Annotated in this window: 112 protein-coding genes and 1 pseudogene (2 of these 113 cut by a window edge); 50 read left to right on the top strand and 63 right to left on the bottom strand. The window is 71.8% G+C overall.

The window, feature by feature from the left end:
* On the bottom strand, window positions 1–284 hold the start of the coding sequence (locus tag ACTMTF_RS00965) for a TetR/AcrR family transcriptional regulator (RefSeq protein WP_441108784.1). 511 nt of this gene lie to the left of the window's left edge; only the first 284 of its 795 coding nucleotides appear in the window; the start codon lies at window positions 282–284; its stop codon lies off the left edge, out of view.
* Window positions 285–344: 60 nt separating this feature from the next.
* Window positions 345–806 carry an RDD family protein gene (locus ACTMTF_RS00960; protein ID WP_397001262.1) on the bottom strand — a complete coding sequence of 154 codons (462 nt, stop codon included), beginning with the start codon at window positions 804–806 and terminating at the stop codon, window positions 345–347.
* An 88-nt stretch (window positions 807–894) separates the two neighbouring features.
* Between ACTMTF_RS00960 and ACTMTF_RS00955 the strand changes: the two genes are divergently transcribed.
* Together ACTMTF_RS00955 and glnA (ACTMTF_RS00950) are read left to right on the top strand one after the other, a co-directional pair.
* Window positions 895–1182, top strand: a complete 288-nt coding sequence (locus tag ACTMTF_RS00955) for a hypothetical protein (protein ID WP_397001264.1) — start codon at window positions 895–897, stop codon at window positions 1180–1182.
* A gap of 96 nt (window positions 1183–1278) precedes the next feature.
* Entirely contained in the window at window positions 1279–2703 is a 1425-nt protein-coding gene (gene glnA / locus ACTMTF_RS00950) for a type I glutamate--ammonia ligase (protein ID WP_441108783.1), read from the top strand.
* A 183-nt stretch (window positions 2704–2886) separates the two neighbouring features.
* On the opposite strand, the gene ACTMTF_RS00945 is transcribed toward glnA (ACTMTF_RS00950), so the two are convergent.
* On the bottom strand, window positions 2887–3528 hold the full coding sequence (locus ACTMTF_RS00945; RefSeq protein ID WP_441108782.1) for a hypothetical protein: 642 nt from the start codon (window positions 3526–3528) through the stop codon (window positions 2887–2889).
* A gap of 732 nt (window positions 3529–4260) precedes the next feature.
* Between ACTMTF_RS00945 and ACTMTF_RS00940 the strand changes: the two genes are divergently transcribed.
* Window positions 4261–4827 carry a hypothetical protein gene (locus ACTMTF_RS00940; protein WP_441108781.1) on the top strand — a complete coding sequence of 189 codons (567 nt, stop codon included), beginning with the start codon at window positions 4261–4263 and terminating at the stop codon, window positions 4825–4827.
* Between the two features lie 121 nt (window positions 4828–4948).
* Here ACTMTF_RS00940 and ACTMTF_RS00935 read toward each other — a convergent pair whose 3' ends face one another.
* The 3 genes from ACTMTF_RS00935 to ACTMTF_RS00925 all read right to left on the bottom strand — a co-directional run bounded on the left by ACTMTF_RS00935 (window position 4949) and on the right by ACTMTF_RS00925 (window position 6186).
* Window positions 4949–5254, bottom strand: a complete 306-nt coding sequence (locus ACTMTF_RS00935; RefSeq protein WP_397001271.1) for a hypothetical protein — start codon at window positions 5252–5254, stop codon at window positions 4949–4951.
* Window positions 5254–5565, bottom strand: coding sequence for an AbrB/MazE/SpoVT family DNA-binding domain-containing protein (locus tag ACTMTF_RS00930; RefSeq protein ID WP_397001273.1), 312 nt, complete (start codon window positions 5563–5565; stop codon window positions 5254–5256). Before ACTMTF_RS00930 ends, ACTMTF_RS00935 begins: the two co-directional genes overlap by 1 nt.
* Window positions 5566–5853: 288 nt before the next feature.
* Window positions 5854–6186 (bottom strand): hypothetical protein, encoded by a 333-nt coding sequence (locus tag ACTMTF_RS00925; RefSeq protein WP_441108780.1) that lies wholly within the window; start codon window positions 6184–6186, stop codon window positions 5854–5856.
* A 382-nt stretch (window positions 6187–6568) separates the two neighbouring features.
* Between ACTMTF_RS00925 and ACTMTF_RS00920 the strand changes: the two genes are divergently transcribed.
* Window positions 6569–7753 (top strand): serine hydrolase domain-containing protein, encoded by a 1185-nt coding sequence (locus tag ACTMTF_RS00920; protein ID WP_441108779.1) that lies wholly within the window; start codon window positions 6569–6571, stop codon window positions 7751–7753.
* 37 nt (window positions 7754–7790) lie between these two features.
* Here the strand turns inward: ACTMTF_RS00920 and ACTMTF_RS00915 are convergent, their stop codons facing one another.
* Window positions 7791–8261: a MarR family transcriptional regulator gene (locus tag ACTMTF_RS00915; RefSeq protein WP_441108778.1), complete on the bottom strand. Its 471-nt coding sequence runs from the start codon at window positions 8259–8261 to the stop codon at window positions 7791–7793.
* Between the two features lie 57 nt (window positions 8262–8318).
* On the opposite strand from ACTMTF_RS00915, the gene ACTMTF_RS00910 reads away from it, so the two are divergent.
* A complete protein-coding gene (locus tag ACTMTF_RS00910) occupies window positions 8319–8885 on the top strand; it encodes an N-acetyltransferase family protein (RefSeq protein ID WP_441108777.1) in 567 nt (188 codons plus the stop codon).
* Between the two features lie 40 nt (window positions 8886–8925).
* On the opposite strand, the gene ACTMTF_RS00905 is transcribed toward ACTMTF_RS00910, so the two are convergent.
* Entirely contained in the window at window positions 8926–9645 is a 720-nt protein-coding gene (locus ACTMTF_RS00905; RefSeq protein ID WP_441108776.1) for an SDR family oxidoreductase, read from the bottom strand.
* Window positions 9646–9894: 249 nt separating this feature from the next.
* Between ACTMTF_RS00905 and ACTMTF_RS00900 the strand changes: the two genes are divergently transcribed.
* Entirely contained in the window at window positions 9895–10506 is a 612-nt protein-coding gene (locus tag ACTMTF_RS00900) for a VOC family protein (protein WP_441108775.1), read from the top strand.
* Window positions 10507–10620: 114 nt separating this feature from the next.
* A complete protein-coding gene (locus tag ACTMTF_RS00895) occupies window positions 10621–11427 on the top strand; it encodes an MBL fold metallo-hydrolase (RefSeq protein ID WP_441108774.1) in 807 nt (268 codons plus the stop codon).
* A 24-nt stretch (window positions 11428–11451) separates the two neighbouring features.
* On the opposite strand, the gene ACTMTF_RS00890 is transcribed toward ACTMTF_RS00895, so the two are convergent.
* The 5 genes from ACTMTF_RS00890 to ACTMTF_RS00870 form a co-directional block, all read right to left on the bottom strand.
* A complete protein-coding gene (locus tag ACTMTF_RS00890; protein WP_441108773.1) occupies window positions 11452–12009 on the bottom strand; it encodes a GNAT family N-acetyltransferase in 558 nt (185 codons plus the stop codon).
* A gap of 34 nt (window positions 12010–12043) precedes the next feature.
* Window positions 12044–13078, bottom strand: coding sequence for a hypothetical protein (locus ACTMTF_RS00885; RefSeq protein WP_441108772.1), 1035 nt, complete (start codon window positions 13076–13078; stop codon window positions 12044–12046).
* 68 nt (window positions 13079–13146) lie between these two features.
* Window positions 13147–16098: a bifunctional [glutamine synthetase] adenylyltransferase/[glutamine synthetase]-adenylyl-L-tyrosine phosphorylase gene (locus tag ACTMTF_RS00880; RefSeq protein ID WP_441108771.1), complete on the bottom strand. Its 2952-nt coding sequence runs from the start codon at window positions 16096–16098 to the stop codon at window positions 13147–13149.
* Window positions 16099–16157: 59 nt separating this feature from the next.
* On the bottom strand, window positions 16158–16850 hold the full coding sequence (locus ACTMTF_RS00875; protein ID WP_441108770.1) for a type 1 glutamine amidotransferase: 693 nt from the start codon (window positions 16848–16850) through the stop codon (window positions 16158–16160).
* 23 nt (window positions 16851–16873) lie between these two features.
* On the bottom strand, window positions 16874–17602 hold the full coding sequence (locus ACTMTF_RS00870; RefSeq protein ID WP_441108769.1) for a hypothetical protein: 729 nt from the start codon (window positions 17600–17602) through the stop codon (window positions 16874–16876).
* Between the two features lie 266 nt (window positions 17603–17868).
* On the opposite strand from ACTMTF_RS00870, the gene ACTMTF_RS00865 reads away from it, so the two are divergent.
* Window positions 17869–18012 (top strand): hypothetical protein, encoded by a 144-nt coding sequence (locus ACTMTF_RS00865; RefSeq protein ID WP_441108768.1) that lies wholly within the window; start codon window positions 17869–17871, stop codon window positions 18010–18012.
* A gap of 4 nt (window positions 18013–18016) precedes the next feature.
* Here the strand turns inward: ACTMTF_RS00865 and ACTMTF_RS00860 are convergent, their stop codons facing one another.
* A complete protein-coding gene (locus tag ACTMTF_RS00860; protein ID WP_397001299.1) occupies window positions 18017–18304 on the bottom strand; it encodes a DUF3040 domain-containing protein in 288 nt (95 codons plus the stop codon).
* 101 nt (window positions 18305–18405) lie between these two features.
* On the opposite strand from ACTMTF_RS00860, the gene ACTMTF_RS00855 reads away from it, so the two are divergent.
* A complete protein-coding gene (locus tag ACTMTF_RS00855) occupies window positions 18406–18873 on the top strand; it encodes a MarR family winged helix-turn-helix transcriptional regulator (RefSeq protein WP_441108767.1) in 468 nt (155 codons plus the stop codon).
* Between the two features lie 31 nt (window positions 18874–18904).
* Here ACTMTF_RS00855 and ACTMTF_RS00850 read toward each other — a convergent pair.
* Both ACTMTF_RS00850 and ACTMTF_RS00845 read right to left on the bottom strand, forming a co-directional pair.
* Window positions 18905–19324 (bottom strand): annotated as a pseudogene (locus ACTMTF_RS00850) (metal-dependent transcriptional regulator); the annotation flags it as partial.
* Window positions 19325–19347: 23 nt separating this feature from the next.
* Complete coding sequence (locus ACTMTF_RS00845) at window positions 19348–19881, bottom strand: YbhB/YbcL family Raf kinase inhibitor-like protein (RefSeq protein ID WP_441108766.1); 534 nt, start codon at window positions 19879–19881, stop codon at window positions 19348–19350.
* Window positions 19882–19963: 82 nt separating this feature from the next.
* Between ACTMTF_RS00845 and ACTMTF_RS00840 the strand changes: the two genes are divergently transcribed.
* Together ACTMTF_RS00840 and ACTMTF_RS00835 are read left to right on the top strand one after the other, a co-directional pair.
* Complete coding sequence (locus ACTMTF_RS00840; RefSeq protein WP_441108765.1) at window positions 19964–20641, top strand: GntR family transcriptional regulator; 678 nt, start codon at window positions 19964–19966, stop codon at window positions 20639–20641.
* A gap of 98 nt (window positions 20642–20739) precedes the next feature.
* Window positions 20740–20892, top strand: a complete 153-nt coding sequence (locus ACTMTF_RS00835; protein ID WP_441108764.1) for a hypothetical protein — start codon at window positions 20740–20742, stop codon at window positions 20890–20892.
* 7 nt (window positions 20893–20899) lie between these two features.
* Here the strand turns inward: ACTMTF_RS00835 and glnA (ACTMTF_RS00830) are convergent, their stop codons facing one another.
* Window positions 20900–22261 (bottom strand): type I glutamate--ammonia ligase, encoded by a 1362-nt coding sequence (glnA, locus tag ACTMTF_RS00830; protein WP_441108763.1) that lies wholly within the window; start codon window positions 22259–22261, stop codon window positions 20900–20902.
* Window positions 22262–22413: 152 nt separating this feature from the next.
* On the opposite strand from glnA (ACTMTF_RS00830), the gene ACTMTF_RS00825 reads away from it, so the two are divergent.
* Both ACTMTF_RS00825 and ACTMTF_RS00820 read left to right on the top strand, forming a co-directional pair.
* The gene (locus ACTMTF_RS00825; protein WP_441108762.1) at window positions 22414–22959 is read left to right on the top strand and encodes an EF-hand domain-containing protein; all 546 of its coding nucleotides are present in this window, start codon (window positions 22414–22416) and stop codon (window positions 22957–22959) included.
* A 20-nt stretch (window positions 22960–22979) separates the two neighbouring features.
* Window positions 22980–23948: a terpene synthase family protein gene (locus ACTMTF_RS00820; protein WP_441108761.1), complete on the top strand. Its 969-nt coding sequence runs from the start codon at window positions 22980–22982 to the stop codon at window positions 23946–23948.
* Here the strand turns inward: ACTMTF_RS00820 and ACTMTF_RS00815 are convergent.
* Window positions 23939–24904: a DUF5937 family protein gene (locus ACTMTF_RS00815; protein WP_441108760.1), complete on the bottom strand. Its 966-nt coding sequence runs from the start codon at window positions 24902–24904 to the stop codon at window positions 23939–23941. The genes ACTMTF_RS00820 and ACTMTF_RS00815 overlap by 10 nt on opposite strands.
* Window positions 24905–24964: 60 nt before the next feature.
* On the opposite strand from ACTMTF_RS00815, the gene ACTMTF_RS00810 reads away from it, so the two are divergent.
* From ACTMTF_RS00810 to ACTMTF_RS00795, 4 genes are all read left to right on the top strand, one after another.
* A complete protein-coding gene (locus ACTMTF_RS00810; RefSeq protein WP_441108759.1) occupies window positions 24965–26167 on the top strand; it encodes an MDR family MFS transporter in 1203 nt (400 codons plus the stop codon).
* 67 nt (window positions 26168–26234) lie between these two features.
* On the top strand, window positions 26235–27692 hold the full coding sequence (locus ACTMTF_RS00805; RefSeq protein WP_441108758.1) for a BTAD domain-containing putative transcriptional regulator: 1458 nt from the start codon (window positions 26235–26237) through the stop codon (window positions 27690–27692).
* Window positions 27693–27746: 54 nt separating this feature from the next.
* A complete protein-coding gene (locus ACTMTF_RS00800; RefSeq protein WP_441108757.1) occupies window positions 27747–29519 on the top strand; it encodes an NAD+ synthase in 1773 nt (590 codons plus the stop codon).
* Window positions 29520–29610: 91 nt separating this feature from the next.
* Window positions 29611–30090: an NUDIX domain-containing protein gene (locus ACTMTF_RS00795; protein WP_441108756.1), complete on the top strand. Its 480-nt coding sequence runs from the start codon at window positions 29611–29613 to the stop codon at window positions 30088–30090.
* On the opposite strand, the gene ACTMTF_RS00790 is transcribed toward ACTMTF_RS00795, so the two are convergent.
* The 3 genes from ACTMTF_RS00790 to ACTMTF_RS00780 form a co-directional block, all read right to left on the bottom strand.
* The gene (locus tag ACTMTF_RS00790; RefSeq protein ID WP_441108755.1) at window positions 30091–30693 is read right to left on the bottom strand and encodes a TetR/AcrR family transcriptional regulator; all 603 of its coding nucleotides are present in this window, start codon (window positions 30691–30693) and stop codon (window positions 30091–30093) included. It abuts the gene before it with no gap.
* A 7-nt stretch (window positions 30694–30700) separates the two neighbouring features.
* Window positions 30701–32251 carry an MFS transporter gene (locus ACTMTF_RS00785; RefSeq protein WP_441108754.1) on the bottom strand — a complete coding sequence of 517 codons (1551 nt, stop codon included), beginning with the start codon at window positions 32249–32251 and terminating at the stop codon, window positions 30701–30703.
* 102 nt (window positions 32252–32353) lie between these two features.
* Window positions 32354–33586 (bottom strand): MFS transporter, encoded by a 1233-nt coding sequence (locus ACTMTF_RS00780; protein WP_441108753.1) that lies wholly within the window; start codon window positions 33584–33586, stop codon window positions 32354–32356.
* 134 nt (window positions 33587–33720) lie between these two features.
* Between ACTMTF_RS00780 and panB the strand changes: the two genes are divergently transcribed.
* Window positions 33721–34548 carry a 3-methyl-2-oxobutanoate hydroxymethyltransferase gene (gene panB, locus ACTMTF_RS00775; RefSeq protein ID WP_441108752.1) on the top strand — a complete coding sequence of 276 codons (828 nt, stop codon included), beginning with the start codon at window positions 33721–33723 and terminating at the stop codon, window positions 34546–34548.
* A gap of 15 nt (window positions 34549–34563) precedes the next feature.
* Here panB and ACTMTF_RS00770 read toward each other — a convergent pair whose 3' ends face one another.
* Together ACTMTF_RS00770 and ACTMTF_RS00765 are read right to left on the bottom strand one after the other, a co-directional pair.
* Window positions 34564–35496 (bottom strand): threonine/serine dehydratase, encoded by a 933-nt coding sequence (locus tag ACTMTF_RS00770; protein WP_441108751.1) that lies wholly within the window; start codon window positions 35494–35496, stop codon window positions 34564–34566.
* Between the two features lie 38 nt (window positions 35497–35534).
* On the bottom strand, window positions 35535–36707 hold the full coding sequence (locus ACTMTF_RS00765; protein WP_441108750.1) for a trans-sulfuration enzyme family protein: 1173 nt from the start codon (window positions 36705–36707) through the stop codon (window positions 35535–35537).
* Window positions 36708–36767: 60 nt separating this feature from the next.
* Here ACTMTF_RS00765 and yczR point away from each other — a divergent pair, with 60 nt between their 5' ends.
* The 6 genes from yczR (at window position 36768) to ACTMTF_RS00735 (ending at window position 42418) form a co-directional block, all read left to right on the top strand.
* Window positions 36768–38204, top strand: a complete 1437-nt coding sequence (gene yczR / locus ACTMTF_RS00760) for a MocR-like transcription factor YczR (RefSeq protein WP_441108749.1) — start codon at window positions 36768–36770, stop codon at window positions 38202–38204.
* Between the two features lie 78 nt (window positions 38205–38282).
* Complete coding sequence (locus tag ACTMTF_RS00755; RefSeq protein ID WP_441108748.1) at window positions 38283–38966, top strand: alpha/beta hydrolase; 684 nt, start codon at window positions 38283–38285, stop codon at window positions 38964–38966.
* Between the two features lie 45 nt (window positions 38967–39011).
* Window positions 39012–39899 (top strand): ABC transporter ATP-binding protein, encoded by an 888-nt coding sequence (locus ACTMTF_RS00750; protein ID WP_441108747.1) that lies wholly within the window; start codon window positions 39012–39014, stop codon window positions 39897–39899.
* On the top strand, window positions 39896–40615 hold the full coding sequence (locus tag ACTMTF_RS00745; protein WP_441108746.1) for an ABC transporter permease: 720 nt from the start codon (window positions 39896–39898) through the stop codon (window positions 40613–40615). The genes ACTMTF_RS00750 and ACTMTF_RS00745 overlap by 4 nt, the downstream gene beginning before the upstream one ends.
* 8 nt (window positions 40616–40623) lie before the next feature.
* Window positions 40624–41736: a sensor histidine kinase gene (locus tag ACTMTF_RS00740; RefSeq protein ID WP_441108745.1), complete on the top strand. Its 1113-nt coding sequence runs from the start codon at window positions 40624–40626 to the stop codon at window positions 41734–41736.
* 76 nt (window positions 41737–41812) lie between these two features.
* Window positions 41813–42418 (top strand): response regulator transcription factor, encoded by a 606-nt coding sequence (locus ACTMTF_RS00735; protein ID WP_441108744.1) that lies wholly within the window; start codon window positions 41813–41815, stop codon window positions 42416–42418.
* Window positions 42419–42502: 84 nt separating this feature from the next.
* Here ACTMTF_RS00735 and npdG read toward each other — a convergent pair whose 3' ends face one another.
* On the bottom strand, window positions 42503–43156 hold the full coding sequence (npdG, locus tag ACTMTF_RS00730) for an NADPH-dependent F420 reductase (RefSeq protein ID WP_441108743.1): 654 nt from the start codon (window positions 43154–43156) through the stop codon (window positions 42503–42505).
* Between the two features lie 78 nt (window positions 43157–43234).
* Entirely contained in the window at window positions 43235–44377 is a 1143-nt protein-coding gene (locus ACTMTF_RS00725) for a lipase family protein (protein WP_441108742.1), read from the bottom strand.
* A 187-nt stretch (window positions 44378–44564) separates the two neighbouring features.
* On the opposite strand from ACTMTF_RS00725, the gene ACTMTF_RS00720 reads away from it, so the two are divergent.
* On the top strand, window positions 44565–45143 hold the full coding sequence (locus ACTMTF_RS00720) for a hypothetical protein (protein ID WP_397001351.1): 579 nt from the start codon (window positions 44565–44567) through the stop codon (window positions 45141–45143).
* A gap of 64 nt (window positions 45144–45207) precedes the next feature.
* Here ACTMTF_RS00720 and ACTMTF_RS00715 read toward each other — a convergent pair whose 3' ends face one another.
* Window positions 45208–46161, bottom strand: a complete 954-nt coding sequence (locus tag ACTMTF_RS00715; protein WP_441108741.1) for a LysR family transcriptional regulator — start codon at window positions 46159–46161, stop codon at window positions 45208–45210.
* Window positions 46162–46212: 51 nt separating this feature from the next.
* On the opposite strand from ACTMTF_RS00715, the gene ACTMTF_RS00710 reads away from it, so the two are divergent.
* Complete coding sequence (locus ACTMTF_RS00710) at window positions 46213–46857, top strand: cyclase family protein (protein ID WP_441108740.1); 645 nt, start codon at window positions 46213–46215, stop codon at window positions 46855–46857.
* Window positions 46858–46912: 55 nt separating this feature from the next.
* On the opposite strand, the gene ACTMTF_RS00705 is transcribed toward ACTMTF_RS00710, so the two are convergent.
* Window positions 46913–47089, bottom strand: coding sequence for a hypothetical protein (locus ACTMTF_RS00705; RefSeq protein ID WP_189143216.1), 177 nt, complete (start codon window positions 47087–47089; stop codon window positions 46913–46915).
* A gap of 32 nt (window positions 47090–47121) precedes the next feature.
* On the opposite strand from ACTMTF_RS00705, the gene map reads away from it, so the two are divergent.
* Window positions 47122–47970: a type I methionyl aminopeptidase gene (map, locus tag ACTMTF_RS00700; protein ID WP_397001357.1), complete on the top strand. Its 849-nt coding sequence runs from the start codon at window positions 47122–47124 to the stop codon at window positions 47968–47970.
* Here map and ACTMTF_RS00695 read toward each other — a convergent pair.
* The 4 genes from ACTMTF_RS00695 to ACTMTF_RS00680 form a co-directional block, all read right to left on the bottom strand.
* Window positions 47957–48346 (bottom strand): sensor histidine kinase, encoded by a 390-nt coding sequence (locus tag ACTMTF_RS00695; protein ID WP_441108739.1) that lies wholly within the window; start codon window positions 48344–48346, stop codon window positions 47957–47959. The genes map and ACTMTF_RS00695 overlap by 14 nt on opposite strands.
* Before the next feature lie 430 nt (window positions 48347–48776).
* Window positions 48777–50753, bottom strand: coding sequence for a cytochrome c oxidase assembly protein (locus tag ACTMTF_RS00690; RefSeq protein ID WP_397001361.1), 1977 nt, complete (start codon window positions 50751–50753; stop codon window positions 48777–48779).
* Window positions 50750–51349, bottom strand: coding sequence for a copper resistance CopC family protein (locus ACTMTF_RS00685; protein ID WP_441108738.1), 600 nt, complete (start codon window positions 51347–51349; stop codon window positions 50750–50752). Before ACTMTF_RS00685 ends, ACTMTF_RS00690 begins: the two co-directional genes overlap by 4 nt.
* An 89-nt stretch (window positions 51350–51438) precedes the next feature.
* Entirely contained in the window at window positions 51439–52722 is a 1284-nt protein-coding gene (locus ACTMTF_RS00680) for a helix-turn-helix domain-containing protein (RefSeq protein ID WP_441108737.1), read from the bottom strand.
* A 409-nt stretch (window positions 52723–53131) separates the two neighbouring features.
* Here ACTMTF_RS00680 and ACTMTF_RS00675 point away from each other — a divergent pair, with 409 nt between their 5' ends.
* Window positions 53132–56134, top strand: a complete 3003-nt coding sequence (locus ACTMTF_RS00675; RefSeq protein ID WP_441108736.1) for an AfsR/SARP family transcriptional regulator — start codon at window positions 53132–53134, stop codon at window positions 56132–56134.
* A gap of 4 nt (window positions 56135–56138) precedes the next feature.
* On the opposite strand, the gene ACTMTF_RS00670 is transcribed toward ACTMTF_RS00675, so the two are convergent.
* A complete protein-coding gene (locus ACTMTF_RS00670) occupies window positions 56139–57740 on the bottom strand; it encodes a PucR family transcriptional regulator (RefSeq protein WP_441108735.1) in 1602 nt (533 codons plus the stop codon).
* A gap of 108 nt (window positions 57741–57848) precedes the next feature.
* Between ACTMTF_RS00670 and ACTMTF_RS00665 the strand changes: the two genes are divergently transcribed.
* From ACTMTF_RS00665 to ACTMTF_RS00655, 3 genes are read left to right on the top strand one after another with little or no spacing between them, the layout of a single operon-like run.
* Window positions 57849–60053 (top strand): molybdopterin cofactor-binding domain-containing protein, encoded by a 2205-nt coding sequence (locus ACTMTF_RS00665; protein ID WP_441108734.1) that lies wholly within the window; start codon window positions 57849–57851, stop codon window positions 60051–60053.
* On the top strand, window positions 60037–60270 hold the full coding sequence (locus tag ACTMTF_RS00660) for an EF-hand domain-containing protein (protein ID WP_441108733.1): 234 nt from the start codon (window positions 60037–60039) through the stop codon (window positions 60268–60270). The genes ACTMTF_RS00665 and ACTMTF_RS00660 overlap by 17 nt, the downstream gene beginning before the upstream one ends.
* Before the next feature lie 53 nt (window positions 60271–60323).
* Window positions 60324–61709 (top strand): NCS2 family permease, encoded by a 1386-nt coding sequence (locus ACTMTF_RS00655; RefSeq protein WP_441108732.1) that lies wholly within the window; start codon window positions 60324–60326, stop codon window positions 61707–61709.
* Here ACTMTF_RS00655 and ACTMTF_RS00650 read toward each other — a convergent pair.
* Window positions 61706–62599 (bottom strand): excalibur calcium-binding domain-containing protein, encoded by an 894-nt coding sequence (locus tag ACTMTF_RS00650; RefSeq protein WP_441108731.1) that lies wholly within the window; start codon window positions 62597–62599, stop codon window positions 61706–61708. The two genes, ACTMTF_RS00655 and ACTMTF_RS00650, sit on opposite strands and share 4 nt — an antisense overlap.
* Before the next feature lie 161 nt (window positions 62600–62760).
* Between ACTMTF_RS00650 and ald the strand changes: the two genes are divergently transcribed.
* Entirely contained in the window at window positions 62761–63876 is a 1116-nt protein-coding gene (ald, locus tag ACTMTF_RS00645) for an alanine dehydrogenase (protein WP_441108730.1), read from the top strand.
* Here ald and ACTMTF_RS00640 read toward each other — a convergent pair.
* Together ACTMTF_RS00640 and ACTMTF_RS00635 are read right to left on the bottom strand one after the other, a co-directional pair.
* Complete coding sequence (locus ACTMTF_RS00640; RefSeq protein ID WP_441108729.1) at window positions 63869–64330, bottom strand: SRPBCC family protein; 462 nt, start codon at window positions 64328–64330, stop codon at window positions 63869–63871. The genes ald and ACTMTF_RS00640 overlap by 8 nt on opposite strands.
* Before the next feature lie 61 nt (window positions 64331–64391).
* A complete protein-coding gene (locus ACTMTF_RS00635; protein WP_397001383.1) occupies window positions 64392–65096 on the bottom strand; it encodes a DUF3105 domain-containing protein in 705 nt (234 codons plus the stop codon).
* A gap of 120 nt (window positions 65097–65216) precedes the next feature.
* Here ACTMTF_RS00635 and ACTMTF_RS00630 point away from each other — a divergent pair, with 120 nt between their 5' ends.
* A complete protein-coding gene (locus ACTMTF_RS00630; protein ID WP_441108728.1) occupies window positions 65217–65834 on the top strand; it encodes a DUF305 domain-containing protein in 618 nt (205 codons plus the stop codon).
* Window positions 65834–67240 (top strand): phytoene desaturase family protein, encoded by a 1407-nt coding sequence (locus ACTMTF_RS00625; protein WP_441108727.1) that lies wholly within the window; start codon window positions 65834–65836, stop codon window positions 67238–67240. Before ACTMTF_RS00630 ends, ACTMTF_RS00625 begins: the two co-directional genes overlap by 1 nt.
* 64 nt (window positions 67241–67304) lie before the next feature.
* On the opposite strand, the gene ACTMTF_RS00620 is transcribed toward ACTMTF_RS00625, so the two are convergent.
* The 6 genes from ACTMTF_RS00620 to ACTMTF_RS00595 form a co-directional block, all read right to left on the bottom strand.
* The gene (locus ACTMTF_RS00620; RefSeq protein WP_441108726.1) at window positions 67305–68360 is read right to left on the bottom strand and encodes a threonine aldolase family protein; all 1056 of its coding nucleotides are present in this window, start codon (window positions 68358–68360) and stop codon (window positions 67305–67307) included.
* Window positions 68357–68986 (bottom strand): SDR family NAD(P)-dependent oxidoreductase, encoded by a 630-nt coding sequence (locus ACTMTF_RS00615; RefSeq protein WP_441108725.1) that lies wholly within the window; start codon window positions 68984–68986, stop codon window positions 68357–68359. Before ACTMTF_RS00615 ends, ACTMTF_RS00620 begins: the two co-directional genes overlap by 4 nt.
* Complete coding sequence (locus ACTMTF_RS00610) at window positions 68983–71085, bottom strand: DUF6421 family protein (RefSeq protein WP_441108724.1); 2103 nt, start codon at window positions 71083–71085, stop codon at window positions 68983–68985. Before ACTMTF_RS00610 ends, ACTMTF_RS00615 begins: the two co-directional genes overlap by 4 nt.
* A 92-nt stretch (window positions 71086–71177) precedes the next feature.
* The gene (locus tag ACTMTF_RS00605) at window positions 71178–71837 is read right to left on the bottom strand and encodes a response regulator (RefSeq protein WP_397001558.1); all 660 of its coding nucleotides are present in this window, start codon (window positions 71835–71837) and stop codon (window positions 71178–71180) included.
* 82 nt (window positions 71838–71919) lie between these two features.
* Window positions 71920–73482 (bottom strand): serine/threonine protein kinase, encoded by a 1563-nt coding sequence (locus ACTMTF_RS00600; protein WP_397001395.1) that lies wholly within the window; start codon window positions 73480–73482, stop codon window positions 71920–71922.
* Complete coding sequence (locus ACTMTF_RS00595; protein ID WP_441108723.1) at window positions 73482–74978, bottom strand: zinc ribbon domain-containing protein; 1497 nt, start codon at window positions 74976–74978, stop codon at window positions 73482–73484. Before ACTMTF_RS00595 ends, ACTMTF_RS00600 begins: the two co-directional genes overlap by 1 nt.
* Window positions 74979–75083: 105 nt before the next feature.
* Between ACTMTF_RS00595 and ACTMTF_RS00590 the strand changes: the two genes are divergently transcribed.
* Window positions 75084–77297 carry a hydantoinase/oxoprolinase family protein gene (locus ACTMTF_RS00590; RefSeq protein ID WP_441108722.1) on the top strand — a complete coding sequence of 738 codons (2214 nt, stop codon included), beginning with the start codon at window positions 75084–75086 and terminating at the stop codon, window positions 77295–77297.
* A complete protein-coding gene (locus ACTMTF_RS00585; protein WP_441108721.1) occupies window positions 77294–79156 on the top strand; it encodes a hydantoinase B/oxoprolinase family protein in 1863 nt (620 codons plus the stop codon). Before ACTMTF_RS00590 ends, ACTMTF_RS00585 begins: the two co-directional genes overlap by 4 nt.
* Here ACTMTF_RS00585 and ACTMTF_RS00580 read toward each other — a convergent pair.
* From ACTMTF_RS00580 to ACTMTF_RS00555, 6 genes are all read right to left on the bottom strand, one after another.
* Window positions 79120–79689 carry a Uma2 family endonuclease gene (locus tag ACTMTF_RS00580; protein ID WP_441108720.1) on the bottom strand — a complete coding sequence of 190 codons (570 nt, stop codon included), beginning with the start codon at window positions 79687–79689 and terminating at the stop codon, window positions 79120–79122. The two genes, ACTMTF_RS00585 and ACTMTF_RS00580, sit on opposite strands and share 37 nt — an antisense overlap.
* 63 nt (window positions 79690–79752) lie before the next feature.
* Window positions 79753–80403, bottom strand: coding sequence for an adenosylcobinamide amidohydrolase (locus ACTMTF_RS00575; RefSeq protein ID WP_441108719.1), 651 nt, complete (start codon window positions 80401–80403; stop codon window positions 79753–79755).
* Window positions 80400–81173 (bottom strand): ABC transporter ATP-binding protein, encoded by a 774-nt coding sequence (locus tag ACTMTF_RS00570; protein ID WP_441108718.1) that lies wholly within the window; start codon window positions 81171–81173, stop codon window positions 80400–80402. Before ACTMTF_RS00570 ends, ACTMTF_RS00575 begins: the two co-directional genes overlap by 4 nt.
* Window positions 81170–82210: a FecCD family ABC transporter permease gene (locus tag ACTMTF_RS00565; protein WP_441108717.1), complete on the bottom strand. Its 1041-nt coding sequence runs from the start codon at window positions 82208–82210 to the stop codon at window positions 81170–81172. Before ACTMTF_RS00565 ends, ACTMTF_RS00570 begins: the two co-directional genes overlap by 4 nt.
* A complete protein-coding gene (locus tag ACTMTF_RS00560) occupies window positions 82210–83172 on the bottom strand; it encodes an ABC transporter substrate-binding protein (RefSeq protein WP_441108716.1) in 963 nt (320 codons plus the stop codon). Before ACTMTF_RS00560 ends, ACTMTF_RS00565 begins: the two co-directional genes overlap by 1 nt.
* 199 nt (window positions 83173–83371) lie before the next feature.
* The gene (locus tag ACTMTF_RS00555) at window positions 83372–84235 is read right to left on the bottom strand and encodes a Gfo/Idh/MocA family protein (protein WP_441108715.1); all 864 of its coding nucleotides are present in this window, start codon (window positions 84233–84235) and stop codon (window positions 83372–83374) included.
* Between the two features lie 186 nt (window positions 84236–84421).
* Between ACTMTF_RS00555 and ACTMTF_RS00550 the strand changes: the two genes are divergently transcribed.
* Window positions 84422–85693 (top strand): hypothetical protein, encoded by a 1272-nt coding sequence (locus ACTMTF_RS00550; RefSeq protein ID WP_441108714.1) that lies wholly within the window; start codon window positions 84422–84424, stop codon window positions 85691–85693.
* 35 nt (window positions 85694–85728) lie between these two features.
* Here the strand turns inward: ACTMTF_RS00550 and ACTMTF_RS00545 are convergent, their stop codons facing one another.
* Genes ACTMTF_RS00545 through ACTMTF_RS00535 form a run of 3 tightly spaced genes read right to left on the bottom strand, consistent with a single transcriptional unit; the run spans window position 85729 to window position 88624 of the window.
* On the bottom strand, window positions 85729–86919 hold the full coding sequence (locus ACTMTF_RS00545) for a cytochrome P450 (RefSeq protein ID WP_441108713.1): 1191 nt from the start codon (window positions 86917–86919) through the stop codon (window positions 85729–85731).
* On the bottom strand, window positions 86916–87872 hold the full coding sequence (locus ACTMTF_RS00540) for a phosphotriesterase family protein (RefSeq protein WP_441108712.1): 957 nt from the start codon (window positions 87870–87872) through the stop codon (window positions 86916–86918). The genes ACTMTF_RS00545 and ACTMTF_RS00540 overlap by 4 nt, the downstream gene beginning before the upstream one ends.
* Window positions 87857–88624: a phytanoyl-CoA dioxygenase family protein gene (locus ACTMTF_RS00535; protein WP_441108711.1), complete on the bottom strand. Its 768-nt coding sequence runs from the start codon at window positions 88622–88624 to the stop codon at window positions 87857–87859. The genes ACTMTF_RS00540 and ACTMTF_RS00535 overlap by 16 nt, the downstream gene beginning before the upstream one ends.
* A gap of 83 nt (window positions 88625–88707) precedes the next feature.
* Here ACTMTF_RS00535 and ACTMTF_RS00530 point away from each other — a divergent pair, with 83 nt between their 5' ends.
* Entirely contained in the window at window positions 88708–89619 is a 912-nt protein-coding gene (locus ACTMTF_RS00530; protein ID WP_441108710.1) for a TIGR03621 family F420-dependent LLM class oxidoreductase, read from the top strand.
* A gap of 8 nt (window positions 89620–89627) precedes the next feature.
* On the opposite strand, the gene ACTMTF_RS00525 is transcribed toward ACTMTF_RS00530, so the two are convergent.
* Complete coding sequence (locus ACTMTF_RS00525; protein WP_441108709.1) at window positions 89628–90596, bottom strand: zinc-binding dehydrogenase; 969 nt, start codon at window positions 90594–90596, stop codon at window positions 89628–89630.
* A gap of 57 nt (window positions 90597–90653) precedes the next feature.
* On the opposite strand from ACTMTF_RS00525, the gene ACTMTF_RS00520 reads away from it, so the two are divergent.
* Window positions 90654–91244 carry a histidine phosphatase family protein gene (locus tag ACTMTF_RS00520; RefSeq protein WP_397001425.1) on the top strand — a complete coding sequence of 197 codons (591 nt, stop codon included), beginning with the start codon at window positions 90654–90656 and terminating at the stop codon, window positions 91242–91244.
* Here the strand turns inward: ACTMTF_RS00520 and ACTMTF_RS00515 are convergent.
* The 6 genes from ACTMTF_RS00515 to ACTMTF_RS00490 form a co-directional block, all read right to left on the bottom strand.
* Window positions 91231–91500 (bottom strand): sigma factor, encoded by a 270-nt coding sequence (locus ACTMTF_RS00515; RefSeq protein WP_441108708.1) that lies wholly within the window; start codon window positions 91498–91500, stop codon window positions 91231–91233. The genes ACTMTF_RS00520 and ACTMTF_RS00515 overlap by 14 nt on opposite strands.
* 10 nt (window positions 91501–91510) lie before the next feature.
* Entirely contained in the window at window positions 91511–92392 is an 882-nt protein-coding gene (locus ACTMTF_RS00510) for a maleylpyruvate isomerase family mycothiol-dependent enzyme (RefSeq protein ID WP_441108707.1), read from the bottom strand.
* Window positions 92393–92414: 22 nt separating this feature from the next.
* Entirely contained in the window at window positions 92415–93173 is a 759-nt protein-coding gene (locus ACTMTF_RS00505; protein ID WP_441108706.1) for a hypothetical protein, read from the bottom strand.
* A 46-nt stretch (window positions 93174–93219) separates the two neighbouring features.
* Window positions 93220–93477, bottom strand: coding sequence for a hypothetical protein (locus tag ACTMTF_RS00500; protein ID WP_397001432.1), 258 nt, complete (start codon window positions 93475–93477; stop codon window positions 93220–93222).
* Window positions 93478–93564: 87 nt separating this feature from the next.
* Entirely contained in the window at window positions 93565–93801 is a 237-nt protein-coding gene (locus ACTMTF_RS00495) for a DUF397 domain-containing protein (RefSeq protein ID WP_397001434.1), read from the bottom strand.
* On the bottom strand, window positions 93802–94623 hold the full coding sequence (locus ACTMTF_RS00490) for a helix-turn-helix domain-containing protein (protein WP_397001562.1): 822 nt from the start codon (window positions 94621–94623) through the stop codon (window positions 93802–93804).
* Window positions 94624–94847: 224 nt separating this feature from the next.
* Between ACTMTF_RS00490 and ACTMTF_RS00485 the strand changes: the two genes are divergently transcribed.
* Complete coding sequence (locus tag ACTMTF_RS00485) at window positions 94848–95351, top strand: ATP-binding protein (RefSeq protein ID WP_397001436.1); 504 nt, start codon at window positions 94848–94850, stop codon at window positions 95349–95351.
* Between the two features lie 77 nt (window positions 95352–95428).
* Window positions 95429–97843, top strand: a complete 2415-nt coding sequence (locus ACTMTF_RS00480; protein ID WP_441108705.1) for a helicase-associated domain-containing protein — start codon at window positions 95429–95431, stop codon at window positions 97841–97843.
* Here ACTMTF_RS00480 and ACTMTF_RS00475 read toward each other — a convergent pair.
* Window positions 97827–98846 (bottom strand): ABC transporter substrate-binding protein, encoded by a 1020-nt coding sequence (locus ACTMTF_RS00475; RefSeq protein WP_441108704.1) that lies wholly within the window; start codon window positions 98844–98846, stop codon window positions 97827–97829. The genes ACTMTF_RS00480 and ACTMTF_RS00475 overlap by 17 nt on opposite strands.
* A gap of 94 nt (window positions 98847–98940) precedes the next feature.
* Here ACTMTF_RS00475 and ACTMTF_RS00470 point away from each other — a divergent pair, with 94 nt between their 5' ends.
* Genes ACTMTF_RS00470 through ACTMTF_RS00460 form a run of 3 tightly spaced genes read left to right on the top strand, consistent with a single transcriptional unit; the run spans window position 98941 to window position 101821 of the window.
* The gene (locus ACTMTF_RS00470) at window positions 98941–100002 is read left to right on the top strand and encodes a FecCD family ABC transporter permease (RefSeq protein WP_441109808.1); all 1062 of its coding nucleotides are present in this window, start codon (window positions 98941–98943) and stop codon (window positions 100000–100002) included.
* Window positions 99999–101006 carry a FecCD family ABC transporter permease gene (locus tag ACTMTF_RS00465; RefSeq protein WP_441108703.1) on the top strand — a complete coding sequence of 336 codons (1008 nt, stop codon included), beginning with the start codon at window positions 99999–100001 and terminating at the stop codon, window positions 101004–101006. The genes ACTMTF_RS00470 and ACTMTF_RS00465 overlap by 4 nt, the downstream gene beginning before the upstream one ends.
* Window positions 101006–101821 (top strand): ABC transporter ATP-binding protein, encoded by an 816-nt coding sequence (locus ACTMTF_RS00460; RefSeq protein ID WP_441108702.1) that lies wholly within the window; start codon window positions 101006–101008, stop codon window positions 101819–101821. The genes ACTMTF_RS00465 and ACTMTF_RS00460 overlap by 1 nt, the downstream gene beginning before the upstream one ends.
* Here the strand turns inward: ACTMTF_RS00460 and ACTMTF_RS00455 are convergent.
* Together ACTMTF_RS00455 and ACTMTF_RS00450 are read right to left on the bottom strand one after the other, a co-directional pair.
* Entirely contained in the window at window positions 101805–102413 is a 609-nt protein-coding gene (locus tag ACTMTF_RS00455; protein WP_397001446.1) for a TetR/AcrR family transcriptional regulator, read from the bottom strand. The genes ACTMTF_RS00460 and ACTMTF_RS00455 overlap by 17 nt on opposite strands.
* A gap of 22 nt (window positions 102414–102435) precedes the next feature.
* Window positions 102436–103689 carry an ArgE/DapE family deacylase gene (locus tag ACTMTF_RS00450; RefSeq protein ID WP_441108701.1) on the bottom strand — a complete coding sequence of 418 codons (1254 nt, stop codon included), beginning with the start codon at window positions 103687–103689 and terminating at the stop codon, window positions 102436–102438.
* Between the two features lie 180 nt (window positions 103690–103869).
* On the opposite strand from ACTMTF_RS00450, the gene ACTMTF_RS00445 reads away from it, so the two are divergent.
* Complete coding sequence (locus tag ACTMTF_RS00445) at window positions 103870–104808, top strand: endonuclease/exonuclease/phosphatase family protein (protein ID WP_441108700.1); 939 nt, start codon at window positions 103870–103872, stop codon at window positions 104806–104808.
* Between the two features lie 102 nt (window positions 104809–104910).
* Window positions 104911–105231 carry a GroES family chaperonin gene (locus ACTMTF_RS00440; RefSeq protein WP_397001452.1) on the top strand — a complete coding sequence of 107 codons (321 nt, stop codon included), beginning with the start codon at window positions 104911–104913 and terminating at the stop codon, window positions 105229–105231.
* An 8-nt stretch (window positions 105232–105239) separates the two neighbouring features.
* Here ACTMTF_RS00440 and ACTMTF_RS00435 read toward each other — a convergent pair whose 3' ends face one another.
* On the bottom strand, window positions 105240–105701 hold the full coding sequence (locus tag ACTMTF_RS00435) for a TIGR02611 family protein (protein ID WP_397001454.1): 462 nt from the start codon (window positions 105699–105701) through the stop codon (window positions 105240–105242).
* 171 nt (window positions 105702–105872) lie between these two features.
* On the opposite strand from ACTMTF_RS00435, the gene ACTMTF_RS00430 reads away from it, so the two are divergent.
* The 3 genes from ACTMTF_RS00430 to ACTMTF_RS00420 all read left to right on the top strand — a co-directional run bounded on the left by ACTMTF_RS00430 (window position 105873) and on the right by ACTMTF_RS00420 (window position 108634).
* Entirely contained in the window at window positions 105873–106769 is an 897-nt protein-coding gene (locus ACTMTF_RS00430; RefSeq protein WP_441108699.1) for an aryldialkylphosphatase, read from the top strand.
* A 61-nt stretch (window positions 106770–106830) separates the two neighbouring features.
* Complete coding sequence (locus ACTMTF_RS00425; RefSeq protein ID WP_441108698.1) at window positions 106831–107946, top strand: histidine kinase; 1116 nt, start codon at window positions 106831–106833, stop codon at window positions 107944–107946.
* Window positions 107947–107989: 43 nt separating this feature from the next.
* The gene (locus tag ACTMTF_RS00420; protein WP_441108697.1) at window positions 107990–108634 is read left to right on the top strand and encodes a response regulator; all 645 of its coding nucleotides are present in this window, start codon (window positions 107990–107992) and stop codon (window positions 108632–108634) included.
* Here ACTMTF_RS00420 and secY read toward each other — a convergent pair.
* Window positions 108631–109935: a preprotein translocase subunit SecY gene (gene secY, locus ACTMTF_RS00415; protein ID WP_441108696.1), complete on the bottom strand. Its 1305-nt coding sequence runs from the start codon at window positions 109933–109935 to the stop codon at window positions 108631–108633. The genes ACTMTF_RS00420 and secY overlap by 4 nt on opposite strands.
* Window positions 109936–110024: 89 nt before the next feature.
* Between secY and ACTMTF_RS00410 the strand changes: the two genes are divergently transcribed.
* Window positions 110025–110630 (top strand): AAA family ATPase, encoded by a 606-nt coding sequence (locus ACTMTF_RS00410; RefSeq protein ID WP_441108695.1) that lies wholly within the window; start codon window positions 110025–110027, stop codon window positions 110628–110630.
* Here the strand turns inward: ACTMTF_RS00410 and ACTMTF_RS00405 are convergent.
* Window positions 110572–110773 carry the 3' portion of a TetR/AcrR family transcriptional regulator gene (locus tag ACTMTF_RS00405; protein WP_441108694.1) on the bottom strand. The gene runs 419 nt beyond the window's last position, so only the last 202 of its 621 coding nucleotides appear in the window; its start codon lies off the right edge, out of view; the stop codon is at window positions 110572–110574. The genes ACTMTF_RS00410 and ACTMTF_RS00405 overlap by 59 nt on opposite strands.

The raw sequence follows: 110773 nt of genomic DNA, 5'->3' as shown, positions 1-110773 counted from the left end.
TGGGCCGCGACCGCGCGGTAGTGCTCGCGCAGCGCGTCGAGGGGCGATTGCCCGGGCCGCCGCCCGGCGACGATCCCGGCGGGGTCGTCCTGGATCCCGTCGAGGACCAGGCAGTCCTTGGTCGGGAAGTAGCTGAACAGCGTCACCTTGGCGACGCCCGCGGCCTCGGCCACCTCATTGACCGTCACCGCGTCGTACCCACGCTCGTCGAACAGCCGCAGCGCCACCTCCGCGATGCGCAGCCGCGTCTGCTCCTTCTTACGCTGCCTGAGCCCTGACATCATGACGGCAGCATAACCATACCGAGTTCGTTTTCATACCCGGTACGGTTTTTGCGCCGGAGATCACATACGGACGACCATGGTGTTGGAGACCCTGTCGTGCAGGCCGCGGTGGTCACGGTCGAAGATCAGTGCCGGCACGGCGAGGATGAGCAGCACGGTGCGCACCAGCACCGGCACAAGGCGCGGATCGCCGCCGTCCATCGCCGCGACCCTGATCCCGGTCAGCCGGTGCCCGAAGGTCTGGCCCATGAGGGCGACGAGGACGAGATACTGCACCGCGAAGATCAGGGCCGGAACCCACGGCGACGCGGCCGGGTCGGTCCTGAACAGCAGCTGCGTGATCGCCCACGTGCAGATCATCCAGTCGATGACCAGGGCGCCGATCCTGCGCCCCCAGCCGGCGATCGACCCGCTGCCCTCCTGGGGCAGCCCCAGGCGCTGGCCCGGATATCCAAGGTCGACGCCGGCGGATCGCATCCCGCCGAGCCAGGTCTGCGTCCAGCGCGGCTCGTTCCTGCTCATGGCTCCACGGTATCCGGCAGGGCGGCCGGTCGGGATCGTGACCCAACCGCGCTTCAAAGCGGGCCGCTTCGGGCCCATCATGTACGCCATGCCGTATGGGGACGACCTGGACGCGCGCTTCAACGAGTTGGTGGCGCAGATCAGCGAGGACGAGCGGCGCAGCATGCGAGCGGCGGCGGGCAGGGCGGCCCGCTCCTCGGGGTCCGGCCGCCGGATCTCGCGCGCCTGGTTCGCGGCGGCGGCCGTGCTGGCGGTGATCACCGCGGCGGGGCTGGTGCTCGTCTTCCGCCCCGGGCTGCTAACCCCCGGCCAGGCCACGCCGCAGGACACCGCGCCCCCGGCCTTCCGCGTGCCGGCGGGATCACAGCCGACCTGACCATCCGCGTAACACGTGCGAAACAATCGAGACACTCTATGGAAACGGCCCCGCCGTACGGTCGGGCTGATAGCCCGTCCCCAGGGAGGTTCGAGAGTGTTCAGCTCCGCCGACGACGTCCTGAAGTTCATCAGAGACGAAGGGGTGCAGTTCGTCGATGTCAGGTTCACCGACCTGCCGGGGACGACGCATCACTTCACTTTCCCGGTTGAGAATTTCGCCGCCAACGTCTTCACCGACGGCCTCATGTTCGACGGCTCGTCGATCCGCGGCTTCCAGGCCATCCACGAGTCCGACATGCTGCTCCTGCCGGACCCGTCGAGCGCGGTGCTGGACCCGTTCCGCCAGCACAAGACGCTCAACATCAACTTCTTCGTGCACGACCCGCTGACCGGCGAGGCCTACAGCCGCGACCCGCGTAACGTCGCCCGCAAGGCCGAGGAGTATCTCCGTGGCACCGGCATCGCCGACACGGTCTACTTCGGCCCGGAGGCCGAGTTCTACATCTTCGACGACGTCCGCTTCGAGACGCGCGAGAACGCCGGCTACTACTACATCGACTCCATCGAGGGCGCCTGGAACACCGGCAAGGCCACCGAGGGCGGCAACCTCGGCTACAAGCCGCGCTACAAGGGCGGCTACTTCCCGGTGCCGCCGATGGACCACTTCACCGACCTGCGCTCGGAGATGGTCCGCAACCTCATCGAGTGCGGCATCGACGTCGAGATGCAGCACCACGAGGTCGGCACGGCGGGCCAGGCGGAGATCGACTTCCGGTTCGGCACGCTGCTCAAGACGGCCGACAACCTGATGCTCTACAAGTACGTCATCAAGAGCACCGCCCTTGAGTACGGCCACACCGTCACGTTCATGCCCAAGCCGATCTTCGGCGACAACGGGTCCGGCATGCACTGCCACCAGTCGCTGTGGAAGGACGGCTCGCCGCTGTTCTACGACGAGGTCGGCTACGCCGGTCTGTCCGACACGGCCCGCTACTACATCGGCGGCTTGCTCAAGCACGCGCCGTCGCTGCTGGCGTTCACCAACCCGACGGTCAACAGCTACCACCGCCTGGTGCCGGGCTACGAGGCGCCGGTCAACCTGGTCTACTCCCAGCGCAACCGCTCGGCGTGCGTCCGCATCCCGATCACGGGCTCCAACCCGAAGGCCAAGCGCATCGAGTTCCGGGTGCCGGACCCGTCCTGCAACCCGTACTTCGCGTTCTCGGCCATGCTGATGGCCGGCATCGACGGCATCCGCAACAAGATCGAGCCGCCGGAGCCCATGGACAAGGACCTCTACGAGCTCCCGCCCGAGGAGGCCCGCCAGGTCCCGCAGGTCCCCGGCTCACTGACCGAGGTGCTCAACGCCCTGGAGGCGGACCACGACTACCTCCTTGAGGGCGGCGTCTTCACGCCGGACCTGATCGAGACGTGGGTCGCCTACAAGCGCGACAACGAGGTCGACCCGATCCGGCTGCGCCCGCACCCGCACGAGTTCGAGCTCTACTACGACGTGTGACGGCGGGGTTCCCGGCCTCGGCGATCTTCCCGGAAACGGGCGCTGAGCTGGAGAAAGGTTGTCGTTGCTTGTAGTTGTTGAGCAACGTCAGCCGGAACAAAACCGGACCAGAACGGCCCGGCACCCTGATCGGTGCCGGGCCGTTCTGCGCTGGTCGAGCTGATGATAACTGTTCCGTTGTCATCAGCTCGCCGCCTGTTCCGTGTAATGCTGCTCTGCCTTGAGCGCCTTGACGAAGACCGGGGCCAAAGCCGTGTTGTCGTCCAGCGTGAAGTGCCAGTGCCGCAGGTCGAGCTCGTGCTTGCGGTCGAGGAACTGCCGCTTCAGCCAATGGTTAGGCGCGTCGCGATTCGTGGTGCCGAACAACTTGGCGTTCTTGACGCTGAGCCGGGCGAGGAGCTGGTCCCAGAACTCGCGCTCGATCAGGGTGATCTCATCGACGTACGCCCCGGCGCAGGTCATGCCTCGCAGCCGGTTCTCCGACCAGGCGTCGTTCGACGGGATGATCTCAACGCGGCGGCCCAGTATGGCGGCGGTCGGCGCCCCGCGTGTGTAGATGATCCGCCGCGCGATCGGCCCCATGATCGCGGGATCCGTGAGCACGTCGAACACATTTCTGGCGATGGTGTCGCTCGCCTTGCCGACGATCACCAGCGAGCCGCCGCAGGGCGCGGTGGCGATGTACATGATCCACCGCATCAGCGAGGCGATAGTCTTCCCGCTTCGGATGGCACCCGACCAGATGTTAAGCCGGGCCGTGGACTCGCCGATCGCCCTCAACTGCTTCGGGGAGAGCTCCAGCGGGGTCGGCGCCGGCGTGCTCACAGGTCGTCCCCGGACTCGATCTCCACAGGCTGGCCATGATGCGGTCGAGACGGTCGATCTCCAGCTTGAGGAGCTGTTCCGAGGCCATTTGCTCCTGCTCGGCGGTCTTCTGCAGCGCCCGGTCGACGTCCTTGCTGACGGAGGCCGCGCCCGAGTAGCCCAGCAGCTCGGGACACGAGCGCCGGCAAGAAGTCAAATTCAGCGATCAAGGTAATCTCCTCCCGCCCCTGCAAAGAGGTGAAGAAACAGCTGAACAGTCTGTGAGCCAAGGGGGTGGACAAGCTCATGTGCACCCTCCCGCCCAAGCCGAAGGTCGCCGCAGAAGAGCCGCTGGGGTACCCAGCTGGTGCAAGGACGAGACCACAGGCTGGTACGGCCCCACCCGCTTCAACCAGTGCTTCTGGCAGACCGACAGCATTGCATGGGTCGTGGTCGACACCGGTGAGGTCATCGGCGGTATTGACTTCACCCACTACGTCTATGGACGCTGAAAAGATCACCATTCGGACCTATCCAATGACACACCCAAGGGGGAGAACGCGTCTCAGCGAGCACTTGAGACGCACGCGACCCGCGCGATCAGCGTTCCAAATGCGCAGGAACGCGACGAATGCGAAGATTCGCGGAGCCGCCTACTGGATTATGTTCCCCTCGCGTCGATCTTGAAAGAGCAATTATCAACGTTCGGCCACCATCGCCTCAAAACCGGCCACCACGCGATGCAATAGGGCAATGCCCGCCAAGAACACCCCGCCCCGGACCTTGCCCCTCCGCAGCTTCCGGCGGCTCGCCTTCCTCAGCTTCTGCGTCTTCACGATCATCGTTGGACTCACCGGCTTCGGTGTGCTGGAGATAGACCCATGGTTCAGCCTGGGCTCTGGCCTAGCCGCACTTCTCACGATGTCGTTCGCCCTGGCTGGCTGGGTGACCCAAGAAGCAATACGGCTCCGTCAACAACTGAAGTACGCCAGAGACGAGCCAAGTCAGCAACTCCGACACCGCGTCGAGGCCGTCAACACCGCTATCACCGAAGCCGCCGACCTCATGGACGAACTACGGCGCGACGTCGAAGCTCAGCAGGCCGCTCGCGAAGCACTCCTCGCCGAAGCCGAGCGCCAACAGCGACTCCTCGAACTCAACAAGGACGAGGCCGAGAAGATTCGACAGATCCTCGTTGGCGAGACCAAGGCGACCATTCGCGCCGCCTGGCGCCGTGAACTGGCCATCTTCTTCGCTGGCGTGCTCATATCCGGCGCGCTGTCCATTCCCATCGGCATCTGGGTGAACAGCATCAGCTAAATGAAGGCAGCAAGCAGCTCAGCCCCGCATAAGAAGCCACAGACCGCCGAGCAGGCACCCGACTATGACGGCCGCCCCCAACGCCACGCCCACCGCGTGCGCCCCGAACCGTCACAACGATCTATGGCCCAGGCGGCGGGGTGAAGATATCGTGGGTGCCGATCCTGCGCCAGATGATGTGCACCTCACCGGGAACTCGCTCGTCGCCGTACCTGAACGTGGCACGGCCATCGGGGGCCCAGGTCATCTCGAACACCCCCGGATAGGCGGTGACGCCCTTTACGCGAAGCCCGCCGCGAAAAGGACCGTCGGCGATGAGGTCAGGGACGAACGCCTCAGTGATCACCTTGCGAAACCTCGCCTGCTGCTCCGCTGTGAGCCGCTTCCAGTCGCGCTCGAACCGGTCCGCCGTGGCGAAGGTCGGCATCAGGCATCCTCACCCAGGTCGATGCCGTCAAGATGAGCGAACATGTCCTCGGCAGAGCGGTGGAAGGTCGTCCGGCCGGCCGCGATATCAGCCTCGGCTTGCCCCTCACCAGCCTGCCACTCCGGTGTCCAGAACCATATTTGGTCGGTGGGGATCGATACGAATCCACGGACCGTCACCGTGCCATCGTCGTGCACGGTGAACTCGACTTCATCCCCCTCTCCGATGTGGAGGGCTCGGCGGATCTCGTCAGGGACGGTGAGCTGAGCTTTGGCCCGTACCTTGGCGCGGGCTACAGAGGTGATGGACAAAGATACTCCCAGGCAGGAGAGTCGGATTGTCTTACTTTCCTACTCTACCCAATCGACCGCTCGGCATCCGCAGCAAGATCGAGGCGCCGGACCCATGGACAACAAGCGCGACAACGAGGTCGACCCGATCCGGCTGCGCCCGCACCCGCACGAGTTCGAGCTCTACTACGACGTGTGACGGCAGGCCACCGAACGGCCCCGGCGTCTTGATCGATGCCGGGGCCGTTCCCGTGCCTGGCGCCGTGGACGGTCATGGGGGGGCGACACGCGCCCTCCTGACCGACGTTCCTACCAGCCGGCGTGCGGCGGATAGGGCGACTGCTGGACCTGCTGTACCGGCACGGTCCGGGTCACTCGCCAGCCGATGAACGTCACCGGAATCGCCACGAGCAGCCAAAGTCCGATCGTGAACAGGGCCAGCCACCAGTGCAGGAAGAACCACAGGCAGGCGTGCACCCCGAAGGTGATCGGGTTGAACCCGCGCTCTTTGACCTGCGTGTACCGCACCGGCGCGTACTGCGGCCCCGACATCGGCGCCGGCATGTACGGCTGGCTGTACGGCTGCGGCTCATACGGCCCTGGCTGACCGTACGGGCCCTGCGGGTTCGGGGGGTAACCCATGGCGCGGCTCCAGATGGATGGGGCGTTTGGGACGTTCCAAGCATGCTCCTGGTCGGCCGCCCGCGCCCTCGAATGTCCGCATCCGGACAGCCGCCACGGCGCTCGCCGTACCACCTCGCAAGGAGCACCCTCGGCGCTGCCGGATTCGTCGCGACCGACCTCGGGGCAGCCGGTCGCGTGGCGCACGTCAGCGAGGCCGTCAATGGGGGGTTCGTGCTGATCTTCAACGGTTCCGGGCGGTTGTGACGGCGCCCGTCACGAGCGGCACGGGGGCGGTAGCGCTGGCTGTACCTCTGTTCTCCAGTTGGCGGGATCGATCATCAGGCGGCGCGCCGACATGCTGGTGACATCGCTCAACGAGTCGTCAAGCAGGGAGTCCCCGATGTCGCACCCCACCGTCAAGCCCCCGTCCGGCACCCGTCGCGGCCGGCCGGCTCTGGCCGTCGCCCTGGCCGTCGCCGTGCTGGGCGGCATGGCCCTCGCCGCTCCGGCGAGCGCCGGCACCGTGCGTAAGAACGGCTCCGACGACGCCGTGCAGAGCAGCCTGGACAAGGTGGTCCGCGGCGGTGAGCTCCCCGGCGCCCTGGCGTCGGTGCGCGACGCCGACGGGCGCGTGCGTGACTACACCGCCGGGGTGGGCGACCTGAAGACGAAGGCTGAGGTTCCCGTCGACGGGCAGGTACGCATCGCCAGCAACACCAAGATGTTCACCGCCGTGGTCGCGCTGCAGCTGGCCGGCGAGGGCAAGATCAAGCTGGACGCGCCGGTCGAGAAGTACCTGCCCAAGCTGATCCGCGGCAAGGGCAACGACGGCCGCGAGATCACCACCCGGCAGCTTCTCCAGCACACCAGCGGCCTGCACAGCTACACCGCCGGCATGCCGTCGATCTTCAAGATCCAGCACAGGTACACCGAGCCGCACGTGCTGCTCGACACCGGGCTGGCACACAAGCCGGACTTCGCCCCCGGCAAGGGCTGGGCGTACAGCAACACCGGCTATGTGGCCCTCGGCCTGCTCATCCAGAAGGTGACCGGGCGGCCGATCGGCGAGGAGATCACCGAGCGGATCATCAAGCCGGCCGGACTGCGTGGCACCTACTGGCCCGGCATCGGTGAGGAGGGCATTCGCGGGCCGCACCCCAGCGGGTACGCCGCCAAGAAGCCCGGCAAGCAGGCCGCCGAGTCCCTGGCGGACGTCACCCGGCTGGACCCGTCCTGGGGCTGGGCCGCCGGTCAGCTCATCGGCACGCCCAGCGACCTCAACCTCTTCCTGGCCGCGCTGATGGACGGCAAGCTGCTCAAGCCGGCGCAGCTCAAGCAGATGAAGGACACCATGAAGGCCCCCGGCTTCCCCGCCGGCTGGACGTACGGGCTCGGCCTGCTCAAGATCAAGCTGAGCTGCGGCGGGTACGCCTACGGCCACGGCGGCGACATCGACGGTTACGAGACCCGTACCGGCATCACCGAGGACGGCCGCGCGGCCACGATCGCCGTCACCGCCCTGCCCACGACCCAGGCGGCGGCGGACAAGGTCAACAAGGCCCTCGACACCGCGCTGTGCTCCTGACCCGCCTCGGCGGCCCCGCCTGAGAGCGCCGTCCCCCTCAGCGGGGGCCGGCGCTCTCCTCGCGCAGACGGTCGGCGTGACGGGCCTGATTGTCCAGCGCACGGCCCAGGAAGATCTCGATGACCTCGAGCTCGGCAGCGCTGAACCGGAGCAGCTCAGCCTGGGCGTCGGCCGCGATCGGGCCCCAGATCTCCTGAACGGCCCGTTCGCCCGGCTCGGTCAGGTGAACCAGGACACGACGCCGGTCGGCCGCGTCGCGGACCCGTTCGGCCAGGCCGGCCTGCTCCAGGCGGTCCATGGCGGTGGTGGCGGCCCCTCCGGTGAGACCGGCCGCGGCCGCCAGCTCGCTCGCGGTGAGCGGGCCGCGTGCGGTCAGCCTGCTCAAGCACCTCAGGTCGGTGCGGTTGATGCCGAGGCGCCGGGCCGCCAGCTCGTCGATGAGGTCGGTGGCGTCCTGCAGCTCCTGAACGGCCCTGGTGACGTTCTGAATCCTGGATTGCTTTGACAATCTAATCCTTAGAAAGTTGAATCAATCGGGTACAGTCTAACTCTCCTGGAGGCCGTCATGTCATGTCCTTCCCCCTGCCTGCGACCGGCGACGACCGGCGATGTCGCCGCCCTGCTGACCCTGATGGACGCCGTCCACGCGTGGCTCATCGCCCGAGGCCGCCCCCAGCAGTGGGGCACCGTGCCGTTCTCCCGCATCCCCGGCTTCGCCGACCGGCTCGCCGACTGGACCGCCCAAGGCGTCATCACCCTGGCCGAACGAGACGGCCGATGCGTCGGCATGATGGCCGCGGCGCCCATGGTCCCGCCGCGAGTCCCGGCCGGCGTCGTGCCCGCAGGGTCCCTGTTCATCCACACCGTGCTGACGGATCGCGGCCCCGGCGGCCACGGCGTCGGCACCGCCCTGCTCGACGAGGCCGGCCGTCTGGCCCAGGCGCACAACGCTCCCGCGCTGGCCCTGGACCACTGGGCCGGCAGCCCGGAGCTGGACCGCGTCTACGACGAACACGGCTACGTGAAGATCACCGAGTACACCGACGACCAGGACGGCGACCCCGTACGCAACACCGTACGCGTCCGCCCCATACGTGCCGCCGGAACAGCGGGGCTCGCATGCACGCCCTGAGGCCGAGCCGCACGACGCTCGTCCCCGACGGGGTGGAGGCTCAGGGGACGAGCTGCTGGCCGCCGTCCACATCGTAGGTCGCCCCGGTGAGCGCCGTATTGGTCATCAGGTGCAGGGCGAGCGCCGCCACGTCCGCCGGTCCGACGACCCGCTGGATCGGCAGCGTGGTGCGCAGCCGCTCTCGGCGCCGCTCGAGTTCGTCGCCGAGCAGGCGTGCCGACAGCGGGGTGTCGACGAACCCGGCGGCGATCGCGTTGACCCGCATCGGGGCGAGTTCGAGCGCGGCGTTCGCCGTGATGGCGGGCAGCGCGGCGGCCCCGATGGCCGCGAGGCTCAGCCCGACGCCGGGGCGGCGGGCGTGAGTGCCGGTGATGAACGTCAGCGATCCGCCGGGGCGGACACGGGCGGCGCACTCCCGCGCGATACGCAGCGATCCCAGCAGGTGCTCGTCGAGCACGGCCCGCGCCTGGTCGAAGTCCATCTCGGCGATCGTTGCGTAGGCGGGGCCGCTCCCGCTGACCAGCACGTGATCGACCTGTGCGGGCAGTTCGCCGAAGAACCGGCGCAGCCCGTCGGCATCGGCCAGGTCGAGGGTCGCGGTGGACGCGCCGAGCTCGTCACGCGCGGCGGCGAGCCGCCCCTGATCACGACCCGTGAGGATGAGCTTCGCACCGGCCGTGTGGGCCTGGCGGGCCGTCTCCAGCCCGATGCCGGAGGTTCCCCCGATGACGACCACGATGTTCTCCGACAGATCGTTCACTGCTACCCCTCGTCCTCGTCGAGCGGACACTGCCACCCAGAACCGGACACGGGCCGCGTGGACCGCGGCGGCCCGGTGCCGTGCTCCTCGGCTCTCAGCCCTGTTCAGGATCGAGCCTACGGGCCGCCCTTTCGCCGGCGACGCACCCTGACCTCGGACGACAGTGAGTTTCCCGTGGGTCGCCTGCGGGCAAATTGCACGAATCGCATCGTGCCTCGGGTGCGAGCGGAGGAGGCACAGGTCATGGACATGAAACTCGAAATCGTCGTGGTGCCGGTCGCGGACGTCGACCGGGCCAAGGACTTCTATACGGCGCTGGGCTGGCGGCTGGACGCCGACGTCACCACCGGCGAGGACTTCCGGGTGGTGCAGGTGACCCCGCCCGGCTCGCCGGCCTCGGTCATCTTCGGCACGTCGGTCACCTCCCAGACGCCGGGCTCGGCTCAGGGCCTTCATCTGATCGTCCATGACATCGAAGCCGCCTACGACGAGCTCAAGCGGCTCGGCGCGGACCCGAGCGATGTCTTCCACGACGCCGGCGGCGTGTTCCACCACGCGGGGACCGACGCCCGGGTGCCCGGTCCGGATCCGCAGCGCGGCAGCTACGGCTCGTTCCTGTCGTTCAGCGACCCCGACGGCAACGGCTGGGTCCTGCAGGAGGTCACCACCCGGCTCCCGGGACGGCTGGACCCGTCGGTCACCACGTTCACCTCGGCATCCGACCTCGCGGCCGCGCTGCGCCGCGCCGCGGCCGCGCACGGCGAGCACGAGGCCCGCACCGGCGCCGAAGACCCCGACTGGCCGGACTGGTACGCCGACTACCTGGTGCGCGAACAGGCCGGGGCCGAACTGCCGTCGTGAGCGCGCCCATCTCGCGTGCCGTCACCGCCACCGGCCGGCGGCGGTTCGTGCCGTCCGCCGGCCGTAAGGCAGTGCTGCGACGCACCCCGATCGAGACCGTCAAGTGAGGTCGGCATGACCACGCCAAGGCTGCCACGGCAGGAATGCGCGATCACCATCCTGGGTGGGCCCACGGCCGTCATCGACATCGGCGGCCTGCGCATCGTCAGTGACCCCACCTTCGACGATGCCGGACCGCATGGGTACCTGACGAAGACGGCGGGTCCCGCTGTCGCCGCGGACGCCCTGGGCGCGATCGACCTGGTGCTGGTCAGCCACGACCTGCACCCGGACAACCTGGACGAGCGTGGACGCGTGTGCGCCGAAACCGCCCCACTGGTCATCACCGGCCCGCTCACCGCGGCGCGACTCGGTTCCCCCGCGATCGGCCTCGCCCCCTGGAACGGCCACCGCGTGCTTCGCGGCGACGGCGCAGGCCATCTCACCGTCCTCGCCGTCCCCGCCGTCCACGGCCCCGAGGACGGCGATCGCGATGCCGACGGCAACGTCAACTGCGAGGTCACCGGGTTCGTCCTTTCCGGTCCAGGACTCCCCACGATCTACGTCAGCGGCGACAACGCCTCCATCCGTACCGTGACGGAGATCTCCCGTCGCCTCCCGGACATCGACGTGGCCCTGCTCCACGCCGGAGCGGCCCGCGTACCCGCGAAGTTCGGCGGGCGGCCCCTGTCGTTCGACAGCCGACGAGCAGCGGCCGCCGCGGCCGTCCTGGACGCGGATCTCGTGATCCCGGCCCACTACGACGGCTGGGCCCACTTCTCCGAGGGACTGGCCGACCTGAAACTGGCCTTCCACGAAGCGGGCCTGTCCGCGCTCCTGCGCGCGGCCCCACACGGCACCTGGACACATGTGCGCCGGTGACGTCCCCGCACGTCATCCAGTACGTCAACGCCCTGGTCGCAAGCGTGGCGTGAACCGGGCGCGGCTGATCCGGTAGAGGACGTGCGGGCGCAGCGGGTGGCCGTCGGGGAGGCGGGGGAAGTCGAAGTCGTCGGCGGGGTCGCGGGCCAGGCCCAGCCGTTCCATCACCGCCTGGGAGCGCGCGTTGAGCCGGGCGGTCATGGAGACGATCTCCTCCAGGCCGGCCTCCGTGAAGCCGTACTCAAGGGCCCGCGCACCGGCCTCCGTCGCGTAACCGTGCCCCCAGGCGTGCCGGGCCAGCCGCCAGCCGACCTCCACCGCCGGCGTGAACGGCGCCTCGAACGTCTGCAGCAACAACCCGGCGAACCCGATGAAGTCGCCGGTCTCACGCACCTCCAGCGCCCACAGGCTGTAGCCGTACTCGCCGAAGCCCCACTCGATCTTGTCGACGAACGCGTCGCTCTCCGCCCTGGTCAGCGGGCTGGGGAAGTGCTCCATCACCTCGGGGTCGGCGTTCATGGCCGCGAACGGCTCGCGGTCGCTCTCCCGCCATCTGCGCATGATCAACCGCTCAGTGTCCATCCGAAGCACGCTAACGGATCAGCCGCTGTACGGACTACCGCCGGGAGCGGATGCCGGTGACGCGCCGGAACAGGTCCCACCAGAACGGGGCGCCGAACAGCAAGGCCACGTACGTCAGCAGGAAGCCGGGCCAGTGGCTGGGCGTGGTGAGCCGGTCCCACCACGCGCCGCCGTTCCAGGTGATCGACGGGTCGCCTTCCGCGGGCAGGGCGATGCGGACAATCCCCTGGTCGAGCACCTTGAGCAGGGCGGGCTGGCTGAGCGTCTCGGTGATGCACGGCACGGGGTCGCTCTGCTCGCAGCGCGCCTTGAGCTCGTTGTACGCGTCCGGCCCGGCCTCGGCGACGGCCGTGACGGAGGCGCGGAAGCCGTTGTCCCGCAGCAGCGTCTTGGTGTATTCGAGCCCGTCCATGGTGAACAGCAGCGTCACCAGCAGCCCCAGGGCGGCGACCACCCACTTGACGTAACGCCGGTAGAGCATCGACAACCGCTGCATCTCGCTGTCGAACCACCCCTCGACGCCCTGCCTGAAGCGGTCCAGGTCGCGCTGCGCCGTCTCCCACACGCCCTTGAGGTGGCCGTACAGGGGGCTGTTCATGGCCTTGAGCTTCTCCAGCAGCCCCTCGACGCCGCCCGGCTCGCGGGCGGCCATCTCCATCATCGCGACGGAGAACCTCTCGGGCGGCAGGTCGGCGATGCTGGTCCGGCCCCGCTTCGGGTGGTCGATCTCCCGCACCCGCTCGTACAGCAGGATCGTCATCGCGTCCTGGGCCTTGTCCTCCCGCTCCGGCATCTCGGGCAGTTGGCTGGGCGCGGGCCGTGAGTCGTGCGCCGGTCGCGGGTCGCGCAGGAACGGCAGCGAGCCGAACACCTCGCGCACCCCGGACGGCAGCCACGACCTCCCCTGCGCGTCACCGCCGTCGAGCGTGTCGCGCAGGTACGCCCACAGGAACTTGCTGCGGATGGACAGCACCCGCACGAATGCCTCGTTCAGGCCGCTGACCAGCAGCGACAGCAGCAGGAACAGCAGGATCAGGCCGAGCGCGAGATCGATGTACGTGGATAACAAGTGTGATCACCCCGCGCCTTGATACACCCCCCAGAGCACTCTGCGCAGCCGATCGGTGACATTTCTCATCAAGCGCCATAGAAGACGCGGTCCACGACCTGCCGGGCGCGGCGGGTGACGCGGCGGTAGTCGTCGCGGAAGTCCTCCGAGCCGTCGGGCGGGTAGCCGAGGGTCTGCGCGATCAGGCGGCGTTCGCGGGTGTCGGCGGGCACGCTGTCTCCCGGCCGGCCCTTGACCAGCATGATCGCGTCCCTGATCCGGGAGGCGAAGCGCCAGGCGCGGGCCAGCTCGTCCGCGTCGGCGGGGTCGAGGAGCTGGTGGGCGGTGGCGGCGCGGAGCGCCTCCAGGGTGCGGGTGGTGCGGAGGGACGGCGTCGTCCCGGCGTGGCGGAGCTGCAGGAGCTGCGCCACCCACTCGACGTCCGACAGCCCGCCGGGGCCGAGCTTGGTGTGCAGCGCGGGGTCCGCGCCGCGGGGCAGCCGTTCGGCCTCCATGCGGGCCTTGAGCCGCCTGATGTCGCGCAGGGCGCTGTCGGTGACGCCGCCGGCCGGGTAGCGCAGCTCGTCGATCCCGGCGACGAAGGCCGCGCCCAGCTCGGCGTCCCCGGCCGAGAACCGGGCGCGCAGCAGGGCCTGCGCCTCCCACGGCGAGGACCAGCGGGAGTAGTAGGCGCGGTAGGAGGCCAGGGTGCGGACCAGCGGGCCCTGCCTGCCCTCGGGGCGCAGGTCGGGGTCGATGAGCAGCGGCGGGTCGGGAGCGGGCAGCGCCAGCAGCCGCCGCAGCTCGTTGGCGACCGCGAAGGCCGCGTCGGTGGCCTCGCGCTCGGCCGCGTCCGGCAGCGGCTGGTGCACGAACATGACGTCGGCGTCACTGGCGTAGGAGGACTCCATGCCGCCCAGCCGGCCCATGGCGATGACCGCGAACCTGGTCGGCAACGGCGCGCGGCGTTCGGCCGACACCTTGCCGAGGGCGGCGTCGAGCGCGGCCTGGATCGTCACGTCGTTGAGCGACGACAGCGCCACCCCGACCCGCTCTATATCGATAAGTCCGGAAATATCGGCTACGGCGATGCGGAACAGCTCCCGGCGGCGCAGCGCCCGGACGGCGGCCACCGCCGTCTCGGTGTCGTCACCGTGCCGGGACACCGCGGCCGACGCCTCGCCGAGCAGCGCACCGGAGGACCGTACGGCCAGCTCCTCGTCCCCGCCCAGCAGCGCGACGGCCTCCGGCGCGTTGGTGAGCAGCCCCGTGGCGTACCGGCTGGTGCCCAGCACGCGGGCCATCCGCGCCGCCACCGCGGTCTCGTCGCGCAGCAGCCGCAGGTACCACGGCGTGGTGCCGAGCTTGTCGCTGACCTGGCGGAAGCCCAGCAGCCCCGCGTCCGGGTCCGGCGTGTCGGCGAACCAGCCGAGCATGACCGGCAGCAGCGTCCGCTGGATGGAGGCGCGCCTGGACACCCCCGTGGACAGGGCGGCGATGTGGCGCAGCGCGCCGTCCGGGTCGACGTAACCGAGCGCGCGCAGCCGGGCGGCGGCCGCCGCCGTGGACAGCCGGGCCTCGCTGTCGGGCAGCCGGGCCACCGCCTGCAGCAGCGGCCGGTAGAACAGCTTCTCGTGCAGCCGCCGCGCCTCCATGGCGTGCCGCCGCCACCGCGAGGTGAACTCCCCCACCGGATCCACCTGCATGCCCAGCGCCCGGCCCAGCCTGCGCAGGTCGTCGGCGTCGGTGGGCAGGACGTGCGTGCGGCGCATCCGGTGCAGCTGCAGCAGGTGCTCGACCTTCCGCAGGAAGGAGTAGGCCTCCGCCAGGCTGCGTGAGTCGTCGCGGGCGACGTACCCGCCACGGGAGAGCGCGGCCAGCGCGGACAGCGTCGCCCTGCGGCGCAGCAGCGGGTCGAGCCGCCCGTGCACGAGCTGCAGCAGTTGCACCGCGAACTCGATGTCGCGCAGCCCGCCGGGCCCCAGCTTGATCTGCCGCTCCCCTTCGGACCGTACGTGCGCCTCGACGCGGCGGCGCATGGCCTGCACGTCCTCGACGAAGTTGTCGCGGGTGGCGGCCGACCAGACGAGCTCGTTGACCTCCTCGACGTACGCGGCGCCCAGCTCCGGGTCGCCCGCGACGGGCCGGGCCTTGAGCAGCGCCTGGAACTCCCAGGTCTTGGCCCAGCGCCGGTAGTAGGCCAGGTGGCTGGCCAGCGTGCGCACCAGCGGCCCGGACCGGCCCTCGGGCCGCAGCCCGGCGTCCACCTCCCACAGCGAGCCTTCGGGGGTGGCGGCCGTGCACGCGCGCATCATGGCCTGGGCCAGCCGGGTGGCGGCGCGCAGCGCCTTGGTCTCGTCCGCGCCCTCGCGCGGCTCGGCCACGAAGATCACGTCGACGTCGCTGATGTAGTTGAGCTCGCGAGCGCCGCACTTGCCCATCCCCACGACCGCGAGCCGTACCTCGCCGTCCGCCGCACCCTCGTCGACCTCGGCGCGCGCGATGGCCAGCGCGGCCTCCAGGGCCGCGCCCGCGAGGTCGGACAGCTCGGCGGTGACCTCGGGCAGCGTGGCCTGTCCGGTCAGGTCGCGGGCGGCCACGTGCGCCAGCCGCCCCCGGTAGGCGACCCGCAAGGCGATCAGCGGGTCCGCGGCGGACGCGCGCGGCTCGGCCGCGTCGGGTTCGGCGCCGACCGCGCGCAGCAGCGCCGCCCGATGCTCGGTCAGCGTGGGCACGGCCAGCAGGTCGAGGTGCTCGGGATGGCGTTCGAGGTGGTCGCCGAGGGCGGCGCTCACGCCGAGCAGGGCGAGCACCCGCTCCCTGAGCCCGTCGTCGGCGCGCAGCCGGTCGAGGGCGGCGGGCTCCCGCTCGGCCAGCCGGGTCAGCGAGGCCAGCGCCAGGGCCGGATCGGGCACCGCGACCAGCGATTCGAGCAGGCCGTCGAGGTCGACCCCCGCCCGCTCGACCAGCCGGGCGGCGCCGGCCGCGTCGGCGAATCCGAGTCGGGCGAGGCGGGCTGCGGTGGACTCGATCCTGGGCACCCCTCCATCTTGACAGTCCCCGGTGCCGTTCCCGGTGCGGGCGGGCGACGGATTCCGGGTCAGGCAGCGCCGCTTCGCGCCGTTTCCCGGATCACGTCGGCGAAGGCCTCGGCCATCGGCCGCCAGGTGGCCTCCAACGCGCCCGCGGCGGCCCGTACACCGTCGTTGAGCTCCTGAGCCGAGTCGAGGCCCGAACCGGCCGTCCACGAGGCGAAGATCTCCGGGGTCGCCTCCGGGTGGAACTGCACCGCCCAGGCCGCCGGGCCGAGCCGGTAGGCCTGGTGGGGGTAGCGGGTCCCGGTCAGCAGCGGCACCGCGCCGTCGGGCAGCCGGGTCATCGCGTCCCGGTGATACTGCACGGCGACGGCGGCGCCGACCCCCGACAACAGCGGGTCGGAGGCGGCGGCGGGCAGCGCGAACACCTCGCACGCGCCGACCTCCAGCCCGGCACCGCCCCGCTCGACCGTGCCGCCGCAGGCCATGGTCATGAGCTGCGCGCCCAGGCAGACGGCCAGCGTCGGGGTGCCGTCGTCCACACTGCGGCGCAGCAGGTCGCGGGTGGCGGGCTGCCAGGGGAAGCGCTCGTCCTCCCACGCGGCGGCCTCGCCGCCGAGCACGATCAGACCGTCCCGCGCCCGCTCGGGGATCTCCTCCCCCAGGTACGGCCTGACGACGTCACAGGGCAGGCCGAGCCAGCGGCCGAGGTTGCCGAGCCCGGCGGCGGCCTCGTGCTCGACGACAGTGATTCGCATATGTGCTGATTTTGCCTGACTTTTCAGCGTGGAGCGATCCAGGTGGCGCGGGCGGCGGCCACGAGACTGCCGTCCACCTCGTACACGGCGCTCTTGCTGAACAGCTTGCGGCCCTCGCGGCCGGTGGCCTGGCCGACGATGGAGTAGACGCCGCCCGGGATCACCTCGCGGTGGAACTCCAGGGCGAGGCGGCCGAGCAGGGCCGACTCCCCCGGGCCGAAATGCGCCCAGCCGGTGACGCAGTCGAGCGCCGCGCCCACGATCGAGGCCGGCACCCCGTCCTCGTCGGCGACCGCGAACGGCACCCGCCAGCCGGCGGCGACCAGGCCACCGTCACTGTCGCTGTCCCTGTTCACGGGGCCGGGGAAGATGCGCAGCCCGTCGCCCGGCTCACGCAGCCCGCAGGCGAAGCACTCGGGGAAGGAGTGCCCGTGGTGACCGGCGAACCCGGCCTCGGCGCGGGCCGCGTCGGTGAAGGTCACGAACGGGGGCGGCGTCACCTCCTCGGCCACCGGGATGGCCTCCACGAGCAGCTTGTCGCCGTCGTAGAGGGCCACGGTGTTGGCGACGTGCTCCAGGCGTAGCTCGCTCTCCAGGGGCGTGGGCGCGTGCAGCGTGACCTCGACCGCTGATCGTTTGCCATTGAGAGCGTCCGCGAGGGTGCCGGCCAGCCAGCCGCCGTTGGCGACTCCTACCGGTCCCCGGAACCGCTCGGGAACGGTCAACACGGTCTGCAGGGCAGCCGTCGTCATGCCACACCCTCCTATAACGCCGCGAGAGGCGTAAAGTCCGGAAATATTAATTTGAATGGGCCGATTTTATCGGATCGGTTGATCAGTCAGCGCCAGGGCTCCGACCTACGGCATAACGCGACAAACCTGCCCGAAGCTTCCCGGCCCACACCCGCCGACGTAAGGAACGCTCCACCACGCCGTGCGGCCCCGGAGTCTCGGCCGGATCCGGGTGATCGGTAAAAGATACGGGGCCGAAGTTGCCACCAGGTGACTTCCATCCCAAAGTGACCAGGGTCACCCTGTGCGGCTCGTCAGCCCTCGCCGCCGGCCGGCGTCACCGCGCCGCCGAGCTCGCCGGACGGGACGGCGAGCTCGGCCGGGTGGGGGTGGACGCCCCGCTCGTCGCGGGCCGTCCGAGCGGCGCCTGACGTCTCAGGACTGCTCGCGGTCGCTCTCCAGGCGGAGCGAGCGCGCGTGCCAGACCCAGATGGTCAGCACGGCGAACAGCAGGGCGATGAACGGCGATCCGGCCAGCAGCAAGGTCACGCCGAACCCCGAGGTGATGACCAGCATGGTGGTGTAGGTCCGTCTGGACAGGTCGGGCGCCGCCTTGCGCAGCTGGCGCGCGTCGGCGTCGAAGGACTGGGCGAACTTCGGGTCCTCGCCCAGCAGCCGGCGTTGGATCTCACTCAGCGTTTCACGTTCGTGGTCATCGAGCACGACGCACCTCCTTGCCCACTACCTGGACGATTTCTATCGTAGCACGATATAAACTGGCATCCAGGGGCTCGTCGGCACAGGTCACGCGTCGCAGCGGGCTCATGCGCGACACTGGGGAGGGGTTCGACGTGGGCGAATCGGCAGCGGAGGCCGGGGCCCTGACCGAGCAGGATTTCGGGGCGCTGGCCCGGTTCCGCTTCGGGATCCGCAGCTACCTGCGCTTCAGCGAGGAGGCGGTGCGCAGCGCCGGTCTCGCCCCGCAGCAGTATCAGCTGCTGCTGGCCCTGAAGGGGTTCCCCGGCCGTGACTGGGCGACCGTCCAGGAGCTCGCCGACCGCCTGCTGCTGCGCCACCACAGCGTGGTCGGACTGGTCAGCCGCGCCCAGACGCAACGACTCGTCCGCCGCAGCGCGCATCCCACCGACGGCCGCGCGGTGCGGGTGACGCTGACCCCCGAGGGGGAACGAGTCCTGGCCCGCCCGAGCGCACTGCACCGCGGCGAACTGCGACGCATGCACACCGTCCTCATCCCCCCGATATGGGACACACCCCCCGCGCCAGAGACGTGACCGCCGCCCGAGTCCCACCGGCGTCCGCGACGAGCTCGTCAAGGCCGGGGATGACGTTGCCGTGCGGGCACCGATCCGGGCGGCCGAGCAGCTCGTGAAGCCGCCGCTCGACCGACTCGGAGATCACGTGCTCCCAGCGGCACGCCTCGTCGCGCACCTCCTCCCACGGCATCCGGATCACGCTGACGAGCAGGCACTCGGCCAGCCTGTACTTGCGCATCACCCGGGTGGCCAGCGTCCGGCCCGTCCCGGTGAGCACGAGCCGCCGGTCGCCGGCCACGTGCAGCAGGCCGTCCCGCTCCATCCTGGCGACCGTCTGGCTGACCGTCGGGCCCGCCTGGGCGAGCCGCTCCGCCAGCCGGGCCCGCAGCGGGACGATGCCTTCTTCCTCAAGCTCGAACACCGTACGGAGGTACATCTCCGTGGTGTCGATGAGCCGACGTACGCTCACCGAGGCCGCCTCCGTGCGACGGCTCAGGCCGGGATCTCGGCGGTGGCGGTCAGCACCGCGCGGCCGAGGATGTGGCCGGCCATGGTGAAGCCCAGGTAGGCCGGAGTGGCTTCGGCCGGGACGCCGATGCGCTCGACGTCCAGGGCGTGCACCACGACGAAGTAGCGGTGGGCGCCGTGGCCGGCGGGCGGCGCGGCGCCGATGAAACGGGCGACGCGGGCGTCGTTGGGCAGCTGGTAGGCGCCTTCGGGCAGGCCGGAGCCGGTGTCGTCGCCGGCGCCCGCCGGCAGCTCGGTGACCGTGGCGGGAATGTCGGCCACGGCCCAGTGCCAGAAGCCGGAGCCGGTGGGGGCGTCGGGGTCGTAGACGGTCACGGCGTAGCTCTTGGTGCCCTCGGGGGCTCCGCTCCAGGACAGGTGCGGGGAGATGTCCTCGCCGCCGGGGACGCCGGCGGACATCTGCGCCGAGGGCAGGGCCGCGCCGTCGGTCAGGGTGGTGCTGGTGACGGCGAAGGCCGCCGCCTCGGGCAGGCGGGCGAAGGGGTCGTTGCCGCTCATCGTGTACGTCCTTCCTCAGGTGGGGATATGATCGATCATAGCATGAATAATCGATTATCTATCAGCGGGTTAGGATGTGGCCGTGACGCAGACGGTCGGTGGCCCTGGCTTGCCGGGGAAGCAGATGCTCTCGGAGCAGGTTCACGCCCGGCTTCGGGAGGCCATCCTGCACGGGGCCTACTCGCCGGGAGATCCCCTCAAGCCGCAGGAACTCGCCAAGGAGCAGGGGGTCAGCCTGGCCGTGGTGCGCGAGGCCCTGGTGCGCCTGGTGGGTGAGGGGCTCGCCAACCGGCTGCCCAACCGCGGCTTCGCCGTGCCGGCCTTCTCCGACCGCCGCTGGCAGGAGCTCACCGAGGCCCGCCTGACCGTCGAATCGGCCATGTTGCGCATGGCGATCGAGCGCGGCGACGTCGAGTGGGAGTCCCGCGTACGCGCCGCCCACCACAGGCTGACGCGCACTCCGGCGTTCGCGCCCGAGGAGGGCGAGTACTACAGCGACGCCTGGTCCGAGGCCCACCGCGGCTTCCACCGCGCCCTGCTGGAGGGCTGCGGCAACTCCGTCCTGCTCGACACCTTCGACCGGATGTGGACGGCGAGCGAGCTGGCCCGCCGCTGGTCCAGCCACCGCGCGCCCAGCCGTTCGGCCACCGAGGAGCACGGCCGCCTGGAGGAGGCCGCGCTCGCCCGCGACCCCGCCGCCGCGGCCGACGCTCTCGTCCGGCACCTGAGCCGCACCGCGGCAGCGCTGTCGCCGGGCTGAGAGCCCGCGGGGAGAGCGCCGTTACGCGGATCGTCGCGGCGCTACTCCTCCGACGCCGCGACCTTGCGCTCGACGCCCTTGCGGGGCGCCGTGCACACGTGGGAGCACTCGCCCGCTCCGCCACCGTCGACGACGCCGTGCGCGGCTACGAGAAGACGATGCTCCCGCGCTCGACCGACATGGCCCGGCTGCTCGAAGGCGGCGCCGAGTCCCTGCCGGCCGTGCCCGGCCCCGACGACGAGCGGCGCTGACCCGGTCCTACAGCACCGGAAGATACCGGCCCAGCTCGAACTCGGTGACCTGGCGGCGGTAGTCGTTCCACTCGGTGCGCTTGTTGCGCAGGAAGAAGTCGAAGACGTGCTCCCCCAGCGTCTCGGCCACGAGCTCACTCTGCTCCATGACCGCGATCGCGTCGTCGAGCGACTGCGGCAGCGGCCGGATGCCGAGGGCGCGGCGCTCGGCGCTGGTCAGCGTCCACACGTTGTCCTCGGCGGCCGGCGGGAGCTCGTAGCCCTCCTCGATGCCCTTGAGGCCGGCGGCCAGGATGAGCGCGAAGGCGAGGTAGGGGTTGCAGGCGGAGTCCAGCGAGCGGAACTCGATGCGGGTCGAGCCGCCCTTGTGCGGTTTGTACATCGGCACCCGGACCAGGGCCGAGCGGTTGTTGTGGCCCCAGCACACGTAGGAGGGGGCCTCGCCGCCCTGGCCGGCGATCGCCTCGGCGCCGCCCCACAGCCGCTTGTAGGAGTTGACCCACTGGTTGGTGATCGCGGTGATCTCGGCGGCGTGCCGGAGCAGGCCGGCGATGAACGAGCGGCCGATCTTGGAGAGCTGGTAGTCGGCGCCGGCTTCGTAGAAGGCGTTGCGGTCACCCTCGAACAGCGACATGTGGGTGTGCATGCCGGAGCCGGGGTGCTCGGTGAAGGGCTTGGGCATGAAGGAGGCCCAGATGCCCTGCTCCAGCGCGACCTCCTTCATGACCAGGCGGAAGGTCATGATGTTGTCGGCGGTGGTGAGCGCGTCGGCGTAGCGCAGGTCGATCTCCTGCTGGCCGGGCGCCCCCTCGTGGTGGCTGAACTCGACCGAGATGCCCATCGACTCCAGCATCATGATCGCCTGGCGCCGGAAGTCGTGGCCGGAGCTGTGCGGGGTGTGGTCGAAGTAGCTGCCCGAGTCGATCGGCTCGGGGCGCTGCCCGGCCTCCGGGCGGTTCTTCAGCAGGAAGAACTCGATCTCCGGGTGGGTGTAGAAGGTGAACCCCATGTCGGCGCACTTGGCGAGGGTGCGCTTGAGCACCCAGCGCGGGTCGGCGTGTGACGGCGAGCCGTCGGGCATGAGGATGTCGCAGAAGATGCGACCGGCGCCGGGCGTCTCGCTGCGCCACGGCAGGATCTGGAAGGTCGACGGGTCCGGTTTGGCCAGCATGTCGGCCTCGTAGACGCGCGCGAAGCCCTCGATGGCCGAGCCGTCGAAGCCGATGCCCTCGGCGAAGGCGCCTTCGAGCTCGGCGGGCGCGATGGCGACGGATTTGAGGAAACCGAGCACGTCGGTGAACCAGAGCCGGATGAACCGGATGTCGCGTTCCTCAAGTGTGCGGAGCACGAACTCCTGCTGGCGGTCCACGGCGTCCCCTCGTGACGGCTGGTACGGGTCTCATATCAGCATGCCGTGTCCGTGTTTCGCACAGGTTACGGGGGGTGCCGGTGCGAGCCTCCCTGACAAAGGGCCCGCCCACACTTACTGTGATCACGCAGTCAGTCTCGGGGGAGGCATTGGTGGCTATCGACCTGCTCAATCACAAGCTCGATCGGGCCTTCGACCACATCGACGCAGGCGGTAAGGGGGTCGTGGAGCGCGAGGACCTGCTGGGGCTGGGCGCGCGCATCCTGGTGGGCTTCGGGGAGTCACCCACGTCGGTCACCGGCAGCAGCCTCGTCGACAGCTTCGACGGGATCTGGGCGGCGCTGTCCGGCACACTCGGCGGCGACACGGACCTCGGCATGTCGCGCGAGGACTTCCGCAAGGCCATGACGGCGGCGTTCGTCGAGGGCGACCGGTACGACACGGTGTTCCGTCCGGCCGTGGTGGCCGTGGCGGAGCTGTGCGACGGGGACCGGGACGGCCTGATCGGGCCGGGCGAGTTCCGTACGATGCTGGCCGCGTTCGGCACCGCCTACGACGACGTGGACGTCGCCTTCGACCGGCTGGACCGTACGGGCAGGGGGGTCTTGACCGTGGAGGAGCTGGTGCTGGCCGCCGGGGAGTTCTACGTCGGCGACGACCCGGCCGCCGTCGGCAACTGGCTTTACGGACCGCTGTGACTACCGCGGGGAGCACCACGGTGATCGCTTCCGTACGGTCCGCGTTGCGGTCCGTGCTGCACTGGAAGCCGCTGCTGCCGTTGCCGCGCCGGGGCGGCTCGGCGGCTCTGGCGTTGCTGCCGCTGACCGAGCGGGTGCCGGCGATGGCCGCCCCGTGCCGGATGCATCCGGCGGTCTACGCGATCGAGGCGGCGGTCATCGACTGGGCGCGCAGGACGGGGCTGCGGGCCGACCAGGGGGTCGGGTTCCACCGGATGGCGGGCCGGGCGTTCGCCGAGTTCGACGCCGCGGCGGCGGCGCTGTTCGCGCAGTGGCTGACGTGGCTGTTCCATCTGGACGACGAGCTGGACGAGGGGCCGTGTCCGCTGGAGGTGTTCCAGGGGATGCTGGAGGGCGCCTGCGCCCATCCGCTGGAGGCGGCGTTCGCGGATCTGTGGCGGGTGACGAGCTCGCGGATGAGCGACCAGTGGCGGCGGCGGTTCGCGGTCAGCCTGCAGCGTCAGCACTACGCCTGCCGCACCGAGGCGGCCAACCGGGTGTCGGGCACGATCCCGACGCTGGCGGAGTACCCGGCGCTGCGCAGGGGGACGGTGGGCCCCTACCTCTACGACCTGGTCGAGCCGTGCCTGCGGGTGGAGGTGCCCGCGTGGGTGCACCGCTCGGAGCCGTGGCAGGAGCTGGTGAACTCCTGCAGTGACGTCACCGCGTGGTGCAACGACGTGGCCTCGCGGCCCAAGGAGCGCGGTGACGCGCACAACCTCGTGGTGATCGCCAGGCACGAGCTGGGGCTGGGCGAGCGGGAGGCGGTGTCCTGGGTGCTCGACCGGATCGCCGAGCGCTGCCGTGACATGCAGCAGGCCGCCAGGAAGCTGCCGCTGGACGATCTCGCGCCGCGTACGGCCAGGGACGTGAGCAAGGTCGCGTGCGCCTACCTGGCCGCGCCGCGCGCCCACCTGGACTGGCTGATGGAGTCCAGCCGCTACACCTGAGATCCGGCGAGCGCGTCGCCGGTCGGGGTGCGGCGGTAGACGACCTGTTTGCCGACGCGCATCCCGACCGTGAGCCCGCTGTCGCGCAGCACGCCGAGGTGCTGGCTGACGGCGCCTGGCGTGAGCGACATCCGCCCGGCCAGCGCCGAGGTGGTGCTCGGCTCGGCGAGCGCGAGCAGGATCCGCGCCCTGCTGCCGCCGATGAGCGCGGCCAGCGCGCCGGGCGCGGGCGGCGGCCCCTGCTGCCAGAGGGTGCCGACGCCGAGCACCGGATAGACGAGCATCGGCTGGTACGGCGCGGTCATGACCGCCACCGACGGCCAGTAGAAGGCGGTCGGCACCAGGACGAGGCCGTCGCCGTGCAGGCCGCCCGCCTCGCAGTACGGCCGGTCGACGAGCAGCCGGTCCCCCGTCCACGTCACGGCCGGGTCGAGCGAGGCGAACAGCTCGCGGGCGCCGCCCTGGGCGAGCTGCCGTGACCTGCGCAACACGTCGCGCTCCAGCAGGCCGTAGACGCGCGGCCAGAACTCGGCGAAGCACGCCTCCCAGTAGGCCGCCAGCGCGTCGGCGACCCGGGCCACACCGGCCGCCGGGTCGGCCCTGAATCGCTCGATGACGGCCGGATCGGCTCCCTCGACACGCGCGGCCTCCTCGGCGGCCAGCTCGGGCGAGGTCCGCCGGACGCGGGCGAGCTCGGCGGCGAAGTCCGGCAGCGGCGTGTCTGGCGGCGGGGTGAGGAAGTCGGCCAGGTAGCCGGTCGCGGGCACCAGCGCGTACAGCTCGGTCAGGTCGAGGCCGGCCAGGCGAGGGCGCACGCACTTGATCCACGGCAGGTGGATCGACTGCCTGGCCGGGTCCTGAAGCGTGCGCAGGCTGGCCACGAGCTCCCACATCGGGGAGAAGGCGAACCGGATGCGGGCCACGTGCTCCGGTGTCAGATCCCAGGTCACCGTCATGGGTTTTAGTGTGAGCTAAATCGTTCGCCACGCAAAACCGGGGCACATCACCCTTGGCGGGTGACAAGTACCGTCGTCAAGCCGTCCTTCCTGCGTTCCTCCTTCGGCGGGCTCCCCCGCCCGTTCTGGGCCCTGTGGGGCGGCACGCTGGTGAACCGCCTGGGCACCATGGTCATGCCGTTCACCGGCGTCTACCTGACCCAGGCCCGTGGGCTCTCGGTGGCCGCCGCCGGGCTGGTGATGGCCCTGTTCGGCGCGGGCTCGCTGGTGTCGCAGCTGTTCGCCGGGGTGCTGGCCGACCGGATCGGCCGCCGGGCGACGCTGGCCGGCGGCATGCTCGCCACCGCCGCGGCGATGCTGGCGCTGGGCTACAGCACCACGCTGCCGGCCATCCTGGCCTCGATGTTCCTGCTCGGCCTGGTGGCCGACGCCTACCGGCCCGCCTCGAACGCGCTGGTCGCGGACCTGATCTCGCCGGAGGAGCGGCCCAGGGCGTACGGGCTGCTGTTCTGGGCGATCAACCTCGGTTACTCGGTGGGCATGACGGCGGGCGGATGGCTGGCGCAGGCCGGGTTCCTCTGGCTGTTCTGGGTGGACGCGGTGAGCTGCGTGGCGTTCGCCGTCCTGGTCTGGCGGGCGGTGCCGGAGACCAGGCCCGAGGGGAAGACGGAGGCGGGCGGGTTCGCGGAGGTGCTGCGCGACCGGCTGATGGTCGGGTTCACGCTGGTCATCCTGGGCAACGCGCTGCTGTACTCCCAGACGTTCACCACGCTGCCGATGGCCATGACGGACAAGGCGGGCGGGGTGGGCCTGACGCCCGCGCAGTTCGGCCTGGCCATGGCGCTGAACGGGGTGCTGATCGTGATCGTGCAGCCGCTGGTCTCCGGCTGGCTGGGCCGCAGGGACCCGGTCAGGACGCTGGCGCTGGGCATCGCCGTGATGAGCGCCGGGTTCGCGCTGACGGCCTTCGTCAGCACCACGTTCTGGCTGGCGGCCACGATCGCGGTGTGGACGGCGGGTGAGGTCGTCACCGCCGGGATCGCGGGCACGATCCTCGCCCGGCTGGCGCCGCCGCACCTGCGCGGGCGGTACTCGGGGCTGTTCGGGTTCGCCTGGTCGGTCGCGGCGGTGCTGGCGCCGCTGCTCGGCGGCGGTCTGCTGGAGGCGGGCGGGCCGCGGGCCCTGTGGTTCACCACGGGGGTGATCGGGCTGGTCGCGACCGCCGGCATGCTGGCGCTGGGGCCGGCGATCAGGCGGCGCTGACCGGGCTCCGGCCTGGATAAGTCCCCATTTACCAGGACCTCGCAGGGGCTCTACGCTTGCGCCTACGATGTTGACCTTCACTGCTTTGGGACCGTTCCAGGCCTGGACCGACGGCGACCCGCTCGACCTCGGCGGCCAGCGCCAGCGGGCGGTGCTCGCGCGCCTGCTGGTCGCCCACGGCCACGCCGTCCCGGTGAGCACCCTCATCGACGAACTGTGGCCGGGCAATCCGCCCGCGCAGGCGCTGTCGACCATCCAGGGGTACGTCTCCCGGCTGCGCCGCGCGCTCGAACCCGGCCGGGCGCCGCGCGAGGAGGCCGCCGTGCTCGTCTCGGCGGCTCCCGGGTACGCCCTGCGCGCCCGGCCCGAGCAGGTGGACTCATGGTGGTTCCAGAGCCTGGTCAAGACCGACGGGCCCGCCGCCGAGGTGTGGGCGGCCATGGAGAGCGCGCTGGGGCTCTGGCGGGGACCCGCGCTGGCGGAGTTCGCCGAGCTGCACTGGGCGGCGACGGAGGCGGCCAGGCTGGAGGAGCTGCGGCTGATCGCGGTGGAGCGCCGGGCGGACGCCGGCCTGGCGATGGGCAGGGCGACCGCGCTGGTGGCCGACCTGGAGGCGCACGCGGCCGGCCATCCGCTGCGGGAGGAGGCCTGGCGGTTGCTGGCCCTGGCGCTCTACCGGACAGGACGGCAGGGCGACGCGCTCGGCGCGCTGCGGCGGGCCCGCACCGCCTGGCGCGAGGAGCTCGGGCTGGACCTGACGGGCGCGCTGCGCCGCCTGGAGAGCGACATGCTGGCCCAGCGGGTGCAGGAGCCCCAGCGGGTGCAGGAGCCGCCCGCAACGGCCCGGCCGGGCGGCGGCAGGCCGTTGCGGGTGCTGGTGGCCGACGATCAGGCGCTGGTACGGGCCGGGCTGAAGGTCGTGCTGAGCGCCGAGGCGGGCCTGGAGCCGGCCGGTGAGGTGACGAACGGCGAGGAGGCCATCGCGGCGGTCCGCGCCACCCGGCCGGACGTGGTGCTGCTCGACATCCAGATGCCGCACCTGGACGGGCTGGCCGCCGCGCGCCGCATCCTCGCCGACGAGAACCCGCCGAAAGTGATCATGATGACCACCTTCGGCAGCGACGAGAACCTGTACGCGGCGCTGCGCGCGGGCGTCAGCGGTTTCGTGCTCAAGACCTCGCCCCCCGAGCAGCTGGTCGCCGCGATCCGGGCCGCCGCGGCCGGGGACGCGCTCATCGACCCGGCGGTCACCACCCGGCTCATCTCGGGCTTCGCCGGGCGCATGGACCCCGGGACTCCCCCGGCGCTGGCCGGGCTGTCGGAGGCCCGGCTCGACCTGCTGAAACTGGTGGCGCGCGGGCTGACGAACCGGCAGATCGGGCAGACGCTGTCCCTGCCCGAGCCGGAGGTCGCCGAGGCGGTGCGCCTCCTGCTCGATCACCTCGGCCTGTTCGGCCGGGCGCAGCTCGTGGTGGCCGCCTACGAGTCCGGGCTGGTGACCCCGGGGGCCGTCGCCACGCGATGAGCACACTTTTCGTCGCTTTGACGATAAAAACGAGGTCGTACTAGGCTGTTTCCCGTGGCACAACTGCGCATTGCCCTGGCACAGACGAACCCGACCGTCGGCGACCTGGCCGGCAACGCCGACCGGCTGATCACCTGGACCCGTGACGCCGCCGAACGCGGCGCCCACCTGGTGGTGTTCACCGAGATGTTCCTCACCGGCTACCCCGTGGAAGACCTGGTGCTGCGCACCTCGTTCGTGGACGCCAGCATCGCGGCCCTGGACGAGGTGGCCGTCAGGCTCCAGCGGGAAGGGCTCGGCGAGCTGCCCGTGGTCGTCGGCTACGTCGACCGGGCCAACCGCGCCCCCCGGGTCGGCCAGCCCAAGGGCGCCCCCCTCGACGCCGCCGCCGTGCTCCACCAGGGCCGGGTGGTCACCCGCACCGCCAAGCACCACCTGCCCAACTACGGCGTCTTCGACGAGTACCGCTACTTCGTCCGCGGCGACCGGCTGCCGATCTTCCGGCTGCACGGGGTGGACGTGGCGATCGCCGTCTGCGAGGACCTCTGGCAGGAGGGCGGCCCGGTCTCCGTCGTGGGCCAGGCCGGAGCCGGGCTGCTGGTCGTACCGAACGCCTCGCCGTACGAGAAGGAGAAGGACGACGTCCGGCTGGAGCTGTGCGCGCGCAGGGCGCGCGAGGCCGGCTGCGCGCTCGTCTACGTCAACCAGGTCAGCGGTCAGGACGAGCTGGTCTTCGACGGCGACTCCCTGGTGGTGGACGCCTCGGGAGAGCTGCTCGCGCGGGCCGCCCAGTTCCGGGAGGAGCTGCTGGTCGCCGACCTCGACCTGCCCGTCTCCACCGCCGAGCCGGGCACGTTCCCGTACGACGCGGGCGACGGATCCACCATCACCGTCGAGCGGCTCGTGCTGTCGCACGACCCGGTCGCCCCGTACCTGCCCGAGCCCGCGCGGCTGGCCGAGCCGCTGGACACGCAGGCCGAGGTCTACTCGGCGCTGGTCCTCGCGGTCCGTGACTACGTCGCCAAGAACGGCTTCCGGTCGGTGATCCTGGGCCTGTCCGGCGGCATCGACTCGGCGCTCACCGCGACCATCGCCGCCGACGCCATCGGGCCTTCCCGGGTGCACGTCGTGCTGATGCCCTCGCGCTACTCCTCCGCCCACTCCCTCGCCGACGCCGAGGAGCTGGTGCGCAGGCAGGGGGTGACGTCCCAGGTGGCGCCGATCGCCGACATCGTCGCCGCCTTCGAGAAGGAGATCGGGCTGTCCGGCCTCGCGGCCGAGAACCTGCAGGCCAGGGTCCGCGGCATGATCCTCATGGGACTGTCCAACGAGCACGGCCACCTGGTGCTCACCACCGGCAACAAGAGCGAGCTGGCGACCGGCTACTCCACCCTGTACGGCGACTCCGCCGGCGGCTTCGCACCCATCAAGGACGTGCCGAAGCTCATGGTGTGGGAGCTGGCCCGATGGCGCAACACGCACACGGACCCGACGTTCCTGCTGGAGGCCGCCCGGCCGATCCCGGAGAACTCCATCACCAAGGAGCCGAGCGCCGAACTGCGCCCCGACCAGCTCGACACCGACTCGCTGCCGCCCTACGAGGTGCTGGACCTGCTGCTCGACGACTACGTGGAGAAGGACATGGGCTCGCGCGAGCTCATCGCAGCCGGGCACGACCCGGAGCTGGTGACGCGGGTGATCGGGCTGGTGGACGGGGCCGAGTACAAGCGCAGGCAGTATCCGCCGGGCCCGAAGATCACCCCCAAGAACTTCGGCCGGGACCGCCGCCTGCCCATCACCAACCGCTGGCGGGAGAAGGCTCCCTAGAGGCCGCTTGGGGCTCCCTGTCGTCCCGAGAAGGGAGGTTTGTCACCTTCCGTTCACTGGTGCTTGGTCACTGCTCACGTACTGTCAGAGAGTGAGCGATCACGATGCGCCGCCCGCCCGGGCTCGCGCCGCCGCCGGAGCCCTGTTCTTCGACGAGGGTGACCGCGTGATGCTGGTGCGGCCCACGTACAAGCCCTCCCTGGACATCCCGGGCGGGCACGTCGAGCCGGGCGAGACGCCCTACCAGGCGTGCGTGCGCGAGGTGCGGGAGGAGCTCGGCATCCGGCCGCCGATCGGGCGGCTGCTCGTGGCCGACTGGGCGCCGCATCCGGAGGTGGGCGAGCTGATCCTCTTCGTGTTCGACGGCGACGTGCTCGGGCCGGAGGCGCGGGCGCGGATCACGTTCGCCGACCACGAGCTGAGCGCCTACGACTTCTACGCGGTGGACGAGCTGGACGACGTGCTGATCGAACGGCTCGCCCTCCGGGTCAAGGCCGCCGCCGTCGCCCGCGACCTGGGCGAGACCGTCTACCTGGAGCACGGCCGCCCGATCCTGGGCGAAGCCGTCTGATCAGGCGCCCAGGCCCGTGAGGACGTGGTCGACGACACGCTCGGCCAGGTCCTCCGGCAGCTCGCCGGCGGGCCCCCACTTGCCGTACCAGAGCATGGCGCCCGACAGCAGCGCCATGCCCATCTCCACGTCCAGGTCCGGCTTGAGCTCGCCGGTGGCGACGCCGCGCGCGAGCGTCTCACGCATGGCCGCCCGCCGCGGCTCGATCGCCCGCTTGAAGAAGCGCTCGGTGAGCCGCGGATTGCGGTCCGCCTCGCTCATCGCGATGTTCATCACGCACCGGGCGCGGCTGTGGCCCGACTCCTGGCGCATGGCGTCGGCCAGGACGATCAGGTCGTCGCGCACCGACTTCCCGGCCAGCTTCGGCAGCGGTGCCTTGAGCGTGGCGAGCGCGTCGACGACGAGGTCCTCCTTGTTGGACCAGCGCCGGTAGATGGTCGTCTTGCCGACGCCCGCCCTCGACGCGATCGCCTCGATGGACAGCTCGGAGATCCCCATGCCCTCGGCGATCAGGTCGAGGGTCGCCTCGACGATCGCACGCTCGGCCTTCTCGCTGCGTGGGCGGCCTACCGGGCGGGCCGTCACCGGTTCCTGGATGGTCATCGGGGCCTCACACTACCGCTGGTTCCTTCTGCTCCGACGGCACCACCCGGGGGGGCTTGCCGGGCATCCACCTCGCCACGACGGCGACGCCGAACAGCGCGACCACCGCCGACACCAGCGCGGTGATGTGCATGCCGTGCAGGAACGCCTCGTAGGCGGGCTGCAGCATGGCCTGCCCGCGCTCGCCGAGCTCCCTGGCGACCTCGACGGTTCCCATGATCGACTCGCCGCCCGCGTGCTGGGCGGCGGCCGGGAGGCCCTGCAGGGTCGGCGCGATCTCCCCGCGGTAGGTGGACGACAGCACCGAGCCGAGCACGGCCACGCCGAGCGCGCCGGCGACCTGCCGGACGGTGTTGCTCATGGCCGAGCCGACGCCGGCCTTCTCGCGGGGCAGCGCCTCCATGATCGCGGTGGTGGCCGGCGGCATGATGTTGGCCATCGCGGCACCCTGCACGAAGAAGACGACCAGGATCAACAGGACCGGGGTGTTCTGGTCGAACAGGGCGTAGCTCGCCAGCACCAGCGTGACCACGATCAGGCTGACCGTGGCCGACAGCTTGGCCCCGAACCGCTCGTTCACCCGCTGGCTGAGCGGCGAGAAGATGAGCTGCGCCGCGGCGAACGGGATCATCAGCGCTCCCGCCTGCACCGCGCTGTAGCCCAGCACGATCTGCAGGTAGAAGGTCAGGAAGAACATCCCGCCCATCATCGCGAAGAAGACGATGCCCATCATGGCGATGGCCGAGCTGAACTTGACGTTGCTGAAGTTGCGGACGTCGAAGACCGGGTTGTCGATGCGCCGCTCCCACCAGACGAACACGCCGAGCACGGCCACGCCGAACAGCGTGGGCACCAGCACCTCGGCGGAGGTGAAGGTGGCCAGCTCGCCGCCCCGGATGATGCCGTAGACGACGGCGACCAGGCCGATGATCGACAGCAGCACGCCGACGGGGTCGAGCTTCGACGGCTTCGGGTCACGCGACTCGGGCACGATGGCGGCGATGAGCACCATGCTGATCAGCACGATCGGCACGTTGATCAGGAAGACCGAGCCCCACCAGAAGTGCTCGAGCAACAGGCCGCCGGTGATCGGCCCGATCGCGACCGCCAAGCCGACGCCGGCCGCCCAGATTCCGATGGCCTTGCCGCGCTCACTGGGCGGGAAGACGTTGGAGATGATGGCCAGCGTCGCGGGCATGATCGCCGCGCCGCCGATGCCCATCGCCGCCCTGGCCAGGATCAACTGGGTCGGATCCTGCGCATAGGCACTGGCCAGCGAGGCCAGGCCGAACAGCAGCATGCCGATGAAGAGCATCCGCTTACGGCCCGTGCGGTCGCCGATCACGCCGAAGGTGAACAGCAGTCCGGCGAACACCAGCGTGTAGGAGTTGATCGCCCACTCCAGCTCGCTCTGCGTCGCCCCCAGCCCGGCCACCGGGTCGGCGATGGTCTTCATCGCCACGTTCAGGATCGTGTTGTCGAGCACGACCGCCAGCAGGCTGAACACCAGCACGCCGAGGATCGCCCAGCGGCGTGGATGGCCCGTGTTGGGGTTCACAACAGCACCTCAATTTCGATACGGTCAAGTTTCGCTACGCAACCGTATCGCAAGGTATTTCGATACGCAACGGTGCCGTTTCGTAATATGGATCACACTCGCTCAGCCCGGGGCGGGCGCCTCCTGCAGCGCGTCACCGCTCAGGTCGCCGCTGAGCGTCTCCGCGGGCGGCCGCGGCGGCCGACGCGAGAACGGCAGCGCGACCAGCACGATCGTGACGCCGATCAGCCCCGCCACGGCGAACGCCCAGCCGGCCCCGTGGGCGTCGATGATCGCCCCGGCGACGGGCGCGGACGCGGCCGCACCGATCAGCAGGGCGGTGCCGTGCAGGCCCATGGCCTCTCCCCTGGCCCCGGCGGGCACCCTGCGGGTGAGCGCCTCGACGGTGGACGACAGCGACGGGGCGCACAGCAGGCCCGACGGCAGCAGCGCGAGCACCAGCCACCACCACGCGCCCGACACCAGCCCCACGGGCACGGTGAGCAGGGCCATGCTCGCGATGAGCAGCAACGGCGAGAACCCGCGCGACAGCCCGCCATAGACGAACCCACCGGTCAGGGAGTAGACGCACCAGATGCCGACGGCCAGCCCGATCCACGCCGTCTGCTTCGAGCCCTCCATGGTGGCGACCATCGCCAGCTCGGTGGCGGTGAGCACGAAGGTGGCGGCGGCCACGGTGGCGAGCAGGGCGAGCAGGCCCGGCGTGAGCCACTGCCGCCGCGACACCTTCGCCCCGGGCTCCGCCAGCTCCTCGGCCGACCTGATCGGCGGATTGAGCAGCAGCAGCGCCAGGCCGGACCCGGTCAGGCCGATCGCGATGACGGCCATCGTCGGCCCGCTGCCGAACGTGATCATCCCGAACACCGCCAGCGCCGGCCCCGTCATATAGGACAGCTCCACGAACATCGAGTCGAGCGAGAAGGCCGTGCGGCGCTGCTCCAGCGGCACCATGGCGGCCAGGCACTGCCGGACCACGCTGAACACCGGCAGCCCCAGCAGCCCCGCCACCGCCGCCGCGCCGACCAGCACGGGGAACGGCAGAGCCCAGGCGGTGGCCCAGAACAGCGCCTGCGCCGCCGTGGTGACCGCCAGGACGGGACGCAGGCCGTAACGGTCGACGAGCCGCCCCGACAGCGGGGACCCGACCGCCAGGCCCACCGTGCTCGCCATCGTGAGCAGCCCGGCCATGATGTAGCCGAGGTCGAGGGACTCGACCGCGTGCAGCGTCAGCGCCATCCCGATCGCCGTGACAGGGACGCGGGCCAGCACGCCGACCGCCAGCAGCACGCCGACGCCGGGGAGCCGGAACAGACGCCGGTAAGGTTCGAGAGCCATTTTTATTGCTTACCTCCGGGCCTATTGTGGCAACCCGTACCGACACTTTCGCCACCCGTTTTCCGCCGTGGCATCATCGGGAGGAGTCCGGGGACGCCGCTGGGGCGCCTCGAGACGTCTCTGGAGGCTGTCTCATGTCTTCATCCACCCTGTACGGCGGCGTCTCCGGTCGCCGCGTCACCGTGCGCGACCTCGCCGCGGCCAAGAAGCGCGGAGAGCGGTGGCCCATGGTCACCGCCTACGACGCGATGACGGCCCGCGCGTTCGACCAGGCGGGCATCCCGGTCCTGCTGGTGGGCGACTCGGCCGCGATGGTCGTGTACGGCCACGACTCCACCCTCCCCGTCACCGTCGGCGAGCTGCTGTCACTGACCGCGGCCGTGGTGCGCGGCTCCGCACGCGCCCTCGTGGTGGCCGACCTGCCGTTCGGCTCCTACCAGTCCTCACCGGGACAGGCGCTGGAGTCGGCGGCCCGCTTCATGAAGGAGGCCGGCGCCCACGCGGTCAAGCTGGAGGGCGGGCGGCGCATCCTGCCCCAGGTCGAAGCCCTGGTCTCGGCGGGCGTCCCGGTGATGGCGCACCTCGGGCTGACGCCGCAGTCGGTCAACGTGCTCGGCGGCTACCGCGTCCAGGGGCGCGGCCAGGAGGGCGAAAAGCTCATGGCCGACGCCAAGGACCTGGAGCGGGCCGGCGCCTTCTCCGTGGTCCTCGAATGCGTGCCCGCCGACCTGGCCGCGCGGGTGACCGCGTCATTGGCGATCCCCACGATCGGCATCGGCGCGGGCCCCGGCACGGACGCCCAGGTGCTGGTCTGGCAGGACCTCATGGGCCTGACGCCGCACCCGGCCGGCTTCGTCAAGCAGTACGCCGACCTCGCCGGCGACCTCGACCGCGCCGCCCGCGCCTTCGCCGACGACGTGATCAGCGGCGCCTTCCCCGCCCCCGAGCACACCTACCGGTAACCGCCGCTCCGGCGGTCAGCCCTGCCCGTGCGCCAGGGTCGCGGTGTCGGTGTTGGCGCCGCACACCAGCACCGCGACCCGCTCGCCGGGCTCGGGGACGTAGACGCCCGACAGCAGTGCCGCGTACGCGGTCGCGCCCGCGTGCTCGGCGACCAGGTGATGCTCTTCCCAGAGGGTACGGCGCGCCGCCACGATGGCGTCGTCCGTGACGAGCACGCTCAGCGCGCCGGCCCGGGACAGGATGTCGTAGGCCAGGTCGCCGAGCCGGCTGGCGCCGAGCGCGTCGGCCGCGATCCCGCTCACCTCGACGGGCACCGGCCCGCCGGCCTTGAGCGCCTCGTGCAACGTCGGGATCCGCTCGGGCTCCACCGCGACCAGCTTGGGCCCCCCGGCGAGGATGCCGGCGCCCACGGCCACGCCGGCCGCGAAGCCGCCGCCGCCGACCGCCGCGACGACGGTGTCCACGCCGCCCGTCTGGGCCATCAGCTCCAGCCCGGTGGTGCCCTGACCTGCCACCACCTCCGGCTGGTCGTAGGCGTGCACCTTGAGCGCGCCCGTCTCGGCCGCGCGCTTGGCCGCCGCCTCCGCCGCCTCGGAGTAGATGGCCCCGGTCTGGGTGACGTGGGCGCCGAGGGCGCGCAGCCCGGCCAGCTTCACCGGGCTCGTCACCTCCGGCACGAAGATCTCCGCCCGGACGCCGAGCGCCCGCGCGGCGTAGGCGACGGCGAGCCCGTGGTTGCCGCCGCTGGCCGCGATCACGCCGTCCTCCGGGAGCTCGCCCGCCGACAGGATGCGGTTGAACGCCCCCCGTACCTTGAACGATCCGGAGTGCTGGAGCTGCTCCAGCTTGAGGAACCGCCCCGGCGCGATCTCGAGCACGGGCGTGCGCAGCACATGGCCGCCGATGCGCTCGGCCGCGCTCACCACGTCCTCGTATGACACCGTCATCACAGTTGGCCCTTCGATCGTCGGCTGCTCCCTCAGTTCTACGTCAACGCCTGCTCGAAGTCGGCCCACAGGTCCTCGGGGTGCTCGATGCCGACGGCGACCCGCACCGTGCCCTCGCTGATCCCGTGCCTGGCCAGCTCGTCGGCGCTCAGCGCGCGGTGTGAGGTGGTGGCCGGTTGCAGGATGAGCGTCTCGACACCGCCCAACGAGGGAGCCAGCAGCGCGAGCCGTACCGAACTCATGAACTTCTCCCCCGCCGCGCGCCCGCCGGCCAGGTCGAAGGCGAACACGCCGCCGAAGTCCGGCAGCAGCTTGCCCGCGAGCTCGTACGACGGGTGCGACGGCAGGCCGGGCCAGTGCACGGCCGCCACCGCGGGGTGGTCGGCGAGGCGGGTGGCGAGCAGCCGGGCGTTGGCGCAGTGCCGCTCCATCCGCAGCGGCAGCGTCTGCAGGCCGCGCAGGGTGAGCCAGGCGGCGAACGGGTCGGCCGACGCGCCGAGTTCGATGGCGAAGTGCCACACCTTCTTGTAGAGCGCGTCGTCGGCGAAGACGGCCATGCCGCCGACGACGTCGGTGTGCCCGGACAGGTACTTGGTGGTGGAGTGGATGACGATGTCGGCGCCGTGCTCGATCGGGCGGCAGAGCATGGGGGTGGCGAAGGTGTTGTCCACCACGGAGACGAGGCCGAGCTCGCGTGCCGCCGCGAACATCCCCGGCAGGTCGGCGACCTGGCCCATCGGGTTGGCGATGGTCTCCAGGTAGACGAGCTTGGTCTCGGGCCGCACGGCGGCGCGCAGGGCGTCGGGGTCGTCCTCGGGCACGTAGCTGACGGTGATGCCGAACCTGCCGGCCAGCTCGTTGATCATCGCGGCGGTCCCGCCGTACAGGGCCTGCTGCGCGATGAAGTGGTCGCCCGGCTGGAGCAGGCCGAGCAGCACGATGTTGACGGCGCCCATGCCGGACCCGGTGGCGACGGCGCCGCTGCCGCCCTCCAGGCCGGAGATCGCCTGTTCGAGGGAGCGGACGGTGGGGTTGGTGTACCGGCCGTAGACGAACGGGCCGTCCGGGCGGCTCATCGCGTTCGCCATGACCTCGGGGTCGTCGAAGACGAAGCCGGAGGTCTGGTAGAGGGGCACGGCGATCGGGCGGCTGCCCTCGATGATCGGCTGGGGCAGGTGGACAGCCCTCGTTTCGGGACGGTAATCGCTCATACCCGTAAGGATGTCCGCGAACTAGGCCCTCCAGCAGAGCCAATCAGACAAAATTGGTTCATGAATGAGGCCAATACCGATGACCTGGTCGACCGGCTCGGCCGCTGGGCTTCCGGTCGTGGGCCCCTCTACCTGCTGCTCACCGCCCGCCTGAGGGCGCTCATCGACGACGGCGTGCTGCCTCCGGGCCTCCGGCTGCCGCCGGACCGGATGCTCGCGGGGCGGCTGGCGGTCGGCAGGGGCACCGTGGTGGCCGCCTACGACCTGCTGCGGCAGCAGGGCCGTGTGGTGCGCCGCCAGGGCAGCGGCACCCGGGTGGCCGCGCTGGACCTGCCCGCCACCCGCACCGCCGACGGGGTGGTGGCCAACCCGCTGCTCCTGCACATCCTGGACCCGCCTGACGGGGTGCGGCTGCTGACCTGCGCCGCGCCGGACGAGCCGCCGCCCGAGCTCGCCGAGGCGTACGCGGAGGCGATCGAACGCCTGGCCGGGATGCGTGACCTGGGCTACCAGCCCGCCGGGAACGCGGCCCTGCGTGCGGCCGTGGCCTCCTACTACCGTGACCGCGGCCTGCCCACGACCGCGCGGGAGATCATCGTGACGACCGGCGCGCAGCAGGCGCTCACGCTGCTCACCGGCCTGCTGGTGTCGCCCGGCGACACGGTGCTGACCGAGTCCCCGACGTACCCGGGGGCGATCGAGGTGTTCCGGCACGCCGCCGCCGTCGTCCGCCCCGTGACGCTGGACCCGCCCGGCCTGGCCGCCGCGTCGCGTGAGCGTCCCGCGCTGGTCTACGCGGTGCCGACCGCGAGCAACCCCACCGGCTCGGTCATGGACGCGGGCGGCCGCAGACGCCTGGCCGCGTTCGCCGCCGGGCACGACGTGCCGCTGATCGAGGACGAGGTCTGCGCCGAGCTCTGCTTCGACGGCCGGACCCCCGCTCCCGTCGCCTCCTACGCCCGCGGCGAGCAGGTCATCACGATCGCCTCGCTGAGCAAGGTGGTGTGGGGCGGGCTGCGGATCGGCTGGATCCGCGCCCCCGCTCCCCTGATCTCCCGGCTGGCCCGGCTGCGCGCCGTACACGATCTGGGCGGTGAGGTGGTGGGCCAGCTCGCCGCCGTCGCGCTGCTGCGGCGGCTGGCGGACATCCGGCGGGCGCGCGTGCGCACGCTGCGCGCCCGCCACGACCACCTGTGCGCCGAGCTGCGCGCGCACCTGCCGTCGTGGTCGTTCGAGCCCGCCCAGGGCGGTCAGACGATCTGGGTACGGCTGCCGCGCGGCGATGCGGGATCCTTCGCGCAGGTGGCGCTCCGGCATGGGGCCGCGGTGCCGCCCGGCAGGTCGTTCGACCCGCTGGGCGGTCATGAGGACCACCTGCGGCTGCACTTCCTGTTTCCCCGCGAGGAGCTGTCGCAGGCGGTGCGCGCGCTGGCCGCCGCCTGGCGCTCCTACGACGGGGTGGAGCGCCCCGCCTCCCGCCACACCCTCATCGTCTGACCCGCCGGCCCTGGAGGACTCCTCCGCCCTGAGCTGACATGGCGGGGAGGGGTGCTCGGGGTGCGGCAAGGTGGGCTTATGACGTTCGTGCTCGTGCACAGTCCCAGCGTGGGACCTTCGACGTGGGCGCCGGTGGGGGCGGCGCTGGAGCGCAGGGGACACGCCGCCGTGGTGCCCGACCTGACCGGGGTGACGGCCGGCCCCGCGCCGTACTGGCCGAGGGTGGTGGCGGCGGTGCGCGCGGCGGCGCCCGAGACGCCTCTCGTGCTGGTCGCGCACAGCAACGCGGGGCTGTTCCTGCCGGTGGTCAAGGAGGGCCTGGGCGAGCGGGTGGTGGCGTGCGTGTTCGCGGACGCGCATCTGCCGCCGGCGCGCGGGCTGGTGCGGGCCGGGCAGGAGGGCTTCCTGCCGTTCCTGCGTGAGCTGGCCGGCCCCGACGGGGTGCTGCCGCGCTGGACGGACTGGTGGAGCGAGGAGGACGTCGCGCCCATGTTCCCCGCCGACGCGGCCGTGCGGGAGCGGGTGGTGGCGGAGCAGCCGAGGCTGCCGCTCGGCTTCTACACCGACCCGATCCCGGTGCCCGCCGGGTGGGACGCCGTCAGGTGCTCGTGCCTGTGGTACGGCCCGCCGTACGACACGGTGGCCGAGGAGGCGCGGCGGCGCGGCTGGCCGGTGCTGCGCACGCCCGGCATGCATCTGCACCAGCTCGTGGACCCGGAGGAGGTGGCCGGCGCGCTGCTGAGGCTGTCGCGAAAGTCATGAATTCTTCACTGCCGTCCGCAACGCGCCGCCGACATAGTCACAGTCATGACAGCGATTCGGGTGCACGACCTCAGGAAGAACTACGGCGACTTCGCGGCCCTGCGGGGCATCTCGTTCGAGGTGCCCGCCGGTGAGATCTTCGCACTGCTCGGCAGGAACGGCGCGGGCAAGACCACGGCCGTGGAGCTGCTCGCGGGCTTCCAGCGGCCCGACGGCGGGACCGTACGCGTGCACGACCTCGACCCGGTCGCCGACCGCGCGGCCGTGCGGCAGCGGACCGGCATCATGCTGCAGGAGGCCGGGTTCTTCCCCGACCTGACCGTGGCGCGGACCGTCGACACGTGGCGCGACTTCACCGCCGCGCCCCGCCCGCGCGGCGAGGCGCTGGAGCTGGCCGGCCTGACCGCCAAGGCGGGCACCAAGGTGCGCCAGCTCTCCGGCGGCGAGAAGCGGCGGCTGGATCTGGCGCTGGCCCTGCTGGGCGGGCCGGACGTGCTCTTCCTGGACGAGCCGACCACCGGCATGGACGCGGAGGGACGGCGCGACACCTGGGAGGTGGTGCGCGGCCTGGCCGCACGGGGCACCACGATCCTGCTCACCACCCACTATCTGGAGGAGGCGCAGCGGCTGGCCACCTCGATGGCGATCCTGGACGAGGGTGAGATCGTCGCGGCCGGCGGCATGGCGGAGACGCTCGCCACCTGCAGCGGCCGGGTGGCGTTCCGGCTGCCCGAAGGCGTGCGGCCGGCCGACCTGCCGCTGCCGGTCACGGTGGAGGGCGAGATCGCCGTCTGCCGGGCCGGCGACCCGGACCTGGCCGCGCAGATGCTGCTGACCTGGGCCGCCGGACGCGGCCTGCGGCTGACGGGCCTGGAGGTCCGCGCGGCCACGCTCGAAGACCTCTTCCTCGACCTGACCAGGAGCGCCCGATGAGCGTCGCCGCCACCTACCGCCTCGGCACCCGCCTGTTCTGGCGGGACCGCACCATGCTGTTCGCCTCGGTCGTGACACCCGTGGGGCTGGCCGTCGGGCTGCCGGTGCTCATGCGCAACGTCCGGCCCGGCAACCTGGCCGACGTCGCCCAGCTCTTCCACGGCATACTGGCCGTGCTGCTGGCGATCACCGCGTTCATGAACATCGTCGTCGCCCTGACGAGCCGCCGCGACCAGCTCGTGCTCAAGCGGCTGCGCACCACGCGACTGACCGACGGGCAGATCCTGGCAGGTCAGATCGCCAGCACGGTGACGCAGACCGTGGGCCTGATCCTGCTGTCCATGGTGGCCGTGCGGTTCCTCGCCGACGTGCCGTTCCCGCCCGACCCGCTGCTGTTCGGCGCCGCCATCGTCGCGGGCTCCGCCGTGATGGCCCTGCTCGGCGCCGCCTACACGGCCGCGATCTCGCGCGCCGAGCTGGCCGCCGCCTACACCGTGCCCGTCTTCCTGCTGGCCGGGATCGGCGCGGGCGCGATGGGGCCGATCCCGCTGCCTTCCTTCGTACGCACCGCGCTGGACCTGCTGCCGACCACCGCCGTGGTGGACGCCATCTCCACCGGCGCGGTGGCCGGGCCCGCCCTGAACCTGGCCTGCTGGGCGGCCGTCGGGGCCGTGGCGCTGAGGCTCTGGTTCCGGTGGGAGCCACGACGGTCATAATCGTGCCCGTGACCTCCACCTCCGCACGGCGTCTGGCGGCCGGCCTGATCACCGGCGTGGCCATCACCTACTCGCTGCCGGGGCTGGTGTACGTCTTCATCGATCCGATGTACGGCCTGGTGGCCGGCCTCGCGATGCTCGGGGTCGTCTGCCTGCACTACCTGAACATGCGGGCCGGGCTGCGCGGGGAGCGGCCCCCGCTGTTCCCGCTCACCCTGGCGGGGCAGGCCGTCGTCACCTACCTGCCCGACTTCCTGCTGCCCACCGGCTACTCCGCGATCGCCGCGCCGCTGCTGGCCGGCGTGGTGCTGGTGCTCCTGCCGCTGCGCTGGGGCGCCGCCGCCGTGACCCTGATGGTCGCCTACGAGGGCGTGGCCCTGTTCGCCGGACTGCCCGCCATCGTGATCACCCTCTTCTACGCCTCCTCGGTGCCCATCACCGGCGCGCTGACCTACGCCCTGGTCCGCTTCGTCCGTGTCACCGCCGACCTTGAGCAGGCCAGGGCCGAGCTGGCGGAGGCCGCGGTGCTCAAGGAGCGGCTGCGCATCTCCCGCGACCTGCACGACGGCCTGGGGCGCAGCCTCACCGCCATCGCGCTCAAGGGCGACCTGGCCTCCCGGCTGCTGGACCGCGACCCGGACACGGCCCGGAGCGAGGTGGCCGAGCTGGTCAAGGTGGCCAGGGAGGCGGCCCAGGACGTGCGGCAGGTGGCGCGCGGCTACCGAGAGCTGTCCCTGGCCGGCGAGGTGAACCGGGCCGTGGCGCTGCTGGAGTCGTCCGGCGTGAGCTGCCAGGCCCACCTCGCCGACACCCCGCTGCCGAAACTCTCGGACGAGACGCTGGCCTGGGCGGTGCGCGAGGCGGTCACCAACGTCCTGCGGCACAGCCTGGCCACCACCTGCACGATCACCACGTCGGCGCACGAAGGGCGGCTGCGCCTCGAGGTGGCCAACGACGGCGCCACCGGCGAGCGCGCCCCGGCCGGCGGCGGCCTCACCAGCCTGGCCGAACGCGCCGTCCAGGCGGGCGGCACCCTCACCGTCGTCCCCAGCGGCCCGAACGGCTTCCTGCTGGCGGTGGAGGTCCCGGCATGCGACCGGACGGCGGACGTACAGACATGAGAGCGGACGGCGGGCGTGCGGACATGAGAGCGGACGGCGGACGTACAGGCATGAAGGCCGACGGCGGGTGGGTCGCGTGATCAAGGTGCTGCTCGCGGAGGACATGCACATGATCCGGGCCGCTCTCACGGCCCTGTTGCGGCTGGAGCCGGATCTCGAAGTGGTCGCCGAGGTCACGCGAGGTGACGAGATCGTCCCCGCCGCGCTGGCCAGCCGCCCCGACGTGGCGGTCCTGGACATCGACCTGCCGGTCCTGGACGGCATCACCGCCGCCGTCTCGCTGCGCGAGCGGCTGCCGTCGTGCCGGGTCCTGGTGCTCACCGCGCTGGGGCAGCCGGGTCAGGTACGTCGCGCGCTCACGGCCGGCATCGAGGCGTTCCTGGTCAAGGACGCGCCCGGCGACCGCCTGGCGGACGCCATCAGACGCACGGCGGCGGGCCTGCGCGTGCTGGACGCCGAGCTGGTGTCCTCGGCGATGGAGTACGGCGAGAGCCCGCTGACGCCGCGCGAGTCGAGCGTGCTGAGGGAGGCGGCCAGAGGGTCCTCGGCGGAGGAGATCGCCTCCCGCCTGCACCTGTCGCCCGGCACCGTGCGCAACTACCTGACGGGCGCGATCACCAAGACCGGCGCCCGGAACAAGATCGACGCCATCCGCATCGCCGAGGACGCGGGCTGGCTGTGACTGACCGCCCGGCGCGACGGCCCCGCGTCGGCAGTCCGGTCCGGACTGCCGACGCGGGGTCGGCCGTGATCGGCCGGACGGTCGTCAGATGTCGGTGACGCGCAGGCCGGCGTGCGCCTTGTAGCGGCGGTTGATCGAGATGAGGTTGGCGGTCAGCGCCTCCACCTGGAAGGCGTTGCGCAGCCGGCCGCCGAAGACGCCGCGCACCCCGGGGATGAGCTCCGCCAGGGCCTGCACCGTGTCGGTGGCCTCGCGGTCGTCGCCGAGCACGAGGACGTCCAGGTCCACCTTCTCCACGGCCGGATCCATCAGCAGCACGGCGGACACGTGATGGAACGCCGCGACCACCCGGCTGTCCGGCAGCACCGCCGCGGCCTGCTGGGCGGCGCTGCCCTCCGCCACGGGCAGCGCGTAGGCGCCCTTCTTGTCGAACCCCAGCGGGTTCACGCAGTCGACCACGATCTTCCCGGCCAGCTCCGTGGCCAGCGACTCCAGCAGCGCCTTGTGCCCGTCGTAGGGCACCGCCACGATCACGATGTCGCATCCGGCGGCGACCTCGGAGTTGGCGGCGCCGGTCGCGCCCGAGCCGATGGAGTCGGCCGCCTCGCTCGCCCGCTCGGCGCTGCGCGACCCGATCACCACGCGCAGCCCGGCCATGGCGAACCGTAGCGCCAACCCTTTGCCCTGGTCACCGGTGCCGCCGAGAATACCGATGGAAAGCCCGCTCACGTCAGTCATAGCCTCGATCATGCCAGCTTCGCGCCGATGGCCATCGCCGGGCCCCGGCTGGACGGGGGCCCGGCGGCGGGGCACCGGTCAGCAGTTGCCGAAGGCGGGCAGGCCGTACAGCCGCAGCGCCAGCCACTCGATCGCCAGCGGCCCGCCCTGGACGGCGCCGAGCACGTGGCTGTTCGCCGACAGGGACGCCCATCTGGCGTTCACGCCGGCGGCGCAGTACTGCGTGCGCAGGGCGGCGCCGACCTCGTGCGGGATGGTCTCGTCACCGCGTGCGTGGTAGAGGAACATCGGCACCCGGGGAGGCGTCGAGCCGAGCCTGTTCTCGGCCAGGCGGGCCAGCCACTTGGGCTGGTTGAGCAGGTCGACGGTGCTGATGTCGGCGAAGCGGAGGCCGGCCAGCTTGTCCAGGTCGCCCACGCAGTCGTCGGCGGCGTCGGCCAGCAGGTCGCGGCCCCGGTCGTTGAGGTCGGCCTCAAGGTCGAGCTCCGGGTAGGCGGCGTCCAGCCCGATGCCCGCGGCGGCGGCCAGGCCGAAGTCGTCGGTGCCGTCCAGGTGGTCGGCCACGGCGTGCAGGTCGGCGGGGACGCCGCCCGCGGCGACGCCCTTGAGCCGGAGCTCCGGGGCATAGGCGGGGTGGAGCTGGGCGGCCCAGCCGGCGGACGCGCCGCCCTGCGAGTAGCCCATCACGGCCACCGGGGCCCGGTTCGACAGGCCCGCTCCGGGGACGCGGGTGGCGGCCCTGATCGAGTCGAGCACGCCGTGACCCTGGGAGACGCCCGCCATGTAGGTGTGCGTGCCCGGGGTGCCGAGGCCCTCGTAATCGGTGACGGCGACGGCGAAGCCCTTGAGCAGGAACAGGCTGATCAGGGCCAGCTCCGCCTCGCGGCCCTCGCTCATGCTCACCGAGGGGGCGCACTGGTCGCCGAGGCCGTGGGTGCCGGTGGCGTACCCGACGATGGGCCGCGCCCCGAGGGAGTAGCTCGCCTTGGGCACCAGGAGGGTGCCGGACACGGCGTTGAGCGAGCCGGTGGCAGAGGTGGAGCGGTAGACCAGGTGCCAGGCGTTGACCGGCACCTCCAGGTGACGGCCGGGCAGCAGGTAGACGGTGGTGGGCTCGGCGGTGACGACGTCGCCCGCCGTGGCGGCGTGCGCCGGGGTGGCGACGAGGGACAAGATCAGGAGCAGGATCGCGGACACGCTGACGCGGACACGTAACTTCATGTGTGCCGTCTCTCTCGAGGGGGGTGCGCTCACGGGACGGCGGCGCCGCGAAACCGATCGTTACCCGCCGGTAACCACCTGTCAAGAGTACGAATGACGGTATAACGAGATGGATTGTCAGACATGTGACATCCGAATCGGGGAGGAAACCGGTTACCAAGTGGCGCATGTCGTGCACCATGGGTGCATGGACTCAGGATCGGTGGCCTACCTGCGCGACCTCCTCGCCGAGACCGGCTGGGTCGAGCGCACCCGCGAGCTCGGCCGCGCCCTGCGCACCACCCGCTCCCCCGGTGGCCTGCTGCTGGTCGGCACCCCCGACGAGGAGCCCTGGCATCTGACCGCCCACCTCGCCGACGAGGCCAGGCTGGCGGACCTGCCGCAGCTCGCCCCCACTCTGGTGCGCTGGGCCCCGTCGGCCGGCGCGCCCCCGCACCTGCGGGTCGGGCTCGACCGCATCCAGCGGGCCAGGCGGGGCGAGACCCTGTTCGTGGTGGCTGAGCAGCAGGCGCCGGTCCCGCTCCTCGAACGCGTCGACGACGCCCGCCGCACCGGCGCCACCATCCTGGCCCTTGAAGGCGGCGACCGGGAGCTGTCCGGGCTGGCCCACGACGCCATCGCCATCCCGGCCGACGGGCCGGTCAGCTTCGACGGCGCCCAGCACCTGGTCAGCGCTGCCGCGGGCGAGATCCCGCAGCGCCCCGGCCTGCGCGAGCGGCTGGCCCGCCTGCTCGACCGGGTCAGCGGCCCACGGGTGTCGGAGTAGCTCACCTCTCCCGCGGCCAACGCGAGAGCGGCTCGGCTCTCCCGCGGCTCAGCGCAGGAGTGACTCAACTCTCCTGCGGCTCGGCGCTGCGCAGATGGCCGCGCAGGGTGGCGTCCAGGCTGGCGGTGGCGGCCTCGACGGCCCCGATGACGATCGCCTGCACCGGGTCGGGCTCCCCCGACCTGGTCCGGCTCCCCCGCGTGACCACGTCGATCCGGCGCGCCCCCACGTCGCCGAGGTCGCTGACCCGCACCTCCCCCTCAGGCACGTCCAGGAGAGCCAGCGTCGGCACGATCGCCACCCCGTGACCCGCCGCCACCAGCGCCAGCGTGGGCCCGAACTCGCCGATCACGTGGACCTTGCGCGGCTCGAAGCCGTGCAGCGCGGCGAGCCGGTCCAGCGCCTGACCGCAGGCCTTGTCGGACTCACTGGCCACCCACGGCACGTCGGCCAGGTCGGCGAACCGCTTCGGCTCCGGCCAGGCGGGCGGTACCACGATGCGGTACTCGTCCACGTAGAGGGCACGGGACGCCAGTGAGGGCTGGGCGGGCCGGGGCAGGCTCATGTCCCGTTCGGTGATCAGCACGTCCACGACGCCGTGCCTGAGCTCCTGCAGGGCGGGCGGGCCGTACACCTCGTGGATGGACGGAATGATCTTGGGGTGGCTGCCGGCGAGAGCCCGCATGGCCGGGACCAGGATGTGGTGGATCACCGTGGGGAAGGCCGCGATGCGGACCGGGCCCGACAGCCGCTCGGTGAAGCGGGTGAGCTCGCGCCTGGCCTCGGCCAGCTCGTCCTCGACGCGCTCGGCGTAACCGGCCAGGATGCGGCCGGCGGGGGTGAGGGAGACCCGGCGCTGGGAGCGGTCGATGAGCGCCAGTCCCACCTCACGCTCCAGCTGGGCGAGTTGCTGAGATACCGCCGAGGAGGTGAGATAGAGGGCCTCGGCAGCCCGCATGACGCCGCCCCGGCGCGCCACCTCGTGGAGGATTCGTAACCGGCGGGGGTCGATGTCCATGAAGCCGAGTCAATCATCATGGGCACCTCACCTGCCACGAAGGGAGCCGTTGTGATCGTCGAACTCAGCCATCGCATCGTCGAAGGCATGATCACCTACCCGGGAGTGCCCGCCCCGCGGCTCGGCGTGCACCTCAGCCGCGCGGACTCCCGCGAGGTGTACGCGCCGGGCACCGAGTTCCACATGGGCACGATCGCGCTGGCCGCCAACACCGGCACCTACCTCGACACCCCGCACCACCGCTACCCCGACGGCGCCGACCTGTCGCAGGTGCCGGCGAGCAGGCTCGCCGACCTGCCCGGCGTCGTGGTGCGGGCCGAGGGCGGGCGAGAGGTGCGGATCAACCAGAATCTGGACGTACGAGACCGCGCCGTGCTGATCCACACCGGCTGGGACCGCCACTTCGGGACCGGGACGTACGTCGGCGAGCACCCCTATCTCGCCCCCGAGTCGGCGGCGTGGCTCGCGGAGCAGGGCCCCGCGCTGGTCGGGATCGACTCGGCGAACATCGACGACACGCCGCCCCACGGCGAGCGCCCGGCGCACACGCTGCTGTTGAAGGCCGGCATCGTGCTGGTGGAGCACCTGACCGGCCTCGCGGCGCTGCCCGACGAGGGGTTCAGGTTTCACGCCGCGCCGCCGATGATCGCCGGCCTCGGCACCTTCCCGGTGCGCGCTTACGCCGTGCTGCCGTAGTCAGCCGGCCCGGTCAGCCGGTCAGGCAGCCCGGTCAGGCAGCCCCGTCAGCCGGTCAGTCGTCGTCCAGGTCCGCCTCGTCCCACGCCTTGTTACGGTCGGCCGCGCGCTGCAGGGCGCCGGCCGCCTCCTGCTCGCTCGCATAGGGGCCCATCCGATCCTTGTCGGGGCAGCCCCGGTCGGGCTCGACGCGCATGTGCTTGAGGCAGAACCACCATTGGCCATCGCTCACGTCACCGATTCTGCCCCGTAGACTCGTGTTTCATGACGACTCTGCTCCAGCCCGGCCGAATCTCGCCCATGCGAAAGGTCCCCGCCCAGATCGAGCGGCCGGAGTACGTCGGCAAGAAGCGCCCCAAGATCGACGAGTCCGACGTCAAGACCCCCGAGATGATCGAGCGCATGCGCGTGGCGGGCCGGATCGCCGCCCAGGCGCTCGAAGAGGTCGGCAGGCACGTGCGCCCCGGCGTCACCACCGACGAGCTCGACCGGATCGGTCATGATTACCTCATCGACCACGGCGCCTACCCGAGCACCCTGGGCTACAAGGGCTATCCCAAATCGCTGTGCACCTCCATCAACGAGGTGATCTGCCACGGCATCCCCGACGACACCGTGCTGCGCGACGGCGACATCGTCAACGTCGACATCACCGCCTTCATCGGCGGCGTGCACGGCGACACCGACGCCACCTTCCTGGTGGGCGAGGTCGACGAGGAGTCCCGGCTGCTGGTGGAGCGCACCCGCGAGGCGACGATGCGGGCGATCAGGGCGGTGGCCCCGGGCCGCCAGCTCAACGTGGTCGGCCGGGTCATCGAGGCGTACGCCAAGAGGTTCGGCTACGGCGTGGTCCGCGACTTCACCGGCCACGGCATCGGCACGAGCTTCCATTCCGGCCTGATGGTGCCGCACTACGACGACCCGTCCCTGCGGGTGGAGCTGGTGCCCAACATGACGTTCACCATCGAGCCCATGCTGACGCTCGGCACGATCGACTACGACATCTGGCCCGACCAGTGGACCGCCGTGACCAAGGACCGCAAGCGCACGGCCCAGTTCGAGCACACGATCGTGGTGACCGAGACGGGCAGCGAGATCCTCACCCTCGCCTAGGCACCACCCCTGTCACCGTCGTGCCCTCCCCCCGCACGCTGCTGACCGTCAACGTGCCGCCGAGCTCCGCGAACGCGGCCCGCATGCGGGCGATGCCCCGGGCCGCCTTCGTGGTGTCGAATCCCTGGCCGTGGTCGCTGACCGTCATGCGCAGGCCGCCGCTGCCCGCGGTCACGGCGATCGACACCGCGCCGGCGCCGCTGTGCGACTCGACGTTGGCCAGGGCTTCCCTCATCGCCGTGAGCACCCCCTGGGCGGTGCGCGACGGCACGTCGGCGGAGGGCAGCGCCCAGACCTCGACGGTGATCCCGGTCCGCTGTGACCAGTCGGACAGACAGGCTTCGAGCGCCTCGGCCAGGCCTTCCCCCTCGCGCATGCGCGTATCTTTCGTCAACCCGAACTCCGCCTTCCTGAGGTCCGAGCAGGCGCCGGTCTCCACGCGACCGGCTTCACATGTGACGCGTATCCCCTCCGACTGGACGGCAGACCGCCCCCGACTGTCCCCCTGGGGAAAGGCTACCCGCGATGCCAGAATCGTATGGATCGAAGATAGGTGGCCATCTCCGTACGGCTACTGCGGATATATGGTCAGGCCGCCTCTTTTCGGTTGGTGCGTCCGATGCCTGCCGTCATCGGCAGAATGATCCAGTAGAGCACCGATACGTCGGGCGGCCTCACCCCGTGTCATGGCGCCGGACGTCGGCGGAGCGGTGGCGGCGGCACAGGCCCGCGCGGCATCTGACCCAGGTCCATGGATCCCCGGCCGCACGGCCACCGGAAGTGGACCCAGGTCGCCAACGCCTACGTCACTCGCCCTTGTCCGCGCGGTTGAGGCGGGCCAGGTAGTCGTTGTAGGAGTTGAGCTCCGGGTCGCCGCCCGGGGTCCGGTCGGCCTTGCGGTCGCTGCGCCGGGCGGTGCGCTCGTCGCTCTGGTACCACTGCGCGGCGATGGCCAGCAGCACGATCAGGGTGGGGATCTCGCCGAAGCCCCAGGCGATGGCACCGCCGTTCTGCTGCTCGCGCAGCAACGACTCGCCCCAGGTCCGGTCGAGCTGCTCGTACCAGCCGGAGGCGATGACCGACCCCGTCATCATCAGCGCGATGCCGAAGAAGGCGTGGAAGGGCATGGTGACGAAGAGCAGCAGCAGCCTGCCGACGTGCGGCAGGCGGTAGGGGCCCGGGTCGACGCCGATGACCACCCAGAAGAACAGGCAGCCGCTCACCAGGAAGTGGAGGGTCATGATGATGTGCCCGAGATGCTCCTGCATCGCGGACTCGAACAGCGGCGTGAAGTACAGCGCGTAGGTGGAGGCGATGAAGATCGCGGTGGCGATGGCCGGATGCCCGGCGACCTTGACGAACCGGCTGTGCAGGATCGCCATCAGCCATTCGCGCGGCCCCCGGTCGCCGCGCTTGGCGGCGGGCCTGAGCGCGCGCAGGGCGAGGGTGACGGGCCCGCCGAGGACCAGGAAGATCGGCACGATCATGGCAAGCGTCATGTGCTCGATCATGTGCACGTCGAACATGACCTTGGCGTAGCGGGCCAGGCCGCTCTGGGTGACGAGGACCAGGATCACCACGCCGATGAACCAGGAGACGGTGCGGCCCGTCGACCACGTGTCGCCGCGGCGCCTCAGCCTGACGACGCCCGCGCCGTACAGGCCGGCCAGGACGGCGGCCACGATCGCGAAGAACAGGTCGAACCACCACAGGGAGGCGATGTTCGCCAGCGAGATCGGCGGCGGGACCGGGTACCCCAGCAGGTCGAAGGCGCGGCCGGCGGGCAGGCTGACGGGCGGCGGGGGCGTGCGCGCCAGCGCCACGGCCAGGCCGACGGTGGCGAGCATGAGCAGCAGCTCGCCGCCGGCCAGCCGGGCGAACGCGCGCGGCCTGCCCGCGGTGAGCTCCACCATCGTGCGCTGCCGGTGCCACCAGCCCACGTAGCCGAGCAGCACGAAGGCCACGATCTTGGCCACGATCAGCACGCCGTAGCTGGACGTCCACAGGTCGGACACGTCGGTCAGCCGGGCCACCACGCTCGCCAGCCCGGACACGCCGACCCCGGCGTAGCACCACAGGGCCATCGTGGAGAAGCGGTCGGCGGCCACGTCGAGCTGCGGCTTCTTCAGTACGGCGTGCAGCGCGAGCACCGCCAGCCCGCCGACCCACAACGCCATCGTGAGCAGGTGCAGCGCCAGGCCGGTGGTGGCCAGGCCGTGGTTGGGCGAGGACGCCGAGTGCCCGGTGAGCGCGGGCGGCAGCAGGGCGACCAGGGAGAACAGCAGCAGCGCGCCCGTGGACCCGGCGGTGATGGCGCCCCGCGAGAACAGCGCGATCGACACGCCGAACAGCACGACGAGGGTGAGCGCGATGCCGGGGCTCTCCTGGGTGGCGTAGCCGACCAGGAAGCTGCGGTTGAGGATCTCCGGGACCGGCCTGGCCCACACGTCGGAGACGCTGAACACCATCGTGAGGAAGGCCGTCCCGGCCCAGGCCAGCGCCGCCCACGAGGCGGCCCGGACATAGCCGAGCGCGGCCTTGCCGAGCATGCCTTTGTCGTTGGGCAGCAGGATCGTGGCCGCCAGCAGCAGGCCGACCGTGGTCAGGCCGGCCACGTCCATGGACAGCTTGGAGACCGGCAGCCCCCAGCGCGTGACCACGCCGGACGAGGGCACGCCCAGGATGATCCGGGGGAACGCCGCGCCTCCGGCGATCATGGCGATCACCAGGGCGGCGACCGCCGCCACGGCCGCCGCCAGCCCGAGCCGGGCGGCCCTGCTCACGGCTTCTTCTTCCGCGCGCTCAGCAGGAACCCGACGCCGATGCCGACGAGCGCGCCGACGATGACCAGCAGCCAGATCGGGAAGGTGGTCGTGGCCGCACCCTCGGCCGCGACCGGCTCGGCCGGCGCCTGCACGGGTGACTGGGCCGGTGAGTCCTCGGGTGAAGCCGCAGGGGAGGCGGGCTCGGTGGCGGTGGCTTCGGTGCTCGCCGCCGTCTGCGACGGCGACGGCGTGGCGCCCTTCACCGTGAAGGGGACCTCGCCCTCGATCGGGTGCCCGTCCGAGGAGACCACCCGGTAGGCGATCACGTAGGCGCCGTCGGACAGCTCGCCCTTGAGCTTCTGCGTCACCACCGGCCCGTCCAGGTCCGGCTTCCCGGCCTGGTGCTGGACGTCACCGGCACCGCGCACGATGACGAACGGCATCCGCACGTTGCCGGTGAACTCCAGCTTGACCTCGTCGAGGGCCTTGACCGTGGCGCCCTTCGCCGGGTCACTGCTCTTGAGCGCGTCGTGCGCCAGGGCGGGCGCGGCGGTGGCGAGCACGAACAGGGCAGCGAGAATCGCGGCGGCGGCCGCGAACGGGGATTTCTTCATGACATCCCCCAGGCTACCGACGTGTCCGCCCGGTCCGGACTCGACCGCTACAATTCGCCCGCCGCGAACCCGTCCCCTCCAGCGTCCCCTCAGAGTCCGGCGCAGGCCAGCGCGCGCTCGTAGGCGTCGACCGCGCCGTCGGCGTCGCCCATGTGCTCCAGAGTCTCGGCCGTGGCGAGCCACGAGCCGGCGGACTGGTAGGACGAAGGCAACGGCGTCAGCGCCGCACGGATCCGCTCCAGGTGGCGCTCGGCCTCGGCGACGTCACCGCGCACGCTGTGCGCCCGCCCCAGCAGCAGCTGCGTCTCCGGCACCTGGTTCATGCCCGAGGCCGTCAGCAGCTCGTCGGCGGCGTGCCCGTGCTCGATCGCCTTGTCGATCTCGCCGGTCATGAACTCGACGCTGGCCAGCTCGGTCAGCGCCCGAGCCCGGTCGATCACGCTGGTGGAGCTCTGCTCCTGCTCGCTGATGGCGCGCTTGAGCTGCTGGGTCAGCTTGGCCGCCTCCTGCGGCTGCACCCGGCGCTTGAGCTGTGCGTGCGCGACCCGCATCTTGGCCAGCAGACGCGGCTGCTCGGTCTCCCCCATCAGCGCCAGCGCGCGCTCGGTGAAGACCAGGGCCTCCTCACGGTGGCCGGTGTGGTCGGCGGTGTAGGCGGCGTTCCAGTTGGCAGCGGCCATGGCCCGGGGGGTGCCGAGCGCCTCGGCCGCGTTGAGCAGCTCGGCGGCGAACTGCCGGGCGCGCAGGTGGTCGCCGCGCACGAGGTAGGCGGCCAGCAGGGTCGCGCCCAGCTCGACCAGCAGGTCCGACCAGCCGGGCCGGGCCGTGGCGCCCAGGACCCGCTCGCCGATCTCGACCGCCTCGGTCAGCCGGTTGCACTGCCGGTAAACGCGGCACAGCGCGATGGCGACCTCGATCCGGCGGTCCGCGGGCAGCTCCTCGCTCTGCAGGTGGTGCAGGATCGCGATCGCGCCGCTACGGTCGCCGCACGCCTCCGTGGCGAGGGCGAGGCCGAATTCGGTGTCTTGACGTAGTGATGTGAGACCTGTCAGGTTGTTGTCCGCCAGAAGCTCGGTGAAGCGGGCGCGCGCCTCCTGGACTTCACCGTTCTCCAGCGCCAGCCTGGCATAACCAAGTGCGAGCTCGATGTCCTCCATCTGTTCGGCGGTGACGCCGTTGATGAGATAGGACAGCGAGCAGTCGAGTTTCTGGGCCAGCAACTCCAGAACCGCAGGAGTGGGGGTACGCTTGCCGCTCTCGATCAAGGAGACATAGCTGTCAGACAACTCGGGATGCGCGAGCTGGGCCTGAGACAGACCACGCTGCCGCCTCACCGTCTTGATACGGAGTCCGACTAGGTCAGATGTGGTCACGGTCGCCACTCCCTGAGATGATAAGTTCCGAGCAAAACCCGCAGATCGGCGAGGGAGATCCTCATGCGCACGCGTCTTACCCTGTCCGCACTCGTTGCCTTGCTCGCGGCCCTCGTGGCCGTCGGCAGCAATAGTACGGCCGCAACCGCTGAAACGTCTGCCCCCTTGACCGCCATGGCTGCCATGACCGACGAGCTGTGCTGCTGAGGCTTGGCCTGGAGAGTGGCGCCCCTGCCGTCTCAGCCGACGAGCTACGCGGTGTTCACCCTAGACATGGCGTCTACATTTCATCTACATAAGAACCTCTTTCTCTCCGCCTGACATCGCTGCTCAGTGATCTTCACTGCTTCAGAAAGATCCGGTCTACGCTGCCGTAGTCCGGACAGTCTGCATCCGTGTGGGGAGTCGTATGGCCGAGGACATCCGCATCAGCCTTCTCGGCCCCGTGTCCGCCGCACGCGGCGGCGCGGTGATCGACCTCGGCTCTCCTCGCAGACAGGCTGTGCTGGCGATTCTGGCCTCACGCGCCGGGCGCGTGGTGCCGATGAACCGCCTCGTCGACGGCGTCTGGGGGGACCAGCCCCCACGCACCGCCGAACAGAGCGTCTACACCTACGTCGCCGGCCTCAGGAAAGTCCTGGAGCCCTCCCGCAGCCGGCGGGAGCGGTCCGGGCTGCTGGCCGGCGACACCGGCGGCTATGTGCTCCGCCTGGACCCGCATCAGGTCGACACCACCCTGTTCCTCCGGCACGTGGAGGCGGCCGGCCGCTCGGCCGGCACCGGCGCGCACGACGAGGCGCTGCGCCTGCTGGACGCGGCCCTGTCCCTGTGGCGTGGTGAGCCCCTGACCGGCCTGTCCGGCCCGTTCGCCGACGCCGAACGCGCCCGCCTCACCGACCACCGCCTCACCGCCGCCGAATACCGCGCGGAGGCGCTGCTCCGGCTCGACCGGCCGCACGACGCCCTGATGTCCGTACGGGACCTCACTCGCCGCCATCCGATCCGCGAGCGGCTGCGCGAGCTGCTGATGCTGGCGCTGTTCCAGTGCGGCAGGCGGGCCGAGGCGCTGGCGGCCTTCGAGGAGGGCCGCCGCGTCCTCCGCGACGAGCTCGGCGTGGACCCGGGCGAGTCGCTACGCCGCTCCCACGCGCTGGTGCTGCGCGGCGAGCCCACGCCCCCGAGCCGCCCCGCACCCGAAGAGCCGACCGCCCCGACTGTCGCCTTCCCCGCAGCGCCGGACGAGACTCCGAACGGCCCTGCCACCGCCTCCCCCGCAGGCCCGGCCGAACCGGCGCAAGGGCCCGACGAACCGGTGGGACGACCCGACGAACCGGCGGGAGGTTCAGCCGACGGCAGGGCGCAGGCGCTGGGCGCACAGGCGCCGCGTCAGCTTCCCCGGGACCTGGCCGGGTTCGTGGGCCGGGCGAAGGAGATCATCCGGCTGAAGTCGCTGCTCGCGCCGTGGGACGGCGCGCCGCCGAGCCCGCTGGTGGCCATCTCCGGCCCACCGGGGGTGGGCAAGTCCGCGCTCGCCATACGGATCGCCAACCTGGTGCGGGACCGCTTCCCCGACGGGCAGCTGTACGTGAACCTGCGCGGTGCCACCGTCAACCTGCCGGCGCTCAGCCCGCTGGACGTGCTGGGCAGGTTCCTGCGGGCGCTCGGGACGAACGGTGAGGCGGTCCCGGCGGAGGTCGACGAGGCGGCGGCGCTGTGGCGCAGCCGGCTGGCCGGCAGGCGGATGCTGGTGCTGCTGGACGACGCGGCGGGTCTGGGCCAGATCCAGCCGCTGCTGTCGGCCCCCGGCGCCACGTTCCTGGTGACGAGCCGCGAGACCCTGGCCGCGGGAGACGACTGCGCGCAGCTGCACCTGTCCCGGATGCCGCTCTCCGAGGCGGTCACCGTGCTGGCCAAGCTGGCGGGCGCCGGGCGGGTGGGCGCCGACCCCGCCGAGACGGCCTGGCTGGTGCGGCTCTGCGACGGCCTGCCGCTCGCGTTGCGCATCGCGGGCGCGCGTCTGGCCGACCGCCCGGGGTGGAGCGTGTCGACGCTGACCGGCCGGCTGCGCGACGAGCACCGACGGCTGCAGGAGCTGGAGGCGGGCGAGCTGGCCGTCAGGGCCAGCCTGGCGGCGAGCTGGAGCGCGCTGAGCGACGGCGCCCGGCCGCTGGACCGCACCGCCGCGCACACGATGTCCCTGCTCGGCCTCCTGCACGTGCACGACCTGACCGCCGAGGTGGCCGGCGCGCTGCTGGGGACCGGCGTGGACGAGGCCGAGAGGGCGCTGGAACGGCTGGTGGACGCGCACCTGCTCGATCCGGCGGGTCCCGGCCGCTATCAGCAGCACGACCTGATCCGGCTCTTCGCGGCCGAGGTGGCGCCGGACGACACGACCCGGCCGCTCATCCGGGCGCTGAGTCACTACGTCGCCTCGGCCCGGCTGGCCAGCACCACCATGGACCCGCACCGGGTACAGCCCGAAGCCGACGCGGTGACGGCCGAGCCGCATCACGTCAGCAGTCCGGACGAGGCCCGCGCCTGGCTCGACCGCGAGGAGCCGAACCTGGTCGCGGTCGCCGGACAGGCCATGTCCAGCCGGGACGATCGGCTCGCCCGGCTCGGCGTGGCGCTGACCTTCGCCCTGTTCTGGTATCAGCACTACGCCCATCAGCCGGAGCACCAGATCGCGCTCAACCTGCAGGCCCTGAGCGTCTGCGAGCGGCTCGGCGACCGGCGCGGCCTCTACCACGCCCACGGCCACGTGGCCTCCGGCCTGTCGTTCCAGCAGCGGATGACCCAGGTCGTCGAGCACCTGCACGCCCAGCTCGCGCTGGCCAAGGAGCTGGGCGACGCCTTCAGCGAGCAGCGGACGCTGGGCAATCTGGCCAACGCCGAGAACAAGCTGGGCGGCCACGAGCGGGCGCTGTCGTACGCGAGCCGCCAGCTGTTGATCGCCCGGCGGATCGGGGCGGAGGTGGGCGTCCGCTACGCGCATCTGATGGCGGGCAGCGCCTGCCACGGGCTCGACCGGGCGAGCGAGGCGCGCGAGCACCTGGAGGCCGCCATGGCCGCCGCCGAGGCGGTGGGCGACACCGGCCAGGCGGGCAACATCCGCATGGTGCTCGGCGAGGTCTGCCTCACCCAGGACGAGCCTCGTACGGCGCTGGAGCATCTGCGGCAGGCCCTGGTCCTCAACCGCACGCACGGGATCCGGATGGGCGAGCTGCGCTGTCTGGTCCGGCTGTCGCGCGCCTGCCGCATGCTGGGCGACGCCCGCGCCGCCCTGACCCACATCGGCGAGGGCGTCCCGCTGGCCAGGACGATGGGCACCGACCTGTGGCTGGAGCGGGCGCAGGAGGAGCAGCGGGCGGTGCACGAGCTGCTCGGCGTCCCCGTCGTGCACCTCGTGTGAGCGGTCAGCCGGCCCTGAGCGCCAGGAAGAAGTCCACCCGGTCCGCCATCGTGGACAGGTCCTTGCCGGTGAGCTCCTCCACCCGCTTGACCCGGTAGCGGACCGTGTTCACGTGGACGTGCATCCGCTCGGCGCAGGCGTTCCAGGACCCGGCGCAGTCGAGGAACGTGGCGAGGGTGCGGACGAGCTCGGACTGGTGGCGCGCGTCGTAGTCGCGCAGCGGCCCCAGCAGGCGGTCCGCGAACGAGGCGCGCACGTCACCGGGGACGGTGGCCAGCAGCAGCGCGTGGGTGTAGATCTCGTCGCTGGTGGCCACCCCGCCCGACCGAGCCCGCGCCAGCCGCACGGCGTGCCCGGCCTCGTCGATGCCTCCCTTGAGCGCGGCCGCCCCGATCAGCGCCCCGCTCACGCCCACGCAGACGTGGGTCCCCGGCAGCGCGCCGAGCACCTCGGCCCCCGCCCGCAGCCGCCCCGCCAGCTCCTCCACCGCGCGCCCCCGCAACGGCACCACCGCCACCGCCCCACCACCGATGGCCGCGGCGACCACCTCCCGCCCGAGCAGCTCCTCCAGCACCCACCCGTCGAGCACCCCCTCCTCCCCCCGCCGCCCACCCACGACCTCGAACCCGGCCCCCACCCCGACCGGTCCCACGCCGGCCCCGCGCCCGCTCGCCCCACCCGGAGGGTTGTCATGACCCGCACCAGACGCACTCTCCCCGTCTGTGGGGTAGCCCGTCGTCGGGCGGGTGGTGGCGGTGACGATGGCGTACGGGGCGGTGTCGTCGAGGCCGCAGGTGCGCAGGCGGGCGCTGAGCTCGGCCGGGTCGGCGCCCGAGGCGACGCCCTGGACGAGGTGGCCGGTCAGGCGGCGCTCGACCCGCCGTCCTTCCTCCATCCGGCCGCGTTCCAGCTCGACGCAGGCGGCGAGTTCGTAGCCGAGGTCGGGCCGGTCGAGCAGGTCGCCGTCGCAGGCCAGCGCCCAGCCCGCCGCGCGGTGGCCGCGGCCGACGCCGAACACGGTGTGTCCCCCGGCCAGGCAGGGCAGCCGGGGCGCGGCCAGGTAGGCCCGCGCCAGCCGTACCGGATCTGCCGGCGAGCCGAGGATCACGTGGCCGGCGGCGGAGACCACCGCGCCCGTGACGCCGAGCTCGGCGGCGGTCAGCGCGAACAGCTCCGGCAGGCCGGCGCCGTCCGCGACGGCGGCGAGGAGGCGGCGGTGGCGGCCGAGCGCGTCGCGCGCGTCGCCCGACAGGCGTGGCGTCACCAGCTCGGTCAGGGTGCGGAAGGAGGTCTCGGTGGGCACTTCGAGCAACGGCAGGCCGGCCTGCTCGCAGGCGTCGACGAGGTCCTGGGGCACATGCCCCAGCCAGGCCTGACCGGCGCCGAGCGCCGTGACCCCGGCCTCGGCGAGGGCGGCGACGAAGCGAGCGGAGTCGGCGGGCGAGTGCCGCCACATCAGCCCGGTCAGCACCAGCTCCCCGCCCGACAGGTAGCGGCCGGGTTCGGGCAGGTCCGTGATGTGCACGGTGTCGAACGCGCGACCGGGGTCACCGGCGAGCAGTCTGAGGTGTAGTTCCTCGATGGCCAACAGGTCACTTATCCGCACTTGGAGGAATATACAAGTCGGCCGGTGAACCGCTTACCCCGATTTCACACCGCGCGCATTCCGGGTGGCCGGCAGTGGTGCTCTACTCGAAAGATGTCCACTCAGAGGATGTCCACCCAGAGGCTGACGGAGACGGTGAGCCAGGCCCGGCAGGGGGTCGGCGTCAGCGCGCCCCGGCCGGACGCGGTGCTCAAGGTCACGGGCGAGTTCGCGTACGCCTCGGATCTGTGGCTGGAGGGCATGGTCTGGGGCGCGACGCTGCGCAGCCCGCACGCCTCGGCGTGGATCCGCGCCATCGACGTGGGCCCGGCGCTGGCGATCCCCGGGGTGCGCACCGTGCTGACGCACGAGGACGTGCCGGGCGAGAAGTTCTACGGCCTGGACGTCAAGGATCAGCCGGTGCTCGCCATCGACCAGGTGCGTTACCAGGGCGAGCCGGTGGCGCTGGTGGCGGCCGACCATCCGGAGACGGCGCGCAGGGCGGCGGCGGCGATCGTGGTGGAGTACGAGCCACGCGCGGCCGTGACAGACCCCCGCGAATCCCGAGATTTCGTCAGATATCAGCCGGTGCGCACGGGCGACACCTTCGAGGCCGAGGTCGTCGTCACGGGCGAGTACGAAGTCGGCATGCAGGACCAGGCCTTCCTCGGCCCGGAGTCCGGCCTGGCGGTCCCCGCCGAGGACGGCGGCGTCGACCTCTACATCGCCACCCAGTGGCTGCACGTGGACCGCGACCAGCTCGCCCCCTGCCTGGGCCTGCCGCCGGACAAGGTGCGGCTGACCCTGTCCGGCGTCGGCGGCGCTTTCGGCGCGCGCGAGGACCTGTCGATGCAGGTCCACGCCTGCATGCTGGCGCTGCGGCTGAACCGCCCGGTGAAGATCTCGTACGGCCGCGAGGAGTCGTTCTTCGGCCATGTGCACCGCCACCCGGCCCGGATGCGCTACGAGCACGGCGCCACCCGCGACGGCAGGCTCGTCTACGTCAAGGCCGACATCCTGCTCGACGGCGGCGCCTACTGCTCCTCCTCCCCCGCGGTCGTCGGCAACGCCGCCTCGCTCGGCGCGGGCCCGTACGAGGTGCCTAACGTGCGGGTGGACGCGACCGGCGTCTACACCAACAACCCGCCCTGCGGCGCGATGCGCGGCTTCGGCGCGGTGCAGGCCTGCTACGCCTACGAGTCGCAGATGGACCGGCTGGCCGAGGCGTGCGGCCTGTCGCCCGTGGAGATCCGGGTGCGCAACGCGGTCTCCCAGGGCTCCTCGCTCATCACCGGCCAGGTGATCGACTCACCGGCGCCGCTCGCGGACATGCTGCGCGACCTGGCGGACTTCCCCCTCCCCGCCCCGGCCGGGCCGGACCTGCGCGCCCTGCCCGGCGGCGTCTCACAGACCACCCATGGCGAGCAGGTGCGGCGCGGCGTCGGCTATGGCGTCGGGATCAAGAACATCTGCTTCTCCGAGGGCTTCGACGACTACTCCACGGCCCGGGTGCGGGCCGAGCTGGTCGGCGGCGAGCCGCACGTCACCGTGCACACCGCGGCGGCCGAGGTGGGGCAGGGCCTGGTGACGATCCAGGCGCAGATCGCCCGTACCGAGCTGGGCGTCGAGCAGGTGACCGTGGCGACCGCCGACACCTCGGTCGGCTCGGCGGGCTCGTCGTCCGCCTCGCGGCAGTCGTACGTCACCGGGGGCGCGGTGAAGGCCGCCTGCGAGGCCGTACGGGAGCGCTTCGGCGGGATGCCGGCCCGGGAGGCGCTGGAGAAGTTCGGCCCGATCGAGGAGACGCGCGAGTACCGGCACCGGCCCACGTACCCGATGCACCCCGACACCGGGCAGGGCCACTCGCACACCCAGCTCGCGCTGTGCGTGCACCGGGCGGTCGTGGACGTGGACGTGGAGCTGGGCCTGGTGAAGGTGGTGGAGCTGGCGGCCGTGCAGGACGTGGGCCGGATCCTCAACCCGCAGGCGCTGGAGGGGCAGATCCACGGCGGGTCGGCGCAGGGCCTGGGGCTGGCGCTGATGGAGGAGATCCAGGTGCGCGACGGCGTGGTGCTGAACCCGTCCTTCACCGACTATCTGATCCCCACCATCCTCGACATGCCACCGATGACGCTGAAGATCCTGGAGAATCCGGACCCGGCGGCGCCGTACGGGCTGCGCGGCGCGGGCGAGCCGCCGACACTGTCGTCCACCCCCGCCATCGCGGCCGCCGTACGGGCCGCGACGGGACTGCGGTTGACTCGGGTTCCGATCAGACCCGAGGATATCGCCTTGGTTCACAACGGGGAGGGATCTCATGGCAGACGCGCGTGAAGCGGCGAAGGCGGAGTTCGAGCGGTTCGACACCGATGGTGACGGTCTGCTGACGGCCGCCGAGATCAGGCAGGCCAACCAGGCGCTGGGCGGGCTCGGCGCCTCCGAGTCGGAGGTCGAGGCGTTCATCGCGGCCGCGGACAGCGACGGTGACGGCCGGATCGGGCTGGAGGAGTTCGCCGCGCTGGTCGGCGGCGGACGGCACGAGCAGGCGTGATCACGTCGCCCGCCGGGTAGGCAACCCGCCATCCCCCTTGATCGTGAAGGGGGATGGCGGTGCTCGACAGGTTCTTCGAGCTGTCCGGGCGAGGGACGACCGTCGGCCGTGAGATGCGTGGCGGCATCACCACGTTCATGGCCATGGCGTACATCATCCTGCTCAACCCCATCATCCTGGCCGGTGCGCAGGACGTCACCGGCGCGAAGCTGACGATCTCGCAGCTCACCACGTCGACCGCGCTGGCGGCGGCCATCTCCACGCTGCTCATGGCCGTCATCGGCAACGCGCCGCTGGCGCTGGCCGCCGGCCTCGGGCTGAACGCGGTGGTGGCCTACCAGGCCGCGCCGTTCATGACCTGGGCGCAGGCGATGGGGCTGGTCGTGCTCGAAGGGCTGGTCATCATCGTGCTCGCGGTGACGGGGCTGCGCACGCTGATCATGAACGCGATCCCGCTCGCGCTCAAGCACGCCATCAGCGTCGGCATCGGGCTGTTCATCGCGCTCATCGGCCTGGTGGACGCCGGGTTCGTGGCGCGCGGCACGGGCACGCCCGTGCAGCTCGGCGCGACCGGGCGGCTGTCGGGCTGGCCGGTCTCGGTGTTCTGTTTCGGCCTGCTGCTGATGATCGTCCTGTTCGTCCGCAGGACTCCGGCGGCCATCCTCATCAGCATCGCCGTGACCGCGGTGGTGGCCGTCCTGGTGAACTCGCTGGCCACGGTCGAGCCCGGGGCGTGGGGCGTGGTGACGCCCCGGGTGCCCGAGTCGCTGGTGTCGGCGCCGGATTTCGGCCTCGTGGGCGAGGTCGACCTGTTCGGCGGCTTCGCCCGCGCGGGCGTGCTGACGGCGACCGTGGTGCTGTTCACACTGGTGCTGTCCGGGTTCTTCGACGCGATGGGCACGATCATCGGCGTCAGCGACGAGGCCGGGCTGGTCGACGAGCGCGGCCGGGTGCCGCGGCTGGGCCGGATCCTCACCGTGGACGGCGTGGCGGGCATGGTCGGCGGGGCGGTGAGCTCGTCGGCCAACACGGTGTTCGTCGAGTCGGCGGCCGGCGTGGGCGAGGGGGCGCGGACCGGGCTGGCCAGCCTGTTCACCGGGGCCCTGCTCGGGCTGACGCTGCTGTTCACGCCGCTGGCCGCGGTGGTGCCCGCCGCCGCGGCCGCGCCCGCGCTGGTGCTGGTGGGGGCGCTGATGATGATGCAGAGCAGGAACGTGCCGTGGCAGGACCTGGAGCTGGCCGTGCCCGCGTTCCTGACGATCGCGCTGATGCCGTTCACGTACTCCATCACGAACGGGGTGGGCGCCGGGGTGATCGTCTACACGCTCATCAAGGCGGCGCGGGGGAAGTTCTCGGAGATCCCGTGGCTGCTCTGGGTGGTCTCGCTGCTCTTCCTGGCCTACTTCGGGATCGGCGCGGTGGAGGGGCTGTTCGTCTAGCTCAGGTCTGCGCCGTTGCAGGCCACGCCGTTGTTGTCGACGTCGGTGTACCAGGCGTACTCGGGGTGGACGCCCTTCGTGTACGGGCCGTATCCGGCGGCTCTGGCCTGCCGGCAGCTGTCGTACTTGGGGTTGAGCGTGCCGTCGGCGCCCGTCGTGTCGCCCGTCGTGTCGCCCGTCATGTCGCCCGTCGTGCCGCCTGTCGGGCTGCCTGTCGACGTGCCGGTCGGGGAGCCCGTGCCCGTGGTGGCGGCCCCCGTGGGCTGACCGGGAGCGGTGGCCGGGCCGCCGGTGGGGCTGCCGGTCGGGCTGCCGGTGGCGCCGAGCAGGCGCGTGGCCAGCGCCTCGGCGTCCTCCTTGGAGAACCCGACGATGCTCAGGCTGTCGCCGTCCATGCTCTGGGTGACGACGGGCGCCGCCACGACCGTCCTCGGCACCAGCACGACCGCGATCTGCCGCTGGTCGGCGACCTGCTCGTCGATGAGGTCGACCAATTTCTGCTTGTACGCCGGCGCGACCGCGATGCGGACGGAGTGGGTGCCGTCCGTCTCGCGCACCGCCTCGATCTCCTGCACGGCGTTGACCGTGACGCCGTTCTCGAGCAGGTAGCAGGTGGCCTGGGTCTCGTCGAGCGCGGCCTCCTCACCGGGACACGGCGCGGCCTTCGTCTCGCGTACGGGGGCGAAGTGGATCGGCGTGGCCAGCCGCTTCGGCGGCGCGCCGCCGAGCAGCGGGGAGTCCGGGCTCCTGGTCATGAGGACGGCGATGGTGCCGAGCACCCCCGCGACCAGCACCACCAGGACGAGCGAGACGATCAGCACGATGGTGGTGAGCCTGCTCGCCTGCGGATGCCCCGGATCCGCGGCTGGCGGCTCTTCCGGCTTGTCCATCGATGACGTCCCCATCCTGACGTTTCGGGCTGCCGGTGAGCTTATCGAGGACCGTCGGAAGCCGGGTAATCCGGTGAACAAATCTCGCTTTTCTGTTAAGTGGAGGAGAATAGAGAAAGAATTACGGCAATCCCACAGTTCAACGGAAACGGGGTGGGATCATGAAGGTCGGAGTTCCCCGCGAGGTGAAGAACACCGAGCACCGGGTGGCGCTCACCCCGGCGGGCGCCCACGAGCTGGTGCGCCACGGCCATCAGGTCTTCGTCGAGCGGGAGGCGGGCCTCGGCTCCGCCGTCCCCGACGCCGAGTTCCAGGCGGCGGGCGCGGTCATCCTGCCCGACGCGGACTCGGTCTGGGCCGGATGCGACCTGATCCTCAAGGTCAAGGAGCCGGTCGCGGAGGAGTACCACCGGATGCGCAAGGGCCAGGTGCTCTTCACCTACCTGCACCTGGCCGCCTCGCAGGCCTGCACGCGGGCGATGCTCGACGCGGGGATCACCGGCGTCGCCTACGAGACCGTGCAGACGCCCGACGGCCGCCTTCCCCTGCTCGCGCCCATGTCCGAGGTCGCGGGCCGGCTCGCGCCCCAGGTCGGCGCTTACCACCTGATGAGCTCGCAGGGCGGCAGGGGCGTCCTGATGGGCGGCGTCTCCGGCGTGTACGCGGCCAAGGTGGTGGTGATCGGCGCGGGCGTCTCCGGCATGAACGCGGCCGCCATCGCACTCGGCATGCAGGCCGAGGTGCTCCTGCTGGACACGAACATCGACAAGCTCCGCCAGGCCGACCTGATCTATCAGGGCCACTGCCAGACGGTCGCCTCCAACATCCTGGAGATCGAGCGGGCCGTCCTGGAGGCCGACCTGGTCATCGGGGCCGTCCTGATCCCCGGCGCCAAGGCGCCCAGGCTGGTGACCGACGAGCTGGTCCGCCGGATGAAACCCGGCTCGGTGCTGGTGGACATCTCCATCGACCAGGGCGGCTGCTTCGAGAACTCCCGCCCGACCACGCACGCCGAGCCGACCTACCCGGTGCACGACTCGATCTTCTACTGCGTGGCGAACATGCCGGGCGCGGTCCCGCACACCTCCACCTTCGCGCTGACCAACGTCACCCTCCCGTACGCGCTGGCGATCGCGGACCACGGCTGGGCGGCGGCGATGCGCCAGGACGAGGCCCTGGCGCTCGGCCTGAGCACCCACGAGGGCCACCTCACCAGCCGTCCCGTGGCCGAGGCCCACGGCCTGGACTGGGTGCCGCCGGAGGACGTGCTCAGCTGAGACCTCGCTCGGTGACGGTCTTGAGGTGGCGGTTGCGCCGCAGGATCAGCCGGGTCATGTGCCGGCGCAGCACCAGCGCCTCGGCCATCCGGCCCAGCGGCCCGGCGGGGGCGGCGAAGTCGATCACGTCCCGCATGAGGGTGCCGCCGTCGCCGTCGTCCTCGAAGCGGTGCTCGTGCCACCAGCGCCGGAAGGGGCCCGCCACCTGCTCGTCGACGAAGGACGCGGGCGGGACGCAGGCGCTGATGACGGAGGTCAGCCGCCAGGTGACGCCGAAGTGGCGGGCCTGCCAGGTGACCTGGTCGCCCAGGGTGAGCCGGCCGGACGTGACCCCGGCCACGGCCCGCTCGCCCGAGGCGCTCATGGAGGCGGTGTGCGCCTCCACCGACAGCGACTCGGCGAAGACTCGCTCAGGGGGTGCCAGGACGTGGGTGATGACCTCGAAGCGCGTCACGGCCCTGAGCGTACGGAACCCCTGGGCAGGTCTCTCTCCCGCCCAGGGGTCTCTCGTGCTTTTACTGCTGCGACTGCGACGGCATCGGGCTGGCCGGTGCCTGGGTCTGCTGCGGCTGCTCCGGCTGCGGGAGCGGAGCCTGGTCGGCCGTGGTGGAGATGGCCTGCGGACCGCCGCACGTGGCGCCCGGCTCAGGGGTGTCCGGGCCGTTCTGGTAGCGCTTGATGAAGGCGCCGAGCTTCGGGTCCTCGGGGTTGTCCAGCTTCAGCTGGTGACCCCAGGACGAGACCACGACCGGCGCGGGCAGGTTGGGGAACGGGCTGACCAGCATGTAGTCCTGCTGACCCGTCGAGCCCGCCACTTCCTTGAGCTTGTCCACCTGGGCCTTGGGCAGGTCGGGGCGGTAGGTGATCCAGACGGCGCCGTGCTCCAGGGAGTGGACGGCGTGCTCGTTGTGGATCGGCTTGTCGTAGATGGCGCAGGCCTGCCAGTAGCCGTTGTGCTCGCCGCCGACCGGCGGGGTCTCCTTGTAGGCGACCGTGTTCGCCACGTGCTGCCCGCCGTCGTACGTGACGCTGGTCACGCCGTCGAGCGAGGTCACGCGCGACTGCTCGATCAGGTAGTAGCCGACCAGGCCGACGAGCAGCACGACGACGAGACCGCCTGTGCCCCACATCAGCAGGGCGGTGCGACGTTCTTTGCGCTGCTGCTGGGCTCGCATCTTCTGCAGATGCTCGCGCCGCGCCTGCGCCTTCTCCTTCGTCATCGTTCCTCCATCGGCGTACCAACTTGGGTCACCCTATGCCCTCCGGGCGTATGCGGAGAATAAGGTGCGGATAAGCATGCGATCACAACTGGACCAGGGGCTGGGTAGGCTGTAGAGGCCATGGAGAAACCCGCCAGCAGATCGCTCTTCGTCGCCCTCGCCGTCCTGGTCGTCGTCGCCGCCGCGGTGTTCCTCGTGTTCGGTGGCCGGGGCACGCCCGGTGACACCTCGCCGGAGGCGGGGTTCGCCCGCGACATGGCCACGCACCACGCGCAGGCCGTCGCCATGTCCTTCACGATCAGGGACAAGAGCGAGTCCGGGGAGATCCGAAACCTGGCCTTCGACATCATCAACACGCAGGCCAACCAGCGCGGCATGTTCCTGGGCTGGCTGGAGCAGTGGGGGCTCACCCAGTCGACGGACCTGCGGCCGATGCGGTGGATGAACGGCCACGGCCACGTCCAGGTGTCGGCCTCGACGCAGGAGATGCCCGGCATGGCCTCGCAGCAGGACCTGGCCAAGCTGGACGAGCTGACGGGCGCCGAAGCCGAGGTGCAGTTCCTGCGGCTCATGATCCGCCATCACGAGGGCGGCGTGGAGATGGCCGAAGGCCTGCTCAGGCTGTCGGACCGCACGGAGGTGGTCAGGATGGCACGCAAGATCGTCGACGGCCAGAAGGCCGAGATCGACCTCATGACCGATCTGCTCGCCCGGCGGGGCGCGCTGCCGGCGTCCTGATGAGCGCCGACGCGGTCGTCGTGGGATCGGGCCCCAACGGGCTCGTCGCGGCCGTGACGCTCGCCCTGGCCGGGCGCGAGGTGCTGCTGCTGGAGGCGGCCGACCGGTTCGGCGGCGGGCTGCGCTCGGCGGAGCTGACGCTGCCCGGCCGGGTGCACGACCTGGGCGCGACCGTGATGGCGATGGCGCTGGCCTCCCCCGCGCTGCGCGAGCTGGACCTGGACGGCGTCGAGTTCGTCCACCCGCCGGTGGCCGCCGCGCATCCGCTCGACGACCGCCCCGCCGTGCTCCTGCACCGCGACGTGCGCACCACCTGCGAGGGGCTGGGACGGGACGCGGCGGTGTGGCGGGCGACGGCGGGGGCGGTGGCGCGGGCCGGGTTCCCGCTCACGGACCTGCTGCTGCGGCCGCTGGGCCCGTGGGGGGCTCAGCAGGTGCGGCCGGCCACCCTCGCCGCCGCCGCGCGCTTCGGGATGATCGCCACCCTGCCCGCCACGACGCTCGCGCGGCGCGGGTTCAGGACCGTGGCGGGGCGCGCGCTGCTGGCGGGCATGGCCGCGCACACGATGCTGGACCTCCGCTCGCCGCTGACCAGTGGGTACGGCCTGACCCTCGGCGCGCTGGCCCACCTGGTGGGCTGGCCGCTGGTCAAGGGCGGTTCCCAGGTGCTGGCCGACGCCCTGGTCGCCCTGTTGCGCAAGCTGGGCGGCCAGGCGGTGACCGGTCACCGGGTGCGCCGGTTGGCCGAGCTCGACGCGGAGACGGTGGTGCTCGACGTGTCACCGGAGCAGTTCCTGCGGATGGCCGACTTGCCCGCCCCCTACCGGCGGCGGCTGTCCCGCTTCCGTCGTGGGCCGGGCGTGTTCAAGATGGACTGGGCGCTAGACGGGCCGGTGCCGTGGCGGGACCCGGCGGTGGCGGGTGCGGGCACCGTGCACCTGGGCGGCACGCTGGAGGAGATCACGCTCAGCGAGGCGGAGACGGCCGCCGGACGTCACTCGCCGCGCCCGTACGTCCTGCTCGTGCAGCCGTACGCCGCGGACCCCGGCCGGGGCGGGCACACGCTGTGGGCATACTGCCATGTTCCCAACGGGTCGCCGGTGGACATGACGGGCGCGATCGAGGCGCAGATCGAGCGGTTCGCGCCGGGGTTCGGCGAGCGGGTGCTGGCCCGGCACGTCATGGGACCGGCCGCGCTGGAGGCGGCGAACGCCAACCTGCTGGGCGGCGACATCGGCGGCGGGCTGGCCAGCCTCGGGCAGTTCGTGAAGCGGCCGGTCTGGTCGCCCGCGCCGTGGCGCACCCCGCTCCCGGGCGTCTTCCTCTGCTCCGCCTCGACGCCGCCGGGGGCCGGGGTGCACGGCATCGGCGGCCACCAGGCCGCCCGCCTGGCCCTCAAGCGCTGAACGCCAGGCCTGAGCCCGGCGCTCGACGCGCTCGATGCCGGCCCGGCGTTCAGGAAGGACGCCGTCAGGAGGGCTGGACGCCCAGTTCCTCGGCCACCGCGGCGGCGAAGGCGTCCACGTCGGCTTCGGTGGTGTCCCACGCGCACATCCAGCGGACCTCGCCCGTCGCCTCGTTCCAGGTGTAGAAGCGGAAGCGCTTCTGCAGTCGCTGGGTGACGTCGGCGGGCAGGACGGCGAAGACCGCGTTGGCCTCGACGGGGCGCGGCACCTCGACGCCGGGCAGGTCGCGGACGGCCTCGGCCAGCCGTCTGCCCATGGCGTTGGCGTGCCGGGCGTTGCGCAGCCAGAGGTCGCCGGAGAGCAGCGCCTCGAACTGCGCGGACACGAACCGCATCTTCGACGACAACTGCATGAACGTCTTGCGGATGTAGTCGACGCCGGTGGCCGCCTCGGGATTGAGCACCACGACCGCTTCACCGTACAGCAGCCCGATCTTCGTGCCGCCGAAGGAGAGCACGTCCACGCCCGCATCGGTGGTCAGCGCCCGCAGCGGCACGTCGAGGGCGGCGGCGGCGTTGGTGAGGCGGGAACCGTCGAGGTGGACGAGCAGGCCGCGCTCGTGCGCGTGCGCGCAGATCGCGGCGATCTCGCCGGGGGTGTAGACGGTGCCGAGCTCGGTGGTGTTGGAGATGGACACGACCTTCGGCTGGGCGCGGTGCACGTCGCCGAAGCCCCACGCCTGGCGGTCGACGAGCTCGGGGGTGAGCTTGCCGTCGGGGGTGGGGACGGTCAGGAGCTTGATGCCGCCGGCCACCTCCGGCGCGCCGCCCTCGTCGGTGTTGATGTGCGCGGTCTCGGGGCAGATGACCGCTTCCCACTGGGCGGTCATGGCCCGCAGGGAGATGACGTTCGCGGCGGTGCCGTTGAAGACGGGCCAGGCCCGCGCCCGGTCGCCGAAGTGGCGCCGGAAGATGTCCTGCAGGGCCTCGGTGTAGACGTCGTCGCCGTAGGAGATCTGGTGGCCGCCGTTGGCGTCGGCGATGGCCTGCAGGATCTCCGGGTGCACTCCGGCGTAGTTGTCGCTGGCGAAGCCCTTGAGCCGGGGGTCGTGCCGAATCACGTGGTGAGGTCCAATCGGGTCGCGTTGACCTGCGCGGCGGGCTGGTCGTAGAGCCCGCCGATCGCCTCGGCGAGGTCGCGTACGTCGGTGAAGCCGGGGAAGCGGGCGTCCGGCTTGGCGGCGCGCATGGCGTCGTTGACCAGCGCCTTGACGACGAGGATGGTCGCCGCGCTGCCGGTGCCCTGGAGCGCGTCGGCCAGGGAGAGCGTCCAGGCCTCCGCGGCGGCCTTGGCGGCCGCGTAGGCGGCGCCGCCGGCGCTCGGGCGCTGGGCGGCCTGGGCCGAGACGATCACGAAGCGGCCGTTGGCGCTCTTGCGCAGCAGCGGCTCGAAGGCCAGCGAGACATGCTGGAGGGTGCGCACCAGCAGGTCGTGCAGGGCGTCCCAGTCGCCGAGGTCGGTCTCGGCGAACGAATCGGACCCGCGCCAGCCGCCGACCAGGTGGATCACCCCGTCGACGTGGCCGTGCTCGGCCTCGATCCGGCCGGCGAACGCCTGCACGGCGGCGCGGTCGAGCAGGTCGACCTGGTCTCTGCCGACCTCAAGCACGGTGTGCCCATTTTTACGGAAATATTCGGACACTGCCGTGCCGGTGGGGCCACCGGCGCCCGTCACCACGATGATCACGCGCGGATCCCCCTCGTCGATTCGACCACGTCTGTCAGCTTACGGCGCAGCGCCTCGTAGAACATGCTCAGGGGGAACTCGTCCGGCAGCACCGCGTCCACCTTGGCCTTCTGCTCCTCGGGCAGCGCCTGGACGCCCTGCGCCCAGACGGAGGCCGGGTGCGGCTCGACGTAGGCGCCGACCAGCTCGTGCGCCGCCAGCCAGTGCGCCAGCTTGGACCGGTCGATGCTGTCGCGGTAGAGCTTCTCCACCTCGCCCCGCAGGTCGGCCACGCCGTCGGCGACCCGGTCCCAGTCGATCGAGAGCCGGTTGTCGGTCCACCGGACGATGTCGTTGCGGTGCAGGTAGGCGAACAGGAGCTGACCGCCGAGCCCGTCGTAGTTGCGCACCCGAGCCCCTGTGATCGGGAACCGGAACAGCCGGTCGAACAGGATCGCGTGCTGCACGTACCGGGCGTACGGCACGCCCTCGCTCTCCAGCTTCACCGCCTCGCCGAACGCCGTCAGGTCGCAGCGCAGCTCCTCCAGGGAGTAGAGCCAGTACGGCATCCGCTGCTTGATCATGAACGGGTCGAAGGGCAGGTCGCCGTGACTGTGCGTGCGGTCGTGGACCAGGTCCCAGAGCACGAAGGTGTCCTGGGCGAGCCGCTGCGACTCCAGCAGCCTGGCCGCGTCCGGCGGCAGCTCCAGCCTGAGCGTCTCGGTGGCGGCCTTGGACACCCGCCTGAACCTCGCGGCCTCCCGGTCGGCGAAGATGCCGCCCCAGGTGAAGCGCTCGGGCGCCTGGCGGACCGCGACCGTCTCGGGGAAGAGCACGGCCGAGTGGGTGTCGTAGCCGGAGGTGAAGTCCTCGAACGCGATCGGCACGAACATCGGGTTGTCGTAGCCGCCCGACTCGAGCGCCGCCAGCCAGCCGGGCCAGATCGTCCGGATCCAGACGGCTTCCAGGTTGCGGCCCGGGTTGCCGTTCTGGGTGTACATCGGGAAGAGCACGAGGTGTTCGAGGCCGTCGACGCGCTGGGTGTCGGGGTGGAAGAGGTTCAGCGAGTCGAGGAAGTCGGGGACGCCGAGGTCCTGCTGGGACCATGCGGCGAGGTCGTCCTGTACGGCCTGGAGGTAGGCGGCGTCCTGGGGGAAATATGGTGACATTTCGCCCACCTTGGCGGCGATCGCGGCGACCAGCTCCTTGCCGCGCCCCTTGCCCTCGGGCACCGACCCGTCCTTGGCCTGCATCGGCCGCAGCTCTTCCACGACGGCCTTGAGCTCGCCGAACAGCACGGCCTTGGGCTCGGCCCTGAGGCCGTCTCCCTCCTGGGTCACCGCGGCCGGACCCGCCTGCTCCACGGCCGGCCGATGGCCGGGCATCCTGGCGGCCCAGGTGATCACGTTGCCCCACAGCCGGAGATGGTCGTGGTCCTCGATCGAGTCGTCGCCGAACAGGTCCGAATCGGCGAACACCACCACGCGCCCCTGGCCGTACCGGAGCGAGAGCGCCAGCGGGGCGCCGGCCGGGGCGGCGTCCGGCGAGGTGGTGAACAGGACGGTGGCGGAGTCCGGCGCGGTCAGCACCCCGCTGCGGTAGAAGCAGGCGACGCGGACGCCCGCGAGCAGGCCGTCCGCGGTGGCGCGGTCGGCGAGGACCCAGGTGGCGACGCCCCGGTGAGCGTGCCGGGGGTCGCGCACGGTGGTGTGCTCGACGCCCACGCCGAACCGGGCGAGCAGCTCGGCCAGGTTGTTGCCGTACTTGTCCTGCTCCTCCTCGGCCAGCACGACCAGCCCGCCGCCACCGGCCACGAACGCCTCGACGGCGTCCAGCTCGGCCGGGGCGAAGACCGGGCTGCCCTGCCCGGTGGTGCGCTCCCACCGCTCACCCGACGGGTGCGCGATGACCAGCAGGTCCTGTTCCTGGAGCGTTCCCGCGTCGAGCGGGCCCTCGGTGTGCGCCGTCACGGTGTGGCCGAGATGGCGCAGCAGCCCGGCGGCGCGCGCGTAACTGTTGTCGTCGGGGTGGGCGGGGCTGATGGCCTCGGCCACCTCTCGCCGGATGGTCCACGACTCGCTGTGGGCCTCGTCGAACAGCACCCTGGGGAACGCATGCATGAAATTTCTCCTGTCACTCCCGCCTTATGACGGAAAATATACACATAGCACCCCATGAGCTTACAAAAAGGGTTCCGTATGCTGAGATGCGGTCAGTCCGCGTCGCCCGGCCGCACCACGCCGGACTCGTAGGCGAAGACCACCGCCTGGGCCCGGTCGCGCAGCCCCAGCTTCATCAGCACCCGCGCCACATGCGTCTTGACCGTGGCCTCCCCCACGAACAGCTTGCGGGCGATCTCGGCATTGGTCAGCCCGCGGGCGAGCAGGCGCAGCACCTCCAGCTCGCGCGGCGTCAGCTCGTCCAGCCTGGGCGAGGGCACCGGCTCGGCGCGGCCCGCGAAGGAGGCGATCACCCGGCTGGTGACGGCCGGGTCGAGCAGCGCGTCGCCGGCGTGCACGATGCGGATGGCCTCGATGAGCTGCTCGGGCGGGGACACCTTCAGCAGGAAGCCGCTGGTGCCGGCGCGCAGGGCCGCCCAGAGGTTCTCGTCGGTGTCGAACGTGGTGAGCGTGATGACCTTGGGCGGGGACGGGGTGTCGAGCAGTTCCCGGGCCGCGCTCAGGCCGTCGAGCCGCGGCATGGAGATGTCCATCAGCACGATGTCGGGCCGGGTGCGCCGGGCCACGACGATGGCGTCGCGTCCGTCGGCCGCCTCGCCGACGACCTCCATGCCGGGTTCGCTCTCCACGACCATGCGCAGCCCCGCCCGGACCATCGCCTGGTCGTCCACAATGACGATTCGAATGCCCACAAGGTCGAGAGGGTAGACGCCGACCGGCGGCTTGAACAGCCTGGTCAAGCCGCATCCAAGTCAGTTACAAGCCGTCCGCCGCTCAGGACACGAGCACGCTCTGCCGCACGCGGACCTGGTTGCTGTCGTCGCAGCGGTTCTGGGCGCAGAAGTACAGCACCAGGATCGGCTTGGGCTCGTGATCGATGACGTAGCCGACGAAGCCGAGCCCGTTGCCGGTGTTGCGGTCGCGCAGCGAGCCGTCGTAGCGGGTGGCCTCGCTGTTGCCCGCGCGGTCGGGGACGGGCGCGGTCACCTCGATCTCGCCCGGCAGCAGGCCCTCCAGCATGGCCTTCATCTGCTCGCGGCCGGCGCCCGCGTCGAGCGTGTCGGAGACCTGAACGTACACGCCGACCGCCTCCTCCGGGTCGCCGGTGATGATCGGGTTGACCCGCGACCAGTTGGCGCTCGCGCCGGAGACGAACATCGCCTCGAACTCCGCGGCGCGCGGCGAGGCCAGCGAGAACAGGTCGGCGTGCGTGCGCGCGGTCCAGGAGGCCGGATACTCGAACGTCACCGGGGCGGCGGTGGTGTCTTGGTAGCGGACCCAGGCGTCACCCCGCTGGTTGATGATGATCATGACGACCAGCGCCAGCGCCGCGAGGGCCGCGGTCAGCGTGGCCGCCACGATCGGCAGCCTGCCCGGCCTGGCCGCCGCGGTGCGCTGCCGTACCTTGGCCAGTTGCACGGGCAGCGAGGACGGGCCGGTCGACGGCGCGGCCCCCGGCGCGGTGATCGGGCCCGCCGGGACGGGCGCCGACGCCGCGACGCCGCTGATCGCGTCCCGCAGCGCGGCGACGAACTCCGCGCACGACCCGTAACGCTGCTCGGGCGCCTTGCCCAGCGCCCGCATCATCACCCCGTCGACCTCCGGCGGCAGCTCCGCCCGCAGCTGCGACAGCGGCGTCGGCTGCTCGGCCAGGTGCGCCCAGAGCAGCGCGATGTCGTTGTCACGCTGGAACGGCAGCCGCCCCGACAGCGCCTCGTAGACCACGCAGGCCAGGGCGTACTGGTCGGCCCGGCCGTCGATGTGCTCCTTGTTGATCTGCTCGGGGGACATGTACCGCGGCGTGCCGATGAACTGGTCGGTCTGCGTCAGCCCGGAGATCGACGTGCGGTGCTTGGTGATGCCGAAGTCGGTGAGGTAGACGTGGTCGCCCGCGAGCAGGATGTTGGCCGGCTTCACGTCGCGGTGGATCAGGTCGTGCGCGTGCGCCGCGTCCAGGGCGGCGGCCACCTGGGCGAAGATCCGGTTGGCCTGCCCGAGCGGCAGCGGCCCCCGGTCGTAGATCAGCCGGCGCAGGTCGAGGCCGTCGACATAGCGCATGGCGATGTAGAGCACACCGTCGTCGTCGGCGTTGGCCTCGTAGATGGGGATGATGTTGGGGTGCTCGATGCTGGCGACGGTCCTGGACTCCAGGATGAACCGCTGCCTGAATCGGTCGTCGACGCTCAGCACCGGGTTGAGGATCTTCAGTGCCACGCGGCGGCTCAGCCGAGGGTCCAGCGCCAGGTAGACGACGGCCATGCCGCCCTTGCCGACGATGTCCTCGATGTAGTAGCCGGCCACCTCCTGGCCGATGAGTCCTCGCTCGTTCAATTGCATCACGTCTCGCTGGGGTGACCGCAGTAGCCGCAGAACCGGTGCCCGTGCCCCAGCCTCATGCCGCAGGCCGTACAGTACTTGATCGACGGCTCCTGCGCGGTCAGCACCTGCTTCTGCTGCGGAACCGCCCCGAACGCCACCGACCTGCGCACCACGACCGTCTGGCTGGACCCCTCGTCGAGAGGCTCCGCGGTGATCGCGGGCGGTGTCGGTGGAGATGGCGCTGATGGTGGTGACGGCGGCTCGGGCGGGTCGGCCGGCGAGCGGCGCCGCCACAGCACGAACGCGCCGGTCCCGGCGGCGACGAACAGCACCGCGGCCGCCACGATGAACGGCCACAGCGGCGTGGACTCGGCGACCGGCACGGCCGCCTGCTTGGTGCCCTCGTCCTCCGGGCCGCCCCGCTTGGCCAGCGAGACCTTCAGCAGCTCGGCGGCCACCGTGTTGCCGGGATAGAGCTCCAGGACGCGCTGGAAGCCCGGCGCCGCCTCGGTGTAGTACTTGGTGTGGTAGCGGGTCAGCGCGCCCTCGAAGGCCGAGTCGATCGCCCCTCTGCGCGGCGCGATCCCCGCCTTGGTCAGCATCGAGGTGATCTCCCGTACGCCGATCATCCTGGCGCTCTTGCCGCCGCCGACGAGCATGCCGATGACGTGCCCGTCCTTGTCGCCGATGACCGGCGCGCCGGCCATGCCCCGATCGGCCAGGCCGCCGAGCTTGACGGGCTCGTCGATCTTGCTCTCCGGGTCCGCGAACGGCCTGCCCTTGTCGCCCGCGCCGCCGCCCTTGCCCAGGTGGGCGATCTCGACGGTGCTGCGCACGCTCGGGCCCGGCCTGCCGAGGAAGCCGGCGACGCTGGTGGGCGAGCCCACCAGGTCGGGCACCTTGTCGGCGAGCGGGGCGGTGGGCATGCCGACGCTGCCGACTGCCCGGCCGGAGGGCATCAGCACGGCGGGGGCATCGGGGCCGGACCCGGCTCTGACCAGCTCCGCCTTGAAGCCGTCGGAGTCGGCCGGGGACACGTTCGGGAAGATCGTGATGTCGGTCGTCACGTCGATGATGCAGGTGGCGGTGGACTTCTTCGGCGGGTAGCACTCTTCGAGGTGGTGGTCGAGCCGCGGGTCCTTGAGCGAGTGGCGCTTGGCGTCCTGCGGGATCTTGACCTTGTGGTGCGCGGCGAAGATCCGGTTGGCCGCCAGCACGGCCACGTCCTCGTCGTCGGTCTTGACGACGCGGGTGAGCGTGACGATCGCGCCCTCGGGGTTGACCACGGTGCCGGTGCCCTGGCCGAGAGGGATGTCGTAGGAACGCTCCACATGCTTGAGCTCACCCAGGTGGTCGAGCAGCGTGATCTCGACGTGCGAGACGGCCTCCACCCGGACCACCGCGGGGGTCACCAGATCGGTGATCCCGCTGGGATGCTCGTGTGCCGTCGAGGGCATGGCCAGCAGGACGGTCATCACCGCGACACCGCCTGCCAGGGCTGTGAGACGCGCCATCCACCGCTCCCTGAAGAATAGTTATGACCAGCGTCCCAAGCACCTGCCGTAAGTCAAGTCATCGCCATGTAGACAAGCGCTTGCTTGTGTGCTTTCCTTGCGCAGATGGGTTACGCGATCGGCGTCGACGTCGGCGGGACCTTCACCGACGTGGTCCTGCGCGCCCCCACCGGCACGCTGACGGCCGCCAAATGTTTGAGCACCCACGACGACCCCATCGCGGGGATCGCCTCCGGCGTTACGCGGGTGCTCGGCGGCGTGGACCCGGCCCAGGTCAGCAGGGTCGTCCACGCGACCACCCTGGCCACCAACGCGGTGCTCGAACGCCGGGGCCCACGGGTGGCCTTCGTGACCACCCAGGGCTTCCGCTCGGTCATCCCGCTCGGCCGCTACGCCCGGGTCGAGGAGGACCGCTACGACCTGCGTTTCACCCCGCCACCCCCGCCGGTGGCCGCCGCCGACTGCTTCGAGGTGGTCGAGCGCGTCTCCGCGCGCGGCACCGTGCTCACGCCCCTGGACCTCGGCTCCGTACGGCGCGTCGCCGCGCGGATCACCGCGCGCGGCATCACCTCCGCCGCAGTCTGCCTGCTGCACTCCTACGCCTGCCCGGCGCACGAGCGGCAGGTCGCCGCCATCCTGCGCGAGTCGGTCCCGAACGTGGTGATCTCATCGGAGATCTGGCCCGAGATCCGCGAGTACGAACGCGCCACCACCACCATCATGTCCGCCTATGTCGGGCCGCTCATGGCCTCGTACCTCTCCCGCCTGACCGCCCGCCTGGCCGAGCTCGGCATCGGCGCGCCGATCCACGTCATGGACTCCAGCGGCGGCGTGATCTCCGCCGAACTGGCGGCCCGGCGGGCGGTGGCGACCATCGAGTCGGGCCCCGCGGCCGGCGTCCTGGCGGCGGCGCGCACCGGGGCGGGCCCCATGGTCAGCAGGGTCGTCTCCTTCGACATGGGCGGCACCACGGCCAAGGTCTGCGTGGTCCGCGACGGCCGCCCGGAGATCACCCGCGAGTTCCGCGTGGGCGGCAAGGGCAGCTTCGGCGGCCGCCGGGCCGGGACCGGGGTGCCCATCAAGACGCCCGCCATCGATCTGGCAGAGATCGGCGCGGGCGGCGGCAGCATCGCCTGGCTGGACGCCGCCGGCGCGCTCCGCGTCGGCCCCCGCTCGGCCGGCTCCTCCCCCGGCCCCGCCTGCTACGCGCTCGGCGGCAGCGAACCCACCGTGACGGACGCGAACCTGGTGCTCGGCTACCTCTCCTCGGCCACCATCCCGCTGTCACCGTCCCTCGCCGCGCGGGCCGTCGACCGCCTGGCGGGCCCGCTGGGAGTCACCAGGGCCGAGGCGGCACACGCCGTCCACGAGATCGTCAGCGCCTCGATGGCCTCGGCCGTCCACGTGGTGACCGTGCAGCGGGGCATCGACCCGCGCGGCTTCGCCCTGGTCGCCTTCGGCGGCGCCGGCCCCATGCACGCGGCCCGCGTCGCCGAGCGCTTCGGCATCTCGCGGGTGCTCGTCCCCGCCCACTCCGGTGTCGCCTCCGCCGCCGGTCTCCTCACCGGCGCCCTGTCCACCGAACGCGTCATCTCCCGCCTCGACGCCGAGGACCCCGACGCGCTCTTCTCCACGCTGGCCCACACCGCCGCCGCCGACCTCGGCCTCTCCCTGACGACCCCCGGCCTGGAGATCACCCGCTCAGCCGACGTCCGCTTCCGGGGCCAGTCCCACGACCTGACGATCCCCTGGAGCCCAGCCCGAGAGGAGCTGGCATCCCGCTTCTTCACGAAATACACCCAGGTGTACGGCATAGCCCAACAGTCCGCCATAGAAGTAGTCGCCTACCGCCTCCGCCTAACCCTCCCCCCACCGCCCCAACCCCCTCACCCCAACCCACACCACTCCAACTCCCCCACCCAGACCCCGGAGCCACGCCACTCCAACTCCCCCACCCAGACCCCGGAGCCACGCCACATCAGCACCCCCACGGCCGACAGCGGCCGCTTGGGCAGCACCACACCCCCTCCCAGCGCCGGTACGGCGAGAAGTAGTACGGCGGAGACCGGCGCAACCCGTACGGCCGAACCCGACCCCACCCCAACGGCCGAGGAACCATCGACGGCCGTCCCCACCCGTCCCGCGTACTTCGGCGGCGCATACGTAGAGGTTCCCGTGCACACCAGAGACACCCTGGACAGGCTGCACGGCCCAGCGGTCATCGAAGACCCCGGGTCCACGATCGTCGTCCCGCCAGGCTGGACCGCGCACCTCGACGAAGCGCGCGCCGTACACCTGATCCGGGAGCCCGGCGCATGAGCGACGCCCTGACCGCCGAGGTGCTCAGGAACGCCCTGGTCGTCGCCGCCGAAGAGGCCGGCATCGTCGTGGTGCGTTCCGCGTACTCGACCTTCATCGTCGAGGGCTCCGACGCCTCGGCCGCCATCCTGGACGCCGACGGCCGCCTGATCGCCCACTCCATGGCCACCACGCTGATGAACAGCATGGCCCTGAAGGTCGCCCTTCCGGAGCTCGTCAAGGACATCCCGCTCGCGACGATGCGCCCCGGCGACGTGTTCGTGCTCAACGACGCCTACCGGGGCGGCGTCCACACCAACGACCTGCTGGTCTACCGCCCGGTCTGCACATCAGGCGTACCCGCCTACTTCACCGCCACCATGATCCACGTCTCGGACCTGGGCGGCCTGTCCGCGGGCGGCATGGCTCCCCTGGCCACGGACATCTACCTGGAGGGCCTGCAACTCCCTCCCGTCCGCCTGGCCACCGCCGACGGCCTGGAGCCCACGGTGGAGGCCATCCTGCGGGCGAACAGCCGCACCCCCGACAAGGTGATGGGCGACGTACGCGCCCTCGTCGCGGGCACCGCCGTCGCCGCCACCCGTATCGACGCCCTGATCCGGGAGTACGGCGAGACGGGATTGCGGGCCGGGATAGACGCCTACCTCGACTACACCGAGACCAGAACCCGAGCCGCCCTGTCCACCCTCCCCCCAGGCCGTTACCAGGCGTCCTACCCCATAGACGACGACGGCATGAACCCCGACACCCCCCACCACATCCGCGTGACGATCACCCTCGACCATCCTCAGCCCAACGCACGGACCGTCGACCCCGGCAACGAGACCCCCCACGCACGCCAGCAGAACCAACCGGACAACGCCCAGCAAGCCGGCACCCGGCGTAGTGGGGCGCCGGCGGGCGGTGAGGCCGGGCCGGGCGATGGCACCCCGGTGATCGATGGGGCGTCGGTGGTGGTGGACTTCGCGGGGACGGACCCGCAGGTGCCGGCGGCGATCAACGCGTCGGCGTCGCAGTCGCTGGCGGCGGCCGTGTTCGCGGTGCGGTGCTTCCTGGACCCGACGATCCCGATGAACGACGGCTGCCTGCGCGCGATCGACGTGCGACTGCCGCCCGGCTCGCTGCTCGACGCCCGCTCGCCCTATCCCTGTGGCGGCCGTTTCGTCCCCATCTACGCCGCCATGGAGGCCATCTTCCAGGCGCTGTCCGACGCGGTGCCCGAGCGGGCCATCGCGGCGAGCGGGATCCTGCAGCCGTTCTCGATCGCCTCCGTGGACGCGCCGTACTGGATCCATCTCTCGTACGACTTCGGCGGCGTCGGGGCGCGGCCGGGGCTGGACGGGCCGGACGCGACGGGCGTGCACTTCGGTGTGGGCCGCAACTCGGTGCCGCAGGTGGAGCCGGTGGAGGGCCGCTGCCCGCTGGTGGTCGAGTCGATCGAGACGATCCCGGACTCGGGCGGCGCGGGGCGGCACCGTGGCGGGCTGGGTTCGCGCACCGTCTACCGGTTCCTGGCCGACTGCCATGTGACGACCCGGGGCGACCGCCTGCGCCTGGCCCCGCCGGGGCGCGACGGCGGGCAGCCCGGCAGACTGGGCGGCTTCTTCAAGCGCCGGCCGGACGGCTCGATCGAGCGCCTGGCGTCAAAGGTGAACAACGTCCGGTTCGCCGCCGGCGAGGCGTTCATCGTGGAGACGACGGGCGGCGGCGGCGTCGGCCCACCCCGCGAGCGGGATCCCGCGCTGCTCGAAGCCGACCTGGAGGCGGGCCACGTCACCCCTCAAGGCGCGGCCGAGGACTACGCTCCAGCCGCGCCGCCCGCTCAGACCAGATCGCCGGGGTCGAAGGTGACCGGATAGGGCATCGCCATGGTGGCAACGCTCCCAGCCTTGAAGGGGGTAGGCGTCCCGTAGGAATCGCCGTCGAGTTCGTAGACGTAGACGGTCGGACCTTCATCGAGCTCGATCCGCCAATAGGCGGAGATGCCCACAGCGGCATAGGCCTCGCTCTTGAACGCCCTGTCACGGATCTTGGTGCTCGGGCTGACGACTTCCACGGCGAGGAGGATGTCCTCGGGCGTGAACATGAGCGACGCGGCCTCGGTCGCGGTCTCCGGCACCACCACGAGGTCGGGGATGTAGTAATCCTTGTCACCCGCCCTGAGGTTCACCGTCGACAGCGGTTCAAGACCAGGGGGTGCCGCATCGTCCAGAATCCGCTGGAGACGAAAGATGACGCGCTGATGCAGCGGGGTCGGGGCAGGGCTCACCAGTAGGCTCCCGTTGAAGAGCTCATATCGGTTCCCGTCGTCGGGAAACTTGAGCAGGTCATCGACAGTGAACGGAGGCACGCCCGGCAGAACCGTGCGTGCGGTCGTCGGTTCGGTCGCCATCGTGGTCACCCACCCGGTATCGGGAATCAAGCCCTTACGCACATGCTACTTACCCGAAGTCGACTACTTTCCGTCCCAAGGCCGCCACGCTTCGGCGCCGCGTCGTACGGACGAGTGGACCGCGCGCGCCAGCCGCGCCCCCCACTCCGAGCGCGGCCCGCAGAACAGCTCCGGCGGCCCGGCGGCGGGGACGGCCAGGCAGAGGGCGTCGGAGGCGGTGCCGGTGCACGGGAAGCCCGCTTCCAGGAGCGCCTGCGACTTGGCCTCGGTCATCGTCATCACGGCGTTGACCAGGGCGGCGTCCGTCATCGCGACCGGCAGCACGGCGACGATGTTGATCGTGCCCACCCGTGGGGCGCCCAGCATGGGAGCGAGCTCGGGGTCGGCGGCGCCTTCGGGGGCGGCGGCCCAGGTGGGGACGCGTAAGCCGACCGTGGCGACGACTTCGGCGCCGCCGTCCTGCGAGCGGACGTTGCGGTCGACGGAGGCGGCGGTCATCATGCCGACGCCGTCGCCGCCGGGGCCCAGCTCGGCCAGGTGCTCGACCGGGTCCATGCGGGAGTAGCCGGCGATGACCTGGGCGTTGAGTATCCACTCGCGGGGGCCGATGCCGCCGCCGAGCATGGCCGAGGAGATCATCCGCCAGCCGGGCCCGAACTCCCAGAGCAGCGCGCCGAGCTCGACGCCGTCCTCGGTCCTCGTGGTGAGTTTCACGGTCCTCCTCTGACGAGGTGCACGACGGGCCGCCCGCCGGGGCCCGGCTCGATCATGACACGGGCGTCGAAGTGGTCGCTGACGAGCGGCACGGTGAGCACCTCGGCGGGTTCGCCGAAGGCGATGGCGCGGCCTTCGGCCAGCAGGAGGAGGTGGTCGGCGTACTGGCCGGCGACGGTCAGGTCGTGCAGCGTGGTGACGACGGTGAGCTCGTCGGCGAGCCTGAGCCGGTCGACGAGTTCGAGCACCTGCTGCTGGTGGCCGAGGTCGAGGGCGGTGGTGGGCTCGTCGAGCAGCAGCACGGGGGCCTGCTGGGCGAGCGCTCGGGCCAGCACGACGCGCTGCCGCTCGCCGCCGGACAGCTCGCCGACCCTTCGGGCGGCGAACGCGGTCAGGTGGAGCCGGTCCAGCACGGACTCGGTGACGTTCCGGTCGGTGCGGCTCTCCCTGCCGAGATAGGGGATGTACGGGGTGCGGCCGAGCAGGGCGTAGTCGAAGACGGTCATGTCGGGTGGCAGCGCGGGCGTCTGGGGTGCGTAGGCGACCAGCCGGGCCCGTTCCCTGGGTTTGAGGGTGCCGGACGGCCTGCCGTCGAGGGTCACCTCGCCGCGGTGAGCGAGCAGGCCCATGACGGCCTTGAGCAGGGTGGACTTACCCGCGCCGTTCGGGCCGATGACCGCCAGCCACGCGCCGCGCCGTACTTCCAGGTCGACGTCGGTGAGCACCTCTCGCTCGCCGAGCCGTACCGACAGGCCCTTGACGGCGATCATGTGGCGGCCCGCCGGGTCATGCGCAGGACGACCACGAAGAACGGCGCGCCGACGAACATGGTGACGACGCCGATGGGCAGCTCGGCGGGGGCGATCACGGTGCGGGCGGCGAGGTCGGCGAGCACCAGGAAGGCGGCGCCGCCGATCAGCGACAGGGGCAGCACGCTGCGGTAGGAGCCGCCCGCGAGCCGCCGTACGACGTGCGGGACGACGATCCCGACGAAGCCGATGAGCCCGCTGACCGCCACGGCCGCCGCGGTGGCCAGGGAGGCGGCCAGCAGGACGACGAAGCGCACCCGGGACGCCCGCAGGCCGAGGCTGGTCGCCTCCTCCTCGCCCACCGACAGCACGTCCAGCATCCGGCCGTGCAGGAGCAGCAGCACGGCCGAGACCGCGGCGTACGGCAGCACCAGCCAGAACTGGTCCCATCCGCCGCCGACGTCGCCGAGGATCCACGAGTAGATGCGCTGCAGCTCCTCGACCTTGAACTGCTGGATGAACGTCTGGATCGCGGTGAGGAAGGAGGTGACGGCCACCCCGGCGAGCACCAGCGTGGCGGTGCCGCCGGAACGGCCGGCGGTGTTGCCGAGCGCGTAGGCGAGGAACACGCCGCCGACGGCTCCGGCGAAGGCCGCCGCCGGGATGTAGGCGGCGAGCGCCGGCAGCAGCACGATGGCCACGGTCGCCATCAGCCCGGCTCCGGCGGCGGCCCCGAGCAGGTACGGGTCGGCGAGCGGGTTTCTGAACACGCCCTGATAGCCGGCCCCCGCCATGGCCAGCAGGCCGCCGACCACGGCCGCGACGAGCACCCTGGGCAGGCGCAGCTCGTACAGCAGGCCCTGCTCGATGGGCGCCAGCCCGGAGTCGACGGTCAGGAACGGCAGCCAGTCCGCCGCCTGGAGGATCACCTGCCACGGTGAGATGTCGGCCGCGCCGCCCAGCAGGCCCGCGACCATGGACGCGGCCAGGACCACCAGCGCGCCGGCCAGCCAGAGTGGCCGGGCGCGTGATGGGGTGACCTCGGCGGTCAGCGCCACTAGCGTGCGGCCGCCTTCGTGACCGCCTCGCCGATGGTCCGGGCGAGGTCGACGACGCGGGGCCCCCAGCGGGAGGCGACGTCGTCGTCCAGCTCGACCACCTGGTCGTTCTTGATCGCGGACAGGTTCTGCCAGCCCGGCCGCTTGGCCAGGGCGGCCTTGTTCTGCTCGCAGCACTTCACGTCGGCCAGGAAGATCAGGTCGGGGTCGGCCTGGGCGACGAACTCGGCCGACAGCTTGGGGTAGCCGCCTGCCGCGTCGGGGGCCTTGTCGGCGATGTTGATCACGCCGAACAGGCCGTAGAGCTGCCCGATGAAGGTCTTGGAGGTGGCGGCGTACGGCGTCTGGTCGAGTTCGTGGTAGTAGGTGAGGTTCTTGGCCTTGGGCGCCTCGGCGGCCAGCTTGTCCAGGGAGGTCCTCATGCCGGTCACGACCTCGTCGGCCTTGGCCTCGTTGCCGGTGGCGGCGCCCAGGTCGGCGATCTCGTCGTAGGCCTCGTCGAGCCCGGTGGCGGCGGGTTCCCACAGGACGGGGACGTTCACCTTGCCCAGTTCGGTGATGATCTGGTCGATGTCGTCGGAGACCACGACCAGGTCGGGCTTGTGGGCGATGATGGCCTCGACGTTCGGCTTGAAGCCAGACAGGTCGGTCTTGGGCGCCTCGGCCGGGTAGTTGGAGCGGTCGTCGACCGCGATCACCTGGGGGCCGGCGCCGATGGCGAACAGCGTCTCGGTGTGGGTGGCGGAGAGCGAGATGATCCGCTCCGGCCGCTTGGGGATGGTGATCTTGCCGTTGGCGGCCTCGACCGTGACGGGGAAGGCGGTGCCGGTGGCTGTGCCGGTGGCGGACGGGGAGGTGACGGGGCTGGCGGCGGGGGTGGCTGTTGTGCTGGGCTGACCGCATCCGGCCAGCACCAGCGTTCCCAGCAGCGCGCCTGCGAAGACCGTGCGTACGGGCCTCACGAGATGTCCTTTCACACTGTCGGAACCGAGAGACCCGCGAAGAGCGACGGATCACCCTTTTCCACGAGGGTTGATGACGTCACGCAGAGGCAGGCGACCTGGCTATGACAGTTGCGGGACAGCGCCGGACTCACACCGGACTTCGCTGCAGCACTGCGCGTCGGACAAACGCTATCAATGCTCCAGATGGCACCTTGAGTCAAGGGGTGCGCAGTTGCTTCTCCGCCTCGGCGATGATGTGCTGCAGCCTGAGCCCGTGGGCGGCGTCGAGCGGATGCCCGCCGCCCTGCCGGACGGTGTGCGCGAACTCCTCGGCGACCTTCGCCAACGGGTCGTCGTCGCCGCCCCGCTGCAGGACGGCGCTGCCCTTGGCGCCGTAGACCGCGACGCTGGTGGGGGGCATCTCGCCGACGCCGGCCTGGCACAGCGACGCCTCGCTGACCGCGCCGCCCTCGTGCTCCAGCAGCAGCCCGGCCCAGCGCAGCGGGTGCCCGTGCGCGCGCACCCCGGTCACCGGGCCGAGCGCGGCGTCGAGCAGGTCGATCATGTGCGGGCCCACGTCCAGCAGCGCGCCGCGCTCCAGCCGCCACGGGGTGGCGAAGGGATGGTCGCCCATCAGGGAGGCGGAGATGTTGGCGGCGTGCCCGCCGAATGGCTCGATCTCGGCGCACCGGGCCAGGAACTCCCTGGTACGGGCGGCGTACCTCAGGGTGAGGACCATCTGGGTCGGCACGCCCGTCTCGGCCACCGCGTCCGCCAGCCGCCGCGCGGCCTCCAGCGAGTCGGCGAGGGGCTTCTCCAGCAGCAGCGCCTTGCCGGCCCGTGCGGCGCGCTCGCCCAGCTCGGCCTGTACGGCGGGCGGCACGCAGAAGGCGACGGCCTCGCAGGCGTCGAACAGCTCCTCGACCCGGTCGAACACGGGCGCGCCGAGCCGGGCCGCCGCCTCGGGCCGCCGGGCCCAGACTCCGGCGAGCCGGGTGTGCGGGCTCTGGGTCAGCATCGGCACGTGCGCCATCTCGGCCCACGGCCCCGCCCCGATCAACCCGACGGCCACCGGCTCCATGCACATCCCCCAGATCGCTGTTCGTACGACCTTCTCACGAGATCAACCCACTCGCCAGGTACGTACGGGGCGGGCGGACCAACCCCTCGCCCGGGACCGTACCGGCCGTGCGGGAGCTTGTCCGGGATCGCATTGCTGGCTTTTGCTTGTTTGCCAGGGCTCGTACGGGCGTGCAGGATGCCGTAAATGATCTCCCCCAGTCCCCGGCGCCGACTCCTGCTCTTCCTGGCCGGCGGTGTCGGCCTGCAGGTCGGCGCCTTCGCCGAGGGAAACCTGCTCTGGATAGGCGTGATGGGCCCGATGGGGTTCGGCTACGCCCAGGTCGGCCTGGCGCACCTGGCCGTGATGCTGCTGACGCTGCTCTTCACCCTCCCCCTCGGCGTGCTGGTGGACCGGGTCCGGCGCGGGACGGCACTGGCCGTGACCGGAGGGCTGGCGGCGGGCCTGCTCGGCTCCCTCGCGCTCGCCGCCTGGCTGGAGGCGGTCACCTGGCCGCACCTCCTGCTGGTGACACTGGCCGTGGTGATGGTGCGCGGCACGGGCCATCTCGCCCAGGAGGCCTACCTGCCGGCGGTCGTCGAGCGGGACCGGCTGGTCCCGGTCAACGCCATGATGCTGATCGCAGGAAGTGCGAGCTCCTTCGGCGTCGGCTTCCTCCTCAGCGGCTCTCCCGGAGCGACCGCGGCCGCCGTAGGCGTCGCGGCCCTGGGGGTCGCCGGCTCCGCGTGGCTGTTCGGCGTCATCCGCGCTCCCGAGGAGCCCGCGCCGCCCAGAACGGGGGTATGGCGGGAGGCCGTGGAGGGGGTGCGGTTCACGCTGACCCATCCGGTGCTGCGGGCGATCGTCGTGTACCTGTTCGGGCTGACCGCGATGCAGGAGTCCATCGAGGAGTTCGCCGTCACTCCGCTTCTGCCGGAGAGTGGAGATGTCGCACGGCCGGGAGCCGTCCTGTCATGGTTGATCTACGTGGCGACACCCATCGGGGCCGTCCTCGCCATACTGCTGTACCGGCGGGTCGGGACGTTTCGGCTGGCATGGGCCGCTGTCCTGGTGAGTCAGCCGTTCTCGCTGCTCGTGCTGGCCGGGATGGACTGGGGTCCGATCTGGTACACCCTCGGCCGGCTGGTGCCCTGGGCAGGGGCGGCGGTGGCCGCGGTGACCCTGCTCAGCCACCGCCAGGCGATCACGCCGAGGCGGTTGCTGGGCCGGTCCGGCGCGACGCTGATCATCGCACTGGTAGTGGCGGAGGTCGCCGGGTCATTTCTGGAAGTGCTCGCGGAGTTCCTGATAGGGCGGCAGGGGCCGGGTGACGCGGGCGGCTGGCCGGTCGTGGTGCTGGCCACGGCGGGGGTGCTCGCGTGCGCCGTGCCGATGTTCCGGTTGCGCCGGTTGAGCCACCCGGCCGAGGCCGGGCCCCCTTCCGACGCGGGAGCCTCTGCGGACGCAGGAGCCCCTTGACGAACGCGGGAGCCCCTTGACGGACGCGGGAGCCCTCACCACTCCACGGGCAGCGTCGTCAGTCCCCGGCCCACGAGCGACCTGCGGTACGTGATCGGGCCGGGGACCAGGCGCAGGCCGGGCAGGCGGCGGCCGAGCGTGTCGAGGGCGGTGCGGAGCTGCAGGCGGCCGAGCGCGGCGCCGACGCAGAAGTGGATGCCGTGGCCGAAGACGAGGTGCGCGTCGGCGTTGGGCCGGTCGATCAGGAAGCGGTCGGGGTCGGGGAAGACGGTCTCGTCGTGGGCGGCCGAGTCGGTGGACAGCAGCACGAGCGCCCCCGCCGGGATCACCACCCCGTGCATGGGGATGTCCGTCACCGCGTAGCGGAAGGAGCCGAGCGAGGCGCCGTCGACGCGCATGCACTCCTCGGCCGCGTTCGGGATCAGCTCGGGCGGCACCGGCCAGCGGTCCTCCCGCAACAGCCGCAGGACGGTGTTGCCGAGCTGGTTGGGCACGGTGTCGTTGCCGCCGAGCAGGATGGTGGAGATCAGCTCCACCACCTCCCGGTGGCTCAGCTCGTCGCCGATCAGCGAGGTCATCAGTGAGGTGAAGTCGTCGCGCGGCTCCTTCGCCCTGGCGGCGACCAGCCGGTCCACGTAATCCAGATAGGTCAGGAAACTGTCGGCCAGTTCGAGCTGCCTGTCCGGCGGCTGAGGCGACAGGAAGAGCTGGAACCAGTCCTTGACGTGGGCCTGCACGAAGTCCTCGTCCGGCTCCGGCACCCCGATGAACCGGGCGGTCAGCTTGATTGACGGCTCGTGCCCGAGGTCGGTCACGAAGTCGGCGCTCCCCCGCGGCTCGACCCGGTCGATCAGGTCCTCGTTGAGCCGCCTGAAGCTCCGCTCCAGCGCGGCCACGGCGCGCGGCGTGAACGCCCGCGACACCGACCGCCGCAGCCGGGTGTGGTCGGGCGGGTCGACGTTGGCCACGAAGCTCGACAGGAACGACCCGTGCTCGCCCAGCCTGTCCCGCGTCCGCCGGGTTAGGCTGCGCGAGATGGTCAGCGACCCCCGGGAGGAGAGCCGCCGGGGATCGCCGTAGGCCGCCCGCACGTCGGCGTACCTGGTGAGCACGTACGCGCCGAGGTGCTCGCTGCGGAACACCGGCCGCTCGCGGCGCAGCCTCGCCAGGAAGTCGTACGGCGCGGCGACGTGCCAGTCGGAGCTGACGTCGAAGTCCTCGATCATCCGAAGATCCTCCGCGGGTTGTCGACGAGCATCTGATGGATCTGGTCCTCGGTGACGCCGCGCCCGCGCAGCGCGGGCAGCACGTCGCGGGAGATGTGCAGCAGGTGGTAGTTCGGGTGCCGCCGCCGCACCACGTCCTCGTCGAAGCGGTCGTTGAAGCAGTAGGAGTCGTGCCCGAGCACCAGCCGGCCGGCGTGCCCCCGCGCGCACAGGGCCGCCACGATCGCCACCCGGTCCTCGAACGGGCTGATCGTGTCGATGCCGAAGCGGTCCATGCCCAGGTAGGAGCCGCCCGCGATGAGCTCCTCCAGGTACGCCAGGTCCGTAGAGTCCCCGGCGTGCCCGATCACCACCCGGCCGAGGTCGACGCCGAGGGAGGCGAGCAGCCGCTGCTGTTCCAGGCCGCCCCGGGAGGCGCTGTGGGAGTGCGTGCTGATGGGCGCGCCGGTCTCCAGGTGCGCCTCGGCGACGGCCCGGAACACCCGTGCGCAGCCCGCGGTCATGCCGAGGTGGTCGGAGGCGCACTTGAGGATGGCCGCCTTGACGCCGGTGCCGCCGATGCCCTCGGTGAGGTCCCGTACGAAGAACTCGCTGAGCCTGTCGGGCCCGCCGAACAGCGTGCCGGGGCCGCGGTTGGCGAAGTACGGCGGCAGCGCGTCGTAGGTGTAGAGCCCGGTGGCGGCCACGATGTTCACCCCGGTCCGCTCCGCCACCCGGCGCACGGCCGGGACGTAACGGCCGAGCCCGACCACGGTCAGGTCCACGATCGTGTCGACGCCCGCGGCCCGCAGCGCCTCCAGTTTGGCCGCCGCCTGCCCGGCTCGTACCTCCAGGTCCCATCCTTCCGGGATGTCCGGCCAGTTCCACAGGATCTCCGGGCTGAGGCCGAAGACGTGCTCGTGCATGAGCGTGGCCCCCAGCTCGGCGACCGGCCCCATCACGGTCTCGGGCACGGGAACCTCGGATGCTCGAACGGCTCGTTCACGACCAGCCCCAGCCCGTCGGTCTGCTGGTACGGCGCACCGGTGTAGCGGGCGTCGGCGTCGAAGTAGGTGACGGTGAACGACAGCCTGGGGCGGTCGCGGCGGTTGGCGGGCGCGCCGTGCACGGTCAGGGCGTGGTGCGCGGTCGCGTCGCCCGCCCTGAGGTCGAGCGGCGGCGACAGCTCCAGCTCCTTGAGCCAGGGGTGGCGGCTGAGCTGGTCGTCGCCCGGCCGGGTGAAGCTGCGGCCGAGCAGCCCGTGGCGGTGGGAGCCGCTGTAGAAGCGCAGGGATCCCATGTCGGCGGGCACGTCGGCCAGGGCCAGCCAGACGGTCAGCATGGCCGAGCGGTCCATCGGCATCCACGGGAAGTCCTGGTGGAACTGGGTGGCGCCGTGCTCGCCCGGCTCCTTGACCAGCAGGTTCGTCACCTGGACGCGCACCGCGCGGACGCCGCGGAGCATCCCGGCGGCGTTGCGGCCCATGGCGGGGTTCAGGGCCAGCGCGCCGAACAGCTCGTCGGCGGCGGCGATGTCCCGCGACTGCCCGAACGCCTGGTCGACGAGCGTCCTGCGCTGCCGGTCCCGGCTCGCGAGCCGCCCGGCGGCCCGCTCGCGGAGCCGGTCCGCCGTCTCCGGGGTGACCAGTCGCGGCAGCCGTACCCAGCCGTGCTCGTCGAAGAAGCTCACCTCGTCGTCGCTCGCACGGCGCACCGGGACGTCCATGCCGCCCAGTCTCCCACTAGAAGCAAGCGCTTGGTAAGGGCCTACGATGCTTGGGACGTGCTCGTGCGGTCGGGGAGGTTCTGATGCGGCGGTTCAGGTTCGGGGCTGTGGTGCGGGAGGCCGGGTCGGGCAGGGAGTGGGCGGACAAGGCCCGGCGCGTCGAGGGGGCCGGGTTCGACGTGCTGCTGGCGCCCGATCATCTGGTCGGCGACCGGTTCGCGCCGGTGGCGGCGCTGACCGCGGCCGCCTGCGCGACCACCCGGCTGCGGGTGGGCACGCTGGTGCTGGCCAACGACTTCCGCCATCCGGCCGTGCTGGCCAAGGAGCTGGCCACGCTGGACGTGATCTCCGAAGGACGGCTGGAGATCGGGCTCGGCACGGGCTGGATGGCCGCCGACTACGAGGCGGCCGGGCTGGAGCTGCGGCCGCCGGGGGTCCGGGTGGACCGGCTGGCGGAGGCCGTCGCCGTGCTCAAGGGCCTGTGGAGCGGGGAGGAGTTCGGCTTCGAGGGCGCCCACTACACGCTGCGGGGGATGCGGCTGCGGCCCCGGCCCGTGCAACGCCCGCATCCCCGGCTGCTGCTCGGCGCGGGCGGGCCGAGGATGATGCGGCTGGCGGCCGGGCAGGCCGACTCGGTGAACCTGGCCATGCGGGTGCGGGCCGACGGCCGCGGCCCCGACCCGCGCGACGGCGGCGCCGGGGCCTTCCTGGCCAAGCTCCAGGCCGTACGGAAGGCCGCCGGCGACCGGTACGACCGTCTGGAGCTCGGCACGAGCGTCGTCGAGGTGGGCGAGCGCGGACCGGCGCAGGCCTGGAGCGCCGCCGATCGGCAGAGCCTGGAGGGGACGCCCCAGGTGCTACCCGGGACGCGCCGCGACATCGTGGACCGGCTCCGATACTGGCGCGACGAGCACGACGTCTCCTACTTCGTGGTCCACCAGGAACGCGACCTCGACGCCTTCGTCCCGATCGTGGAAGAGCTCGCCGGCTCGTGAGCGGCTCGCTACGGCGTGAGCACGACCTTGCCCATCGTGTTCCTGCTCTCCAGGGCGGCGTGGGCGGCGGCCGCGCCGGCCAGCGGGAAGGACTGGACGGCGGGCGTCAGGCGGCCGGCGGCCGCCGCCTCCACGGCTCGGGCGCGCAGGTCCGCCATGCCGCCCGGACGGCCCAGCAGATGCCCGATGCCGTCGTGTGCGGTCACCTCCCGCGCCGCCAGCTCCTCCTCGGCCGGATGGAACCACTCCCCCGCCGCCTGCCCGAAAACGACCTGGCGACCGCCCTTGCCGAGCAGCTCGAACGCCTCGCGCCCGAGCCGGCCGCCGACCCCGTCGAAGACCAGGCTCACCGCACCGGCCGCCTCCCGTACCCGGTCGGCCCAGCCGGGCTCGGTGTAGTCGATGGCCAGGTCCGCGCCCAGCCCGGCGACCCGCGCCGCCTTCGCGGGCCCGCCCGCGGCGCCCACCACGGTGGCGCCCACCTGCCGGGCGTGCTGCACGAGCAGCGTGCCGACGCCGCCCGCCGCGGCCATGGCGAGCACCACGTCGGCGGAGGTCACCGGCGCGAGCTCCAGCAGTCCCAGGGCGGTGGCGCCGGTGGTGACCATGGCCACGGCCGCGCCGTGCTCCAGCCCGTCCGGCAGCGGCGTCAGGCTCCGGGCGTCGGCGACGACCAGCGAGGCGTAGCCGCCCGAGGCCAGGCCGCCGGTCACCACCCGCCGTCCCACCAGGGCGGGATCCACGCCCGCGCCGGCGGACTCGACCACCCCGGCCACCTCGCCGCCGAGGATCACCGGCAGGGCGGGCGCCGGGTGCGGGCCGACGGGCACACCCCGGCGCAGGAGCGTCTCGATGAAGTGCAGCCCGGCGGCGCGCACGGCGATGCGGACCTGGCCGGGACCGGGCGACGGGTCGGGGACGGTCTCGAGGCGGAGGTTCCCGGCGGGACCGTATGAGTGCAGAAGGATGGCGTGCATGGCTTCACCTTGCTACCTCAAGCGGAGTCGAGGTCAAGCGTGCCTCATGATGGACGCATGGACGAGATGGTGCTGCTGAGGCATGGCGAGACCGAGTGGAGCAGGTCGGGCAGGCACACCGGCCTCACCGACGTGCCGCTGACCGAGCACGGGGAGGAGCAGGCGCGGGCGCTGGCGCCGTTGATCAAGGAGCGCCCGTTCGATCTGGTGCTGGTCTCCCCGGCCCAGCGCGCGAGCCGCACGGCGGACCTGGCGGGGCTGACCGGCTTCGAGGTGGACCCGGACCTGTGGGAGTGGGACTACGGCGGCTACGAAGGCATCACCACGCCCGAGATCAGGCAGACCCGGCCGGGGTGGTACCTGTGGCGTGACGGCGTGATCCGCGGCGACGCCGCCCATCCGGGCGAGAGCGCCGAGGAGGTGGGGGCGCGCGTCGACCGGGTGATCGCCAAGGCGAGGCAGGCGCCGGGACGGGTGGCGCTGGTGGCGCACGGCCACCTGCTGCGCGTGCTGACCGCTCGCTGGCTGGACCTGCCGCCGGAGGACGGCCGCTACTTCAAGCTCGACACGGGCACGTACTCACGCCTGGCCTTCGAGCACGGCGAGCCGGTGATCGCGACCTGGAACGCGCCGATCAACCGACTCTGACGCGCAGGGCGGCCTCGTGCAGCGCCCGGCCGGCCAGCCAGTCGCGCAGCGGGCCGAGGCGGGGATCGTAGGACAGCGGCTGCTCCCACAGGGTCACGAACACCTCCTGCGACGCCTCCTCGGCCAGCGCCTGGTCGCGGGTCACCCGGACCGCCACGCCGTAGACGGCGGCGCTGTGCGCGTCGTAGGCGGCGCGCAGGGCGTCGAGGTCGCCCGCGACCAGCCGCGCCGCCAGCTCCGCGTCGTCGTCCATCATGCACAGCCCATCAATCACAGCCCAGCGTGGCGGCGGCGCGGAGCAGCTCCCGGGCGAGGGCGGGATCCCCTTCAGCCGCGTACGGGAAGCAGCCCGGCTCCCACCGGCCGGCCAGCAGCCTGCAGAAGTCGGCCAGGTCCGCCGACACCACCGCCGTCACCCGCTCCGAGGCGGGCGAGAGCGGGACCGTCCACGTCCCGCCGCCGGGGCCGGTCAGCACGAACGTGGCGGACACGTCGCGGCGCGACTTCCTGATCATCCGGGGCAGCATGGCCAGCCCGAAGTCGGCGATCATCCGCAGGTGGCCGGGCGGCGGTGGCTGAGCCGGGCGGCCGAGCGCCTGCCGGACGTCCTCGGCATGCGTCCAGGTCTCGAACGTCCGCTGGATCAGCGCGTGCCGCAGCGGGCCGCGTACGGGCTTGGCGCCGGCCAGCTCCACCTCCGCGCCGAGCAGCGCGCCCGTGGTGGCCGAGACCCGCTGCAGGAGCGATCCCGCCTGCTCACGCCAGCGCGGGTAGACGGCATCGGGCTCCGGGGCGCGCACGCCGAGGAACCAGGCCACCGGCCCGTCGTTGGCCGCCAGGTGCTCGATCATGCGGCGCACGGTGCGGTGCCGGGTGACCGGTAAGGCCCACTGCCGTGTGGTCAGCTGGGCGAGCAGCTCGTCCAGGAGCGCGACCTGCTCGGCGTAGGGCACCGCCACCTCGGCCACGCCCGTCTCGGCGGGCGCCCGGCGGCGGCGGGCCTTGGCGAGCACGGCCGCACGCAGCCGCGGCGGTGCCACGGCTGCCGGGTCGGGGCCGTCGAGGAGGGTGACGGCCGCACTGCAGTCCGGGCAGGAGCCGACGTGGCCGTCGGCGCCGTGCCCGTTGGAGAGGTACGCGTCAGTCATGACTGCCTCCGCGACCATGACGCTAACCCGATGCGCGCTCCGGCGCCAGACGGCTGCCGGGGAAGGGCGCGAGAAGGGTCTCCCGCCAGGGGCCGTCGAGGAAGTCGCGGGCCCGCCTGCCCCAGGCGAGCAGACGGGGGTCGGCCTCGGCCTCGTCGTCCAGGCCGAGGGCCGCGTCCCTGGCCCGCTGGGTGGCCAGATGGTCGTCGAGGGAGACACCCCAGAGGGTGACGGCCTCGTTGTCGGTGAACAGCACCTCGTACAGGCCGACCAGCCGGTGCCCGTGCTCGGCCAGCAGCGGGGCACGTTCGGCGCGTACGGCCTCCAGGTAGTCCAGGGCGGCGCCGGGCCGTACCCTGGCGCTCTCGAACAGGTAGAACTCGGTGCGCGGCGCGCGCGACAGCGGCGGGCTGCCGGCCACGGCGCCGAGCGGCCGGGAGAAGGCCGAGTGGCGCAGGTCGTCGATGTCGGAGAGGAACAGGCGCGCGTCCACGCCGCGGTAGATGTCCATCATCTGCCGCCAGCCGCCGTCCCAGCCGCCGTGGCACTCCCAGAGAGTGACGACCTTGAACTGGGGGTGGCCGGTGATGCCGACGGCGTAGAAGGCGCCGGCCAGGTCGATGTCTCGGGATCGGACGGACATGCCGGAGGTGAGCTCGGGCGCGGTCCTGGTCTCGTCCTCGCGCTTGTAGCGGGTCAGCCAGGTCAGGTACTCCAGCGGGCGCCGCGAGTTCATGGGCCTGAAGTCGACCTCCTCCAGCAGGTGGATTCCGCGCCGCACCACGCCTCCTCGACCAAGCGGTTGCTCGGCCTGGAGCGTAACACGGTCAGGACGGAGCCTGGACGGGCTGCGGCCCCCGGCCGGTCAGCCACTCCAGGACACGGCGGTGCCCGTGGGTGGCGTCCTCGAAGTGCCCCCACTGCCAGTAACGCGGCTGATCCCGGATGCCGGTCACCCAGGTGCGGTAGGAGACCGAGCCGCCGGAGAGCGCCGGCGCGACGCCGTAGGTGCGGATCACGACCTTGCCGCCGGGTGCGAACAGCACGTCGTCGGCGATCGGATAAAGGGTCATCTGGTCGAGCATGACCCCATCCTCCAGGGACGGAGAGGCCTGCCCGTTACGCCCCCGGCGCGCCCTCGTTAAGCGGGCACGCCGGAGGTTAACAGCGCGTTACACCAGCAGAGCGTCGAACTCTCCGTCCTTCACCCCGAGCACCAGCGCCCGGATCTCGTCGCGGGTGTAGATCAGGGCAGGGCCGTCGGGGAAGCGGGAGTTGCGCACCGCGACCCCACCGTCGGGGAGCTCGGCGAGCTCGACGCAGTTGCCCTGCGAGTTGCTGTAGCGGCTCTTGCGCCAGGCCACCTGAGTGAGGTCGGCCGCAGGCATGCCGTTATAGGTCTGGTTCATCTACATCTTTCTGAGAAGGCCGCCGATGAGCTCGACGGTGCCCCCTGGCGTGGTGCTCTCCACGCACAACTGCTCCATCGCAGTGAGGTACGGGTCGATATCCTCACGTTTGTCCAGGTAAAGGGCACCCCAGAGCTGTTCGACGTAGACAACGTCCGACAGGTCGGACTCGGGAAACCGCAAGATGCTGAACGCGCCACCTTCAGCGGCGTGCATGCCGAACTTGAAGGGCATCACCTGAATGGTGACGTTGGGAAGGGCGGCGACTGCCAGCAAATGCTGGAGCTGCTCGGCCATGACCGACGTGCCGCCGATGGTCCGCTTGAGCGACGCCTCGTCGATGACGGCCCACAGGCGCGGACCGTCCTTCTGAGTGAAGCGCTCCTGCCGCTGCATGCGCAGATGCACGCGGCGCTCGATCTTCTCGGGAGACAGCTCGGGGTTGCCAAGCTGGTACACCGCCCGCGCGTACGCGGCGGTCTGCAGGAGGCCGGGCACGAACTGCACCTCATAGGTGCGGATCAAGCTCGCCGCCTCCTCCAGGCCCACATAGGTGGTGAACCAGGCCGGCAACTCTGCCGAGTATTTGTGCCACCACCCAGGGGTGTTGGCCTCGCGGACCATCTCCAGCAGGGCTCGGCGTTCGGCGTTGTCGTCGACGCCGTACAGGGTGAGCAGGTCCTCGACATCACGTGTCTTGAATCCGACACGACCGAGCTCCATCCGGCTGATCTTGGACTCGGAGGCACGGATGTGGAATCCAGCCTGGTCGCGGGTGAGCCCGCTGTCCTCACGCAGCCGCCGCAGGCTCGCACCGAGCATGATGCGCCGAACGGTCGAACCGGAACCGGGCGGATCGATGGACACGTGGTGCTCCTTGGTCGTTTCCTTGCCACACAGTCTGTCACTTCACGGCCGAAAGATCATGGGCCGCGGACAAGATCCCCTTTCCCACCGATTGACCTTTTGATGGCCATACCGTAGCGGCTGCAAGTTCCCTCTGCACGTGCATTCGCTCTTGCAAGTGCACGAGAGTTTGTCGCAGAATGATCAACGTGCAATCCACCACGGCGCTCGGCCAATGGACCACGTTCGACTGGTGGCCCCCGGTCGGCTGGTGGCCCGACGCGGCGCGCGATCTGCTGATGTCCGGGCCTTCCGCCAGCGCCACGTTCGTGCTCCCCCCGGTCGCGTCCTCCGTCCACTCCGCCCGCTGCTTCGCCGCCGGGGCGCTCACCGCGTGGGGCCTCACCGAGCTCGCCGACAACATGGAGCTGGTGGTGTCGGAGCTGGCCACCAACGCGCTGCGCCACGGCCTGCGCCTGGAGGAGCCCCGCTGCCAGCGCCCCGTCCACATGTCCCTGGTGCGTCATGGATCACTGGTGACCAGTGCTTTCACCGATCCCGGCGCCTCGGTGCCCGTGCTGAGATACCCTGGCCCCCTTGACACCGGTGGCCTAGGTCTGCACATCGTCGACTCGTTAAGCCTTCGGTGGGGCTGGTCCGCCCTCTCGCCCCACGGGAAGATCGTCTGGGCAGTCCTCTGCTAGCCGGTGTGATCTGCATTACCGTGGATGGTCATGGCTCACGGTGAGTTCCACGCGCGACCCCATGAGAGTGCTGACCGATGGACGATCACCTGCTCGGCTGGCTACGAACCCTCGACGAAGACCGGCTCTGCCGCATCCTGGCTAACCGTCCCGACGCCATCGCCGCACCGTGGCCACGGCGCCTCGACACCCTGGCCCAGCGGCTGAGCAACGGCTTCGCCGCGCTCGAGGCGCTGCGGAGGCTCCCGTTGCCCTGCCTGCAGCTCGCCGAGGCCTGCGCGGTCACCCACGAGGCGACCGCCGACCGGCTGGCCGACTTCCTCGGCACGCCGGTCGAGGAGCTCCGTCCCTGGCTCGACCACCTCTACGACCACGCGCTCGCCTGGCCGGCCGCCGACGGCCTGATCCACCTGGCCGAGGCCGTCTCCCGGTGGTGGACCGCGCCGCTCGGCCTGGGCGAGCCGCTCGACCACTACCTCAACTCCTGGACCATCAGCACCGACACGCTGCGCGCCCTGGCCCGCAGCCTCGGCCTGCCCCCGCACGCCAACAAGCGCCGCACGATCAACCGGGTGACCGAGGCGCTCGGCGACCCCGGCCGCCTGGGGACCCTGCTGGCGCACGCCCCCGCGGGCACGCGCGACCTGCTCGACTCCTTCGCCTGGGAGGGCCCCGTACGTGACGTCGACGGGGCCAGGTTCGTCGTCCACGGCTCGCCGGAGAAGTGGTCGGCCGACCACGGCCTGCTCTACCGGCCGAGCTGGAACGTCGCCGAGATGCCCAGGGAGGTGGCGCTCTGCCTGCGCGGCCCCGGCTACCGTCCGCCGTTCGCCCCGCAGGCGCCCGAGGTGGCCACCATCCCGGTCGACCCCGAGGAGGTCGACCACCTGATGACGCTGGCCGCGCCGCACGTCGTGGAGCGGTGCGCGGCCCTGCTGGACAACACCTCCAAGACGCCGCTGCCACTGCTCAAGTCCGGCGGCGTGGGCGTGCGCGAGGTTCGCAGGGTGGCCAAGGAGACCGGCTGCGACGAGGACGAGACGCGCCTGCTGCTGGAGATCTGCGCGGTGGCCAGGCTGCTCGCCTGGGACGAGCCGTCCGGCGGCATGGTGCCCACCGAGCGGTTCGACCGCTGGCGGCTGGACGAGGGCTCGGCCCGGCTGCGGGTGCTGCTGTCGGCCTGGTGGCGCATGGAGCGCTCCTCGCTGCGCAGGTCGGACGGCAAGTACGGCACCGTGCTCGGCGACGACCAGAGCGGCCCCGCCGTCGCCCGCATCCGCCGCGCGGTGCTCTCCGTCCTGCAGCACCTGCCTTCGGGTACGGCCTTCGCCGACCGCGCGTCCCTGGTGGGCAACGTGCACTGGCACGCCCCGCTGCTCGACCGCGACCTGCTCGCCGAGTGCGCCTCGGCGGTGATCGACGAGGCACGGCTGCTCGGTCTGCTGGCCAACGACGCGCTCACCGATCTCGGGCGGGCGCTGGCGGGGCTGTCGGGCCAGGCCGGTGGCGAGAGCGACGCGCACGTGCCCCTGGTGGAGCACGATCCGGTGCTGGTGGAGGCCTCGACGAGGGCGCTGGCCAGCGTGCGCAGGAGCGCCCTGTTCGGCCCGGACCTGACCGCGGTGGTGACCGGGCCGCCGTCGGCCGAGCTGGCGTGGCTGCTGGACCGGGTGGCCGAGCGGGAGTCGCGGGGCGCGGCCTCGGTGTGGCGCTTCACCACCGAGAGCGTGCGCCGCGCGCTCGATCGCGGCTATGACGCCGACGAGCTGCTGAACGAGCTGTCCGAGGTCGGCGCCATCCCGCAGCCGCTCGAATATCTGGTGCGCGACGTGGCCCGCAGGCACGGCGAGGTGACGGTGACCACCGTGGGCTGCGTCGTGCAGGCCTCCGACCCGGCGCTGCTCGCCGAGATCGCCGGGCATCGCAGACTCGCCAGGCTGGGGATACGGCTGCTGGCTCCCACGGTGCTGGTGGCCTCCGCCACGGCCGAGCGCACGCTGGCCGCGCTGCGCGAGCACGGCTACTCCCCGGTGCCGATCGCCGACACGGGCGAGATCGCCATCCGCCGCAGCACCCGCGTCGAGCGTCCGCTGGGCGGCAAGCTCATCCTGCTGCCCGGCGGTCAGGTGGCCGAGCTGCCCGAGCCCGCCGGTTCCGAGGGGCCCCCGCAGGTGATCGCCGAGCCGACGCCCGACCCGCAGGAGCACGCCCGCCGGCTGATCGCCGACAGCCGGTCGGCCGGCGAGCAGAACGGACGCACCTGGGCCGTCATCGGCAGGATGGCGGTCCGGCTGCCGACCGCCCAGCAGTCACTGCTCGGCTTCGTCGTCGACCGGGGGGTGCGGGCGGGCATCACGCTGACCGACGGCCTGACCGCCACGATCAGCCACGGCGAGCTGCGCGGCGGCGCCCTCGACGCGTGGTGCGAGGAGGCCGGCGACTACCTCGAGTTCCCCCTGGCCGAGATCGTCGAGGTCACCGCAGCGCACTAGCCTTCTTCAGGTTGGTCACCAGCTCCTCCAGGAAGTCGGCGTAGCCCTGGTAGCTGAAGGGGGCCTCGGCACGCCACGGGTAGAGCTGGCCGGCCTTGACCGCGGGGAGCTTGGTGAAGGTGGGCTTCTTCATCATCTCCTCGGGGGTGAGCGCCTGGGTGCGCGTGTCGTACAAAATCACGTCCGCGTCGTACATGTCGGCGTTCTCCCAGCTCAGTGTCTGGAAGAAGCCGCCCTCGTCGACCTTGTCCGGCTTGACGATGTCCAGGCCGTTCTCGGTGAGGTGCATGATGTCGGCGTACTCGGGCGGGTTCACCACCCACATCTGGTCGGCGCCGCCGGACACCATGAGGATCTTGAGGTCCTTGAACTGGGCGAGCTCCTTCGTGGCGGCCGCCATCCGCGCCTTGGCCTCCGGCACGCCCTTCATGTCGGCGCCGAGGGACTTGGCCAGCTCCTCGTACTTGCCGATGACCTGGCTCGCGTTCTGGCCGGTGAGCATGATGCCGGCGGTGGGGGCGATCTGCTCGATGGTGTCCTTGGACTTCTCCGGGACGTACCAGAGCGTGCCCTTCTCGTACATGCTGCTGACGAGCAGCTCGGGCTGCAGAGCGATGTACTGCTCGACGTTGAACTCGTCCCAGACGTTGCCCAGGCCGGTGACCTTGGTGATGTCGACGTTGCCGACCTGCGGGTCCTTGGCGCCGCTCGCCAGCTTGTGCGGGCCGAACACGCCGACCGGGCGGACGCCGAAGTCCCACAGCGCGGCCGCCGCGCCGACCTGGGCGACGACCCGGGTGGGGGTCTTGGGGAGGTCGAGTTTCTTGCCGCGGTCGTCGGTGAACGTCCACGCCTGGGCCGCCTGTGCCGCCTGTGCCGTCGGGTCCGACGCCGGGGCCGCCGAGGTCGCGCCGCCGCCACCACAGGCCGACAGGGTGAGGGCGGCCGCGAGGCCGACCGTGGTCGCGAGGAAGCCCCTGCGAGCCAGTACCGGTCCCGACATGTTCGTCTCCTAAGGTTAGGCTTGCCTTCGTACTTAGGCTTTAGATTAGCCTCGCCTAAGCTTGACCATGACGAAAGGGGGTCCGGTGCGGCAGATCGAGCCCGCCACCCAGGCGGTCTCCGCCGAGGTCACCGGCCCGTCCCCGGCACATCCTCGCGGGCGCCGGGCGGCTCTCGTCGGCGGTCTGGCGCTGGCGGCAGGCGTGCTCGTGCTGGTGGCGATGGCCAGCGTGGCGCTGGGGGCGCGGGCGATGCCGCTGTCCACGGTGCTGGACGCGTTACTGGCCCCGGACGCCTCCAGCGACCACACCGTGATCCGTGAGCTGCGCGTCCCGCGCACCCTGCTCGGCATCATGGTCGGCGCGTCGCTCGGGCTCGCGGGGGCGCTCATGCAGAGCCTGACCCGCAACCCGCTGGCCGACCCCGGGCTGCTCGGCATCAACGAGGGCGCGGCGCTCGGCGTCACGCTCGCGCTCGCGGTCCTGGGCCTGTCCGATCCGACGGTCTACGTATGGTTCGCCTTCGCGGGCGCCGCGCTGGCCTCGGTCGTGGTCTACTCGCTGGGCTCCTCAGGCCGCTCGGGCGCGGGTCCGGTACGGCTGGCGCTGGCGGGCATCGCGGTGGGCATGGTCTTCACCGCGGCGAGCTCGGCCATCCTGCGCATGGACACCGAGACGTACGACCGGATGCGGTTCTGGCTGGCGGGCTCGCTGGCCGGGCAGACCGCCGACACCATGGCACGGCTGGCGCCCTTCATGATCGCCGGACTGGCGCTGGGGCTGCTGCTGGGCAGGCCGCTCAACATGCTGTCGCTGGGCGACGACGCCGGTAAGGCGCTGGGCGTGGCGGTCACCCGTACCAGGGTGCTGACCGCGGTGGCCGTGACGCTGCTGTGCGGCGCGGCCACGGCCGCGGCGGGCCCGCTGTGGTTCGTCGGGCTGGCCGTGCCGCACGCCGTGCGCGCGGTGGTGGGGCACGACCAGCGCTGGGTGCTGCCGTACTCCGCGCTGGTGGCGCCCGTGCTGCTGCTGGCCGCCGACGTGGTGGGGCGGCTCGTCGCCAGGCCGGGAGAGGTGCAGGTGGGCATCATGTGCGCGGTGCTCGGCGCGCCCGTCTTCATCCTGATGACCAGGCGCAGGAGGCTCGCCGCCCTATGACCGTACGCCTGGGCCCCTGGTCCGTCCGGATCGCGCCGCGCGCGCTCGGCGTCACCGCGCTGCTGCTGCTCATCGCCTGCGCGGTGGCCGTGGCGGCGATCTCGACCGGCGAGTTCACCGTCTCCGTCCCCGACATCCTGACCGCGCTGTTCGGGCAGGGCACGCCGGTCGCCGAGCTCATCGTCAGCAAGCTGCGCGCCCCGCGCGTGGCCACCGGGCTGCTGGTGGGGGCGGCGTTCGGGGTGAGCGGGGCGATCTTCCAGAGCCTCACCAGAAACCCCCTCGGCAGCCCCGACTTCATCGGCTTCACCGCCGGGGCCTCCACCGGCGGCATCATGGCCGTGGTCGCGGGCGGGTCGGCCATGACGATCGCGGGCGGCGCGCTTGCCGGGTGCGTGGTGACCGCGCTGCTGGTCTACGCGCTGGCGTTCCGGCGCGGCGTGCAGGGCTACCGGCTGGTTCTGGTCGGCATCGGGGTCAACGCCCTGCTGCTGTCGGTCAACTCCTACCTGCTGACCAGGGCCAACATCAACGACGCGGCGACCGCCGGAGCGTGGCTGACCGGCAGCCTGAGCGGGCGCGGGTGGGACCACGCGATCCCGGTGGCGCTGGCCCTGGTGCTGCTGCTGCCCGTCTGCGCGGTCGTGGCCAGGCCGCTGCGGATGATCGAGATGGGCGACGACTCCGCCCGCGCCATGGGCATCAGGGTCGAGGCGGTGCGGGCCGCGGCCATCGTGTCGGGGGTGCTGCTGTGCGGGGTGGCGACGGCCGCCGCCGGGCCCGTGGTGTTCGTCGCGCTGGCCGCGCCGCAGCTCGCCCAGCGGCTGACCCGCTCGCCGGGCGTGAGCCTGACCTCCTCGGCGCTCATGGGCGCCGTGCTGCTGACCGTCTCCGACCTGCTCGCCCAGCGCCTGCTCGCCCCGACCCAGCTGCCCGTCGGCGTGCTGACCGCCGCCATCGGCGGCACCTACCTCGCCTTCCTCCTGCGAAAGGACCGCCACTGATGGCCGTACCGACGCCTGGCAGCCGCCTGTGGGGCGGCGAGCTCACCCTCGCCTACGACCAGCGGGTGGTGGCCACCGACCTGAGCGTGGCCATCCCCGACGGGTCCTTCACCGTGATCATCGGCCCGAACGCGTGCGGCAAGTCCACCCTGCTGCGGGCGCTGGCCAGGATGCTCAAGCCCAAGGCCGGCGCGGTGCACCTGGACGGCGGCATCATCACCGCGCTGCCGTCGAAGGAGGTCGCCCGGCGCCTCGGCCTGCTGCCGCAGAGCTCGATCGTGCCCGACGGCATCACCGTGGCCGACCTGGTGTCGCGCGGCCGCTACCCGCATCAGCGGCTCATGCGCCAGTGGTCCAAGACCGACGAGGCGGCGGTGACGGAGGCGATGCGGGCCACGCACGTGACCGAGTTGGCCGACCGGATCGTGGACGAGCTGTCCGGCGGGCAGCGGCAGCGGGTGTGGCTGGCGATGGCGCTCGCCCAGGAGACGCCGATCCTGCTGCTGGACGAGCCGACGACCTTCCTCGACATCGCCCACCAGATCGAGGTGCTCGACCTCTGCGCCGACCTGCACGAGGCGGGCCGGACGATGGTGGCGGTGCTGCACGACCTCAACCAGGCCTGCCGCTACGCCACCCACCTGGTCGTCATGCGCGAGGGCGAGATCGTCGCCGAGGGCGATCCGGCCGAGGTCGTCACCCCCGACCTGGTGCGGCAGGTCTTCGACCTGGGCTGCGAGGTCATCCCGGACCCGCAGTCGGGCACGCCGATGGTGGTCCCGCACTGCCGCCGCCGGGTCACCTCTCCGGCCTGACCAGCGCCCCGGCCAGCTCCAGGACGGCCCGCCCCGCCCGCTCACGCCCGAACGCCTCCTCCAGCACGCCCGCCACCTCGGCGCCCACGGCCGCGAGCAGCGCGTGGGCGAGCACCTCGGCGTCGCAACCGGGCCGGGCGGCGGTCAGCAGGATCACGGTGTGCCGGTGCCAGAACCGGTAGGCGCCGATCCGGTAGCGGGCCCCCGGGCTGGCCGTCTCCGACATCCGCACCAGGTGCAGATGATCGAACAGATAGTCCAGATAGGCCTCGACGAAGGCGATCAGCCGCTCCGGCGCGGGCGCGCCCGGCCCCAGCGGCGGCGGCCCGGACAGGATCCGCTCCTGCAGGTCGCGCTCCCGCTCGTCGAGCAGCGCCACCGCGAGCCCCGACTTGTCGCCGAACCTGCGGAACAGCGTGCCCTTCCCCACCCCCGCGGCCGCCGCCACGGCGTCCATGGAGACGCCGTCGACCCCATGGGCGGCGAACAGCGCGGCGGCGGCGGTCAGCACCTTCTCCCGGTTGCGCGCGGCGTCCGCCCGCTCCTGTGCCGGGCGGCTGCGCAGCAGCTCCAGCGGCTCGTTCTCGGCCATATCCGGACTATAGTCCAATTGGTCAGTAAGCCCCGCAGCGGCGCACCGCCAGGAGCGCCAGGGCGCGCGTCACCTCACGCACCTCGCGCAACTCCACCTGCTCACGCGGCGCGTGCGCGTAGCGTACGTCGCCCGGCCCGTAGTGCAGCGTCGGGATCCCGCCCGCCGCGTAGAGCCGCAGATCGCTTCCGTACGGCGCGGCCGCCTCGGCGGGCGCGGCGCCACCGGCGTCCGCCACGGCCGTCCTGACCTCACTCAGCAGGGCATGCCCGGCCGGCAACCGCCCGCTGGCGAACTGCCCGCCCGGCCACGTCACCACGGGCGGGTGCTCGCGCAGCCACGGGTGCGCCGGCGTCAGCACCGCCTCCTCGAACGCCGTCCGCGCCTCGGCCGGGTCCTCGTCCAGCCGCACCCCCAGGCGGCCTTCGGCGACCAGCAGGTCCGGCACCGTGCTCGCCCAGTCGCCGGCCCGGACCGTGCCGACCTCGATCGGGTACGGCAACGGGATGCCGCCGAAGATCGCGGGGACGTCGCGATTGCGCTCCGCCTCCAGGCACCTGATCGCCTCGAACACCGGCCAGAACACCTCGACGGCGTTCACCCCCTCCAGGCGGGCGCCGCCGTGCGCGGCCCGCCCGGCGATCTCCAGCCGGAACGTCAGCGCGCCCGCGTTCGCGGTGACGACGGCGCCGCTGGTCGGCTCGGTGATGACGGCCGCCTCGGCGGTGTGCCCCCTGGCCAGCGTGCCGAACGCGCCCAGCCCGCCGTCCTCCTCGCTGACCACGCAGTGCACGGCCAGCGGCCTGGCCAGCTTGACGCCCGCCCGCCTGATCGCGCGCACCACCGCCAGGTTGGCGGCCAGCCCCGCCTTCATGTCGCACGCGCCCCTGCCGTGCAGGACGCCGCCGGAGACGCGCGCGGCGAACGGGTCGCTGCCCTCCCACTTGGCCAGGTCGCCCGTCGGCACCACGTCGACGTGCCCCTGCAACGCCAGCGCCGGAACGCCCTCCCCGCCGGTCACGCCCACCACGCCGTAGCCCTCCACACGCGGGGCCTCGCCGCCGGGGAAGCCCTCGCGCCGTCTGAGGTCCTCAAGGTCGAGCTTCCATACGTCCACGTCCAGGCCCGCCTCGGTGAGCAGGCGGGCCAGGTGGTGCTGCAACTCGGACTCGGCGTCGCTGCCCGTGATGCTCGGCACCCGGACGGTCTCGGCCAGCAGTTCTTCGGTCTCGGCCTCGTCGATGGCGTTGAGGACCCTGGTCTCGGCGTCACGCATGGCCACACCTTCTCATGACCCGACCCCCGCGATTCGAGGTGGTGTGAACCCCGAAGGGGGACGGTGCGACCCCAGCGATTCGAGGTGGTGTGAACCCCGAAGGGGGACGGTGCGACCCCGGCCATTCCGGGTGGTGTGAACCCGGAGGGGTCGTTGTGGCGATACAGGTCGGAGGTGCGTATGCGGGTTTGGCCGAAGGTGCTGGTCTGGGTGGCGGTGACACCGTTCGCGGGGTGGGCGGTGCTGCGGGTCTCGGGGTACGAGCCGGTGTGGCCGTGGACGCCGCTGGTGGCGTACACGCCGTACGCGGCGGTCGTGGCGGGGGTCGGGCTGCTGCTGGCGGCCGCGCTGAGACAGCGGGCCGCGGCCGTGGTGGCGCTCGCCACCACGGTGGTGCTGGCGTGCACCGTGCTGCCCCGAGCCGCCGCCACCGAGCCGGAAGGGGCGAGCGGGGAGACGCTCCGGGTGCTGGCGGCCAACCTGCTGGTGGGCTCCGCCGACGAGGTGGCGCTGATGGCGCTGGTCGAGCGGCTGCGGCCGGACGTGCTGGCGCTGCAGGAGCTGACCCCCGCCGCCCAGGCCCGCCTCGACGCGGCGGGCCTGCGAGAGGCGCTGCCGCACGCGGTGACGCGCCCCAAGCGGGGGGCGGGCGGCTCGGCCGTGTACGCCCGGCACCCGCTCACCGGCGGCGAGGTGATCGAGCACGGCGGGTTCCGCCAGGTCAAGGCCGTGCTCACGCACCCGTCGGGGACCCGCGTGGAGGTCGTGTCGGTGCACCCGTGCGCGCTGCGGCTGTATGCCAGGCAGCCGTGCTGGAGATCGGGCCTGAAGGCGCTGCCCGACGCGGACGCGAACGGGCCGCTACGGGTGCTGGCGGGCGATTTCAACGCGACGCTCGACCACCTGCTGGTGCGTGACCTGCTCGCCACCGGCTATCGCGACGCCGCCGACGTGACCGGGCACGGCCTCACGGCCACCTGGCCACAGGGCGGCTGGCTGCCCGGCGTCGCCATCGATCACGTGCTGGCCGACGAGAGCATGGCGGTGCTGACGTTCGACGTGCACCCGCTGCGGGGCACCGATCACCGCCCGGTGTTCGCGGTGCTCGGCCTGCCGTGACCCAGGTCCGCGTCGCAGGACGGGCTCGGGGGCGGTCCCGCCGCTCGTGAGCGCCGAGGCGTACGGGAGTGGTGGGGGCGCGGTGTACGTAAACTTGAGCCTGTGGAACCACCCAAGTTCGAGATTCAGATGCTGCACGACCGGGTCATGATCCGGCTGGAGCAGGCGGCCGAGGAGCGGCGCAGTGGCTCCGGGATCGTCATTCCCGCGACGGTCAAGATGGCCAACCGCCTGGCGTGGGGCGAGATCTGCGGCGTCGGCTCGAACGTGCGCTCGGTCAAGGTCGGCGACAAGGTGCTGCTCAACCCCGAGGAGCAGTACGAAGTGGAGCTGCACGCGCAGGTCTATCTGGTGATGCGCGAGCGAGATCTGCACGCGGTCGCCACCCAGTCGACCGACCACGGCACCGGCCTCTACCTGTAGGCCGGCGGCTACCTGAGGACTAACTGCCGCGCTATCTGGATCACGTCCACACCGAGGGTGCGCAGCCCGAAGTAGACGATGGCCGTGGCCGCGATCACGGTCACCACGGCCACGACGATGCGGACCGTCCAGCCCTGCCGCTTGTACCACTCGGTCCAGGCGTGCAGCGTGCGCTTGCCGAACTCCAGGGCCTTGTGCGCCCAGTGGAACTCGGTGGCCAGCACCGCCAGCCCGGCGAACACGATCAGCCAGCCCGGCCCCGGAAACGGCACCATGACCAGGCCGCCCCCGACCATGAGCCCGCCGATCACGCCGATGACGATCTTCAGGGTGAGCGCGCCGGCACGCGTCGATCTGATGCCGTCGAGCCTGCCATGGAGCCCGGAGCGACGTGCGGGCATGCCGGAGCGGTCGGCCGCCTCTTCCTTGACGAGGTCGGCGTCGCCGGTCTCTGGTTTATGCGTGGGCACGGTCCCCCCGGACAGTCGGTGTGTTCCCCAGGATAAGGGTCGGGCATTTGGAGAGGATGTCCAAACGCGGACTTCGGCGCACACGTCCAATAAACGCCAAGAGAGTAAAATATCCCACTTGATCAGGCAAGTTCCGACTTATGTCGGATATCGTTTGCTATGCCCGAGGTCATGCTTCGCACCGTAACCGGCCCCATCCGCGCGGCCACCGTCAGCGGTCCCGTACTCCCCCACGAGCACCTGCGCACCGACATGCGCTGGGCCGCCGGGATCGACTCCGACCCCTACCGCTGGCTGGACGAGGAGCAGACCGTCACCGCCGAGCTCCGCGAGCTGCGCCAGTCCGACGAGCTCGGCCTGATCGTGGACCTGACCTGCATCGGCATGGGCCGCGACGCCACCTGCCTGGCCCGCGTCGCCTCGGGCGGCCGGGTGCCGGTGATCGCCGCCACCGGCCTGTTCACCGAGCCGTTCAACAACGTACGCGACCAGGACGTGGACACGCTCACCGGCCTGCTGATGGCCGACATATCCGACGGGATGGAGGGCAGCGGCGTCTTCCCCGGCGTGATCGGCGAGGTCGGGTGCTGGGGCGACCGGGCCACACCCGCCGAGGAGCGCGCCCTGGTCGCCGCCGCCCGCGCCTCGCTCGCCTCCCGGCTGTCCGTCGCCACCTACGGCCAGGACGCTCTCGGCCAGCTGGAGATCCTGCTGGCGCAGGGGCTGCCGGGCTCGCGGGTGGCCGTGGGGTACGCGGGCGCCGACCCGGCCGTGGCCCGCAAGATCGCCGAGGCGGGCTCGTACGTGAGCGTGGGCGCGCTCGCGGCCGGCCTGGAGCGGACGACCGCGGTGGCCCTGAACCTGATCGAGGAGGGGTACGCCGACCGGCTGCTGCTCAGCACCGGGCTGAGCCGGGTGTCGCAGGTGCGCAAGTACGACGGGCCCGGCTACGCGCACCTGTTCCGGGAGGTGCTGCCCCAGCTGCGCGAGGCCGGCGTCGAGGAGAGCACACTGCGCACCGTCACCCACGACAACCCCCTGCGCTGGCTGACCTCCGGAACCGCCTGACCCCCATCGCCGCGCCCGGGACTGGCTAGGATCGAACCACATGATCCTGGCCGGGTGAGGTATGGAAACGCAGCACACGCGCGGGCGAGACCGCAGAAGGGCGCTGTCCCGCCTGACGCGGCTGGGTGACGTCCCGGTCGTCGTCATGCTGGCATGGGCCGGCTGGCTCGCCGTCCCGTGGTCGTTCAGCGGCCTGGCCCAGGCCCGCGCCGCCGCCGCGGCCGCCGCCGACGCCGTCCCGCCGCCCGCCCGCAGCGCCGAGGAGTCCGTACGCCACCCGCAGTCCGTACGCCACCCGCTCGCGGATGCGACACCGGCCAAGGCCTGGGGCATCCCGGCCCCGGAGGCACAACGCCTCACCGTGTCGGCCGGATCTGACCAGCAAACCCGAACCAGCCCAGCCGACGATCAGGACACCCAGGTCAGGCCCACGGGTATCGAGCCGGGCACCCGAACTGACCCCTCCGGCATCGGGCAGAGCGCCCAGGTCCCGCTCGCAGAGGTCGGTGCGGACGTGCGGGCTCGGCTCGCGGGTGAGGTGCATGACGCGGCGGGCCACGGGCTGGCGGCCATCGCCATGCAGGCCGGCCTCGCCCTGGTCGCGCTCGACGACGATCCCGAGCAGGCCCGCGAGTCGCTGCAGGCCATCCGGCAGACCAGCCTCACCACACTCACCCAGCTACGCGCGGCACTCGACCGCCTGGATCCGCACGACCCAGCCGACCCGCGAGCCCCAACCGACCCACGTCACCTAAGCGACCAGCGTGGGGCGGGCGACCCGGGCGACCCGAAGGACCCGGCTCCCGGTGCGGTCGAGGATCTGTCCGGCCTCATCGCGGGGGTGCGGGCGGCCGGGCTGCCCGTGGACGTGGAGCCGGCGAGCCCGGTCGTCCCCGCCCACCTGCGGGGCACCGTCTACCGAGTGGTGCGCGAGTCGCTGACCAACGTGCTGCGGCACGCCGGTCCGACCAGGGCGCTGGTACGGGTGGCCAACGACCCGTGCGAGTTCGTGCTGGAGGTCGCCGACCGGGGCGTGGGCTGGTCGGGCGCCGCCGACGGGCGCGGGCTCACCGGCATGCGCGCCGGGGTGACCGGCGCGGGAGGCCTGTTCGCGGCAGGCCCACGCGAGGGCGGCGGCTTCCAGGTCGTGGCCCGCTTCCCCCAGGACCCCACATGATCACCGCCCCCCACCCCACTCCCCGCACCCCGCAGGGGGACGGGTGATCACCGTTGCCGTGGCCGACGATCAGGCGGTGGTGCGGATGGGGCTCAAGGCGCTGCTGGAGCGGGAGCCCGATCTGCGGCACGTGGGCGAGGCCGCCGACGGGGCGGGCGCGCTCGCGCTGCTCCGCCGCGCCCGACCGGACGTGCTGCTGCTGGACATCCGGATGCCCGGCATGGACGGCCTGGCCACGCTGCGCGCGATCGCGGCCGACGCCGAGCTGAGCGCCACCAGGATCGTGGTGGTCACCACGTTCGCCGTGGACGAGTACGTCTTCGCCGCGCTCCAGGCGGGCGCGAGCGGGTTCCTGCTGAAGGACAGCGCCCCGGAGGAGCTGGTCAACGCGGTGCGGGTGGTGGCGGCGGGCGAGGCGCTGTTGTCTCCGGCGATCACGCGTAAGGTCATCGGCCTGTTCGGCCGGCACGGCGCGGAGCCGGTGCGGGGCCTGGAGACGCTGACGCCGCGCGAGCGTGAGCTGGTCGCCTGGGTCGCCACCGGCAGGTCCAACGAGGAGATCGCCAAGGAGCTGGTGATCAGCCCGGACACCGTCCGCACGCACGTCAGCCGGGCCATGGTCAAACTGGGCGCCCGGGACCGGGCGCAGCTCGTGGTGTTCGCGATGCGGGCCGGGCTCGCCGTCTAGGACCTGAGGAAGCCCTCGTAGGTGCGCTGCTGCACCTGGGCCTCGATCTGCTTGACGGTGTCCAGCCCCACACCCACCATGATCAGCACGCTGGTGCCGCCGAACGGGAAGTTCTGCTGCGTACCGGGATCTTTGAGTATCGCGAAGGCCACCAGCGGCACCAGCGCCAGCGCCGCCAGGTAGAACGCCCCCGGCGCGGTGAGCCGCGACAGGATGTACGCGAGATACTCCGCGGTCGGCCTGCCCGGCCGCACCCCCGGCACGAACCCCCCGTACCGCCTGATGTTGTCGGCCACCTCGACGGGATTGACCGTGATGGACACGTAGAAGTACGCGAACGCGACGATGAGCAGGACGTACACCGCCATGTAGAGCGGGTGGGAGCCGGACGTCAGCGTGCGCGCGATCCACCCGCCTGTCTCCTCCCCCAGCATGGGCCCCAGCAACGGCATGGCAAGGGTGGGCAGGTAGAGCAGAGACGTGGCGAAGATGACCGGCACGATGCCCGCCTGGTTGACCTTGAGCGGGATGTAGGTGCTGCTGCCGCCGTACGTCCGGCGCCCGACCAGCCGCTTGGCGTACTGCACGGGCACCCGCCGCTGCGCCTGCTCCACGAACACCACGGCCGCGACCAGGAACACCCCCGACACCAGGATGACCACGAAGGCGAACGGGCTCAGCACGAACATGGTCGCCATGTAGGACGGGAAGACGGCCACGACCTGGGTGAACATCAGCAGCGACATCCCGTTGCCGATCCCGCGGTCGGTGATGAGCTCGCCGATCCACATGACCACGCAGGTGCCCGCCACCATGGTCAGCACCAGCACGGTCACGGCCGGCAGGCTCGGGTCGTGCAGCAGCGGCCGGGGGCACCCGGGCAGCAGTTGCCCGGCACGTGCCAGGGCGACGATCGTGGTGGCGTTCAGCACGGCCAGCGCCACGGTCAGGTAGCGCGTGTACTGCGTGATCCGCGCCTGCCCCGCCTGGCCCTCCTTCCGCAGCGCCTCCAGCTTAGGCACCATGACCGCGGCCAGCTGCATGACGATGCTGGCGGTGATGTACGGCATGACGCCCAGCGCGAACACCGACAGCCGCAGCATCGCGCCCCCGCTGAGCAGCTGCACCATGTCGAACAGCCCGCCGCGCGCCGACCCCACGCACTCGCGCACCGCCACCACGTCCACCCCCGGCGACGGCAGCACCTGCCCGAGCCTGAACAGCGCGAGCAACCCGAGGGTGAACAGCACCTTCTTGCGGAGCTCCGGCACCCGGAACGCCCCGGTGAGCATGGTCAGCATGTGCAGGAGTCTGGCCGCGTACCGCCTCCCGGTCGTCCGCTCAGCGGCGGCGTGCGCGTACGCGAATCCGCGTACGGCACACTGATCGGGTGAGCGGGCAGGGCGTGGTCTGGGTGGTCAGCGGTCCGCCGGGGGCGGGCAAGTCCACGGTGGCGGCCGCGCTGCTCGCGCGCCTGTCCCCGGTGCCGGCCCTGCTCGACAAGGACACGCTGTACGGCGACCTCGTCGGCGAGCTTCTCCGGGCATACGGCAGGCCACACGGTGAGCGCGAGGGCCGCTGGTACGACGAGCATGCCAAGGTGCACGAGTACGCCGGGCTGACCAGGACCGCCAGGCAGATCCGCGAGCACGGCTGCCCGGTGCTGCTCGACGGCCCGTTCACCGGCCAGGTCCACTCGGCGGCCAGGTGGGCGCGCTGGGTGGCGGAGCTCGGCGGGCCGCCGGTGCGCCTGCTGTGGGTCCGCTCCGACGGCCCGACGCTGCGGGAGCGGCTGGTGGCCAGGGGGCTGGACAGGGACGCGGGCAAGCTGGCGGCGTTCGAGGACTATCTGACGGCCGTCAAGGTGAACGAGCCGCCCGCCGTACCCCATCTGGAGATCGACAACCGGCCGGGAGCGCCGTCGCCGGACGCGCAGCTCACGGCGGCGGGTATGCGGCCGCGAACACCGCGGGCAGGCGCGGGACCTGGCGGGTGAAGCGGCCCTGCTCGTAGGTGACGTCCGGCTCGTTGGCGAGCTGCTGCGAGATCAGCCCGGCGATCAGAGCGGAGGCCAGGTCGAGGCCCTCCTCGCTCGCGGCGTCCGGGTGCAGCTCGCCCCGCCGGACGGCGGCCCGGATC

Source organism: Nonomuraea sp. ZG12, from assembly GCF_052068115.1.
Classification (GTDB): domain Bacteria; phylum Actinomycetota; class Actinomycetes; order Streptosporangiales; family Streptosporangiaceae; genus Nonomuraea.
Note: the sequence above shows the minus strand (reverse complement) of the source record. Positions and strands in the feature narration are given on the sequence as shown.

Coding starts and splice junctions, on each gene's coding strand:
- map (WP_397001357.1), top strand. CDS start 47,122: ATGACGACTCTGCTCCAGCCCGGCCGAATCTCGCCCATGCGAAAGGTC.
- ACTMTF_RS00755 (WP_441108748.1), top strand. CDS start 38,283: ATGACGTTCGTGCTCGTGCACAGTCCCAGCGTGGGACCTTCGACGTGG.
- ACTMTF_RS00790 (WP_441108755.1), bottom strand. CDS start 30,693: ATGACCATCCAGGAACCGGTGACGGCCCGCCCGGTAGGCCGCCCACGC.
- ACTMTF_RS00425 (WP_441108698.1), top strand. CDS start 106,831: ATGGAAACGCAGCACACGCGCGGGCGAGACCGCAGAAGGGCGCTGTCC.
- ACTMTF_RS00595 (WP_441108723.1), bottom strand. CDS start 74,978: ATGGCGCGTCTCACAGCCCTGGCAGGCGGTGTCGCGGTGATGACCGTC.
- ACTMTF_RS00765 (WP_441108750.1), bottom strand. CDS start 36,707: ATGAGCGATTACCGTCCCGAAACGAGGGCTGTCCACCTGCCCCAGCCG.
- ACTMTF_RS00545 (WP_441108713.1), bottom strand. CDS start 86,919: ATGATCGAGGACTTCGACGTCAGCTCCGACTGGCACGTCGCCGCGCCG.
- ACTMTF_RS00455 (WP_397001446.1), bottom strand. CDS start 102,413: ATGGCCGAGAACGAGCCGCTGGAGCTGCTGCGCAGCCGCCCGGCACAG.
- ACTMTF_RS00660 (WP_441108733.1), top strand. CDS start 60,037: ATGGCAGACGCGCGTGAAGCGGCGAAGGCGGAGTTCGAGCGGTTCGAC.
- ACTMTF_RS00555 (WP_441108715.1), bottom strand. CDS start 84,235: ATGGAGCCGGTGGCCGTCGGGTTGATCGGGGCGGGGCCGTGGGCCGAG.
- ACTMTF_RS00590 (WP_441108722.1), top strand. CDS start 75,084: ATGGGTTACGCGATCGGCGTCGACGTCGGCGGGACCTTCACCGACGTG.
- secY (WP_441108696.1), bottom strand. CDS start 109,935: ATGCTGACCATGCTCACCGGGGCGTTCCGGGTGCCGGAGCTCCGCAAG.
- ACTMTF_RS00445 (WP_441108700.1), top strand. CDS start 103,870: ATGCGGGTTTGGCCGAAGGTGCTGGTCTGGGTGGCGGTGACACCGTTC.
- ACTMTF_RS00780 (WP_441108753.1), bottom strand. CDS start 33,586: ATGGCTCTCGAACCTTACCGGCGTCTGTTCCGGCTCCCCGGCGTCGGC.
- ACTMTF_RS00815 (WP_441108760.1), bottom strand. CDS start 24,904: ATGACGGTGACCTGGGATCTGACACCGGAGCACGTGGCCCGCATCCGG.
- ACTMTF_RS00610 (WP_441108724.1), bottom strand. CDS start 71,085: ATGCATGCGTTCCCCAGGGTGCTGTTCGACGAGGCCCACAGCGAGTCG.
- ACTMTF_RS00940 (WP_441108781.1), top strand. CDS start 4,261: ATGCCCGCCAAGAACACCCCGCCCCGGACCTTGCCCCTCCGCAGCTTC.
- ACTMTF_RS00685 (WP_441108738.1), bottom strand. CDS start 51,349: ATGAAGAAATCCCCGTTCGCGGCCGCCGCCGCGATTCTCGCTGCCCTG.
- ACTMTF_RS00430 (WP_441108699.1), top strand. CDS start 105,873: ATGCTTCGCACCGTAACCGGCCCCATCCGCGCGGCCACCGTCAGCGGT.
- ACTMTF_RS00955 (WP_397001264.1), top strand. CDS start 895: ATGCCGTATGGGGACGACCTGGACGCGCGCTTCAACGAGTTGGTGGCG.
- ACTMTF_RS00935 (WP_397001271.1), bottom strand. CDS start 5,254: ATGCCGACCTTCGCCACGGCGGACCGGTTCGAGCGCGACTGGAAGCGG.
- ACTMTF_RS00770 (WP_441108751.1), bottom strand. CDS start 35,496: ATGACGGTGTCATACGAGGACGTGGTGAGCGCGGCCGAGCGCATCGGC.
- ACTMTF_RS00485 (WP_397001436.1), top strand. CDS start 94,848: ATGATCAACGTGCAATCCACCACGGCGCTCGGCCAATGGACCACGTTC.
- ACTMTF_RS00845 (WP_441108766.1), bottom strand. CDS start 19,881: ATGAGCGGCAACGACCCCTTCGCCCGCCTGCCCGAGGCGGCGGCCTTC.
- yczR (WP_441108749.1), top strand. CDS start 36,768: ATGAATGAGGCCAATACCGATGACCTGGTCGACCGGCTCGGCCGCTGG.
- ACTMTF_RS00480 (WP_441108705.1), top strand. CDS start 95,429: ATGGACGATCACCTGCTCGGCTGGCTACGAACCCTCGACGAAGACCGG.
- ACTMTF_RS00495 (WP_397001434.1), bottom strand. CDS start 93,801: ATGAACCAGACCTATAACGGCATGCCTGCGGCCGACCTCACTCAGGTG.
- ACTMTF_RS00515 (WP_441108708.1), bottom strand. CDS start 91,500: ATGATGGACGACGACGCGGAGCTGGCGGCGCGGCTGGTCGCGGGCGAC.
- ACTMTF_RS00870 (WP_441108769.1), bottom strand. CDS start 17,602: ATGACGACGGCTGCCCTGCAGACCGTGTTGACCGTTCCCGAGCGGTTC.
- ACTMTF_RS00875 (WP_441108770.1), bottom strand. CDS start 16,850: ATGCGAATCACTGTCGTCGAGCACGAGGCCGCCGCCGGGCTCGGCAAC.
- ACTMTF_RS00570 (WP_441108718.1), bottom strand. CDS start 81,173: ATGATCGCCGTCAAGGGCCTGTCGGTACGGCTCGGCGAGCGAGAGGTG.
- ACTMTF_RS00460 (WP_441108702.1), top strand. CDS start 101,006: ATGGCCGTACCGACGCCTGGCAGCCGCCTGTGGGGCGGCGAGCTCACC.
- ACTMTF_RS00580 (WP_441108720.1), bottom strand. CDS start 79,689: ATGGCGACCGAACCGACGACCGCACGCACGGTTCTGCCGGGCGTGCCT.
- ACTMTF_RS00475 (WP_441108704.1), bottom strand. CDS start 98,846: ATGTCGGGACCGGTACTGGCTCGCAGGGGCTTCCTCGCGACCACGGTC.
- ACTMTF_RS00745 (WP_441108746.1), top strand. CDS start 39,896: ATGAGCGTCGCCGCCACCTACCGCCTCGGCACCCGCCTGTTCTGGCGG.
- ACTMTF_RS00635 (WP_397001383.1), bottom strand. CDS start 65,096: ATGACGAAGGAGAAGGCGCAGGCGCGGCGCGAGCATCTGCAGAAGATG.
- ACTMTF_RS00855 (WP_441108767.1), top strand. CDS start 18,406: ATGCGCGACACTGGGGAGGGGTTCGACGTGGGCGAATCGGCAGCGGAG.
- ACTMTF_RS00630 (WP_441108728.1), top strand. CDS start 65,217: ATGGAGAAACCCGCCAGCAGATCGCTCTTCGTCGCCCTCGCCGTCCTG.
- ACTMTF_RS00650 (WP_441108731.1), bottom strand. CDS start 62,599: ATGGACAAGCCGGAAGAGCCGCCAGCCGCGGATCCGGGGCATCCGCAG.
- ACTMTF_RS00890 (WP_441108773.1), bottom strand. CDS start 12,009: ATGGACACTGAGCGGTTGATCATGCGCAGATGGCGGGAGAGCGACCGC.
- ACTMTF_RS00900 (WP_441108775.1), top strand. CDS start 9,895: ATGAAACTCGAAATCGTCGTGGTGCCGGTCGCGGACGTCGACCGGGCC.
- ACTMTF_RS00535 (WP_441108711.1), bottom strand. CDS start 88,624: ATGGACGTCCCGGTGCGCCGTGCGAGCGACGACGAGGTGAGCTTCTTC.
- ACTMTF_RS00675 (WP_441108736.1), top strand. CDS start 53,132: ATGGCCGAGGACATCCGCATCAGCCTTCTCGGCCCCGTGTCCGCCGCA.
- ACTMTF_RS00585 (WP_441108721.1), top strand. CDS start 77,294: ATGAGCGACGCCCTGACCGCCGAGGTGCTCAGGAACGCCCTGGTCGTC.
- ACTMTF_RS00925 (WP_441108780.1), bottom strand. CDS start 6,186: ATGGGTTACCCCCCGAACCCGCAGGGCCCGTACGGTCAGCCAGGGCCG.
- panB (WP_441108752.1), top strand. CDS start 33,721: ATGTCTTCATCCACCCTGTACGGCGGCGTCTCCGGTCGCCGCGTCACC.
- ACTMTF_RS00920 (WP_441108779.1), top strand. CDS start 6,569: ATGTCGCACCCCACCGTCAAGCCCCCGTCCGGCACCCGTCGCGGCCGG.
- ACTMTF_RS00665 (WP_441108734.1), top strand. CDS start 57,849: ATGTCCACCCAGAGGCTGACGGAGACGGTGAGCCAGGCCCGGCAGGGG.
- ACTMTF_RS00960 (WP_397001262.1), bottom strand. CDS start 806: ATGAGCAGGAACGAGCCGCGCTGGACGCAGACCTGGCTCGGCGGGATG.
- npdG (WP_441108743.1), bottom strand. CDS start 43,156: ATGACTGACGTGAGCGGGCTTTCCATCGGTATTCTCGGCGGCACCGGT.
- ACTMTF_RS00525 (WP_441108709.1), bottom strand. CDS start 90,596: ATGCACGCCATCCTTCTGCACTCATACGGTCCCGCCGGGAACCTCCGC.
- ACTMTF_RS00715 (WP_441108741.1), bottom strand. CDS start 46,161: ATGGACATCGACCCCCGCCGGTTACGAATCCTCCACGAGGTGGCGCGC.
- ACTMTF_RS00510 (WP_441108707.1), bottom strand. CDS start 92,392: ATGACTGACGCGTACCTCTCCAACGGGCACGGCGCCGACGGCCACGTC.
- ACTMTF_RS00720 (WP_397001351.1), top strand. CDS start 44,565: ATGGACTCAGGATCGGTGGCCTACCTGCGCGACCTCCTCGCCGAGACC.
- ACTMTF_RS00500 (WP_397001432.1), bottom strand. CDS start 93,477: ATGCTCGACCAGATGACCCTTTATCCGATCGCCGACGACGTGCTGTTC.
- ACTMTF_RS00725 (WP_441108742.1), bottom strand. CDS start 44,377: ATGAAGTTACGTGTCCGCGTCAGCGTGTCCGCGATCCTGCTCCTGATC.
- ACTMTF_RS00520 (WP_397001425.1), top strand. CDS start 90,654: ATGGACGAGATGGTGCTGCTGAGGCATGGCGAGACCGAGTGGAGCAGG.
- ACTMTF_RS00550 (WP_441108714.1), top strand. CDS start 84,422: ATGATCTCCCCCAGTCCCCGGCGCCGACTCCTGCTCTTCCTGGCCGGC.
- ACTMTF_RS00450 (WP_441108701.1), bottom strand. CDS start 103,689: ATGCGTGACGCCGAGACCAGGGTCCTCAACGCCATCGACGAGGCCGAG.
- ACTMTF_RS00625 (WP_441108727.1), top strand. CDS start 65,834: ATGAGCGCCGACGCGGTCGTCGTGGGATCGGGCCCCAACGGGCTCGTC.
- ACTMTF_RS00910 (WP_441108777.1), top strand. CDS start 8,319: ATGTCATGTCCTTCCCCCTGCCTGCGACCGGCGACGACCGGCGATGTC.
- ald (WP_441108730.1), top strand. CDS start 62,761: ATGAAGGTCGGAGTTCCCCGCGAGGTGAAGAACACCGAGCACCGGGTG.
- ACTMTF_RS00895 (WP_441108774.1), top strand. CDS start 10,621: ATGACCACGCCAAGGCTGCCACGGCAGGAATGCGCGATCACCATCCTG.
- ACTMTF_RS00530 (WP_441108710.1), top strand. CDS start 88,708: ATGCGGCGGTTCAGGTTCGGGGCTGTGGTGCGGGAGGCCGGGTCGGGC.
- ACTMTF_RS00600 (WP_397001395.1), bottom strand. CDS start 73,482: ATGCAATTGAACGAGCGAGGACTCATCGGCCAGGAGGTGGCCGGCTAC.
- ACTMTF_RS00465 (WP_441108703.1), top strand. CDS start 99,999: ATGACCGTACGCCTGGGCCCCTGGTCCGTCCGGATCGCGCCGCGCGCG.
- ACTMTF_RS00655 (WP_441108732.1), top strand. CDS start 60,324: ATGGCGGTGCTCGACAGGTTCTTCGAGCTGTCCGGGCGAGGGACGACC.
- ACTMTF_RS00750 (WP_441108747.1), top strand. CDS start 39,012: ATGACAGCGATTCGGGTGCACGACCTCAGGAAGAACTACGGCGACTTC.
- ACTMTF_RS00695 (WP_441108739.1), bottom strand. CDS start 48,346: ATGCGCGAGGGGGAAGGCCTGGCCGAGGCGCTCGAAGCCTGTCTGTCC.
- ACTMTF_RS00805 (WP_441108758.1), top strand. CDS start 26,235: ATGTTGACCTTCACTGCTTTGGGACCGTTCCAGGCCTGGACCGACGGC.
- ACTMTF_RS00490 (WP_397001562.1), bottom strand. CDS start 94,623: ATGCTCGGTGCGAGCCTGCGGCGGCTGCGTGAGGACAGCGGGCTCACC.